Genomic DNA, 115,343 nt, shown 5'->3' with positions numbered 1-115,343 from the left:
CGGCGCCGTATCTGAAGGGGTGAGGTGATCTGGGCGGCATCGCTAACGCGGTGCCGCTCCGCTCCATATTAATCACCACCCCGGCGGAAGCCGGAGCCCAATTGAGAGTCGGCGGTAACAAAGGGTAGGGTGCCGTTATTTTCACCTACCCAATTGGGCCCCGGCCTTCGCCGGGGTGGTAGATTTCTAGGGAAATACCCGACGACTCTCAGTCGCCGAACCCCGTTGGGATCGCACGACGACCGAACCCGCCACCTACAACAGGCTTGCGCGCGACGATCGGATTGGCTTCGCGCTCCAGCAACGTCAGCGTTTCGCCAAACAGCGGGCGCAGGCGAACAATATGCTCCAGCGCCTCCTCAGGCGTATCCTGCAGCTCCACGCAATCGCGTGCGATCGTCTCGATCGCCTCGGCGAGATCCGCCAGCGGCTCGGCGCCGAACTGTCGCGCTTCGCCCTTGAGCGTGTGCGCCGGGATCACCATCGCCGCGGCATTCAGCGCGCGCATCGCCGCTTCGATCGCCGCAACCGACTTCACGCCATCCTCGCGGAAATAGCCCAGGATACGGACAAATCCCGCACCCAGTTCACTTCGGGCTTGCGAATACGCCGGCCAGTTGATCAAGGTGCTTCCTTCGAACGACACTGTCGCCTTCTCCCGTTGAGCAGTAGCGCCATCAAGATTAAATCGTATCTTACCCGTTTCAGGTAAACACACTGTTGTCATACTACCGACAAGTTACGACAAAGGTCCGGTAAAATTCGTCCAAAATGATCTTTACCGTCGCGCCGGCCGCGTCGGCGACGGCGGCGAGTTCGGTCGGTGCTTGCGGATCGTCCGCCAAGACCTCGACCCGCCGCGCACCATCACGCAACGCGCGGGCGAGCCGCAGCGCCGGCCAGGGGCAGCGCATGCCCCTGGCATCGATACGGACCACGCCGGACATCGCGCAGCCTAGTTGCCGCCGCCGCCCTTGCCGTTGTCGTCATAGGGGTTCTTCGGCGCACGGAACATCAACCGGACAGGTACCGCACCGAAGCCCAGGTCCTTGCGCATCGAATTGACCAGATAGCGTTCGTAGCTCGCCGGCAGCTGATCGACGCGCGTGCCGAAAATGACGAAGCTGGGCGGACGCGTCTTGACCTGCGTGACGTAGCGCATCTTGATCCGCTTGCCGCCTGGGGCTGGTGGCGGAGTCGCCTCGATCGCGCGCTCGAACCAGCGGTTGAGCTCGCCGGTGCCGACGCGCTTCGACCAGGCGTCGCGGGTGTCGAAACAGGCCTGGAGCAACTGGTCGATGCCCTTGCCGGTCGCGCCGGACACGGTCATCACGGTGACGCCCTTGACCTGGCTCAGGCCGTCTTCGAGCGCGCGCTTGACGCCGTTGAACAGCGACGACGCGCTCTCGGCGATATCCCATTTGTTGAGCGCGATGACGAGCGCACGGCCCTCCTGCAGCACCTTGTCGGCGATCCGGAGATCCTGCGCCTCGAGGCCCAGCGTGGCGTCGAGCAGCAGCACGACGACCTCGGCGAAATCGACCGCGTGGAGCGCGTCCTCGACCGACATCTTCTCGAGCTTGTCCTGCACCTTGGCACGCTTGCGCATGCCGGCGGTGTCGATCAGGCGGACTTTGCGCGCTTCGCCACCGGTCGGGTGCCAGTCGTAATCGACGCTAATCGAATCACGGGTGATGCCGGCTTCGGGGCCGGTGATCATGCGGTCTTCGCCGAGGATGCGGTTGACGAGCGTCGACTTGCCCGCGTTCGGGCGGCCGACGATCGCGAGCTTCAGCGGGCCTTCGTATTCGTTGTCGGGCTGCTCCTCGGGCGGCTCTTCCTTACCTTCGAGCAGCGGGAGCAGGCCTTCGAACAGGTCGCCCATGCCTTCGCCGTGTTCGGCCGACAGCTGGACCGGATCGCCAAAGCCTAATGCGAGCGATTCGAGGATGCCGTCTTCGCCGGCGCGGCCTTCGGCCTTGTTGGCGACGAGGAGGACGGGGACATCGGCTGTGCGGAGCCAGCGCGCGATTTCTTCGTCCAAGGGCACGATCCCCGCGCGGGCGTCGAACAGGAACAGTGCGACATCGGCTTGCGCGACGGCGGCCTCGGTCTGCTGGCGCATCCGGCCAGGCAGAGTCTGCGCGTCGTGATCTTCGTAGCCGGCGGTGTCGATGATGCGGAATTCGAGGCCGATCAGTGACGCGTCACCTTCGCGCCGATCACGCGTGACGCCGGGCCGGTCGTCGACCAGCGCGAGCTTCTTGCCGACGAGGCGGTTGAACAGAGTCGACTTGCCGACATTTGGGCGGCCGACGATCGCGACCACGGGGAGTTTGGACATGAGGGGGCCTTAGCGCGTGTCGCGGCAAAGGTCACCTAGTCCCTCTCCCCGCCGGGGAGAGGGAATCGGCGTCACCTGTACGCGGTGACCTTGCCCTTCTGGTCGAGCGTGTAGAGCGTCGAGTTCGCGACGATCGGCGGCAGCGAGAACGGCGTTTTCGTCTCGATCGTCGAGCTTACCGTGCCATCGGTCGGCGAGACGAAATTGATCTCGCCGCGCGAGTTGGTGAGGACCAGACGGTTGCCTGCCAGGATCGGGCCGAACCACGTGATCGCGTTGCTGCGCTTCTTCTCGTTCTGGAAGCGCTTCAGCTGCGCGATCCAGCGCGCCTTGCCGTTCGACCGCGACAGGCAGACCAGGCGCGCATCGTCGGTGACCACGAACAGCCACTCGCCCGCGATCCACGGCGTCGAGATGCCGGCGAAGTTCTGCTCCCACAGGCGCTGGCCGGTCGACAGCTCGAGCGCGACCATGCGGCCACCCTGCCCGACCGCATAGACGCGGCCGCCGTCGATCACCGGGGCGGCGTCGATGTCCGACAGGCTCGACACCGATGTCGTGACCGAGGTGCGCGACAGCGCGTCCTGCCAGAGGATACGACCATTCTCGTAGCGATAGGCGCTGAGCTCGCCGCTCGAGAAGCCGGCGACCACGGTGCCCTGGCTGACCGCAGGCGCCGCGACGCCGAACACGCCCTGCGTTTCGAGCGTGCCCGACTGGACCCACTGAACCTTGCCGTCGGCCTGGTTGAGCGAGAAGACCTGGTTGTCCTGCGTCAGGACGTACACCGCGCCGTTGGCGACGGTCGGCGAACCACGCAGCGGCGCACCGGGCTTGGCGCGCCACAGGATCGCGCCATCGGCCGCGTTCATAGCAACGACGTCACCCACGCCATCGGTGGCGTACAGCTTGCCGTCGTCATAGCTAACGCCGCCGCCGAACCGTGCCGAGCGGTTGATCTTGCCCTCGGTGATCCCCGCGCTCCACAGCGCCGCGCCGGTATCGGCGGTGAACGCGTGGATCGTCGCAGTGACGTCGGTCACGAACAGCTTACCGTCGGCGACGACCGGCGCCGCGCCGAGACGCTCGCGGTTCGAGCCGCCGTCGATTCCGGACTGCCAGAGGCGCTTGGGCTGATCGGCGAGCGCGAGCTGGCCCATCGATTTGGCGGGGTTGCCGCCGGGCTGCGCCCAGGCGTCGTTGACCGCGGGCGCGGGCAGCAGGACCTGGACGTCGGCGATCGTCTTGTCGGTCTCGACCTCGTTTTCCGAGACGAGGATCGAGACGCGGTCGCCGAGCGTCGGCGTCTTCTTGACGCTACCCTTGAAGATCCCGCAACCGCTGAGCGCCACCAGCGCGGCGACGGCGACCGTCACCCGATATGTCTTCATCATTGCGCCTTGGTATCCTCGTTTGATGCAGCCGGATTGATCACCCTGGCCGTAGCTCCAGTGGCAACAGCATCCACGCCCAGTACGCCGGCCATCTGAACCGCACGTTGACGAATTGTCTCGGGGACGCCGGTATCGCGCGCGATCTGGCCGAACAGCGTGCCTGCCTGCTGGCGCTCGTTCATGCGGAGATACGCGATCGCGACCATCTCGCCAGCACTGCCCAGCCACGGACCACCGGGGACGGCGAGCGGACGGAGACGCTCGACGACGACCTGCGGCTTCAGCGTATCGAACTCGGCCGAGGTCTGGCGAACGAGCGCCAGATCGCGGAAAGGCTTGGCCAGCGACGTGTCCGCAGCGATCGTGCCGAGCTTGGCGGCGGCGCCCTTCAGGTCATCCTTCTGGAGCAGCACGTCGGCCTGCGTGAACAGCGCGAGCGCGCGGTAGCCATCGCGGTTCGACTTGGCGAGTTCCGCGAGCGGCTTCGACGCAGCGGCGGCGTTGTTCGCACCAAGCGAGTCGTACGCGGCCTGGAGCTGCTCACCCTCGACACCAGCGGCCTCGCCATTGTGATGCTGCCAGTAGAGGAAGCCGGCAAACGCGGCGAGCGCGGCAACGACGCCGATCGCGACCCATTTGCCCCACGTCGTCCAGAACCCGGCGAGTTGGTCGCGTCGGAGTTCTTCGTCGACCTCGCGCAAAAATGCTTCATCGGTTTTCGGCGGGAGGGCCAAGGACAGCTCCGGAATATTTGGGGGATGGACGGCGCGGACCTTAGCCGCGCCGGGACCGAAACGGAAGCGGATCAATCCTTGGGAGCGTAGACCTGCTCGGGCCCTGGGAATACGCGGCCGCGGACGTCCTCGGCATAGGTCTGCGCGGCGGTCGAGATCGTATCGGCGACATCGGCGAAGCGCTTCACGAACTTGGCGGTACGGTCGAACATGCCGAGCATATCCTCCGTCACCAGCACCTGGCCGTCGCACTGCGCCGATGCGCCGATCCCGATCGTCGGGCAGGCAACGGTGTTGGTAATCTCGATCGCGATCGGCTCGACCACGCCTTCGATCACCAGCGAGAACGCGCCCGCGTCGGCGATGCTCTGCGCGTCGGCGACGATCTTGGCGGCTTCCTCGGGCGTGCGACCGCGCGCGCCGTAGCCGCCGAGCACGTTGACCGCCTGCGGCGTGAGGCCGACATGGCCCACCACGGGGATGCCACGCTCGGTGAGAAACCTGACGGTCGGGGCCATGGCGGTGCCGCCCTCAAGCTTCACCGCCGCCGCGCCGGTCTGTTTGAGCAACCACGCCGCGCTCTCGAACGCCTTTTCGGGCGACGCCTCATAGCTGCCGAACGGCATGTCGATGACGACCACCGCGTGATAGCTGCCGCGGACCACCGCTGCGCCGTGAGCCGCCATCATCTCCAGCGTGACGGGCACGGTCGACGGCAGGCCGTAGATTACCTGCCCCAGGCTGTCGCCGACCAGCAGCATGTCGCAGTGCGGATCGAGCAGCTGTGCCGTGCGAACCGTGTACGCGGTGAGCATGACGAGCGGCGTCTTGCCCTTCTGACGACGGATCGCGGGGATCGTCAGGCGCTTGAGCGGCGCGGGCGTCGGGTTCGCGCGACTCGTCGCGGTGTCGAGGGTGTAGGTCGTGGACATGCGCGCGTTCTAGCGTGCGACCCTGGGCTCGCCCAGTCTTCGCGGCCTCGCCCGGTTCAAACCGCCCAGCCCTTGTGCCTGGCATGGCCGACGAGCCAGAGCGTGAACGCGGCAATACCGATGATGACGAAGGGGAAACCAAGCGTCTCGCTAGCCCCTTTTGCGCGACGATGTCGGTCGAGGCGAAGAGCCAGCCGAACTGCACGATCGTAGCGCCGAGCGATGCGATCAGGAACGGGCGGGCACTGGCACGGCGCATGAACAACAGCACGGCGCCGATTAGCCCGGCCAGTACCGCGACGGCGAACAGCGGATCGTACCAGTTCGGCAACGCCGCGTAGAGCGCCCGGTCATAGGCACTCGCCCTCCCCATCGCATCAGCGCCGAGTCGCACCTGTTGCAGGCACATGAAACAGCCGGCGAGCCCCCAGGCGACGAGGGCGCCCGTGGTCAGCCGAAACCACAAGGGCCCCTGTCGTACGAAGAACATGCCGCCACCCTCGTTAGTCCGGCTCGATTTGCCTGAGCCTATTGCTTTGGATCAACAGACTGCGCTTCGCAGGGGCTGCGTGCAAGGGGATGGCGTCGGACGCGCATCAATGCAGCTTGGGGACGTCGATTGCTCCGAACCGGAGAGACATCGGGAGCTTCCGACTGCGATGTCTCTCCGGGCCGTATCCCGCCGTATAAGACGTCAAACCTGAACGCGCAGTGACGATCAGGGGTGACGATCAGGAGGTGACGTTCAGGGGGTGACGACTTTGACGTAACGATCAGAACGACCGCGAGACGGTCAGGCCATAGGTGCGCGGATCGCCGGGTTGGCCGACGACGAGGCCGGTGCTGCCGGACTGCAGCGCCAGCACCTCGTAATATTTCTCGTCGAACGCGTTGCGAAGCCAGCCGAACACGTTCCAGCTGTCCTTCGCCTTGAATCCGAGGCGGAAGTTGCTGAGCGCGTAGCCGTTGATATCGGTATAAGCCGAGCGCGACGGATTGGACGAGAAGGTCGACCGGTAACTGCCGTCATAGCCAAGATACACCTGGCCATCGAGACCGCCGAGCGTTGCCGGCAGGTCGTATTCCGCCCCGTACGAGAACGCCCATTTCGATACGCCGGGCAGGCGCTGACCGGATATGTCGCAATTTTGCGGGCTGATGCCGCCGGCGGTACCGGGTGCGCTCGGCGTCTGGCCGGCGGTCGTGGTGGTGCCACTGGACAGTTCGGGCGGGCATGGGGCATCGACGAACTTCACGTATTTCGCGTCGGTATACGCCCCGTTCGCGTAGAAACTGAACCGGTCGGTGGGACGGAACGCCGAATCGAATTCGAGGCCGCGGGTCCGGACCTTGCCGGCATTGGCGAGATAGCCGCGTAACACGCCAAGCTGGCCGTTGGTGACGGTTGCCTGATAGTCGCTGATCTCGGTCCAGAACCCTGCGAGGTTCAGGGTAACCCGGCGGTCCAGAAACTGGGTCTTCAGCCCCAATTCGAAATGGTTCACCTTTTCGGGCTTCACCGTGGCGGCCGACAGGATCGGGTTGTTGCTGCCATCTAGCGGCAAGCCCGACAGGTTGATGCCGCCCGACTTGTAGCTGCGCGCGTAGGTCGCATAGGCGTGGATGTCAGACGTCACGGTGTAGGCCGCCGTGATGTCGCCCGACAGGTTCCAGTTGTCGAAATCGGGCTGATAGCTTTGCGGCGCGAGCACGCCGCGCTGGTCCGCGGTCAGCGCCGTGCCTGTGCCATTGGTGACGACCGAGACATAGTCGCCCTTCTTCTTGTCGTAGTTCAAACGCAGGCCCGGCGCGATCTGGAACCGGTCGCTGACGTTCCAAGTCAACTTGCCGAACAGCGCCGCACTGGTGTTGGTGAAGCCGATCGTGTTGCGCGAAGTCAGCCCGTTCAACGCTGCCGGGTTGCAGGCTGCCGTCGTGGCGGTTGCGCAGCCGCTGGCACCAGGCGCTACGCTGGCGCCAGGATTGAGCAGGAAGCGGCTCGCCGCCGGACCCTGCACCTGAAGCCCCTGGGTATCGATCGTCTGGTAGAAGTAGAACGCGCCGAGCACGTAATCGAGCGTGTGCCTGCCGTTCGAAGCGATCCGCAACTCCTGGCTATACTGGGTCTGCTGCGACGGATTGGCGGAGACGGTAGTGATCGGCAGGCCGATGAAATCGCGATCGTTCGACGGATCCCAGTTCCAGAACCGCCATGCGCTGACCGAGGTGATCGTCGACGCGCCCAAATCCAGATTGCCGAGCAGCGACACGCCGCCCAGTTCCTGCTTCGCGCGCAACGGCGTATCGACGTCGGTCACCCGGTCGAACGCGTTGGTCGACGGCACGACATAGCCCTGCGCGGCGGCGAGCGCGGCATATTGGCGGTTGAGCGGCCGCTGTGTCGCGCCGGTGCGCGCGTAATATTGCACGCAGCAATTCGGGTTCTGCTGGCCGTAGTCGCCCGACAAGGCGAGATCGAGCGTATCGGTCGGCTTCCAGTAGAGCTGACCGCGGACGCTCTTATTGTCCTGCGCGTTGAGATCCTTGCCGGTCGCGACGTTGTGGATCGTGCCGTCGCGCTCTGTAATTGCAGCTGACAGCCGGATCGCCAGCTTGTCGGGTATCAATGGGCCGGACACCGAGGCCTTGGCCTGGATGAACTGATAGTTGCCCGTGGTCAGTTCGATCCGTGCCTCGGGCGTGAAGCTGGGCTTGCGGGTCGTGATGTTGATCGCGCCGGCCGTGGTGTTCTTGCCGTAGAGCGTGCCCTGCGGTCCGCGGAGGACTTCGATCCGCTCGGTATCGGTGAAGTCGAACGTCGCCGAGGCGATCCGGCTGTAATAAACCTGGTCGACATAGATGCCGACGCCCTGCTCGATCCCGTCGTTGGTCAGGCCGAACGGCGCGCCCAGCCCGCGGATGTTGGCGGCGGAGTTGCGCGGGTTGGTCGAGTAGAATTGCAGCGTCGGCTGGAGCTGCGTCAGGCGGCTGACATTGTACGCGCCGGTCTCGGCGAGCGCGGTGCCGCCGATGACGGACATCGCGATGGGGACCGTCTGGATCGTCTCGGCGCGGCGGCGTGCGGTAACGACGATATCGCCGCCTCCGCCCTGCTGCTGGTTGCCGAGGCGGCCGTTGGCTTGCGGGTCAGCCTGCGTCCCGGCAGGCGCCTGCGGCGCGACGGGCGGCGTTGATACGGTAGCGGTCTGACCGGCAAGCAACAGCGCAAGCGTAAGCGACATGAATGTTTTCCCCTTAACCTCGCCGCGCAAAGTCTAGTAATTGAGGGGATATTCAATGCGAGCTTGTCTTGGAGCGGAGAAAGCGCGGCTTCGTGGCGCTCGTGATTCAGACTTTCAGGCAGGAATGCGGAATTCAGGCCTAGGATCTGATCCTCCCCCGTCAGGGGAGGTGGCACCGAAGGTGACGGAGGGGGAGGACCACGAAACAGAGGTTTCGCTTACCGCCCCCTCCGTCTGGCAAGCGCCAGACACCTCCCCTGGCGGGGGAGGATCGAAGGTTAGACCAGGCGGCTTTGCTTGACGGCGGCTTCGATGAAGCTGGCGAACAGGGGGTGCGGGTCGAAGGGTTTGCTCTTCAGTTCCGGGTGAAACTGGACGCCGACGAACCAGGGGTGGTCGGGGCGTTCGACGATTTCCGGCAGCGTGCCGTCGGGGGACATGCCGGAGAAGACGAGCCCGCCCTGCTCCAACGCTTCCTTGTACCCGGTGTTGACCTCGTAGCGGTGACGATGACGCTCCGAAATCTCGGTGCCGCCGTAGATCGACGCCACCACGCTGTTGCCGGTGAGCTTCGCGTCATACGCGCCGAGCCGCATCGTGCCGCCCATGTCGCCCTCGGCCGCACGCGTTTCGAGACCTTCGCGGCCCATCCATTCGGTGATCATGCCGACCACCGGCTCGTCGGTCGGGCCGAACTCGGTCGACGATGCATTGGGGATTCCGGCGAGATCGCGCGCGCCCTCGACGCAGGCCATCTGCATCCCGAAGCATATGCCGAAATACGGAATCTTCCGCTCGCGCGCGAATTTGACAGACGCGATCTTGCCCTCCGCGCCACGCTCGCCGAACGCGCCGGGGACGAGGATCGCATCGCAGGGCTCGAGCTGTCCGGCGATGTCGCTCTCGGCGTTCTCGAACAGCTCGGCGTCGATCCAGCGGACGTTGACCTTCACGCGATTCGCGATGCCGCCGTGGACCAACGCCTCGTTGAGCGACTTGTACGCATCCTGGAGGCCGACATATTTGCCGACCACGCCGATCGTGACCTCGCCCTGAGGGTTGGTCAGGCGGTCCATGATCTCGGTCCAGCGCGACAGGTCGGGTGCCTCGGCGGGTTCGATCCCGAACGCGCGGAGCACTTCGATGTCGAGGCCTTCGCCGTGATACTGGAGCGGCACCGCGTAGATGCTCTTCGCGTCGAGCGCGGGGATAACGGCGCTGGCGGGCACGTTGCAGAACAGTGCGATCTTGGCGCGCTCAGACGGTGGGAGCGGATGTTCGCAGCGGCAGACAAGCACGTCGGGCTGCACACCCAAGGCGGCGAGTTCGCGGACCGAATGCTGGGTCGGCTTGGTCTTCAGCTCGCCAGCGGCGGCGATGTACGGCACCAAGGTCACGTGGATGCTGATCGCGTTGCCGCGACCTTCCTCGTTCTTGAGCTGGCGAATCGCCTCGATAAACGGCAGCGATTCGATATCGCCGACGGTGCCGCCGATCTCGCACAGGACGAAGTCGATATCGTCGGTTTCGGCGCGGGCGAATGCCTTGATCGCGTCGGTGACGTGGGGGATGACCTGCACGGTCGCACCGAGATAATCGCCGCGACGCTCGCGCGTGATGATCTGCTGATAGATCCGGCCCGAGGTGACGTTGTCCGACTGGCGCGAGGGAACGCCGGTGAAGCGCTCGTAATGGCCGAGGTCGAGATCGGTCTCGGCACCGTCGTCGGTGACGTAGACCTCGCCGTGCTGATACGGCGACATCGTGCCCGGATCGACGTTCAGATACGGATCGAACTTCCGAATCCTGACGGTATACCCGCGTGCCTGGAGGAGAGCGGCAAGCGATGCCGCCATGAGACCTTTACCGAGCGACGAAACCACGCCCCCGGTGATGAAAATGTACCGAGCCATGGGAAGAGTCTCGTAGCGTGTGTTGGGGACGAACGACAAGAGCCCCGCGGATCACGCAGGGGCCTTTTATCGGCGAATGGAGTGTTTAGTTGGCTAGCGGGACCGCGCCGTTGTCGGCAGGCTTAGTCGTGCCGGCTGGTACGCCGGCATTCTCGGCGCCACCAGCGAACGGTGCCGCGTCGCCCTTGGGCTGCGCGGTCGGGACTGCCGTTGCCGCCGCCGGGGTACGCGCGAGTGACGTGTCGATCGTGGTGGTGCGGTGATCTCGCCGCGAGGACCGCGAGCAGGATCGAGAACAGCACGAACATCGTCGCTAGCACGCCGGTCGCGCGGGTCAGGAAATCGGCCGCGCCGCGGGCCGACATCAGGCCGGACGGGCTACCGCCCATGCCCAGACCGCCGCCTTCCGACCGCTGCATGAGGATCACCGTGACGAGGGCGGCCGCGATGATCGCGTGGATGACGAGCAGAAAGGCGAACATTGCGCGGAAAACCCCGGAACTTTTGCGAAGGCGCGCACATAGGCGACACCGAGGTTTCGATCAACCGCAACACGGGCTCCGCATATCGCAAGCCAATCGCAAAACGACGGAAACATGACGTCCGGGGGCGTTGTGACCCCGTAATGACGCTCATGACTGGGTATCGTGCATATAAATTCAGATGGCGGATCAACGCTGTGGCATCAATGGCAGCCAATACCTTATCGACCTGGATGACCGCTCTGGTGGATTATGTCCGCTCGGGTGAACCCGATCTGACCAATCGTCAGATGGCGCTTCTTCTGCTGGTTTATTTGAAACCGGGGCCGCATACGGTGCGCGGCTTGGCCCGTGCGCTGAACGTATCGAAGCCCGTCGTCACGCGCGCCTTGAACAGATTGGGTGCCCTCGGCTATCTGCGCCGCCAACGCGACGATAGCGACAAGCGTAACATCTTCGTCGCGCGCACCACCGAAGGGGCAGATTTTCTTGAAGAGTTCGGGCAATTCATCGGCGACGGCCCCGCCCCAGCCGGCTCCAACGGTCACGCCGCTCACGCTTGAGCCGTTCGACGACAAGGCCCGGACCAGCTTCGCGCTGACGGGCCGTTCGGTCGACCTCGATCCGCGCACGCACGCCGTTCGCCGCGATATCGCCGATATTCGCCTCGCCGAATACGTATTCGCTCCACACTATGCGGTGCCGATGATACGGCCCGTCGCGCGCACAGCTTTGTTGCGCAGCGGACGAGACGAAGCGAGCGATACGATGGTCGACCTCAAGCCTGGCGACAGTTTCGAAGTGCTGGAGATTGCCGGCGTTTCCGCATGGGGCGTTGCGCGCCCGAGCGGGCTGGTCGGCTATGTCGAGGCAGCGGCACTCGATCTTTCGATGACGGACGCGGCATGACGACCGTTTTCATCGATGGCGCGGTCGGCACCACCGGCCTCGAGATTCGCGAACGGCTTGCCGGTCGGAGTGACATCACGCTGGCGTTGCTGCCGGAGGATCGACGCAAGGATCCTGCGGCGCGGCGCGAGGCGCTGAACGATGCCGATTTCGTCATTCTCTGCCTGCCCGACGACGCGTCGCGCGAGGCGGTGACGCTGATCGACAATGACCGCACCCGAGTCATCGATGCATCGAGCGCGCACCGCGTCGCCGCTGGCTGGACCTACGGCTTCCCCGAATTGCCGGGTCAGGCGGAGAAGGTGGCGACCGCGATGCGCGTGTCGAACCCCGGCTGCTATCCGACCGGTTTCCTCGCGCTGGTCGCGCCACTGGTCAGCGCCGGGCTTATCCCCGCCGACCTCCCGCTGAGCGCCAATGCAACCTCTGGGTATTCGGGCGGCGGCAAGGCGATGATCGCGGCGTTCGAGAGCGGCGAGCCTGCGACAGCCTTCCGCGCCTACGCGCTAGGCCTCGCGCACAAGCATATCGCCGAGATGACGCAGCATGCGGGCCTAACGCACGCGCCTATCTTCGCGCCTGCCGTGGTCAACACGTATCGCGGCATGGTCGTCGAAGTGCCGTTGCATCTCCATGCCCTGCCCGGCCGCCCGTCGCTCGCTGCGATCGACGACGTCTTGCGCGCGGCGTTCGATGGCTCGAAACTCGTCTCGGTCGCCCCCGGCGATATCGGCGCGGTCGATATCGAGGAGAATGCGGGGACCGATCGGCTGACGCTGAGGGTCTGCGGCAACGATGCGGTCGGCCATGCACGGCTGATCGCGACGCTCGACAATCTGGGCAAGGGTGCCGGCGGTGCCGCGGTCCAGAACCTCAACATCATGGCCGGGGTCGACCCGGTCGCCGGCCTGGTTTTCTAAAGAAACCGGCTAGTTCCAGGAGCTTTCATGCACCGTAATCCCGTAGCCAAGCTGCTCCTGTTCGGCGCGACCGGCGATCTAGCGCAGCGCATGCTGCTACCGTCGCTCTATGGCCTGCACGCCGACGGCCTGCTGCCCGAGGAACTGACGATCACCGGCGCCGCGCGTCACGAGCATGACGACAAGGATTACCGCAAGTTCGCCAAGAAGGCGCTCGACGAGTTTCTGCCCGAGGATCGCAAGGACGAGAGCGCGATCGGGACGTTCCTCGACCGGCTGTTCTATCAGGCGACCGACCTGTCGGACCCCGCCGCGTTCCAGCCGCTGGCGGACAAGATCGGCGACATCTCCGGCGGCCTCGCAATCTACCTCTCGACCGCGCCGTCGCTGTTCGAATCGGCAATCGAAGGGCTGCACAAGGTCGGCCTCGCCGGCGAGACTGTCCGTGTCGGACTCGAGAAGCCGCTCGGCTACGACCTCGACACCAGCCGCGAGATCAACGACGCTGTGGCGAAGGCCTTCCCCGAGGACCGGACCTACCGGATCGATCATTATCTCGGCAAGGAAACCGTCCAGAACATCCTGGCGCTGCGCTTCGGCAACTCGTTCTTCGAGCCGGTCTGGAATGCGCAGGGGATCGACAACGTCCAGATCACGATCTCGGAGACCGTCGGGCTGGAGGAACGCGCCGGTTATTACGAGAGCGCCGGCGCGCTGCGCGACATGGTCCAGAACCATATGCTGCAACTGCTCGCGCTGATCGCGATGGAGCCGCCTGCGCGCTTCGAGGGCACCGACGTCCGCGATGAAAAGTCGAAGGTTTTCCGCTCGCTACGCCTGATCAAGCCCGAGGAAGTGCCCAACGTCACGGTCACCGGCCAGTACGGCGAAGGCGCGGTCAAGGGGAAGTTCGTCAAGAGCTACTCTGACGAACTCGGCGAGGCCTCGAACACCGAGACGTTCGTCGCGATCAAGGCGCATGTCGACAATTGGCGCTGGCGCGGCGTGCCCTTCTATCTGCGCACCGGCAAGCGCATGGCCGCGCGCCGCAGTGAGATCGCGATCCAGTTCAAGTCGGTGCCGCATTCGATGTTCGCCGGGCGCGGTGGCCTGTTGCAGCCCAACATGCTCATCATCCGCCTCCAGCCGGAGGAATATGTCCAGCTACTTGTGATGGCGAAGGAGCCCGGTCTCGACCGCGACGGCGTCCGCCTGCGCGAAGTCCCACTGAACCTCAGCATGGACGCCGAGTTTGCCGGCACGCGGCGGCGCATCGCCTATGAGCGGCTGCTGCTCGACCTGATCGAAGGCGACCAGACGCTGTTCGTGCGGCGTGACGAGGTCGAGGCGCAATGGACCTGGATCGACGCGATCCGCGAGGGCTGGAAGGCCAACGCGATGAAGCCCAAGAGCTATGCCTCGGGCAGCTGGGGTCCGTCCGCGGCGATCGCGCTGACCGAGCGTGACGGGGTGACCTGGCAGGACGACTGAGTTTGTTTTCTTCCGTTCGTCCCGAGTAGCCTTCGAGCGAAGTCGAGAAGGCGTATCGAGGGATCGGCCCGTTTGTGGCATTGTACCTCGATACGGATCTCGACTTCGCTCGATCCCAACTCGGCACGAACGGCATTTTTGACAGCAATTTTCTGAGTGAGTTCAAGTTTATGACCGAAATCGAATGGTGGGATTACGAGGATTCCGACGAGCTCGCCAACGCAGTCGCGGGCGATATCCAGTTCGTCATCGAGAGCGCGCTGGACGCGCGCGGCTCGGCGGTGATCGCGCTGGCGGGCGGCAAGACGCCGTTCGCTGCGTATGAGAAGCTCGCCCAGGCGAAGCTCGACTGGAAGAAGGTCACGATCATCCCCGGCGACGAGCGTATCGTGAAGCTCGGCGATCCGTTGTCGAACGTGACCGCACTGGCGAAGATCTTCCTGCCCAAGGGCGCGCGCGTGAAGCCGATCGTTCCCGAGGCGATGTCGGACTACAAGGCGGCTGGTCGTTCGGCGGATGCTCTGATGCAGGACCTGCACTGGCCGCTCGACTTCTGCCTGCTCGGCATGGGCGGCGACGGGCATACCGCGTCGATCTTCCCCGGCCCGGATTACGACGAGGCGCTGAGCGGTCCCAAGGAACGCCGCGCGCTTGGCGTGATGCCCGATCCGCTGCCGCCCGAAGCGCCGCTGGCGCGAGTGACGCTGTCGGCTGCCGCCATCGCATCGTCGAAGGCGCTGATGATCATGATCACCGGCGACGCGAAGAAGAAGGTGCTGGAGCAGGCGATCGAACAGGGGCCGTCGTCGTCCTATCCGATCGGCCGCGTGCTGGCCGAGGTCGAGCTGCCGGTCGACGTGCACTGGGCGCCGTGACGATGCTGAACGCCGTCGTCTCCGCGGTCACCGACCGGATCATCGAGCGGTCTCGCGACAGCCGCGCCGCCTACCTCGCGCTGATCGAGCGCGAGGCGGCGGCGCAGGTCCGTCGTCCGGGTCTGGGCTGCGCGAACCTCGCGCACGCCTATGCCGGGACCGAGGAAGACCGCGACGCGATGAAGGCCGATGCCGGCATGAACATCGGCATCGTCACCGCGTATAACGACATGCTGTCGGCACACGCCGTCTATTATCGCTACCCGGAGCTGATGAAGATCTGGGCGCGCGAAGCGGGTGCGACGGCGCAGGTCGCGGGCGGCGTGCCGGCGATGTGCGACGGCGTGACGCAAGGCTATCCCGGCATGGAGCTGTCGCTGTTCAGCCGCGACACGATCGCGCTGAGCACGGCGATTGCACTGTCGCATGGGACGTTCGAAGGCGCCGCGCTGCTCGGCATCTGCGACAAGATCGTGCCGGGTCTGCTGATGGGTGCGTTGCGCTTTGGGCATCTGCCGATGGTGCTGATCCCCGGCGGGCCGATGCCGACCGGGCTTCCCAACAAGGCGAAGGCGGCGGTCCGCGAAAAATTCGCCGAGGGGCTGGTCGGGCGCGACGAGCTGCTCGAGGCCGAGATCGGCGCGTATCATTCGAAGGGTACGTGCACCTTCTACGGCACGGCGAACACCAACCAGATGATGATGGAGGTCATGGGCCTTCACATGCCGGGCGCGGCGTTCGTCAATCCGGGTACCAAGCTGCGCCAGGAACTGACGCGGGCGGCGGTGCACCGGCTGGCGAAGATCGGTGCGCGCGGCGATCTCGTATCGGCCGGTCGGACATTGCGTCGACGAGAAGGCGATCGTAAACGCCGCGGTCGGTCTGCTCGCGACGGGGGGCTCGACCAACCATCTGCTCCATGTGCCGGCGATCGCTCGCGCGGCAGGGATCATCATCGACTGGGAGGATTTCGACCGCCTCTCCTGCGCGGTCCCGCTGATTGCGCGCGTCTATCCCAACGGCTCGGCGGACGTGAACGCGTTCGAAGCTGCCGGGGGCATGCCCTATGTAATCCGCGAGCTGCTCGGCGAAGGGCTGTTGCACGGCGACATCATGACGATCGGTGGCGAGGATCTGTCAGCGTACGCGAAGACCGCGGTCGTCGAGGGGGACACACTCGCTTGGCGCGATACGCCCGATAGTGGCGACGAGACGATCCTGCGCCCTGCGACTGCGCCGTTCTCGCCGGATGGCGGGATGCGGATCCTCGCGGGCAATATCGGCCGGGCGTGCATCAAGGTGTCCGCGGTCGAGCGCGAGCGGTGGATCGTTGAGGCGCCTGCAATGGTGTTCGATGATCAGCTCGACGTGATCGAGGCGTTCAAGCGCGGCGAGCTGGAGAAGGACGTCGTCGTCGTCGTCCGGTTCCAGGGGCCGCGCGCGAACGGGATGCCCGAGTTGCACAAGCTGACGCCGCCGCTGGGCGTGTTGCAGAATCGTGGGTTCAAGGTGGCGCTGGTCACCGATGGGCGGATGTCGGGCGCGAGCGGCAAAGTGCCGTGCGCGATCCATTGCTCGCCCGAGGCGCTGCTCGACGGCGCGATCGGGTTGATCCGCGATGGCGACATGATTCGGGTGGACGCCGTGAATGGCACGCTGGAGGCACTGGTCGATGCCGACGAGTGGGCGACGCGCCGCATGGTCGCGATACCGCCACCGGTTAGCGGCATGGGCCGCGAGCTTTTCGGGATGTTTCGCGGGCTTGCCGACGAGGCCGAGAAGGGTGCGTCGGCGATGCTGGCGGGCGCTGGGCTTTAGAACAAGTCTCAAACGCCGCCGTCGCCTCAGCCACACTCCCGTCATCCCGGCGAAAGCCGGGACCTCGCGCCACGGGGACGGACTATGCGGCCTGAGATCCCAGCTTTCGCTGGGATGACGGGGGACAATAATAATAGACGGAGGATGACATGGAAATCGTAGCGGCAGATATCGGCGGGACGCATGCGCGCTTCGCGATCGCCGAGGTCGAGAACGGCCGCGTCGTGTCGCTTGGCGAGCCGGCGACGCTGAAGACCGCGGACCACGCGTCGCTCCAGACCGCATATCAGGCGTTCGAGGCGGGCTTGGGTCGCCCCTCCCCCGCGCGCTCGCGATCGCGGTCGCGTCGCCGGTCGCGAACGACGTCATCCGGCTGACCAACAACCCGTGGATCATCCGCAAGTCGCTGATCACCGAGCGGCTGAAGGCCGACCAGTGGGTGGTGGTCAACGATTTCGGCGCGGTCGGCCATGCCGTCGCGCAGGTGCCGAGCAGCGACTTCATCCACCTTTGCGGCCCCGATACGCCGCTGCCTTCCGAGGGAATCACGACGATCTGCGGCCCCGGCACCGGGCTCGGCGTCGCCCAGTTGCTTCGACGGAAGAACGGCTACCAAGTCCTGGAGACCGAGGGTGGCCACATGGACTTCGCCCCACTCGACGGAATCGAGGATGCGTTGCTGAGCCGCCTGCGCAAGACCTTCACACGCGTATCCGCCGAGCGCGTCGTCGCGGGGCCCGGCATCGTCGCGATCTATGAGACGCTTGCCGCTTTGGAAGGCCGCGCGGTGCCCAGCCATGACGACAAGACGATCTGGACCGAAGCGATCGACGGCACCGACTCGATCGCGCTCGCCGCGCTCGATCGGTTCTGCCTCGCGCTCGGCGCGGTCGCGGGCGATCTGGCGCTCGCACAGGGCGCCAAGGCGGTCGTGATCGCGGGCGGCCTAGGCTTCCGGATCAAGGATCGGCTGATCCGCTCAGGCTTCGACCAGCGCTTCGTCGCCAAGGGCCGCTTCCAGGGCATGATGGCGGCGATGCCCGTCAAGCTCATCACCCATCCCCAGCCCGGCCTGTTCGGCGCCGCGGCAGCCTTCGCACAGGAACACACCCAATGACCGCCACTATCGCAGACATCATGCAGACCAGCGCCGTCATCCCGGTGCTGGTGATCGAGGACGCGGCGCTCGCCCGACCGCTCGCCGAAGCGCTGGTCGCGGGCGGCTTGCGCGTGCTCGAAGTGACTTTGCGCACCGGCGCGGCGCTTGAAGCCATCGCCGAGATGAAGAAGGTGCCGGGCGCGATCGTCGGCGCAGGCACCGTGGTGAACACGCAGCAGTTCGCACAGGTCCGCGATGCGGGGGCGGAGTTCATTGTCTCGCCCGGCCTGACCGAGCGCCTCGCCACGCCGATCATCGAGAGCGGCATTCCGTTCCTGCCGGGCATAGCCAACGCGGCGGATATCATGACCGGGCTCGACCTGGGGCTGACGCACTTCAAGTTCTTTCCGGCCGAAGCGAATGGCGGATTGAAGGCACTCAAGGCTCTGGCCGCGCCGTTCTATCAGTGCAGCTTCTGCCCGACCGGCGGGATCACCGAAGCGAGCGCACCAGAGTGGCTGGCGTTCAAGCCGGTGCTCTGCGTGGGCGGGAGCTGGGTGACCGGCGGGACGATGGCCGAGATCGAGATCAAGGCGCGCGCGGCGAACGCGTTGCGGGGTAATCCTCCCCGGCACGGGGAGGGGGACCGCGACGCGTAGCGGCGGGGTGGAGGGGAGCGCCACGAGCGTCCCGCCTGTGGGGATCCCATGCCACTAATGGTACGCGCGCGGTGAGCCCCCTCCACCATCCTGCGGATGGTCCCCCTCCCCGTTCCGGGGAGGATTACATCTCGCCGCGGGCTTTGCGGATCGCGTACCATTTCTTCACGTTGGCGTTGTGTTCGGCCAGCGTGTTGGCGAACACGTGGCCGCCGGTGCCATCCGCGACGAAATACAGCGCCTGGGTCTGCGCCGGGTCCAGCACCGCGTCGATCGAGGCACGGCCGGGGTTGGCGATCGGGCCGACCGGCAGGCCAGCCTCGGCATAGGTGTTGTAGCCGTTCTTCGCGCGCAGTTCCGAGCGCAGGATGCGGCGACCTAGCGGGCGCCCCTTGGTGATCGGGTAGATCACGGTTGGATCGGCCTGGAGCGGCATGCCGTTGCGGAGACGGTTGCCGTAGACCGCAGCGACGGTGCGACGTTCGGAGGGCTTGCCGGTTTCCTTCTCGACGATCGAGGCGAGGATGATCGCCTGTTCGGGCGTCGTCACCGCGATGCCGGGCTTGCGCGCGGCCCAGGCGGTGGCGAGGTAGGTCTTCATCGCCGCCTGCATCCGCGTAACGACCGATGCGCGGGTGTCGCCGGCCTGAAAGGCGTAGCTGTCGGGGAGAATCGAGCCTTCCGCCGGGACGGGCACGGTGCCGATCAGGCCGTCCGCCTTTGCCAGCGCGTCGTGGACGAGCACCGAGGGATAGCCTTCGGGGACGACGACGAGGCGCTGGACGACCTTGCCGCCCTGCATCAGCTTGAGGATGTCGGACTGGCTGGCGTGCGGCGCGATGCGGTATTCGCCGGCCTTGATCGGGTCGCCCGAGCCGAACACGCGGGCGTAGAGGCGGAAGCGGCGGGCCGAGGGAATGGCGCCGGCCTTTTCAAGTTCGGTGGCAGCGCCGGCCAGCGTGCTGCCTTCGCCGATCTGCACGGTCAGCGTGCGGGGCGCCGGGCCCGAGCCGCCCCAGCCTTGTACTACGAGGAACAGCGCGACGACGGCCGCCAGGCCTAAGACGAGTCCGAAACAGCCGACCTTGCGCATCACTACCTCTTGTTCTCCCGCGAAGGCGGGAGCCCAGTCTGGGCCCCCGCCTTGGGCCCCATCAAAGTATTACTTTGATGGGTGACCCTTCGCGGGGGAACAAACCTACTTAACGGACCTTCGTCATCACCAACGACGCGTTGGTGCCGCCGAAGCCGAACGAGTTGTTCAGCACCGCGCGGACTTCACGCTTCTTGGCGACGTGGGGCACGAGATCGACGCCCACGCAGCTGTCGCTTGGATTGTCGAGGTTCAGCGTCGGCGGGACGATCTGGTCGCGCAGCGCGAGGATGCAGAAGATGCTCTCGACCGCGCCGGCACCGCCGAGCAGATGGCCGATCGCGGACTTGGTCGACGACATCGACAGACCCGAGATCGCATCGCCGAACAGGCGACGGACTGCGCCGAGTTCGAGTTCGTCGCCCAGCGGCGTCGAGGTGCCATGCGCGTTGATGTAATCGATGTCCTCGAGCTTGAGGCCCGACTTCTTGATGGCCATCTGCATCGAGCGGAACGCACCGTCGCCTTCCGGATGCGGCGCGGTCACGTGGTATGCGTCGCCCGACAGACCGTAGCCGATCACCTCGGCATACATCTTCGCGCCGCGTGCCTTGGCGTGCTCGTATTCCTCGAGCACCAGAACGCCCGCGCCCTCGCCCATCACGAAGCCGTCGCGGTCCTTGTCGTAAGGGCGCGAGGCCTTTTCGGGCGAATCATTGAAGTTGGTCGACAGCGCGCGGGCTTGTGCGAACCCGGCGATGCCGAGCGGGCAGACGGTGCCTTCCGCGCCGCCCGCGAGCATCACGTCGGCGTCGTCCATCGCGATCATCCGCGCGGCATCGCCAATCGCGTGCGCGCCGGTCGAGCAGGCGGTGACGACGGCGTGATTCGGACCGCGCAGGCCATATTTGATCGAGACCTGCCCCGAGATTAGGTTGATCAGGCGGCCATGGACGAAGTGCGGTGACACGCGGCGCGGGCCCTTGGTATGGAGGACGATCGATTCGCTTTCGATGCCCGGCAGTCCGCCGATGCCCGAACCGATCGAAACGCCGGCGCGCCAGCTTTCCTCAAGCGTCATCTCGGTCAGCCCGGCGTCTTCCAGAGCCTGACCCGCGGCATCGATGCCGTAGATGATGAACGGATCGACCTGGCGCTGGACCTTGTGGTCGACGCGCTTGGCCGGATCGAAGCCGTACTCGTGGTCGGCCGGCTTCACCTCGCAGGCGATGCGGCACACCTGATCCGACGCGTCGAAGCGCGTGATCGGGCCCGCGCCCGACTTGCCGGCGAGGATATTCGCCCAGGCCGTTTCAACATCCGCCCCCAGGGGGGTGACCAGGCCTAGCCCGGTTACGACGACACGCCGCATGGCTTCAAACTCCGTCTGCTCTCAAAACGAAACGGCTCCCCGCCCTCTTTGCCCAAGGACGGGGAGCCGCTCAAATCACACCCTTCAGGGCAGGTCCAAAGTTTTGAACCCTAGACCCTGATCAGGCCTTGTGCTCGTCGATGTAGGTGATCGCGTCCTTGACGGTCGCAATCTTCTCGGCGGCATCATCGGGGATCTCGACACCGAACTCTTCCTCGAACGCCATGACGAGTTCGACGATGTCGAGGCTGTCTGCGCCCAGGTCGTCGATGAAGCTCGCGTCCTCGGTCACCTTGTCGGCTTCGACGCCGAGATGCTCGACGACGATCTTCTTCACGCGGTCAGCTGTCTCGCTCATGGTAGTTCCCTCTTCAAATCTGGGGGTTTTCGGTATTTCCTGAACGCACCTAGAACGCGGCAGTTCAGCGCGCAAGTTCAGATCATCGCCATCCCGCCGTTCACGTGCACGGTTTGTCCCGTGACGTAACCGGCTTCACGGCTGGCGAGGTACACGATCGCCGCGCCGATGTCTGCGCCTTCGCCGAGCCGACCGGCAGGAATCTTCGCGGTGAGCGCGGTCTTCTGCGCGTCGGGCAGCGCGTCGGTCATCGGCGAGGTGATGAAACCGGGCGCGACGCAGTTGACGGTGATGCCGCGGCTGGCGAGCTCCTGCGCCATCGATTTCGACATGCCGATAAGGCCGGCCTTCGACGCGGCGTAGTTGGCTTGGCCCGGATTGCCGGTGACGCCGACGATCGAGGTGACCGAGATCATCCGGCCGAACCTTGCCTTCATCATCGGCTTGGCGGCGGCGCGCATGAGGCGGAACGCGGCTTCGAGATTGACGCGGATGACGCTGTCCCACTCGTCGTCCTTCATCCGCATCGCGAGATTGTCGCGGGTGACGCCGGCGTTGTTGATTAGGATGTCGAGCTTGCCACCGAGTGCTTCAACGGCCTGCGGGACGAGCGCGTCGACCGCGGCTGCATCGGAGAGGTTGCAGGGGAGCGCGACGTGGTCGCCTTTAAGGGTGGCGCGGAAGGCTTCGAGCTTGTCGGCGTTGGAGCCGGACACGGCGAGGCGTGCGCCTCGGGCGGCCAGGGCCTTGGCGATCTCGGACCCGATCCCGCCGGATGCTCCGGTGACGAGGGCGGTCATACCTGTGAGGTCGAACATTTTGGTCTCCAAATTCAAGAAATTTGTTCGCGCAGAGGCGCAGAGGCGCTGAGAGGATAGTGATTGTTGACGAGCCGACGCACGCCTTCCTTGAGCGTTTCGCCTCCAAAGTTGATGAGCAGGCCGACAGGCTGCTTGGTCAATCTCAGATAGGTCAGCAGTTGCTTTGCATGCACCGAACTCAGCTGGTCGATCGATTTGATCTCGAGGATCAGTCGCTCGTCCACCAACAGATCGATACGGAAGGCGGCAGCAAAACACATTCCTTCGAATTCGATGTCTACCGAACGCTGTCGTTCCACGCGATATCCCATCGCGGCGAGCTTGCCCGCCAAGACGGTTTCATAAACGCTTTCGAGCAGTCCCGGCCCTAAGTCGCGGTGGATGCGGATCGCGACATCAATGACGTCGCCGGTGATCCGATCGATATCCACCATCGCAATCTCCTCTGCGCCTCCGCGCCTCTGCGCGAACCACTCTTAATCTACAAACTCCGAACAAGCGCCTCGATGTCGTCCATCGTAATGACGCTCGTCGTTTCGATGTCGGGGGTAATGCGCTTGACCATCGGGCTGAGCACCTTGCCGCCGAATTCGACGAAGTGGTCGACCCCCGCCGCATGCATCGCCAACACCGATTCGCGCCAGCGGACCATGCCGGTTACCTGTTGCACCAGCAGGTGACGGATTGCGCCTGGGTCGGCGACTGCGGTGGCATCTACGTTGGCGAAGACGGGAACGAGGGGCGCGCGGAGGTCGGCGTCCAGGAGGGCGGCTTCCATCGCTTCGGCAGCAGGCTGCATCAAGGGGCAGTGGAAGGGGGCGGATACGGGGAGCAATACCGCGCGCTTGGCGCCGAGGTCCTTGGCCAGTGCGATCGCCTTTTCGATGGCGAGGCGGTGGCCGGAGATGACGACTTGCGACGGGTCGTTGTCGTTGGCGACGGTGCAGATCAGTTCGGGGCCGCCCTCCGCAAGGATCGCGTCGACTGCGGCGCCGGCGATGACCTGCGCCTTTTCGAGATCAGTGCCGAGCAGCGCGGCCATTGCGCCCTCGCCCACCGGAACCGCCGCCTGCATCGCGCGGCCGCGAAGTTTAAGGAGGCGGGCGGTGGTCGACAGGTCGAGCGCACCGGCGGCACACAAGGCGGTATATTCGCCGAGGCTGTGGCCGGCGACGTAATCGGCCTTGTCGGCGAGGCGGAGGCCGCCTTCCTTTTCGGCGACGCGCAAGGTGGCGATCGCGTTCGCCATGATCGCGGGCTGGGCGTTCTCGGTGAGGAGCAGGTCGTCCGCGGGCCCTTCGCTCATCAGGCGGAACAGGTGCTGGCCGAGCGCCTCATCGACTTCGGCGAAGACCTCGCGGGCGGTGGCACTGGCGTCGGCGAGCGCCTTGCCCATGCCGACAGACTGGCTCCCCTGGCCGGGGAAGATGAACGCGCGCATGGCCTCTCCTCTGTGTTGGATCTTCGTTCGAGCGCGGGGCCTATAAAGGTGCGCGTCGAGTTGCAACCTGAACGAACCCGGCGGCCTTGCGACAATATGCGACCATTTCGCCGACCTTGCGACAATCGCCTGCGACAATCGGCTCCCAGATTATGGAGGACGCCGCAGCAACGGCGCCGTGTTTCAAACGGGAGATTATCATGAAAAAGTTCATTCTCAGCGCGCTTGCCGTCACGCTCGTCGCCAGCCCACTGCTCGCCGCAGCGCCTGCCGAAGCGCAGCAGCGTCGCGAAGTCACCACCGTGCGCCACAACGATAACAACGGCCGCACCGTCGTCACCAAGCGCACCGTCGTCCGCACGCCGCAGTATCGCAACTGGCGCGCCGGCCAGCGCTTCGATCGTCGCCAGGCGCAGAACTACCGGGTCATCACGACGTATCGCAACTATCGCCTTGCCGCCCCGCCGCGTGGCAGCCAGTGGGTTCGCTCGGGCAACGACGCGCTGCTGATCAACGGTCGCGGCAACGTGGTCCAGGTTCGTGGCGGCGCGTTCCGGTAAATCGGTAGGAGCGGATCTTTGGGGGCGTAATAAGTACGCCCCCTCGCTCCACGCCCTGTCATCCTGACGGAAGTCAGGATCCAGGGGTTACGAGCGGCGGCATTTCTGGCTCTGGATCCTGACTTTCGTCAGGATGACGGGACTAGTTGAACGAAGCACACCAGCCTTGCCTTTCTCCGATAAACGGCTAAGGCCCTCTGCAACCGGGGTGAGAGATTCGCGTCTCTCGCCCCTGTTTGCATTCTAGACGACAGCCGGAGGGGTGCACGCATGGGGCGTGTATCAGCGATCGGCCAAGACGAAGGACAAGACATGGCTCTTTACGAGCACGTGTTCCTTGCGCGCCAGGATCTGGCACAAGCGCAGGTGGACGCACTGGCGGAAATCGCCACCAAGATCGTGAACGACAACGAAGGTCGGGTCGTAAAGACCGAGAACTGGGGCCTGCGTTCGCTGGCGTACAAGATCGCCAAGAACCGCAAGGCGCACTACGTCATGCTCGAGATCGATGCCCCCGGCAGCGTGATCGCAGAGCTGGAGCGCCAGACCCAGATCAACGAAGACATCATCCGTTACATGACGGTCAAGGTCGACACCCTCGAAGAGGGCCCGACCGTGATGATGCGCAAGCAGGATCGTGACCGCGAGCGTCGTGGCGACCGTGAAGGTGGCCGTGAGGGCCGTCCCGATCGTGGCGATCGTCCGGACCGTGGTCCCCGTCGTGACCGCGAAGAGGGAGCTGAATAATCATGGCACGTCCATTCTTCCGCCGCCGCAAGAGCTGCCCGTTCTCCGCCAAAGACGCTCCCCGGATCGACTATAAGGACGTCCGGTTGCTGCAGGGCTTCGTGTCCGAGCGTGGCAAGATCGTCCCGTCGCGTATCACTTCGGTGGCCGCAAAGAAGCAGCGCGAACTGGCTCAAGCCATCAAGCGTGCGCGTCATCTGGGCTTGCTGCCCTACATCGTTAAGTAAGGAGCGCCCACATGGACGTCATTCTGCTTGAGCGCGTCGAAAAGCTTGGTGCTATCGGCGACGTGGTGAAGGTCAAGGACGGTTACGCGCGTAACTTCCTGCTTCCCAACAAGAAGGCGCTTCGTTCGAACGAAGCCAACCGCAAGGTGTTCGAGTCGAACCGTGCGAAGATCGAATCGGACAACGCATCGCGTCGCAGCGATGCCGAGACCGAAGCGAAGACCTTCAACGACGCGACCGTGACCCTGATCCGTCAGGCGTCGAACACCGGCCAGCTCTACGGTTCTGTCGCGGTTCGCGATCTGGTCGATGCGCTGGTGGCCGACGGTCACAAGGTCGGCAAGTCGGCGATCGTGCTCGACAAGCCGATCAAGGCGATCGGTGTCTACACCGTCAAGGTCTCGCTGCACCCCGAGGTGTCGGTGGCCGTCAAGGTCAATGTCGCCCGGTCGCCTGAAGAGGCCGAGATGCAGGCTTCGGGCGTCGACGTGATGTCGTCGATGTTCGAGCGGGACGAGGCTGGCTTCGTCGAGGATTACGATCCGAACGCAGAGCCCGGCGCGACCGCCGAAGCACCGCGCGACCAGGAGGAAGAGACGCAGGGTTGATCCCTTCGCTTCCCTTCTAGCCGATACAGAAAGGCCCGCCCGGAGTGATCCGGGCGGGCCTTTTCTTTTGTGTCTGCGCGACGGGCGTCAGGGGCAAGTTACGCAGGCGCCGATCATGGCTGCGAAGGGGATGAGGGCGCAGAGGATGGGGACTAGGTGTTTCATGACCGGGTGACTCTTTGGGGGGTGTTGTCCGGTTAATGCTCGGGGTGTGGAAAGGTTGCTGAGAGGTGAACGAATTTTGTACCGATCGGTATTAGGAAATTGACTCTGCGGTATTTAAAAGTTTGCCGCTCCTCTCGGTATCCCACCCCGGCGAAGGCCGGGGCCCAATTGGGAAAGCTGGAGTAACGGATCGCAGCGTCCATCATTCGGGCCCCCAATTGGGCCCCGGCCTTCGCCGGGGTGGTTCACAACTGCTAGTCTCAGCTTTCGACGTTCTCCGGCTTCTCGATCAAAGCGGGCCCCTCGCCTAGCGCCAGCGCGTCGACCGAGGATACGTCCTCAAGATCTCGCGCACCCGTCTCGATGTTCAGGTCGCGGAACTTGCGACCCGTTACCATCAGGCGGCCGTTGAACGAATTGGTGAAGCCGTTGAAATTCTTCACCGCGCTGTTGAGGCCGACGCCGACCTTCCGCAGGTCGTCCGCCACCTTGGCGAGGCGGTCGTGCATCTCCTTGCCGAGTTCGCCGATCTTGCGTGCTTCGTTGGCGAGCTTTTCCTGGCGCCAGACCGCCGCGACGGTGCGGGCGATCGCGATCAGGTTCGTGGGGGTGGCGAGCAGCACGCGCTTTTCAAAAGCGAAGTCCCAGAGCGTCGGGTCGTGTTCGAGCGCGGCGGAGAGGAAATGTTCGCCTGGGACGAACATGATGACGTAGTCGGGCGTGTCGGCGAACTGGCTCCAATAGGCCTTGTTGCCGAGGCCGTTGACGTGTGCGCGCATCGAGGCTGCGTGGGCAGCTAGGCCGATCAGGCGTTCGGCATCATCAACCGCGCCGAATGCGTCCTGGTAGGCGTTGAGCGAGACCTTCGCGTCGATCACCAGAGCCCGACCGCCGGGAACGCGGATGATCGCGTCGGGGCGGAGGCGGGCACCGTCGTCGCCCACCGCTACCGAGACTTCGGTCTGGAAATCGGTGTGTTCGCTGAGGCCGCAGGTTTCGAGAACGTTCTTCAACTGCTGCTCACCCCAGCGGCCGCGGGACTTGGGGGCGTTGCGTAAGGAATTGACGAGTTTGGCGGCTTCGGTCGAGACCTTTTCCTGGCCCAGGCGCATCTGCTCGATCTGGCCCTTGAGATCGCCGAACGCGTCGCGGCGTTCGGCTTCGACCTTGGCGACGCCCTCTTCATAGCGTTGCAGGCGGTCGCTGACGGGTTGCAGCATCGACTTGAGGTTGAGGCCGGCGGACTCCTCGGACTGGCGGAAGCGGGCGTCGGCACGTTCGAGAAAGGTCTTCTGCGCGTCGCTGAGCAGCTTGTTGGCGACGTCGCCGAACTGCGCGGCCATGACGTCCTTCGCCTCGCGGAGTTCGAGCAGGCGTGCTTCGAACGCCTCGCCTTGGGCCTTCAGCGTGGCGATTTCGGTGCGGGCGGCGTCTCGATCGGCGCGGATCGTTGCAAGATCCAGGCGAAGGCGATCGGTGTCGGTGGCGCGCTCGGCGTTCTGGGCGCGGAGGGTGGCGAGGTCCTGCATCGCGGCGTTGCGTTCGCGTTCGACGGCGTCGCGGGCGGTGCGGATTAGGTCGGCGTCGGCGACCTTGGTTTGGGCGACGGCGAGTTCGCTGGCCAGGGTGGCGGCTCGGCGGGAGGCTAGGAGCCAGCCGAGGAGTGTGCCGGCGGCTAGGGCGAGGACGGCGATTATGGCGAACTCAGCCATTTTGCGGGGCCGGAACTGGTGTGAAGTATAGGAAGTGCAGACGCTGGCGCAGCAGTTCCTCAGGGGGAGATGGGCGCGTTAGCGGGCGGATTTGGTGAGCGAATGGGAACGTCATGTGTGGAACATACGTCGAACGGTTGATGCAGGACAATCGGAATATTGTTTTGCCGCGGAGGCGGGAGTCCAGGGTTACAAGCGGTAGCGCTCGTGGTCCTGGGCCCCCGCTTTCGCGGGGGAACTAGGGGCGCGTTGCGATCCCACACACCGGCACCACCCCGGCGGAGGCCGGGGCCCAGTTGGGGCACGTTGCCAACTTCGCGCAGCGCGTCGTTACTGCGACCTCTCCAACTGGGCCCCGGCCTTCGCCGGGGTGGTTGCGTGTTGGGGAATGAGCCGCGCTCTCAGGGACGCACTCTAGCACAGACAGCAGCGACGCCACGCCCCCTCACCCCAGCTTGCGCTGCTTCGCCAGCTTCTTCAGCACCATGTCGCGCTTGAGGCGGCTGATGTGGTCGATGAACAGCACGCCGTCGAGATGGTCGATCTCGTGCTGCATGCAGGTCGAGAGCAGGCCGTCGAGGTCTTCCTCGTGCGCCGCGCCGGTCTCGTCTAGCCACTTCACGCGGCAGCGCGCCGGGCGGGCAACTTCCGCATATTGCTCGGGGATCGAGAGGCACCCCTCGTTGTAGGTGGAGACCTCGTCGCTGACCGACAGGATCTCGGCGTTGATGTACGCCTTGGGATTCTTGATCGGCTTGTCTTCCTCGTCCTTCTCCTCCTGGAGATCGATGACGAGGACGCGCTTCTGCACGCCGACCTGGGTCGCGGCGAGGCCGATGCCGTTGAAGTCGTACATCGTCTCGATCATGTCGGCGACGAGCGTGCGGGTGGAGTCGTCGACCGTCTCCACCGGCTCGGCAACGAGGCGCAGGCGGGGATCGGGGACTTCGAGAACGGTCATGACGGTCATAGCGCGTCCGCTAAGGTACGCGTGGGCATCACGTCAAGCCGATGGGCGTCAAGCCATTGGCCTTCTGGCCCTTAATGCCTGCGCCAACGTCCCCTCGTCGAGATAGTCGAGTTCGCCGCCGACCGGCAGGCCGTGCGCGAGTTGGGTGACCCGGACGGGGAAGCGTTCGATGCGCTCGGCGATGTAGTGCGCGGTAGTCTGGCCTTCGAGCGTGGCGTTCATCGCGAGGACGACTTCGTCGATGCCGCCGGCTTCGATACGACGGACGAGGCTGTCGATGCTGAGATCCTCCGGACGGATGCCTTCGAGTGCGGACAGGCGCCCGCCGAGGACGTGGAAGCGGCCGGGGAACAGCCGCGAGCGATCGAGCGCCCAGAGGTCGGCGACTTCCTCGACGACGCAGAGCGAACGCTGGTCGCGGCGCGGGTCGGCGCAGATCGCGCAGGGGTTTGTGGTGTCGACGTTGCCGCAGGTCGAGCAGTTCTCCAGCCGCTCGTCGACCGCGGTCAGTGCCTCGCGCAACGGGCCCAGTGCCGCGTCGCGCTTCTTGAGCAGATGCAGCACGGCGCGACGTGCGGACCGGGGGCCGAGGCCGGGGAGCCGGGCCAGCGCCTGCGTCAGCGCCTCGATCTCGGGGGATGCCATCTGGAACAGATAGGGGTTGCGCGGCTCCCCGCCAGCGTGTTCGAGAGAGGCCATGCGGATCATCTTCATGGGAACGCCGGACTTCGCAGTGCCGGTGCTGGAGGCCCTCGTCGCGGCGGGGCATGTCGTGGCGGCGGCGTATTGCCAGCCGGCTCGGCCGGGCGGACGGCGCGGGCGCGAGCTGGTGCCGTCGCCGGTGCAGGTTCGGGCGGAAGCGCTGGGGATCGAGGTGCGAACGCCGGTGTCGTTCAAGGCGTCTTTGCGGGAGGGACTTGAGGCTCGCGAGGCGTTTGCAGCGCTCGGGGCGGATGTGGCGGTTGTCGCGGCCTATGGTCTTATTCTGCCGCGCGCGGTGCTGGAGGCGCCTCGGTTCGGGTGCCTGAACGTGCATGGGTCGCTGTTACCGCGGTGGCGCGGCGCGGCGCCGGTGCAGCGGGCTATCCTCGCGGGCGATGCCGAGACGGGCGTCGGGATCATGCAGATGGAGGCTGGGCTGGATACCGGCCCGGTTCGGCTCGAGGGTCGGACGCCGATCGTCGGCAAGACCGCGGGGGACCTGACGTCCGAGCTGTCCGCGATGGGGGCTCGGTTGATGGTCGAGGTGCTGGGCGATCTCGACGCCCACCCTGCCCGGCCGCAACCCGAGGAGGGCGTCACCTACGCCGCCAAGATCGACAAGGCGGAGGCGCGGATCGATTTCGAGCGGTCGGCGGTCGAGGTCGAGCGACTCGTGCGCGCGATGAACCCGGCGCCGGGGGCGTGGTTCGAGCATGCCGGCGAGCGCTTGAAGGTGCTGGCGGCGGACGTGTTGCCGTTCTCGTTTCTTGGGTGCGAGGGGCTGACGGTCAACGCCGAACTGACGATCGGGTGTGGCGATGGGGCGATTCGGCCGACCTTGGTGCAGCGCGCCGGGCGTGGCGTCACCTCGGCCACGGAATTGCTGCGTGGGTTTGCGATCCCGTCGGGGACGCAGCTTTGACGCGGTTCGCGTTGACGGTGGAGTTCGACGGGCGGCCGTTCATGGGCTGGCAGCGGCAGAAGCACGGCCCGAGCGTTCAGGCGGCGCTGGAGGCGGCCGTGCTCAAGATGACCGGCGAGACCGCGTCGGTGCAGGCGGCAGGGCGGACCGATGCGGGCGTGCACGGAATGGCGATGCGCGCGCATGTCGACATCGCGAAGCCGCTCGCGGCGTTTCGGTTGATGGAGGGTTTGAATGCGCTGGTGAAGCCGGCGCCGGTGTCGGTGCTGGCGTGCGAGGTGGTCGATGACGATTGGCATGCGCGGTTTTCGTGTGTCGGGCGGTCGTACGAGTATCGGATCGTCAACCGGCGATCGCCGCTGACGTTCGAGGCTGGGTTGGCTTGGCAGGTGCCGCAGTTGCTGGATGTAGACGCGATGGCGGAGGCTGCGGGGGCGCTGGTCGGGCGGCATGACTTCACGACGTTTCGGTCGGCGCATTGTCAGGCGGATAGTCCGGTGCGCACTTTGGACCGGCTTGAGGTTGTGCGGGAGGGGGAGCGGCTGTTCGTCTACGCGGCGGCGCGGTCGTTCCTGCACCATCAGGTGCGGTCGATGGTCGGGTGTCTCGCGCTGGTGGGTATGGGGCGTTGGGCGGTTGGCGATGTTGCCAAGGCGCTGGCGGCGAAGGATCGGGCGATGCTTGGGCTGAATGCACCGCCTGATGGGTTGTTCTTCGTTGCGGCCGTCTACCCTTAAGCTTGTGTCCCCGCGAAGGCGGGGACCCAGTCTGGGCCCCCGCCTTCGCGGGGGAACACGCTTCTTCGGTTAGCGGACGAACTTCGCGGCCAGCTCGACATGCGTCGACCAGCGGAACTGGCCGACCGGCTGGACCCAATCGATCCGCCAACCCGCGTCGCACAACTCCTTCGCATCCCGCGCGAAACTGGCTGGATTGCACGAGACATAGGCGATCACGGGCGTCTTGCACTCGGCCAGCGCAGTTGCCTGTTCGCGCGCGCCCGAACGTGGCGGATCGATCACCACCGCGTCGAACCGGTCGAGTTCGGCCACCGTCAGCGGCCGGCGATAGAGATCGCGGTGCTCCGGGTAGACGGGCCGCTGAGTGCGGTGCGCGGCGGCCTTCAGCGAGCCAAGTGCGTCGCGTGCGCCCTCGGCCGCGTAGACCTTGGCGGGGATCGCGAGAGTGAAGGTGCCGAGACCCGCGAACAGGTCGGCGACCGTCGCGGGTTTGCCGATCGCTTCTAGGACAGCAGCGGTCAGTGCGGCCTCGCCATCGGGCGTGGCCTGGAGGAACGACGCGGGCGGGAGCGGTACGGGGACACCGCCGAGCGTGATCGTGACCGCGTCGGGTTCCCAGCGCGTCTCGGGCCCGAGGCCATCGTCGAACGCCACGCGGGCGATCTTGTGGTCTTCGCAGAATTTGGTGAGCGCTTCGGCCGCGGGCAGGCCTTCGGGGGCGAAGCCGGTGATCAGGATGTCCGCGCCCTGGTCGGCGAGCGTTAGGTGGATATCCGCGCGGCGGCGGAAGTTGAGGCGCTTGAGCAGCTGGCGCAAGGGCTGGACGAGCGCGAACAGGCGCGGATCGAGGATCCAGCACTCCTTGATGTCGACGATAGTGTGCGCCTTCTCCGCGGTGAAGCCGAGCGTGATCTTGCCCCCTTGGCCTCGGCGTGGAGCGTCGCACGGCGGCGGCTGCGCTCGGGGGAGATGTGCGGCGTGCGGATCGGCGCGGACAGGTCCTGGCCGTCGAGCGCGGAGGCGATGCGGTCGGTGACGAACTCGGCATAGGCTTGATCGTCGAGATGCTGGAGCTGGCACCCGCCGCAGGTCGGGAAATGCACGCAGGGGAGTCTGGTGGTGCGGGCCAGGCGTGACGGTGCCGTCGGCAGAGAGCGTGTCGCCGGGGGCCGAGAAGGCGGCGTGGCGTCCGTCGGCGGTCATCCCGTCGCCGCGCGCCGCGACGCGGACGATGGTGTCGATATTCGTTTCAGAGGTCGAGTCAGTGGTCATGGGGCCGCTCTGGCGGACCGGAGCGCTTCCGCCAAGTCGTCGGCGATGAAAGCCGCGCCCAATCGGCGGGCAGCGTCACCGTGGAGCCACACTCCGGCGCAGGCTGCGTCGATCGGATCGAGCCTGGCGGCGAGCATCGCGCCGATCGCGCCGGCGAGAACGTCGCCGGTGCCGGCTGTGGAGAGCCAGTCGCTGGCCCCTTGCGCGATGCGGACGCGGCCGTCGGGGGCGGCGATGACGGTGTCGGCGCCTTTGAAGACGACGATGGCATTAGCGCGGGTGGCGGCGTCGCGGGCTCGGGTAATCTTGTCGGTGTCGGATTTGCCGAAAAGCGCGTCGAACTCGCCGGCGTGCGGGGTGAGGATGACGGGGGCCTTCAGGGCCTTGATCCGCGCGGGGTCGAGCAGGCGGAGCGCGTCGCCGTCTATGATCAGCGGGTGGCCCGAGGACAGCGCGGCGTCCAGGCGGGCCTTGGCCGTATCGTCGCGGCCGAGGCCGGGACCGATCACCAGTGCGCCGATGCGATCGTTGGCAAGCGCGTGATCGGAAAACGGCATGCGAACGAGCGCGTGCGGGGGCCTTGGCTGTCGCCGAGCAGGGTCACATAGCCGGCGCCGGCGCGCATCGCGGCGAGCACTGCGAGGTCGCCGGCGCCCGACATGGTGCCCGCGATGATCGCGACCATGCCTCGGGTGTATTTGTGCGAGTCCGGGCCGGGTGTCGGGAGGATTGGGGCTTTGAGGACTTCGGCTTGGCTGAGCGTGGGGACGCCGATGTCGAGGAGGCGGATCTGGCCGCAATAGCGCGCGGCGGGTTGGAGAAGGTGCGCTGGTTTTACAGCGCCGAGCGCAAGGGTGAGGTGGAAGACGGGCGGCGTGCTGAGGGCTTGGCCGGAGTCGGTAGCGAGGCCGCTGGGGAGGTCTACTGCGATGCTGAGTTGGGCGGCGTTGGCGAGTGCGTGAAGGCACTCGACCACAGACCGTTCCCCCGCGGACGCGGGGGCCCAGAATAGGCCGTTGGGTGAGCGCTCGGAACTTAGCTGAGCCCCGCGTCCGCGGGGGAACGGTTAGGGGTGGATGTCGTATCGGAATCGAGCGGCCGGGTCAGTCCAGTGCCGAACAGCGCGTCGATCAGGATCGGGGCGGGCATCGCCTCGGCCAGCGTTTCGACCAGGCCGGACCACCGTGCCCTTGCCGACTTTGCCGCATCCGTCTTGGGCTCGGACAGCGCCGCGACGCGAACCGAAACGCCCATCTCGGCCAGCACCCGTGCGGCGACATAGCCGTCGCCACCGTTGTTACCGGGACCACACAGCATCAGAACTTCGTTCGTGCCCGCCAACCGGCGAACAGCCGCCGCGATTGCAGTACCGGCACGATCCATCAACGTTTCGACCGACACGCCGCCGGCGATTACCGCGTCTTCCGCCGCGCGCATTTCGGCGGCGGTCAGGATCGCCTGGCCCTCGATGTGAATCATGATGACTTGGTTGCGCTCTTGACGGTGGCCGGGAGGCGGTAGCGAGCGTCGCCGATCGACACCTCGATACCGTTGCCCTCGATCAGGCCGACCTTTGCGACCTCTGCCCCGTCTGCCGCGACAACACCACGGCCGTCGTGGGTGACGAGCAGGCGGCGAAACGCGCCATCAGGATGGCGGATCGTCAGGATCGGGCCAGTCTCGCCCTTGGCCTGTTCGATCGTGCAGACCGTTTCGAGCGCTGCGGCCCGCGGGCGCAGGGGATGCGGGGGTCGCCGGCGGACTTCTTGGCCTGCTTGGCGGTCTGCCCGGCCGCGACCTGCGTACTGGATGGCTTGCCTGGCCCGCATGCCGCGAGGGGGAACGACAAGAGGGCGAGGCACAGGAGGCGGTTCACTGTCTTACCGAAGCCGATATCTGAACCACCATCCGTCATCCCAGCGAAAGCTGGGATCTCCCCGTTCGGGTCGCGGCGCGCGCCAGCCGGGATACCCCAGCTTTCGCTGGAGTGACGGGTGGAGCGCGCGTCTCGTTTGCCTATCCGCGTGGTCTCAAATATCCGCGTAGACATGGGTTTCCGCTGCGGCTCCAGGATGCGTGACCGCGCCCTTGTACGCGGGGCCGACGGTCTTCGCATAGCGCCAGAGTGCGCCCGAGCCGTAATCGTTGGCGCGCGGCACCCACGCCGCGCGCCGCGCCGCCATCACGTCCTCGGGAACGTCGAGGTCGATCGTGCCGGCCTCGGCGTCGATGTGGATGATGTCGCCGTTCTCAACCAGCGCGATCGGGCCGCCGTCGGCTGCTTCGGGACCAACATGGCCGATGCAGAAACCGCGGGTGCCGCCGGAGAAGCGACCGTCGGTGATCAGCGCGACGCTCTCGCCCATGCCCAGACCGTAGAGCGCGGCGGTGGTCGACAGCATCTCGCGCATGCCGGGGCCGCCCTTGGGGCCTTCGTAGCGGATGACGATGACTTCACCCTCGTTGATCTCGCGGTTCTCGACCGCGGCGAAGGTGTCCTCCTCGCAATCGAACACGCGCGCCGGGCCGCTGAACTGAAGGCGGTGCAAGCCCGCGACCTTCACGATCGCGCCATCGGGGGCGAGGCTGCCGCGTAGGCCGACGACGCCGCCGGTCGGGGTGATCGGCGTGGTGATGTCATAGATGACCTTCTGGTCGGGATTCCACGTCACCTGGTCGATATTCTCGCCGAGCGTTTTGCCCGACACGGTCATGCAATTGCCGTCGAGGAACCCGCCGCTGAGCATCGTCTTCATCAGCATGTAGACGCCGCCGGCCTCGTACATGTCCTTCGCAACATACTTCCCGCCGGGCTTGAGGTCGGCGATGTACGGCGTGGTCTTGAAGGCCTCGGCGACGTCGAACAGGTCGAACTCGATGCCGACCTCATGCGCCATCGCGGGCAGATGCAGCGCGGCGTTGGTCGAGCCCCCGGTCGCGGCGACGACGCGCGCGGCGTTGATGAACGCCTCGCGCGTGCAGATGTCGCGCGGGCGGATGTTGCGCTCGATCAGCTCCATGATCTGGACGCCGGCGGCATGCGCGATCTGTTCGCGGCTGCTATACGGTGCGGGCGTCATGTTGCTGTTCGGCATCGACAATCCGATCGCCTCCGCGACGCAGGCCATCGTATTCGCGGTGAACTGGCCACCGCACGCGCCGGCGCTGGGACAGGCGACCTTTTCTAGCGCGTGGACTTCGGACAGCGGGCACGCGCCGGCTGCGTATTTGCCGACGATCTCGAACACGTCGACGACCGTCACGTCCTTGTCGTGGAAACGGCCGGGCAGGATCGAGCCGCCGTAGACGAAGATCGACGGCACGTTGAGCCGCAGCATCGCCATCATCATGCCGGGCAGCGACTTGTCGCAGCCGGCAAAGCCGATCAGCGCGTCGTAGCAATGGCCGCGCACGCTGAGCTCGACCGAGTCGGCGATGACCTCGCGGCTGACCAGGCTGGTCTTCATGCCCTGATGGCCCATCGCGATGCCGTCGGTGACGGTGATCGTGTTGAACCGGCGCGGCATGCCGCCGCCCTGGATCACGCCGAGCCGCGCGACATCGGCCTGTGCATCGAGCGTGATGTTGCAGGGCGCGCTATCGTTGCCGGCGCTGGCGACGGCGACGAACGGCTTGGCGATATCCTCTTCGGGGATCCCCATCGCGTAATAATAGCTGCGGTGCGGGGCGCGCTCGGGGCCGACCGAGACATGGCGGCTCGGCAGGCGTGATTTGTCGAAACGGTTGCTCATGGCGACCGCCTATGTCGCGGGAGGGGCCATTTGCGCAAGAGAGTTGCGTTGAATTTTCGGTGGGGCGACGCCTGCTTCCCTCGGGCTCATTCCAGATCCTCCCCTGCAAGGGGAGGTGGCGCGCAGCGGCGGAGGGGTAATGGCCTATCAAGGGCGGGCACCCCTCCGTCAGCGCTATGCGCTGCCACCTCCCCTGGCAGGGGAGGATACGAAAGAGGGGCGGGCCAGCGAAGGAGGTTTAAAGGCCTTCGAGCGCCTTCGCTACGCCGTCCATCGTGAAGGGCTTCTGCAACCGCGGACGATCGCGGAATTCGGGCGCCACGCCGTCATCGCCGCCGCCGGTGGCGAAGACAAAGGGGACGCCTTTTGCCGCCAAGGCCTCGGCAACCGCGGTGCTCTTTTCACCGCCGCGCAGGTTTACATCGAGGATCGCGCCGTCAACGCCGCCCTCCTCGATCCGCTTCAGGGCGTCGGCTACGGTATCGACCGAGCCTGCGACTCCCTTGTCCAGAACTTCGAGAAAATCCTCGAGCATCATGGCGATCAACGGTTCGTCCTCGACGATGAGGATCTGCTGGGGAGCGGTCATGCCATGCGCATAGTCGGGATTGTTACGACTTGCCAACATCTTGTTCGAATCACCGCGCGGCCAGCACGTCTCGTGCCGCCTCCGCGAGTTCCTGCACCGAGAAGGGCTTGGGCAGGAACGCGACGTTGTCGAGGTCGATCGACTTGCGCAACTGCTCCTCGGCATAGCCCGACATGAAGAGGATCGGGAGGTCGGGGAATTTCTCGCGCGCATGGCGGACCATCGTCGGGCCGTCCATCTGCGGCATGACGACGTCGCTGATCAGCAGGTCGGGGCGGCCGTGTTTCTCCAGCACTTCCAGGGCGACTTCGCCGTTCTCCGCGGTCAGCACGGTATAGCCCTGCCGCGCGAGCGCACGCTCGGCGACGGCGCGGACCATGTCCTCGTCCTCGACCAGCAGGATCGTGCCGGTACCCCAGAGATCGACCGGCTTGGGCGTGGGTTTCACCACCGCGGGGCGCGTCGTGGCGGGGGCCGAGTGGACCGGCAGGTACATCGAGAAGGTAGCGCCCTGCCCCGGCTTGCTGTCCGCGAAAATGTAGCCGCCGGACTGCTTGACGATGCCGTACACGGTGGAGAGGCCGAGGCCGGTGCCCTTGCCGAACTCCTTGGTGGTGAAGAACGGCTCGAAGATCTTGGGCAGTACATCGGGCGGGATGCCGGTGCCGGTGTCCTGCACGATCAGCGCGGTGTAGTCGGCGACGGGCAGGATGTCGGACGCCATCTCGCGCACTTCCGATGCCGGCACTGCGCGGGTGGTGATCGTCAGCACGCCGCCGCCCCGCGCGTTGGCGGAAACGATCGCGTCGCGCGCGTTGACCGCGAGATTGACCACCACTTGCTCAAGCTGGCCGGGATCGGCGCGGACCGGCCCCAGATTGCGGCCGTGCGTCATGTCGAGACGGACGTTCTCGCCCATCAGGCGCTTGAGCAAGTTCGATACCTCGGAGACGACGTCGGGCAGCTGGAGGATCTGCGGACGAAGCGTCTGCTGGCGCGAGAAGGCGAGCAGCTGGCGAGTCAGGCTGGCGGCGCGGTTCGAGTTGGTGCGGACCTGCTGGATGTCATCGTAATCGCTGTCGCCGGGCGAATGGCGCATCAGCATCAGGTCGCAATGGCCGATGATCGCGGTCAGGATATTGTTGAAATCATGCGCGACGCCGCCGGCAAGCTGGCCGACCGCCTGCATCTTCGTGGCTTGAGCGACCTCGCGCTTGAGGCGGCTCTCCTCGCTGTTGTCCTTGAGGCTGAGCAGGACGGCCGCATCGCCGAGCCCGCGCGCGCCGGCGATGGTCAGCGCGACCGGCTCGTCGGGGTGATCCTTCAGGCGGACGGCCATGTCGGCGGAGTGCGTCGCACCGTTCGCGAATTTGCGGATCGCGTCGGCGACCGCGGCCTTGTCCTCGCGGACGACGAGGTCGCCGGGATAGAGCGGCGGGGCGACCGCGTTGACGCCGGCCGCGCGCAGGAACGAATCGTTCATCTGCAGGAAGCGGCCGTCGCGATCGACCAGCGCCATCCCGAACGGCATCATGCTGACGAGGCTGCGGACGTGCGCGGAGGCACTGGCGCCGAGTGCGGGCGCGTCCTCCTCGTCGTCGAGCAGCGCGACCAGCACGGGCGCGTCGTCACCTTCGAGGAACGGGATCTGGAGAACGCGGAGTGGCGTCCCTTCGAGGCCTTCGCGTTCGAACCGAACGAGGCCGCGGCTGTCGGTGATGAGAAAACGGGCGAAGTCGCGGCCCTCGATCGGCTCGTAATCGTTGCCGCAAGCGCGTTTACGCAACACCCGGTTGGCGGTGCGGACGCGGCCATCGGGCGATAACAATGCCGCCATGATGCCGCTGCCGCCGAGCCGGTCGCCGGTCGGACCCGCGAGCAGCACGGCTAGGGTCTCGGCGAGGTCGTGTTCCTGCGCGGTGACGAAACGCCAGACCAGCATGTCGGCGTCGTCGCCGGCGCGGGCGATGGCCGCGGACAGGCAGATACCGCGGGCGTTGAGGCGGTCGACCTGCGCGGTGCCGTCACGCCACGCGGCGCGGCCGGCGTCGGCGAGATCCGCGACGCCGGCTTCGTCGAGCGGCAGGCCCGGCGGTGTAGGAAACCCTTCGAACAGCGCTTCGTAGGCGTCGTTCGCGCAGACCAGCCGCCCGGCACGGTCGGTGATCGCGATCGCGTCGGTGCCGGCCTCGGCGACGGCGCGCGTGAGGTCCCAGTCGACCGGGCGGGGCGCGTCCCTGATCACCGGGTTGAGCAGGCGCCAGGCGATGACCGCACCGACGACGATGATGGCAGCGGCAAAGAATCCGGCCGCGGCGATCCAGCTGCCGACAAGCAGCAGGACAATCCCGGCGGCGGCAATACCGGCGAGCGCGGCGACGAGCGCGGCGTTGCGGGCGGGGGTGGGTTTAGCGAACGATGCCATCGGCGGAGTCATCCGCTCAAGCGGGGTTGGGCGTCAAGCGCGATGCGTGTGATGGGGGTAGCGACGGCCCTGATCCCCACCGCTTCCTGAAACGGCACCACCCCGGCGGAGGCCGGGGCCCAGGTGGAAAAATGGTCGTAACGAAGCGCCGTCCGTCCTTAGCACCGTCCCCCAACTGGGCCCCGGCCTTCGCCGGGGTGGCGGCTATGATAGGCCGTCACGATCATCACCCCCGCTGTTCCCCCGCGAAGGCGGGGGTCCAGGGTTACGGAGGACAACGCTTGTGGCTCCTGGGCCCCCGCCTTCGCGGGGGAACCAGAGGTAGCCGGTGCACCCGTTACCAGATTCTAACGCGCTGCTCCGGAGCCAAATACAGCTTCTGGCCAGGCGTCGGCTTATATGCCGCGTACCAGGGGTCGAGGTTGCGCACGACCCAGGCGCGCTGCTGCGACGGCGAGTGAGGATCGGTCAGCAGGCGGTTGCGAAGGTTGGCTTCGCGGTAGTTGCGGCGCCAGACCTGCGCCCAGCCGAGATAGAAGCGCTGGTCGCCGGTGAACCCGTCGAGCACCGGCGCAGTCTTGCCGCCGAGTGCGGTGTGGTACGCGTCGTACGCCACCGTCAGACCCGCGAGATCGGCGATGTTCTCGCCCATCGTCAGCTGGCCCTTCACGTGCATGCCGGGGAGCGGTTCGTAGGCGTCATACTGGGCGCCGAGCTTGCCGGTGAGCGCGTTGAAGCCGGCGATGTCCTTCGGCGTCCACCAGTCGGTGAGCTGGCCCTTGGCGTCATACTTAGAGCCCTGGTCGTCGAAATGATGGCTCAGTTCGTGGCCGATCACCGCGCCGATGCCGCCGTAATTGACCGCGTCGTCGGCCTTCGGATCGAAGAACGGCGGCTGCAGGATCGCGGCGGGGAAGACGATCTCGACCATGCCGAAATTGGCGTAGGCGTTCACCGTCATCGGCGTCATGCCCCATTCCCAGCGCTGCAACGGCTTGCCGAGCTTGGAGATATTATCCTGGTGCTGCCATTCGTTCGCGCGCCATTCGTTGCCGAACGCATCGCCCGACGTGATCGTCAGGCCAGAGAAATCCTTCCACTGGCTCGGATAGCCGATCTTCGGCGTGAACGCGGCGAGCTTGGCGTGCGCCTTCACCTTGGTCTCGGGCGCCATCCACTCGAGCTTGTCGATCCGGCGGCCCATCGCGGCGAGCACGTTCTTGACGAGCTTGTCGGCCGCGGCCTTGGTCTCGGGCGGGAAATACTGTGCGACGTAGAGCTTGCTGACCTCGTCATCGAGCGCGCCCGAGGTGAACTGGACGCCGCGCTTCCAGCGGGCTTCCTGCTCAGGCGTGCCGCCGAGAACGGTGCCGTAGAACGCGAACTGCTCGGCATCGAACGCCTTGGGGAGGACGTCGGCATAGCCGTCGAGCGAGCGCAGGATCAGCTGGTCCTTGAGCACGCCGATCGGCGCGGTCGAGACGAGCTTGGCGATACCGGTGATCGCCGAGGGCTGTGCGACGATGACAGTCGGGACGGGCGTGCCGATCCCCTTGAAATACGCCGCGAAATCGAAGCCGGGCGCGCGTTTGGCGAGATCAGCGACGGTCATCTTGTTGTACGTCTTGGTGGCGTCGCGGCTGTCGACGCGGGTCCAGCTGACCTTGGCGATCTCGGTCTCGAACGCAAGCAAGGCGGTGGCCCGGGCCTCGGCATTGGGTTCGCCAGCGAGGGTCAGCATCTTGACGATGTGCGCGCGGTAGGCGTTGCGTGCCTCGACCAGTTTCGCGTCGGCGCTAAGGTAGTAATCGCGGTCGGGGAGGCCGAGGCCGGACTGGCCCAGCGAGAGCGCGTATTGCTCAGGCTGCTTGTCGTCCTGGCCGACGCCGCCGCCGAACGGGCCGCCGATCCCAGCGCGGTCCGCCTCGGCGAGGAGCGCGGGATATTGCGCGCGATCGCTCAGCGCGGCGATCTTCTTCAGCCATGGGCGGATCGGCGCGAGGCCCTTCGCCTCGATCGTGCCGGTGTCGAGGAAGGTCGCGTACGCGCGGCCGATCTTCGAGTTCGGGTCCTTCGCGGCGGTATCGAGGATGCCGCGGGTGCGCGTTTCGGACAGGTCGGAGAGAAGGTTGAACGAGCCGTAGTTCGACTTGTCCGCCGGGATCGGGTTGGTCTTCGCCCAATTGCCGTTGGCGAAGGTGTAGAAGTCGTCGCCGGGCTGGACGGTCTTGTCCATGCCCTTCTCGTCGAAGCCGAACGTGCCGTATTGGGCGCCGGTCGAGGTGGCTGGAGCGGCTGGCGTTGGCTCAGCCGTTTGCGAGATGGCGGCGGTGACGCCGGTGATGGCGGTTGCGGCCAGCAGGCCGGCGACGATGAACGACTTCATGTTTCTCTCCAAACTTCGTCACCCTGACGAAAGTCACAATCCAGAGCCGACAGCAGCGCGTGCGTGGCTCTGGATCCTGGGTCGAGCCCAGGATGACGGGACTCTATGGGACGGCGTCAGTTACCAGATACGGACGCGGTTGGCGGGGGCGAGGTAGCTCGCCTCACCCGGCTTGGCGCCGAATGCGGCGTACCACGGGTCGAGGTTGCGAACCGTGAGGACGCGCTGATGACCCGGCGAATGCGGGTCCGACAGCAACGCCTGCTGGAGCGCCGCGTCGCGCCACTTGGTGCGCCAGACACCCGCCCAACCGTAGTAGAAGCGTTGGTCGCCGGTGGTGCCGTCGATGATCGGCGCCTGCTTGCCGCCGAGCGACTTGTGATACGCGTCGTACGCGACCGTCAGGCCGGCAAGATCGGCGATGTTCTCGCCGAGAGTCAGGCCGCCCTGGATGTGCTGGCCGGGCAAGGGCTCGTACGCGTCATACTGCTTCACCAGCGCGTCGGTGAACACCTTGAAGCGCGCGACGTCCTGCGGCGTCCACCAATCGGTGAGCTTGCCGTTGAGGTCGTATTTGCGGCCTTGGTCGTCGAAATGATGGCTGATCTCGTGACCGATCACCGCGCCGATGCCGCCGTAATTGACCGCCGGGTCCGCCTTCGGATCGAAGAACGGGGGTTGCAGGATCGCGGCCGGGAAGACGACCTCGTTCATCGTCGGGTTGGCATAGGCGTTGATCGTCATCGGCGTCATGAACCACTCGCCGCGATCGATCGGCTGGCCCAGCTTCTTCAGGTCGCGGTCGTACTCGAACGCGTTGGCGCGCGCGACGTTACCGACGAGGTCGCCGCGCTGGATCTGGAGCGCAGAATAATCGCGCCACTTATCGGGATAGCCGATCTTCGGGGTGAAGGCGGCGAGCTTCGCAAGCGCCTTGGTCTTGGTCTCGGGCGCCATCCATTCGAGGTTCCGGAGACGCTCGCCCATCGCGGCGATGACGTTCTTGACGAGGTCGTCGGCGGCGGCCTTCGACGCGGGCGGGAAATACTTGGCCACGTACTGCTGGCCGATCGCCTCGCCCATTGCGCCCGACACGGTCGAGACTCCGCGCTTCCAGCGGACCTGCTGCTCGGGCGTGCCCGACAGCGTGGTGCCGTAGAACGCGAAGTTGGTCTTGTCGAAGTCGCTCGACAGATACGGCGCGTAGGCGCGCAGCACCTTGAGCATCGCATAGTCCTGGAGGACGTTGACCGGCGTGTCGGCGAAGACCTTGGCCTCGCCGGTCACCGCGCTCGGCTGTGCGACGAGGTAGAACGGACGGCCGGTGACGCCCATCGCGGTCATATACTGCGCCCACGGGAAGCCAGGCGCCTTCGCGGCGAAGTCGGCGGCGGTCCATTTGTTGTAGGTCTTGTCGGCGTCGCGGCTCTCGATCCGCGTCCAGTGCGCGGTCGCGAGGCCCTTCTCCATATTGAAGACGGCGGCGGCGCGGGTGGCGGCGTTGGGCTCGCCGGCGAGCGTCAACATCCGCGTGAGATACGCTTCGTACGCGGTGCGGATGGTGGCGAGCTTGGCGTCGTCCTTGAGGTAATAATCACGGTCCGGGAGGCCGATACCGCTCTGGCCGAGCTGGACGACATAGGTGGTCGGGTCCTTGTCGTCCTGCGATACGCCGACGCCGACGAGGCCGCCGACACCTTGCCGCTGGAGTTTGGCAATCTCGGTGACGAGTGCGGTCTTGTCCTGGGTCGCCTTCAGCGCGGCGAGCATCGGCTTGACCGGCGTGGCGCCCTTCGCGTTCACCGCCGCCTCGTCCATGAAGCTCGTGTAGAAATCACCGACCTTGTCGCCGGGCGTCTTGGCGGAGACGTCGAGGATCGTGCGGGTGCGTTCGAGCGACAGGTCCTGAAGGACGTGGAACATGCCGTAGGACGAGCGATCGGCAGGGATCGGCGTGGTCTTCACCCAGCCACCGTTCGCGTAATCGAAGAAGTCGGTGCCCGGCGTCACGCTGGTATCGCGGCCGGCCATGTCGAAGCCGAAATCGCCGATCTGCGGCTTGTTCGCGTCCCTGGCCGCGACCGGGCCTTTCGCGGCCTTCGCCAGCACAGGCGATGGGCGGTTGGTGCTGGGTTTCGTCTGGGCGAAAGCCGACGCCGCGGACGCGAGCAGGATCACGGTAACAATCGACTTGCGCATCAAGAACCTCGGAGAAAGATCGTCAGGATGCGGTGTGTTCTACGCCGATAGGACGGTCCGTCAATTCCAACCGGTGTCAAATGTTACGAAACATGACCGTGACGATTATCATGCCGATGCCGCCACTTGCGCGCGATCCACAGCCGCCAGCCAAGCGCACTGAGCGCATAGCCGCCGACCGAACACACCACCGTGATGACCAGCAGGCCGAGCGCAGTGGCGGGCCCCGCCTGCATCAGCCACGGGATCCATTCGGTGCGCGCGGCGGCGTCGGCGACGGGCTGGCCTGGGACATGCTCGTCGAGCCGAAGCATTGATGATCCTATCCAATAGGCGGCGATCCAGAGCGGCGGCGTCGTCAGCGGATTGGTGATGAAGGTGGTCAGCGCCGCGGTCGGCACGTTGGCGCGGAACGGCAATGCGAAGATCGCCGCGACCGGCGTCTGCGCGACCGGGATCAGGATGCCCGCGACCATCCCCAGCGCAACGCCGCGCGGGACCGAGCGGCGGGTAAAGCGCCAGAGTTCGGGTGCGAGCACGCGGTGCGCGACCGGGCGAAGGAGACGATTCCGCTCCATCGATTCGCGGGTCGGCAGATTACGATGCGACCACGCCGCGAGACGCCCGAATATGCTCAAGACGATAGGGTCATCGACACCGGCGCCACGTCGGTTATCCGCGATCCCGCATGATCCGGCCCTGCTCGCGCTTCCAGTCCTGTTCCTTCACCGAATCGCGCTTGTCGTGGTTCTGCTTGCCCTTGGCGAGCGCCAGTTCGATCTTCGCACGGCCCTTCGAATTGAAGTAGATCATCAGCGGCACGAGCGTCATGCCTTGGCGCGCGACCGCACCGAACATCTTGTTGATCTCGCGCTCGTGCAGCAGCAATTTACGCGGCCGCTTGGGTTCGTGGTTGAAGCGGTTGCCGTGGCTGAATTCGGGGATGTTCGAATTGACCAGGACGACATTCTTGCCCTTCACCTCGGCATAGGCCTCGGCGATCGATCCCTCGCCGCCGCGCAACGCCTTCACCTCGGTGCCGGTGAGCGCAATGCCCGCCTCGAACACCTGCTCGATGTAATAGTCGTACCGCGCGCGCCGGTTCTCGGCGACGATCTTGGTCTTCTCGAAGGTCGGGGGTTTGGGACGTGCCATGGGACGCGCGATGTAGGAGGTCGGAGGGCTTAGGGGAAGCGGGGGCGGTGTTTGCGCTTCCGTTTATTCCCTCACGCGCCGTCATCCTGACGAAAGTCAGAACCCAGGATTGCGGAGCGATGCCCTGCTTGGCTCTGGGTCCTGACGTTCGTCAGGATGACGGAGTGGGTTTCAGGCGAGACGCGCGTGCGCCACGGCCGCATCAACCGCCGCGCGCGAGGCCTCACCGGCGGGGGTCATCGGCAGTCGGAGCGTTTCGGGGAAGCCTTCCCGCACCTTGGTCATCGCGTATTTCACCGGCCCCGGCGACGCGTCGGTGAACAGCGCTTCGTGGAGCGGATAGAGCTGGTCCTGATACGCCAGCGCCTTGACGAAATCGCCGGCCTGGCATGCTGCCTGGAACTCCGCGCAGAGCTTCGGCGCGACGTTGGCCGTCACCGAGATGCAGCCGGTGCCGCCCATAACGTTGAACGCCAGCGCGAGGTCGTCGTTACCCGACAGCTGGCAGAAGTCCGGCCCGCACGACGCGCGATGCTGGGAAACGCGGGCGAGGACGCCGCTCGCATCCTTCACGCCGACGAAGACGTCCGGGAACGCCTTCACGATCCGTGCGAGCGTCGCGGGCTGGATATCCGTCACCGTCCGCGCGGGGACGTTGTAGAGGATGATCGGCAGCGGGGTCGACGCGGCGAGCGCTTCGAAATGGCGGAAGATACCCTCCTGCCCCGGCCGGTTGTAATAGGGCGGCACCATCAGCGCGGCGTCGGCGCCGGCGTCCTTCGCAGCGCGCAGATTGGCGGAGGCGACGCGCGTATCGTTCGAGCCTGCTCCGGCAATCACCGGCACGCGGCCCTTCGCCTGGTCGACGCAGACGCGGACGACGGGGAAGTGTTCGTCGTACGACAGGGTCGCCGCTTCACCGGTGGTACCGCACGCGACGAGGCCCGACGAGCCCTCGGCGATCTGCCATTCGATGAAGTCGCGGTAAGCCGGTTCGTCGAAGCTGCCATCGGCGGCGAACGGCGTGACGAGCGCGGGGATCGATCCTGAAAACATGCGGTAGCCTGCGTCCATACTAGAAGAGAAGTCTGGCCTGTTGCGCCAAATACCGGGTGAAATCCGGATTTCGTTCAGGACAGATACGGGTTCGAAGCGTATGCTGTCCACATGGTAGCATCGATGTTGAAAACGAGCCTTCTTCTTGCAGTCGTCGCACAGACCGCTGTTTCCTCAGGCGCGGGTCAACAGACGCTCGATCGGTACAGCACGCAATTGGCCAATATGGGGCCGAACGCGCAGCCGATGGCAACCGACGGAGCGATCGCCTCGACGATCGCCCAGTGGCGGGCGTTGCAGCAGACCGACGCGCTGCCGTTCGACAGTTACGCAGGCTTCCTGATGGCGCATCCGGGCTGGCCGAACGAGACGGCAAACCGGCGCGCGGCCGAGCGCAAGGCGGCGACCGGTTCGCCCAATAGCGTTGTCGCGTTCTTCCGCCGGTATCCCCCGCAGTCCGCATCCGGCGGCGTCGCCTACGCACGGGCTTTGCAGGCAACCGGCGCGCGGGATCAGGCCTACGCAGCGGTGCGGACGGCGTGGCGCAGCGCCGGGCTGACGCCGACCGACGAGGCGATGGTGGTGTCGGGCTTCCCCGGTGCGCTAACGCCGGACGACCAGGACGCGCGAATGGACGCGCTGTTGTGGGCGGGCCAGACCGTTGCGGCGCAACGGCAATTGGTGTGGACGAGTGCAGCAAGGCGTCCCGTATTCGAGGCACGGCTCGCGTTCCGGACGAATGCGCCGAACGCGTCGGATATCTCGGCTTCGACGCAGACCCTGTATGCGAACGACGCTGGCTATGTCGCGGACCGGGCGCAGTGGTTGCGCAATTCGGGTGCAAGCCCTTCGGCGCGCGCGTGGCTGGCGCGGCCCCGGTCGCTGGCGACGCGGCCTGGCAACGCGGCGGAATGGTACGAGGTGCTCGTTACCAATGCGAACGGCGCAGCGAACGACGGGCAGTATCAGGTCGCCTACGATATCGCGCGGCAGATCGACGACGCGTATCCGTTCGGCACCGACGTCTCGACGAAATCCTATGCCGAGCGCGACGAATACACCAATCTCGCCTGGCTCGGTGGACGCGTGGCGATGAAGCAGCTCGGGCGCCCAGCGGACGCTATGACGCTGTTCGACCGGTACGCGCGCGGCTCGCGATCGCCTCAGGTGCGGTCGAAGGGCTATTATTGGGCGGGGCGTGCGGCGGAAGCGGCTGGGTTGGCGCCTCAGGCGGCGGCGTTCTACGGCCAGGCGGCGGGGTACCGCGATCAATATTATGGGCAGCTCGCCAACGAGCGGACCGGGCGCGCGCTGGTCGCGCCGCCTTCGGTCGCGTCGGTGGCGGTCGATCCGGCGGCGCGGGCTGCGTTCGATCGGCGCGAGACGGTGCGCGCGGTCAAGTTCCTCGGGCAGATCGCCGACTGGCAGGACCAGACCGCGTTCGTCCGCCAGATCGCCGCGGATGCGACGACCGATACCGATCATCTGCTCGCCGCCGAACTGTCGAAGAGCATCAACCGCCCCGATCTCGGCGTGATGGTCGGGCGTAGTGCGCTGGCGAACGGGCTCAGCGATTATTCTGCGGTCGGCTTCCCGATGGTGTCGGTGCCGTCGGGGTATGAGGATAACTGGACGATCATCCACGCGATCTCGCGGCAGGAGAGCCAGTTCGATCGGGCTGCGGTTTCGCATGCGGGTGCGCGTGGGTTGATGCAGCTGATGCCGGCGACTGCGCGCGAGCAGTCGGGCAAGATTGGCCTCGCCTACAACCAGGCGGCACTGACGACCGATCCGAACATGTCGATCATGCTGGGCTCGAGCTATTTTCAGCGAGTCTACGCCAATTACGGCAGTTATCCGCTGGCTGTGGCGGCGTATAATGCAGGCGGCGGCAACGTGAACAAATGGCTCCGCGCGAACGGCGACCCGCGGACCGGGGCGGTCGACATGGTCGATTGGGTCGAGGCGATCCCGTACCAGGAGACGCGCAACTATGTGCAGCGCGTGTTGGAGAATGCGGTGGTGTACGACCTGATGAACCCCGCGCGGGCGAAGAGCCGGGGGGCGGCAAGGTTGTCGTGGTATCTGGGGAAGAACCGGCCCGGTTGATCACTTAGATCCCTTAAGAGTGTTCCCCGCCCCAAACACCCGTCACCCCAGCGAAAGCTGGGGTCTGCCGGTTGTCGGTCGGACTTGGGCCGCGGAAGACCCCAGCTTTCGCTGGGGTGACGGGCGGGGCTGCCGAGATGACGGGCGTTGCTGCCGAGATGACGAGTGTTGCGGTCAAGAAGACGGTTGTTCCGGCTAGGGTGACCGAACTCGAGGCGGTATAGCCTCGCGCATGGACCGCCCGAACTACATCACTCCCTCCGGCTACACCGTACTCCGTATAGAATACGAGCAACTCCTGTCGACCGAGCGCCCCGCCTTGGTCGAAGTCATCTCCTGGGCCGCCGGCAACGGCGACCGCTCGGAAAACGGCGACTATATCTACGGACGCAAACGTCTCCGCGAGATCGACCGGCGGTTGGGGTGGCTGTCGAAGCGCATGAAGGCGGCCAAGGTCGTCGATCCCGCCACCCAGGAAGACCGCTCGCGCGTCTGGTTCGGCGCGTGCGTGACGGTCGCGGACCAGGACGACGTCGAGCGGGTGCTGACGCTGGTCGGCGATGACGAGACAGACGCAAGCAACGGGCGGATCGGTTGGAACTCGCCCTTCGCACGGGCCTTGCGCGGCGCAGCGATCGGTGACGTGCGGCGGGTGGACCTCCCCGCCGGCGAACGCGAATATGAGGTAATCGCGATCGCCTATCCCTGAACGGTCCGTTTCGGTTTCAGTCGATTGACCCCGCCCCGCGCCCGTGTGACGTTTCGCTCACGCAACGACACCCGAGGACTTCCCCATGCCGATACCCGCCACCTGGTCCGTCCGCCTGCTCAGCGTCATGCGCATCGTCGTCGCGCTAGTGTTCTTCAGCCACGGAATCTCGAAGTTCTTCGGTCTGCCGCCCTTCCCGATTCCGACGAATCCGCTGCTCTACGTCGCAGGGATCCTCGAAGTCGTCGGCGGCGGCATGCTGATCATCGGCCTGTTCACGCGGCCAGTGGCGTTCGTGCTGTCGGGCATGTCCGCGGTCGCCTATTTCCTAGCGCATTTCCCGCAAGGCCCCTTCCCGATCGCCAATGGCGGCGAGCCCGCGGTGCTCTACTGCTTCGTCTTCCTGTACCTTGCCGCGGCCGGTGGCGGCGCGTGGAGCGTGGACGCGGGCGCGCGCGCGGCTAATCCTGCGCGCATGATCGATACCACAACGCGCAACGTCGCCCTCCTGATCGACGCGGACAATGCGTCCGCGGCGACCCTCGACCCGGTGCTGACCGTCCTTGCCGAGCTCGGCACGGTCAACGTCCGGCGGGTCTATGGCAACTGGTCGAAGCCCGCGCTGAAGGCGTGGAGCGACATGTCGATCAAGCACGGCATCGAGCCGCAGCAGCAGTTCGACCTGACCAAGGGCAAGAACGCGACCGACATGAAGATGACGATCGACGCGATGGACCTACTGTTCCGCGGGCGCATCGACGGCTTCGGCATCATGTCGTCGGACAGCGATTTCATGCCGCTCGCGACGCGCATCCGACAGGATGGCATCCCGGTGTATGGCTTCGGGACGAGCCGTACGCCCGAGGGTTTCCGCCAGGCGTGCACGCGGTTCATCGACGTCGGCGCGCTGAACGAGACGTCGCAGGCGATGCCCGCGCCGACCCCGGCCCCCGTCGCTGGCGAGAAGGCTGCGGCGCCGGCACCGGTCGCTCGGCCGAAGACCGCGCAGCCGATCGACGAGCAGGTGATCAAGCTGCTGATCGACGCGTACAATGCGGTGAAGCGCGACGAGAAGGGCTATGCCAGCGTCGCCGAACTCGGCCAGCTGGCGGGTAACCGGTCGAGCTTCGATGCGCGGAACTACGGCTTCAACCGATTGTCGGATTTGATCGAGACGATCCCGAACTTCCAGCATGAGCGGCGCGAAGGTGGGCGTTCGTTCGTCAAGCGGCTGCGGTAACTCCCGTCATCCTGACGAAAGTCAGGATCCAGAGCCACGAGGGGCCGCGCGCGGATATCCTGGATCCTGACTTTCGTCAGGATGACGGGAACCGGACTCACCCCGTAGGCTGCAACCGCCCGCCCGGCTCGCTCATCCCGTGCGCCTGTTCCTCGCTATCGTCGGGCACCACCAGCGCGCCCTTCCGCCAGTTCCCGTAGCGATAATAGCCGATCGCGATCGCCAACGTCGCGAGCGACCCCAGCGGAAAGCTCCACCACAGCGCATCCGCCCCAAGCCACGGCTTCGCCAGCAACCCAAAGCCGATCCGCACGGGATACAGCGCGACGATCAGCGCGATCAGCGGCGCGATTACCGCGCCGTTCGCGCGGACGGTCGAGAACAGCACCATCGTCATGCCGAACAGGATGAAATTCCAGCTCGCGATCAGCTGAATATGCCGCGCGATCGGCAGCGCCGGGCTGTCGCTGCCGATGAACAACGTCATCACAGGGCGGTCGAACAGGATCACCACGGCGACCATCGCCCCGGTCAGCGCGACGTTGAACAACAGGCCGTATTTGGTGATGTCGCCGACCCGGTCCCAGCGGCCCGCGCCGATATTCTGCGCCGCCATCGAACTGACCGCGGCACCGATCGCCAGCGCGGGCATCTGGATATAGGTCCACAGCTGCTGCGAGACGGCGTAGGCCGCCGCGGTGTCGACGCCGAGCCGGTTGACCAGTCCGACCATCGCAAGGCCGGCAGTCGACATGACGAGCATCTGCGCGCCCATCGGCAGGCCTTTTCGGACGATCGTGCCGGTCAGTGCGCGCTCGGGGATGAGGTAGCGGAGTTCGTTGCCGCGTAGCCTCAGCGGCAGGTCGCGCTTGTAAATGTAGGCGATCAACCCGAGCAACGAGACGTGGCTGGCGACCAGCGTCGCCATCGCCGAGCCGGCGATCCCCATCTGCGGGAACGGGCCGATGCCGGCGATCAGCAGCGGGTTGAGCCCGCTGTCGAGCAGCGCGCTGAGTAGCATGAACCAGAGCGGCGTCATCGAATCGCCGGTGCCGCGCAAGCCCATCATCAGCAGCACAATCATCATCGACGCGGGCAGACCGAGGAAGATCACGCGGAGGTATGCAAGCGCGAGCGGCATCGCGTCGCCGGGGGTAGCGAGCAGGTGCAGTATCTCGGGCGCGAACACCCAGCCGAGCGCGGCGATCACGATCGCGCCGCCGAGCACGAGACCGACGGCCGAGCCGAACGCGCGGCGTGCACCCTCCAGGTCGTGACGACCGAAGCTCTGCCCGACCAGGATCGTCGCCGCCATGCCGAACCCAAACACCGCGCCGAAGGTAAGGAACATGATGATGTTGGCGTTCGAGGTGGCAGCAAGTGCGCCCTCGCCGAGGTAGCGCCCGACCCAGATCGCGTTGATAGAGCCGTTGAGCGACTGGAGGATGTTCGAGCCGAGCGTCGGGAGCGCGAACGCGAGCAGCGTGCGGCCTATGTGCCCGGTGGTAAGGTCGCGCTGGCCGGGTTTGCCGCGGGGGCGGCTAGGTGCGCCTGAATCAGAGGCCAGGCCGGGGTTGCCGCCAGGCTGCCGGTCGGATTGCAGATCGCTCACACAGTCACTCCGTCATGCCGGACTCGTTCCGGCATCCACCGGTGTACGCGCGCGCGCCTGTCAACGGTACGCCTAGCCGCGGAGTGGGTTCCGGAACAAGGCACCAAGTCCCCTGCTCCGAACCAAGCGCATCCTGTTTCCCCGCGAAGGCGGGGATCCAGACTGTGCTCCCGCCTTCGCGGGAGAACAACGAAGGGGTGACATGGCCAGCCCACACAATCCAGCGCCCCACCCAAACCGTCACTCCAGCGAAAGCTGGGGTATCCCCGTTGTCGGGTAGCCGTTGCGTTTGCTCACCGGGATACCCCAGCTTTCGCTGGGGTGACGGACGGACGGACGGATGGTCGGACGGACGAACGGACGGATGGTCGGACGTACGGGCGTATGGTTGGTTAGCGCGGGGCGCTGTCCAACCACGCAATCCCCTCCCGCCTGCGGGAGGGGGCAGGGAGGGCGCGACGTACGTACTGGCGTCCGGCTTTTGAGGCACGCCCCTCCCCAACCCCTCCCGCAGGCGGGAGGGGAGCAGGTCAGCCCAGGCGGCCGAGGGCCGCTTGGAGGCGAGCGGCTTCGGCGGCCTTGTCGGCGTGGTCGGCCTTGGCCTTTTCCACCGCTTCCGGCTTGGCGCGTTCGACGAAGCTGGCATTGCCCAAGCGGCCGGACAGCGCGTCGCGCTCCTTCTCCGCCGCCGCGATCGCCTTGGTCAGGCGGGCACGTTCGGAGTCTAGGTCGATGACGCCTTCGAGGGGCAGGACAAAGGTTGCTTCGTCGACCACGACCTGCGCCGCGCCGCCGGTGGCTTCACCGTCTGCATGCGTCACGCGGGCGAGACGCGCGAGCGCCGGCGCCTGGCGTTCGAGCCGCGCAAGCGTCGCCGCATTCGCATCGCGGACATGAAGCGGCAGGCGCGCGCCCGGCGGCACGTTCAACTCATTCCGCGCGGTACGGATTTCCTGCACCAGGCGGATTAGCCAATCGACCTCCTTGCTCGCTTCGGGATCGAGCGAGCGCGCATCCGCCATCGGCCACTGCGCGACGATCAGGTCGTGGTCGCGCGGGTGGGCGGGATCAGCCATGGCGTGCCAGAGTTCTTCGGTGATGAACGGCATGAACGGGTGGAGCAGCACCAGGATCTGGTCGAGCACCCAGCCCGCAACCAGCTTCGATTCGGCATCGATGACGCCGCGCTCGTCGCCGACCATCTGCGGCTTGATCAGTTCGAGATACCAGTCGCAGAAGCGGCTCCATGCGAACTGGTAGATCGCGTTGGCGGCGCCGTCGAAGCGGTAATCGGCGAGCGCGAGGTCGACCGTCTGGACCGTCGCGATCGTCTCGGCGATGATCCACTTGTTGACGGCCAGTTCCGCGCGCGGTGCCTCAAGGGTGGTGCTGGCGACGATGCCGTTGGCTTGTGCGAACCGGGCTGCGTTCCACAGCTTGGTGGCGAAGTTGCGATAGCCCTCGACGCGCTTCTCATCCATCTTGATGTCGCGGCCCTGGCTCTCCATCGCCGCCACGAAGAAGCGCAGCGCGTCGGCGCCGTAGGTGTCGATCAGCCCGAGCGGGTTGACGACGTTGCCCTTCGACTTCGACATCTTCGCGCCATCCGCCGCGCGGACGAGACCGTGGAGGTAGAGCGTGCGGAACGGCACGTCCTTCATGAAGTGCAGCCCCTGCATCATCATCCGCGCGTTCCAGAAGAACAGGATGTCGAAGCCGGAAATGAGCACGTCGTTGGGGTAGCGCCCGCCGAGCGTGTGATCGGATTCTTCCGGCCAGCCCATCGTTGCGAACGGCCACAAGGCGCTAGAGAACCACGTGTCCAGCACGTCGGGATCGCGGAATAATGATATTGTTCCAGGCGGCAATTGCCCACTGGCTTGATAGAGAGGGGTAACCAGCATCTCTGCAAAATCAGAAACAACGCGAACGTCTGACCGCCCTGTTTCACGATAGTATTCTACGGCCTGAGCAATCGCCATTTCCTCTGTCTCAGCGACAAAGAATTCCCAATCTCCGGTAGCTGAGTACGACACGTTGTTATCAGCAGTTTTCTTCGGCCCGAACCACGCCGGGATCTGGTGCCCCCACCACAGCTGGCGCGACACGCACCAGGGCTGGATGTTGTCCATCCAGTTGAAGAACGTCTTCTCCCAGGTCTTCGGGACGATATCGATCGCGCCGACGCGCACCGCCTCGATCGCCGGCTGCGCGAGCGTCTTCGCGTCGACATACCATTGGTCGGTCAGCCACGGCTCGATCACCACGCCCGAGCGGTCACCATACGGCGTCTGGATCGTGCGCGGCTCGGCGTCGTGCTCTTCGCCGTCCTTGTCGACATGCGCGATCAGGAAACCTTCAGCCTTCAGCCGCGCGACGACGGCCTTGCGTGCCTCCGCCGTCGTCAGACCGAGCAGCTCTTCGGGGATCAGCCCGTCGGACACCTGGACAACGCGTGCTTTCGCATCGAGCATGTTGAGCATCGACCCGGCGGCCATCCCTGCCCGCTTGCCGACTTCGAAGTCGTTGAAGTCGTGTCCCGGCGTGATCTTGACCGCGCCCGAGCCGAGTTCCGGATCGGCATGATCGTCGGCGATGATCGGGATCAGGCGTCCGGTGATCGGCAGCTTCACTTGCTTGCCGATCAGCGCGGTGTAGCGTTCGTCCGCGCCGTTCACCGCCACGGCCATGTCGGCCAGCATCGTCTCGGGCCGCGTGGTCGCGACCTCGATGAAGCCCGAACCGTCTTCTAGCGGATAGCGGAGATGCCAGAAGCTGCCCTTGATCTCGCGCGTCTCGACCTCGAGGTCGCTGATCGCGGTGCCGAGACCAGGATCCCAGTTCACCAGACGCTTGTCACGGTACAGCAGGCCCTGCTTGTGGAGGTCGACGAACACCTTCAGGACGGCCTTCGAAAAGCCCTCGTCCATCGTGAAGCGCTCGTTCGCCCAGTCCATCGAGCAGCCGAGCCGGCGGAGCTGTTGCGTGATCTCGCCGCCGCTCTCTTCCTTCCACGCCCAGACCTTCGCGACGAATTCCTCGCGCGTCATGTCGGTGCGCTTCTGCGGCGGGGTCAGCGCGCCCATCTGGCGCTCGACCACCATCTGCGTCGCGATTCCCGCGTGATCGGTGCCGACCACCCACAAGGCATCCTTGCCCTTCAGGCGCGCGTGGCGCGTGAGGATGTCCTGCAGCGTGTTGTCGAGCGCGTGGCCGATGTGCAGCGAGCCCGTGACGTTGGGCGGCGGGTTGACGATCGTCCACGGCTCGGCGTTCGGACGGTCGGGGCGGAACTGGCCGCTCGCCTCCCAATGCGCATACCAGCGCGATTCGATGGAGGCCGGGTCGAAGGTTTTGGGAAGCTCGCTCATGCCAATGGCCTTAGCGAGCGTGTCGGGGCTAGGCCAGCCTCAGGTACGCGCGCCCGGCTTGTCGAGCACCTGACGGAGCCGCTCGTTCAACTCATTACGCCGGTACGGCTTGCGAATCAGCTCGAACGACCGGCTACCCTCGTCGATCGCCTCGTCCGCGAACCCGGTGGTCAGCAGCACCGCGGTATGCGGATAATCGCGCCGCACCGACTGCGCGAGCGCAACGCCGTTCATCCCGCCGGGCATCAGGATATCGGTGAACAGCAGCTTGAAGTCCGAATCGTTCGCCAGCGTGTCGAGCGCACCGCGTGCGCTGTTCACCAGTACGACCTCGTAGCCGAGATCCTCGAGAATGGTGCGGCCAAGCTCGCCGACCTCGATCTGGTCCTCGACCATCAGCACGCCCTCGGCGCCACCGGTGCGCGGTGCGACCGGGCCTGCGGGCTTGCGCTCGACCGCACCACTAGCGCGCGGGAAATACAGCGAGAATTCCGCACCGCCGCCCGCCCCGTTGCGCACCGTGGCGAGGCCGCCCGACTGGCGCATGAAGCCGTACACCATGGCGAGGCCGAGCCCGGCGCCCTTGCCCATTTCCTTGGTGGTGTAGAATGGTTCGAACAGCTTGTCGGCGATCGTCAGGTCGACACCCGGGCCGTCGTCGCAGATGCTGACCACGACATATTCGCCGGGTTCGAGCTTGGCGACGCTCGCATCCTCGGGCAGCACCGCGTTGCGCGTAGCGATCGTGACCGTCCCCGCGCCGCCGGTCGCATCGCGCGCGTTGGCGGTGATGTTGAGCAGCGCCATCTCGGCCTGGACCGGATCAACGCGGCAATTCCACAGATCGTTGGCAAGGTCGCGCCTGAGCGTGATGCCGCTGCCGATGCTGCGCTCCAGGATCGTGCGGAAATCGCCGATCAACTGATTGAGGTTCATCAGCCGATCACGCAATTCCTGTTTGCGTGCAAACGCGAGCAGCTGCTGCGTCAAAGTCGCCGCACGGGTCGCCGAGGTCGAGATCGCATCGACCGCGCGGCGTGCCGACCGGTCGTCGGGATCGATCCGCGCGTCGAGAATGTCGGCATAGCCCTGGATGACCTGCAACAGATTGTTGAAGTCGTGCGCGATGCCGCCGGTGAGCTTGCCGACCGCCTCCATCCGCTGCGCCTCGTGCAGCGCCTCCTCCGCCTCGCGACGGCGCGATATGTCGAGCTGGCTGGCGAAGAAGTATTTAAGGTTGCCGTCCTCGCCGAACACCGGCGAGACGAACAGTGCGTTCCAGAAAGTCGAGCCGTTCTTGCGGTAGTTGAGGATCTCGACCGCAACCTCTTCGCGCTTGGCGATGGCGGCGCGCACTTCGGCGACGGCGGCGCGATCGGTTTCGGGGCCCTGCAGGAAGCGGCAGTTGCGGCCGAGGATCTCATCCTGCGAATAGCCGCTCATGAACGAGAACGCCTCGTTGCAAAAGATGATTGGATTGTCGTCGCGGTGCGGATCGGTGACCACCATTGGCATCCGCGTCGTCTTCACCGCGGCGAAGAAGATATCACTGCCGGCCTCAGCGGGCGAGAAATCGTTCCGTCCGCCGTGCGATGCGGGGCGGTCGGGCTTCTCAGCGGGCACGATGATCTCGGTTTCGGACATGCGTGCCAAACCCGGCATCGGGCGGCGTTGTTCCGTAGCGTTTGCATCGCCGACAGGGAGACGTTCGATCCTTCCCCGCCAGGGGGCGGTGGCTGACCCTTGCCAGACGGAGGGAGGGAAACCGCTGCTCCGTGTCCTCCCCTCTGTCACCTTCGGTGCCACCTCCCCCTGGCGGGGGGATCGTATAGGGCCGCCGGAGTAGCGGAAACGGCCGGCTGTCAGGGCTGCTGGTTCATGATCTTGGCGATTTCGCGCGCGACCATGTCCTCGACCATGTGTGGCAGATTCGCGTCGATCCATTCGCGCAACATCGGCCGGAGCATCTCGCGAACCAATCCCTCGAGCGTGCCGTCGCTGTTCGATTCGGGCTTGATCATCATCCGCGTCAACGCCTCGAGCGGCGCGCGCGTTGCAGCGGCGGTCTCGCGCGAAACAATCGACTCGGATGGTGCCTCTGCGGCGGGCTGCTGCACCTGAGGTTGCGGCTTGGCCGCTGACACGCGCGGCTCGGGCGCGGCGTCGACCGAGGTCAGCACGGGGGATTTCGGCGTGCGGGGGTACGGTCGACCATCGGCATCGGATCGCTCAGTTCGAGAACTTCGTCATCGTCCATCTCGTCGTCGAGATAGGCGGCTTCACGATAGGTGGGCGTGTGACCGGCGACATCGCGATCGGCGGGATACTGATCGACCGGTGCCGTCATCGTCCGCGCCGGACGGCGCGATCGGCCGGGCGTGTCGCCCTCTTCGGCGATGATGCGTTTGATCGACGAGAGGATTTCCTCCATCGACGGCTCGCCGTTCACGTCCCCCATCCGGACCATCCCAAACCCCGTAGCCGCGCGCACCCCTATTGGCGGCTCGGCGCGTCCTTACCTGTCGTCAAGGCGGGGTTCCTGTCAACTGGCGTATCGAGCAAAGGATCGCGCTGCGGCTGGACATGCGCATCCTGTGCGGGCGATTGCGCGGTGCGCGTGCCGACCGGCACCGGCTCGCCATCGCCGCCAAAGTCCCAGATCTTGTGATGCACACGCTGATAATTGGCGACCGGATCGTACAGCACGCCGCCATCGAGCCCGAGATCGCGCGCTTCCGCCTGCCCCATCGCGGCGAGCAGCGCAAAGCCGGCGACATACGCATCGCGCCGTGCGGTGACGAGCGTCACCTGGCTGTTGAGCAGTTCCTGCTCGGCGTTGAGGATGTCGAGGATGGTTCGCGTGCCGACGCCGTTCTCCGCGCGCACGCCTTCGAGGCTGAGCTTGTTTGCGTTGACCGCGGTCTCGGAGGACTGGATGACCTGTTCCGAGGAGCGCCAGACGGCGAAGGCAGACCGGGCCTGCGAGATCACATTGCGCTCGGTCGCGGTGACGTTCTCGGTCGCGCGGCTCTGGAACGCCTCGGCCTGACGGACCTGCGCGGCGGGGCGACCGCCTTGGAACAGCGGAAGGGTCAGCGACAGTCCGGCCTGGACCGTCTTGTTCACGTTGGGGAACGTGATGACACTGCCGTCGGCATTCGACGCCGAGCCGAGATAGTTGGTATAGGTGGCACCGCCGACCGCACTGATCTGTGGCAGACGGGTCGCCCGGGCGACACCGACATCATAGCGCGTCGCGTCACGTTCTTTCGCCGCTGCGATCAGGACCGGATTATTCTCGATCGCGACGGTTACGGCGGATGCAGGGCTGTCGGGCAGATGCGGCAAGGTCGGTGGCGTTTCGAGCATCCCGGCGGGCGTGCCGACGTACCGGATGTAATTCTCCCGGCTGGAAATCAGCTGCGCCTCAGCCGACTGGAGCTGCGCACGGGCGAGGGCGAGGCGGGCTTCGGACTGTGCGACGTCGGTACGGGTCAGGTCGCCGACCTGGAATCGATCGCGGCTGGCTTGCAGGTTGACGTCGAGGACGCGGACGTTCTGCGTGTTGAGACCGACGATCGCCTCGTCGCGGATCACGTCCATGTACGCGGCGACGACGTTGGTGAAGAGATCCGCCTCGGTGCCGCGCAGCGTCGCGCGGCCGGCCTCGACGCGGGTCTTGGCGGCCGCAACCGAATTGCGGACCTGCCCGCCCAGGTACAGCGGCACCGATACGTTGGCGCGCGCCGCGGCCTGACGCGGCAAGGCGGTGAAGCTGTTCGCCGCGGTTACGACAAACTCGGTGTAGTCGCCGGTCGCGTTGACCGAGGGGAGCCCCGTCGCCCGCGCAATCGGCACGTTCTCGTCGGTCGCGCGCAACGTGGCGCGCTGTCCGGTCAGGATCGGATTGGTGGTATACGCCTTGGCCAGCGCCTCGCGCAGCGTCTCCGCACCCGCTGGTGCAGCGATGTAGAGCAGCGCAACACTCGCAAGCAAGCGGCGGAAACGAGCGGTGCGCGGCATCATAGGGCTCAGAACCTGAAGGGTTTGGGGATGTCGAAACCGGGCAGCGCGACGCATTCGACGTCGACGAAGGCCGCCAGCGCGAACCCGCCATCGGTCTTGCGTCCCGACGCGAGCCGCGTGACGCCGCGTTCGGCGAGCCCCGATGCGACGCGACCACCCGAGCGGACCTGCGCGACGAGCTCGTCGGGCATCGCCTCGATCGCGCCATCGACGATCAGCACGTCATAAGGTGCGCCGGCGGCGTGGCCGTCCTGCATCGGTGCCTCGACAAGCTCGACATTGTCGACCCCGGCGAGCGCCGAGCGCGCCATCGCCAGCAATGCCGGGTCGCTCTCGACCGCGACCACTGATCCGACGATCTCGCTGAGCACCGCAGCGGTGTAGCCGGTCGCGGCACCGATCAGCAGCACGCGATCAGTCGCGGTCAGATAGGCCTCGGTCAGCAGCCGGCCGGTCGCCATCGGCAGATTGGCGTACCGCCCGCCACCGAGCGCGATCGCGGTGTCGCGGTAGGCGATCGAGCGGACGCCCTCGGGCAGGAACTGCTCGCGCGGCACGCGTGCCATCGCCGCGACCACCCGCTGGTCGTTCACCGCGTTGGTGCGCAGCTGGCTGGCGACCATCGCATGCCGCATGGTGTCGTAGGCCGAAGCGGCAGTTGCGGTATCGAGGCTCATCGTCGTCATAACCCATCCTGTCGCACAACTGTTTTAGTTGCGCAATACACTAGTTGTCGCGCCGATATGTATCGCGCGCCGACGATTGCGCCAAGTCGCAGTTGCGCGCAGCGGGTCGGAGATCGAACGATTTTGCGGTGTAGACGCCCCGCCCGCCCGTGTGACACCGAAGATGTCGCGGGCGGGACGTCGAGGGCGCATGCGGAAGACCACGGCACTACCTCTGCGACGATTCCTAGCAGCGAATGCCGCCGCCGTCGCCCAAAATGGGACGAGGGACGTTTTCGGACCGGCGTAATGCGGTTCGTGGGGTCCTGTCATGGCGGGCCTTGCGACTGGCCCTTGCGTCCTGCGCGCCGCGTCGAATTAGGATAATTCGTGTCCAGCTACACGTCGTGGTTGACCGCGCTAACAAAACGACGCATTTGCGCCGTCCGCATCGAGGCCCGATGGCGGAGTGGTGACGTAGAGGACTGCAAATCCTCGCACCCGGGTTCGATTCCCGGTCGGGCCTCCAGCGGTTTTCCGTTTCACAACATCGACAGATAGAGCACCCCGCAGCGGCATGCGCGGGGAACGGTGCCAGCGAACTCGCTGCGTCGAGCGGCGGCTGCGCGACCGGAACGGCTCACTCGAGAAAAGGGAATTGCTCGCGCGAGCCGTGGCTCAACGCCCGCGCGGTCTTGGGACGCACGCTGACCCATTTGACTGCGGCACGCATCGCAGGAGATCAACACTCCATTGTCGAACGCCAAGTACGCGGAGGCCCGCAGTCGGGGTTATCGCCGTTCGGTGCGGCGTTCGGTCAGATCAGTGCATCGAGCAACCCGATCAGCGGGCGATCGGCGGGCGGCATCGGCAACGCGTGCATCGCGCTCGGCCGCACCCAGCGCAAGGCCGTCGCCTCCAGCGCGCGTGGCACGCCCGTCCATTTCCGCGTGATGTAAAGCAGCAGCACGAGGTGGCGATCACCCAGCGGCGCGCTTGCAAACGCTGCGGGGGCAAGACACGCATGCGGCACCGCGATGCCGAGTTCCTCCTCGAGCTCCCTGATCAACGCCGCCTCGGGGGTCTCACCGGGCTCGACCTTGCCTCCGGGAAATTCCCAGAGCCCGGCAAGCGACTTGCCTGGGGGCGTTGCTGCAACAGCACGCGTCCCTCGAGATCAACCATCGCCGCTGCCACGACCGGTAAAAGGGATGGCGCGGTTGGAATGGCGCGATCGTTGGTCATTCCTTAATTTTCCTCGATTACACTGATCGTTATGAAGTCTGACAAGTCCATGCTGACGATCGCGGGTCGAACGTTGCGACGCGTCCTGCGCAATAGCCGCGGCGCGACCGCGATCGAATATGGGTTGATTCTGGCCTTCGTCGTCATCGCTCTCATTGTCGGCCTGACCAACCTTGCCGATTCGACCATCGGAATGTGGGGCAAGGTCGATACGAAGGTCGCCAACGCCCGCTGATCGCCCGCATTGGGCCTCGTGAATTACCCGACGAAATGCTCCGACCTTAAGTCTTTCTCAACTCACAACTTCTATCTGTCCTCGTGCTGATCCGGCCTGTCCGGTCCAGCCGGGTGACACTGAAGCAATCCAACCATGGAGACCGGAATGAAGACGATCCGCAAGTTTTTCAAGAATTCCAAGGGCGCAACCGCAATCGAGTACGGCCTCATCGCCGCTCTGATCGCCGTCGCTGCCATCGCTGCAATGCAGGGCCTGGGCAACAGCCTGAACAAGACGTTCAACAACGTCGCGACGGCCATGAAGGCCACCTAATCGACTGAAACTCGGTCGCGTACGTTCTCAAGCACACGGCCAGATAAGGGCAACGAAACCTCGGTTCCGTTGCCCTTTTTTCATATTGCATTCGAATCGCGGCAGATAATCCGGCAAAGCTCCTTAGAGTCGGCCCATCTTCAGGAATTTGGCCTGGCGATCTTTCCGCAGATCGGCAGGCGCGAGCGATGCAAGGTCGGCGAGCGCGGATGACAGCGCGTTGCCGAGCGACTCGATCGCCGTCGCGCGGTCGCGGTGTGCGCCACCCAGCGGTTCACTCACGATGTCGTCTATGACGCCGAACGCCTTCAGGTCCTGCGCGGTGATCCGCATCGCTTCGGCCGCCTCGGGGGCCTTGTCCGCGGTGCGCCACAGGATCGACGCACAGCCTTCGGGGCTGATCACCGAATAGATCGCGTGTTCGAACATCAGCACGCGGTTGCCCGCCGCCAGCGCGACTGCGCCACCCGAGCCGCCCTCGCCGACGATCGCGGAGACGATCGGGACGCCGGCGTTGAGGCACGCCTCGGTCGAGCGCGCGATTGCTTCGGCCTGGCCGCGCTCTTCGGCCTGGATGCCAGGGAACGCGCCCGAGGTATCGACCAAGGTGACGATCGGCAGGCCGAATCGGTTGGCGAGCTCGACCAGGCGGATCGCCTTCCGGTAACCCTCCGGCTTGCCCATGCCGAAATTGTGACGGAGACGGCTCGCGGTGTCGTCGCCCTTCTCGTGGCCGAGCACCATAATCTTCCGCCCGCGGAAGGTCGCGAAGCCACCGATGATCGCCTGGTCGTCGCCGAACGCGCGGTCGCCCGCGAGCGGCACGAACTCGTCGAACAGCGCGGCGACGTAATCCTTGAAGTGCGGGCGCTCCGGATGGCGCGCGACCTGAGTCTTCTGCCACGGGGTCAGCCGCGCGAAGGTGTCCTTCAGCAGCTTGTCGGACTTCGCCTGCAAGCGGGCGATGTCGGCGGCAAGGTCGACGCTGCCTTCGGCGGCGGTGTCGCGGAGTTCGTCGATCCGGCCCTGGAGTTCGGCGATCGGTTTCTCGAAGTCGAGGAAGCTTGGCATCAGCGGCGGTTACGGCGCGGGATCGCTCGCGTCAACGCGGCGGCATATCCGCCAGCGGGTGACGCGTGTTGACCAGTTCGACGAGACGGCTCGAATCGACGTGCGTGTAGATCTCGGTGGTGGCGATATCGGCGTGGCCGAGCATCGATTGCAGCGCGCGCAGATCCGCCCCGCCGGCGAGCAGATGCGTCGCGAACGCGTGGCGAAGGACGTGCGGGCTGACACGATCGGGCGGAATGCCGGCCTCCGCCGCGAGCGCCTTGACGAGTTGGTACAGGCGGATACGCGACAGGTGGCCCTTCCCCGAGGGGAACAGCCACAGGCGATCCGCCGCGATATGGGTGCGCCAGATCGCCACCGCCGCTCGCGCGCGGTCGGAGATCGGGACGAGCCGCTCGCGCCCGCCCTTGCCGCGCAGGATCAGGAACGGGCGATCCGGATGCACGGCGTTGCGTGGCAGGCTGACGAGCTCGGTCGCGCGCAGGCCCGAGCCGTAGAGGAGTTCAAACAAGGCTGAGAGCCGCAGGTCATTGGGATCCAGCGGATCGCGTGCGGCGCGTTCGGCAATCGCGGCGAACAATCGGTCGATATCGGCATGGGTCAGCACTTTGGGCAAGGTGCGCGCGGTGCCGGGTCGAGGAGTGCCTTGCCGGGATCGTCCGCGCGGTGGCCTTCGTCGGCGAGGAACGCAAAGAAGCGGCGGAGCGAGGCGGACTTTCGTCCGACGGTCGAGCGGGACAGCGCCGACCAGCCACCGGCGAGCGTCGCAAGCGCTTCCGCATCCGCTTCGACCAGCCTGCCGTCGAGCACCTGCGAAGCGAGCGTCAGGTCGCTGCGATATGCGGCGACGGTGTTGGGCGCCGCCCCCGCTTCCGCCGCCATCATCTCCAGGAACCGGTCGATCAGCGCGCGGTCGGTGGCGTGGGTCACGCCCGTGCGATGGCCTCGGCGGCGATCATCCGCGCCTCGCCATCGAGCCCGACTGCGCGCAATGCGCCGATGATCCGGTAGAGTGCCTCGGGCGGGATGCCCTTCCAGTCGGGCGACTGCATACCGATCGCAGCGAGAACGACGACCGTCCCAGCCTGCCCGTCGCGCGCTGCCCGATCGAGCGCACGCGTCCAGGCATTGTCCGCGCCGATCCGAACGCCGAGCGATTGCGCAGCACGTTCGATGTCGCCCGAGTTGAGCCGTCCGAGGCCCGCCAGCCCCGCGAACAACATCCGCTGCTTCAACGCCGAATCGCCTTCGCCGCCCGAATAGGAGGCGAGGTCGGCATAGCTGAGACGACGATACGCGTCGGGATCGCTGAGCATGATCATCGCCCAGGCATCCCCACCGGCTGGCACGGTCCCGAGCCAGCGCGCGGCGGTGCGATCGAGCCCGGCGGACAGCATCGACGCGATCAGATGATCGGCCTCGGCCTTCGCCAGCGCCAGGTTCATCCGCGCCGCCGCCCGCGCGGTCAGGACGAGGCGCGCATAGGACGGTCGGGTATCCGCCCCGCCCCACAATTGGCGCAGCGCATTCAGCCGCGCATCGGGACTGCGATCGGCATAGGCGGTCTGGAGATCGTTGGCGGTCGCAGTCGCCGTGCTTTGCGAGTCGTCGTCGGTTGCGGCGGCCGAATAGAGATCGACCAGCGCGGCGCTGGAGAGCACGCCCTGCCCCGCCGCGGACTCCGCCGGCGCCAGTCGCGCACCGAGCGGAACCGAGGGCGACAATGCCTGCCAGTATTTCACCTGCGGACCAGCGCTAGCATACAGGTCGTCGGGCACCGCGACGCCGGTCGCCATCGCCAGCCCGAACCGCCACGCGGTCAACTGATCGACGCCATCCCATTCGATCGTCACGGCCTGACGCCCTTGCGCGCCGGCACCGACGACCTTTTGCGCGAGCAGCATGTCGACGCCGCTCGCGACATTGCGACGCTTGGCGGTCGCGATCAGTGGGGTCGCCTGCGCCGGATTGCCCGAAAGCCCCGCGCACATCGCCTGCGCCATCGTCCAGCCGCGCGCCGCCGCATAGCGCATCGCGCCGGGTACCAGCGGGCACAGCCCCGCCGGATCGCCGGTCGCCAGCGATCCGTTCATCGCGACGTCGTATAGCTTCGGCGTGTAGTTGTTTGTATCGACACTCTGCGTGACGGCGCGCGCGGCGACCGATTCGCCCATCCGCAACAACAGCCACGCGCGCTCGGCCGCAAAGTCCGCGCCGTTGGTACGGCTCGGCGTATCGACGTGCGACACCAGCGCCCGCCGCAGCAGGATCGACATCCAGCGCGACGGCAACGGCGCATTCAGTCGGCGCATGAGCGTCTCGACATACTGGCCATCGACAGCGCCAAACGCATCGGTATCGAGCCCGCCTTCGCTCGCCATAACCGGACCGACCGTCGCGAGCGAGCGACGCGCGGACTCGGGCATCTCGTACTGCGCTAGCACGGCAGGATCGACTGGCGCAGGCGCCGCGACAGGCGGCACCAGGGGTGCGTCGCCCGGCGTCGTCGGCGGCAAAGGCTGGATCATCGCGCCCGGCTGTGCAGGGGCGGCGCTCGGCGGCGGGGTGGTCGGCTGCGATGGCCCCGTCGGGCGCGTTGGTTGCGTCCCGGCCGGAGCGGTCGGGCGCGGCGCAGGCGCGGGCGTCGGCTCGCCAAACCCCGGCGGCAGGATCGATTCAGGCCGGTCCTGCCCGATTGCGGGAGCAAGCGCGACCAAGGCCCCGACGGCAACCGCCGCCGCAAGCGTTGCCTTAAGAGAGGTTCGCAAGCGTCACGGCCTTTTCGATGCGGCTCTGCGGACGCTCGGTCGCGCGCCCTGCCAGCAGGAACAGGCCGCCGACCACCACGACAAGAACGACGACGACCGAGACGATGAAACGGGACATGGCGGCGTAACCTTGTAGTGGACGGGGAAGCGGACAAAACAGGCGCCAAGAGCTTTTGCCCTCGCGCGGTGCCGCTGTATAGCGCCCCTCACGATGTTGCAAAGCCACAACCCCTCAGGCGGGCCCGCAGGCGGCCCTGCCCCTGCCCCGATCGATCGACCGATCGTGCTCGTCGGGCTGATGGGCGTCGGCAAGACCACCGTCGGCCGACGGCTCGCGTTGCGCATGAACCTGCCGTTCGTCGACGCCGACCACGAGATCGAGGCGGCTTCGGGCATGACCGTCGCCGAGATCTTCGCCAAATACGGCGAGGAGTATTTCCGCGACGGCGAACGCCGGGTGATCGCGCGGCTGATCGACGGCACACCGAAAATCATCGCGACCGGTGGCGGCGCGTTCATCAACGACGACACGCGGGCGCTGATCTTACGCGACGCCATCTCGGTGTGGCTCAGTGCGCATCCCGACATCCTGGTCGAGCGCGTCGGGCGGCGCGATACGCGACCGCTGCTCCGCAACCGCGATCCGGGCAAAGTGCTCGCCGAACTGGCGCGCGTGCGCAACCCGATCTACGCGCAGGCGCACATCCATATCGTCAGCAACAAGACGCCGCACGAAGCGACCGTCGCCGCAATCCTGAGAGCGCTTGGCCGATGAAGACCGTTACCGTTGAGCTGGGTTCGCGGACCTACCCGATCCACATCGAAGCGGGAATTCTCGCGCGGGCTGGCGAATTTCTCGCCCCGCTCGCGAAGGGTCGGCGCGTAGCGATCGTCACCGACAAAAATTTATCAGTGCATCTGGCGACGTTGCAGACGTCGCTGACCGCGGCGGACATTGCGAGCGAGGCGATCGTCCTCGCGCCGGGTGAAGGCAGCAAGAGCTGGGCGACGCTGGAGACACTGTGCGACCGGCTGCTCGAACTCGGCGTCGAGCGCGGCGATCATGTCGTGGCGCTGGGCGGCGGCGTGATGGGGGATCTTGTCGGGTTCGCCTGCTCGATCCTCAAGCGCGGATGCAACTTCGTCCAGATCCCGACGAGCCTGCTCGCGCAGGTCGACAGCTCGGTCGGCGGCAAGACCGCGATCAACACGAAGGCGGGGAAGAACCTGATCGGCGCGTTCCACCAGCCGGCGATGGTGCTGATCGATCCGCAGGTGCTCGACACGCTGCCGCTCCGCGAACTTCGCGCCGGCTATGCCGAGGTCGTGAAATACGGGCTGATCGACGATTTCGCGTTCTTCGAATGGTGCGAGGCGAATGGCGCCGCATTGCTGGGCGGTGACATCGCCCTCCGCGAATATGCGATCGCCCACAGCGTGTCGGCAAAGGCGCGGATCGTCGCGGCGGACGAGCATGAAACCAACGGGACGCGCGCCCTGCTCAACCTCGGCCACACGTTCGGGCACGCGCTCGAGGCGGAGACCGGGTTCTCGCAGGCGCTGATCCACGGCGAAGGCGTAGCAGCGGGCTGTTCGCTGGCGTTCGGCTTCTCGGCCTCACAGGGCATCTGCTCGGACCAAGAGGCCGCGCGCGTGGCGGCACATTGGCGCGATGTCGGTCTTCCCGACGGGCTTGCCGCGGCGAAGATAGGCGCAAGCGGCGCCCGCCTCGTCGACCACATGCGCCACGATAAGAAGATGGCGGCTGGCACGCTACCCTTCCTGCTCGCGTGCGGGATCGGCCAGACGTATCTCGACAAGACGGTCGACCTCGCCGACGTCGAAACCTTCCTCGACGCGCAGCCCCGCTGATGCCCAACGGGATCGCCAAGCAGAATTTGCCGACCAAGGTCTGTCCGGCATGCGAGCGCCCCTTCACCTGGCGGAAAAGTGGGCGCGCGACTGGGACAGCGTGATCTACTGCTCAGACGCGTGCCGCAAGAAGCGGTGATGCGCGCCCGTCACACCGCGGTCGCGTGCGGATTGCCGACGTCGCTGTTGCGTCGGCCATAGACGAAATACAATAAAAATCCGGCGACGTTCCAGATCACGAACCGGACCAACGTCGAGGTCGGCAGGCTCGCGAGCAGATACAGGCAGCCGAGCACGGTCACCGTACCGACGACATAGGCCGCCGGGCAGCGGAACAGGCGGGGCAGTTGCGGCGCGGTCCGACGCAGGACCATCAGGCACACGCCGACCGAGATGAACGCGATCAGTGTCCCCGCATTGGCGAGTTCGGCGATCTCGTCGAGCCGGAAGAAGCCGGCGACCGCGGCGATCGACAGCCCGGTCAGCAGCGTGATCAGCGTCGGCGACCCGGTCCGCTTGCTGACCTTGGCGAGACCGCGCGGCAGCAAGCCATCGCGTGCCATCACGAAGAAGATCCGGCTCTGCCCGTACATCATCACCAGGATCACCGACGGCAGCGCGATCACTGCGGCCAGCGCGATGATCTGCGCGGCGAACGGCTGGCTCAACTGGCGCAGCACGAGCGCGAGCGGTTCGGGCGAATTGGCGAGCTGCGTGAACGGCAGCGCGCCGATCGCGCTGACCGCCACCGCCATGTAGATCACCGTGCAGACCAGCATCGAGCCGACGATACCGATCGTCAGGTCGCGCTTGGGGTTCTTGGTCTCCTCCGCCGAGGTCGCGACCGCGTCGAAGCCGTAGAAGGCGAAGAACACGATCGCCGCCGCCGCCATCACGCCCCTCTTGTGCCCGCCAAGCTCGGTCGAGCCGAAGCCGTACGGCATGAACGGGTGGAGGTTCTCGGCCTTGAACGCGGGCGCGGCGTAGACGACGAAGATCGTCAGCGCGACCAGCTTGATCAGCACCAGCACGATGTTGAGCGTCGCGCTCTGCCGCGTGCCGAGGATCAGCATTCCCATCACCGCGAGCGACACGAGCACTGCGGGCATGTTGACGATCCCGCCGCCATGCGGCCCGACTAAAAGCGCGTGCGGCAGGTGAATCCCCGCCGCCTCGATCCAGCCGACCAGATAACCCGACCAACCGACCGCGACGGTCGAACAGGCCAGCGAATATTCGAGAATCAGGCTCCAGCCCACTACCCAGGCGACACCCTCGCCGAGCGCCGTATAGCTGAAGGTATAGGCGCTGCCTGCGGCGGGGATCAGCGTCGCGAGTTCGGTGTAGGCGAGTGCCGCGCACGCGCAGATCACGCCGCAGATCACGAAGGCGAGGATAACGCCCGGCCCGGCGCGTTCCGCCCCGACGCCGACCAGTGTATAGATCCCGGTGCCGACGATCGCGCCCACCCCGAGCGCGATCAGATGCGGCCAGCTCAGCGTCTTGGCGAGGCTGTGCTCGCGGTTATGGGCAGACGATTCGAACGATTTACGCGGTCCAAACATTGCCCATCCCCTGTGATCTCTAGTCTCGGGCCGTGTCGAACTGCGCGCGCAGATCGGTCAGCGTCGATTGAATATGGCTGGTCAGCAGCGTCAGCATGCGATCGTCGTCGCGTGCGAGCCATGCATCGAGCAGCTGGCGGTGTTCCAGATGCGCGCGGTCCTCGCGCCCAGCCGGTCGAAGATGTGCGACGACGTAGCGCTCGGCGAGGATCGCCAGCCGCTCGACCATCTGCGTGGTCAGCAGGCGCCGACCCGGCCGGACCAGAGCGGTGTGGAACACGCGGTTGCGGATCGCGACTTCGGCCAGCCGCTCGCTCGCCGCGCTGTCGAGTTCCTCGAACGCGAGGATCGCGATCGCGCGGTCGTTGTCGTTCGCGACGGTCGATGCATAGGCGGCAGCCTGCGGCTCGATGCTGAGGCGCAGCGCGAAGATGTCGTCCGCCTCGTCCGCCGACATCGGCTGGACCGAATAGCCCCGGTTGGCGTGGCTGGTCAGCAGGCCCTCCTGCTCCAGCCGCGCCAGCGCCTCGCGCAACGGGATTTTGCTGACGCCGAGTTCGGTCGCCAGTGCATCCTGGCGGATCGCGGTATGGCCGGCGAGCTTGCCGGTGACGATCTGCTCGCGGACGATCTCGAACACCTGCTCGGACAGGGTGCGGACGACGATGCTCATGGATGGACGGCTCCGAAAACGGGATTACCGGGCCAGCATAGCCGAAATGTCATGAAACTTGGAAACCGTTCCAGAAACGATCGTCGCGATCGATCCAGATCGTGTTGAACCCGGTCGCGATCGCCGATCCCTCGATCGACGGGACGATCGCGGGGGTGTCACCGAGCGACGTTTCCGCCTCGACGCGGCCGATGAAGCGACTGCCGATATAGCTCTCGTGGACGAACCGGTCGCCGACCGCCAATCGCCCCTTGTCCGCCAGATGCGCGAGCCTTGCCGACGTACCGGTGCCGCACGGGCTGCGGTCGATCGCCTTGTCGCCGTAGAATACCGCGTTGCGACCGTCGGCTCCGTCTCCACGGGGCACGTCCGCCCACAGCACATGGCTGACGCCACGGATCGTCGGATCGAGCGGATGAACCGGCTCGAACTGTGCCCGCACCGCCTCGCGAACACGACCGCTGAGCGCGATGATCTCCGCCGCGCCGAGATCGTCGAGCCCGGTATAGCGCCCCTGCGGCTCGACGATCGCGTAGTAATTGCCGCCATAGGCGACGTCGATGCTGAGCGGACCGATCCCCTCGACATCCACCGCGATCCCGCGTGCCGCGACATACGCCGGCACGTTCGTGATCCGCACCGAAGTCACCTTCGCGCCCTCGGTTTCGTAGGCCACGTCGATCACGCCCGCGGGCACCTCGATCCGCAACCGGCCCGGTACGGCAGGCTGGATCAGCCCGTGTTCGAGCCCGAACGTCACCATTCCGATCGTGCCGTGCCCGCACATCGGCAGGCACCCGCTCGTTTCGATGAACAGGATGCCGATGTCGGTGTCGTCGCGCGTCGGCGGATAGAGGAACCCGCCCGACATCATGTCGTGCCCGCGCGGCTCGAAGCAGAGTCCGGTACGGATCCAGTCGAACCGGGTCATGAAATCCTGCCGCCGCTCCGACATCGACGCGCCCTTGAGCAACGGCGCCCCGCCCGCGACGAGGCGGACCGGATTGCCGGCAGTGTGGCCGTCGATGCAGAAGAAGGTGTGGCGCATCAGTTCGAGAGCGTCGGGCGCGTCGCCGCCGCCTTCTCGACCATCGCGATCACCTCGGCACGGCGTTCGCCGATCAGCGGATAGCGTGGCGGCAGGACGCGCTCGGAGCCGCGCCCCATGACCTGCTCGGCCAGCTTGATCGACTGCACCAGGTCATGCTCGGCATCGAGATGAAGCAGCGGCATGAACCAGCGATAGATCTCCATCGCCTTGGCGTGATCGCCGCGCGCGAAAGCGTTGACGAGCTCGACCGATTCCGGGGAAATGCGTTGGTCAGCCCCGAGACCCAGCCCTGCGCACCCAGATACAGCCCCTCGAGCGCGACGTCGTCGAGTCCGGCGAACAGCACGTAGCGATCCCCGAACGCGGTCTTCACGTCGGTGAAGCGCCGCGTGTCGGGCGCCGATTCCTTGACCGAGACGATGTTCGCGACATCGACCAGCGCGGCGAGCACGTCGTTGTCGATCAGCGTGCGATACGCTGGCGGGTTGTTATAGAGCATGATCGGCAGGCCGACCTGCTCGGCCACGCCCTTGAAATGTGCGACGAGTTCATGCGGCTTGGGCACATAGACCATCGGCGGCAACAGCATCAGGCCGTCCGCGCCGGCCTTCTCGGCTGCCTGTGCGTAGCGCACCGCGCGCCGCGTGTCGTATTCCGACACGCCGGTGATGACCGGTACGCGGCCGTCGACCGCTTCGACGATCGCGGTGAGGACTTCGACCTTTTCATCATAGTCGAACGAGTTATTTTCACCGACCGTGCCGAGCGCGATCACCCCGGTCACGCCGTCGCGGATCAGGTCGTCGACGACGCGCTGCGTGTCGGCGAGATCGACGCTCATGTCCTCGCGGATCTGCGTCGTTACGGCCGGAAATACGCCCTTCCATTCGACAGACATTCGGTATCGACCTTCCTGCGTTTCAATATATATACCGTATACGAAATCGATCAGTGCGGTGCAACAGGAGAAATGGGTTGAAAACGATCGGCATCGTGGGAGGCGGCGTAGTCGGCCTCAGTTGCGCCGTCGCGCTGCTCGATCGCGGGTATGGCGTGAGTGTGTTCGAACGCGACACCGATTACAACGCCGCATCCTGGGGCAATGCCGGGCACATCGCGGTCGAACAGGTAGAGCCGCTCGCCTCCCCCGCCGCGCTGCGATCGGTGCCGAAGCGACTGTTCAGCGCGGGTGGTGCGCTCGCGCTGCCGCCGTCGATGGCAGCGCAATGGCTGCCGTTCGCCGCACGGCTAACCGCGGCGTCGACACCGGCGAAGTTCGCGGCAGGAACGGCCGCGCTGACCCCCTTGCTCGCCGGCGCGATGCCAGCGTGGCGCGATCTGGTTGAAGCGCTCGACGCCCCTGATCTGCTGCGGGAAGACGGCCACATCGTCGTCTGGGATTCGGCCGCGAGCGCACGGACCGGCCGGCAGCGCTGGTCGCAAACCGCGATCGGAACGGCACGGATCATCGATGCCGAGCCTGCCTTGCTGGACCGACTGGGCTTCCTCGCCGATCCGGTCGGCGGCGCGATTCGCTTCACCGGCAGCGGCCAGATTACTGAACTGCGCCAGCTTGCGACGACGCTTGAGGCCGCGGTCGAAGCCCGGGGTGGCCAGATCGTCCGCCAGGCGGCGCGATTGGTGGAAGACGCCGATCGGATCGTTATCGCCGGACATTATGTCGATCAGGTGCTGGTAACCGCAGGCGTCCGCTCCCGCGCGCTGCTCGAACTGCTCGGCTACCGCGTGCCGATGATCGCCGAGCGCGGCTATCATATCCGCGCGCGTGCCGATGGCTGGCCGGCCGACCTGCCGCCGGTCGTGTTCGAGGACCGCTCGATGATCGTCACGCGCTATGCCGAGTGCGTGCAGGCGGCGAGCTTCGTCGAACTCGGCGATCCCGACGGTCCGCCCGATCCGCGCAAATGGGACCGGTTGGAACATCACGTCCGGTCGCTAGGCCTGCCGATCGAGGGGCCGTTCACGCGTTGGATGGGGGCCAGGCCGACGCTGCCCGACTATCTCCCCGCGATCGGCCGCTCGACGCGTCACGTAAATCTCGCTTATGCGTTCGGTCATCAACATCTCGGGCTGACGCTCGCGCCGGTGACCGCGATGCTCGTCGCGGCGATGTTGGCAGGAGAAACTCCGGCGGTGCCGCTCGCGCCGTTCGACCTCGACCGTTTCGGCAAAAAGGACCTCACGCATGACCATCGGCGGATCTTCGATAGCCGACGAACTCGCGACCATCGCTCCTTGGGCAGACCGCGCGCCGCGCATCACGTCGGCGGAGCGTACCGCGCGTCTCGACAAGGCGCGCGCACTGACCGAGGCGGCGGGCGCCGATGCGCTACTGATCGCTGCGGGTGCGAGCCTGCGCTATTTCGCGGGTATCCCTTGGGGTGCGACCGAGCGGCTGGTGGCGTTGCTGCTGCCGGTGAAGGGCCAGCCGATCCTGATCTGTCCGCGGTTCGAACAGGGCTCGCTGGAGGCCGCGGTCGAGATCGACGCCGATCCGCGTCTCTGGGAAGAGGACGAGAGCCCGTATGCGCTAGTGGCGGACGCGGTAGCTGGCCGGCTACTGCTCGACCCGCAACTTCCCTACGGTATGGCGAGCGCGCTCGCTGCCACGCGGCTGGACGTCGCCGACGGCGCGGCGGTGATCGACGCCTGCCGGATGATCAAGAGCCCTGCCGAGCTCGCGCTGCTACGCCAAGCCAAGGCGATGACGCTCGACATCCAGCGCCGCGCCGCGCGCATCCTCCACCCCGGCATCGCCGCCAGCGCGGTGATCCGCTTCATCGACGACGCACACCGAGCGATCGGCTCGTCGGGCTCGTATTTCTGCGCCGTCCAGTTCGGTCGCGCGACCGCGTTTCCGCACGGCCTGCCCGGCGATCAGCTGCTCGAGGAGGACCAGCTCGTGCTGATCGACACCGGCTGCCAGGTCGAGGGCTATCATTCCGACATCACGCGGACCTATGCGTTCGGCAACGTCGGCGACGAAGCGCGCGCGATCTGGGACATCGAGCATGAGGCGCAAGCCGCCGCGTTCGCCGCGGTCCAGCCGGGCGTGCCGTGCGAGGCGATCGACGCCGCCGCCCGCGCGGTGCTGGAGAAAGCCGGGCTCGGCCCCGACTACCGCCTCCCCGGCCTGCCGCACCGCACCGGCCACGGCATCGGCCTGTCGATCCACGAACCCGCCTATCTCGTTCGCGGCGACCGCACGCCGCTGGCTCGGGGGATGTGCTTCTCGAACGAGCCGATGATCGTCGTGCCGGACCGCTTCGGCATTCGCCTAGAGGATCATTTCCACGTCACCGACACCGGCGCCGCCTGGTTCACCGAACCGCAGCCCTCGATCGACCGCCCGTTCGGCTAACGCAGGATACCCCGCTCTCCGTCATCCTGGGCTCGACCCAGGATCCAGAGCCACGCAAGCCAGCGTTCGTGGCTCTGGATCCCAGCTTTCGCTGGGATGACGGGGCGAAGATAACGGGGCCGGGATGATGGGGAGCCCGCCTTCACTCCTCGTCGGGATACGGCCCCTTACCACCCGCCGCGATCAGCTCATCCGTACGCGCCTCGATCACCGGCACCGGCACCGATCCCATCTCGAGCATCGCATCGTGGAACGCACGGATGTTGAACTTCGCGCCGAGCTTGTCCTGCGCCTTCTTACGCGCGGTCTGGAATGCGATCTGCCCCATGTAATAGGACAGCGCCTGCCCCGGCCACGCGATGTAGCGATCGACCTCGGTTTCGATCTCGTGGTTCGACAGCGCGGTATTGTCGTGCAGATAGTCCTGCGCCTGCTTCCGGCTCCAGCCCTTGGCATGGATGCCGGTATCGACCACCAGCCGCGCCGCGCGCCACGCCTGATAGCTCAGCATCCCGAACAGGTCGTACGGCGTCTCGTACATCCCCATGTCCTCGCCGAGCGTCTCGCAATACAGCGCCCAGCCCTCGCCATAGACCGACAGATACGTGTCGCGCCGGAACGAGGGCAGGGTCTTGTTCTCGGACGCGAGCGGCATCTGGAACGCGTGTCCAGGCGCGCTTTCGTGCAACGTCAGCGCGACCTGCGAATAGAAGGGTCGCGATGGCAGGTCGTAGGTGTTGACCAGATAGATCCCCGGCCCGCCGCGACCGCCGGTGTAGAACGGCGCGATGTCGGCAGGCACCGGCTTGATCGCGAACCGGCTGCGCGGCAGATGCCCGAACCACGACGACGCCTTGCCGTCGAACGTCTTGGCGATCCACGCCGCGCGGTACAGCAGCTCGTTCGGCGTCTTGGGATAGAATTGCGGATCGGTGCGCAGGTGATTGAAGAACGCCTGCAGATCGCCCTGGAACTTCACGCTCCGCATCACGCCGTCCATCCGGCCGCGAATCTTGGCGATCTCGGCGAGCCCGAGCGCGTGGATCTGTTCGGGCGTGATATCCTGCGTGGTGTATTCGCGGACCTTCGACAAATAATAGGCCTTGCCGTCCGGCAGGTCGTACGCCGCCAGCCCCTCGCGGGCGTGCGGGATGTAATCGGTGCGGAGGAATTTCAGCAGCGTCGCATAGGCCGGTGCGACCGACTGCGAGATCGCCGCCGCGCCTTCCGCCCTCAGCGCAGCCTGATCGGCGGCGGGGATCGTCGACGGGAAGGCCTTGAACGGCTCGTAGAACGGCGAGTCCTGTGGCGTCTTCGCTTCGGCCACCTGCGCGACGCCGTTGTCGCGCCCCGTCAGAGTCACCCGCGCCGGCGTGAATCCGCGCGCGAGCCCGGCGCGCATGTTGCCGGTCTGCTGGTCGAAATAGCGCGGAATCTGGCGCATGACGGCGATATAGTCGCGATAGTCCTTCACCGACTTGAAAGTGCCGCGCGCGCTCTCGGCGACGTCTCCCCAGAAGCTCGTATCCGCGGTCAGCGGCTTTTCGTAATCGCGGAAGCGCTGCTCGGCGAGCAAGGCGTCGATCTGTTGCGCATAGACCGCATAATTGACGCGATTGGCAGGCGAGAGCGTCGCCGATGAGATCGCAGTCAGTTGCCGCGATACGTCGGTCCACCGCGCGAGCCGCTCGGCCTGCGCCTTGGGGCCGACATCGGGGAGGCGCGGCGGGGCGGTCGGGTTGTCCTCGCCCTGCGCGAACTGGAGTTGTCGCCACGCATATTCCGCCGTGTAGAGCGCCTTGAACCGCGCATCCGCCGACGTCGCCACGGCCGATTTCGGAGTTTTTGGAGGCACCGCCCCCACCGCCGTCGAGCCCAGCGCGAGCAACAGGATCAAAGCCTTCATCGTCATTCTCCTGGAACCAGCGCCATGATGTCGCGGTACAGGGCTGCGGGTATCACCACACCCTCGGTCACACTCCGCGCCCGCGCCGCGTACCGGCGCTGCGACGGCAGGCGAGCGCCCTGCGCCTCGATCGCCCCGAACATCGCTTCCGCCCGCGCAAGGTGCTCGGCGACCGCATCGCCGAGGAACCCGACCGGATCGATCGCGATGATCAGTTCGCCCCCGATCGGCGATCCACCGCGCGCAGCATCGGCGTCGAGCGACTCCCGGCTGGTCATGTCGCCGATCAGCGGCCCGGCGAGCAGCTCGACCATCGCCGCCAGCGCCGAACCCTTGTGCCCGCCAAACGTCCGCATCGCACCGTTCAGCACCGCCGCGGCCTCGGTCGTCGGCTGGCCATCCGCATCATAGCCCCAGTCGTCGGGAACAGCCTTCCCCGCGCGCCGGTGCAGTTCGATCTCACCCCGCGCGACCGCACTCGTTGCAAAGTCGAACACAAAGGGATGCCCACCAGGCCGCGGCCAGCCGAACGCGATCGGGTTGGTCCCGAACACGGGTTCGGTGCCCCCGCCGGCGCGACCCAGGCATGGCTGGGCGTGACCGCGAGCGCGACCAGCCCGTCCTCCGCCAGCGCCTCGACCTCCGGCCACAACGCCGCGAAATGCACCACGTTGTTCAGCGCCATAGCGGCGATCCCATACGCGCGCGCCTTCTCCGCCAACCGTTGCCGCCCGCGCGCGAACGCGAGTTGCGCGAACCCGCCGCCGCCATCGACCCGCACGAGCGCGCGCGCCGGCTCGCTCACCACCGGCTCGGCATCGAGCGCAACGACACCCTTGGCGATGCTGTTCGCCGCGACCAGCAGCCGGTAGATGCCGTGGCTCGCGCAGCCATCGCGCTCGCCCGCGACCATCGTCTCCGCCACCGCCTCGGCATGCGGACGCGACAGGCCAGTCCCGAGCAGGACTTTACGCGCAAGCCCCCGCACCTCGTCGAGCGTCATTGGTACGTCTTCGCTCATGCGGTTGCGCCTGGCTTGGCAGCCACCATCCGCACCCCGAACACCGGCCCGGCCGACGACCGGTCATGCGGCACGAACCGTATCTTCACGCTCGCCTTGCCCTTGGTCAGCCCGATCGGCAGCGGATATTCGACATCGAAGAACTTGCCCGGCTGGTCCGCCTCGAGATGCTGCGTGGCGACCTTCACGTTATCCACGAGGATGTCGAAATCGCGCGCGCGCTCGTCGCCCCAATAGGTCGCCTGCACCACCAGCGGCCCCGGCCGCGTCTTCATCGCGAACTCGAAATATCCGCCCGACCGCGCATCGCGCCCGTTCCGCCCGCGATAGCTGACCGGATAGGAGATTTCCGACGTCAGCGCATGATCGCGCTCGGGCTGCATCTCGCCGAGGTGCATCACGTCGACCGACCGCGCAGCGAGATCCTTCAGCCGCGCCTGCTCGGTCAGGAACGCCGCCTCCTCGGTCTTCCACGCGGTCTCGCTGAAGCGCTTGAAATACACCGCGCTGCGCCGGTCATACTGGCTGTAGAACGGCACGAAATTGAGGTCGGCGGGCCGGATGATGCCGCGCGTGGCATAGCGTGCAGCGGCGCCAGCCGTCGGCGTGAACGCCGCGAGCAGATCCGCGCCGACCATCGCCGGATCCGCCTGCTCCCATTTCGCCTCGGTCGGCCCGAGATCGGCGGCCATCACCATCGGCCCGCGCAGCACCGCGACCGTATCGACATCGCCTGGCGCACTTTCCAGCCGCAGGTCGAGCGGCACGCTGATCGCGACCACATCCCCCGCCTTCCACCGCCGCTCGACGATCGCATAGCCCTTCGCCAGCACCGGCTCGACCGCCGCGCCGTTGACCGTCACCGTCGCACGCCCATTCGCCCAGCCAGGCACGCGCAGCGCGATCGGAAACCGCCCCGGCCTGGCGAGCTTGGTCAGCGTCAGCCGCGATTCCGGCTCGAACGGATAGCGCGTATCGAGCCTGAGCACCGCCCCCGCGCCTGCCACCGCGCCTCCGCCGGGATGTAGAGATTGACCAGCAGCGTATCGCCGCCCTCCCAGAAAATCGCCTCGCCGTGCTTGGCATGACTCTCCATCCCCGTACCGACGCAGCACCAGAACGCGTCGTCCTTCGGCGTCGAATATTCGCGCGCGGTGCCCGTCATCAGCGGCGTCATATAGGTGAAGCCGGCAGTCTTCGGGTCCTGCGCCGCCATGATGTGGTTCAGGTGCGCCCGCTCGTAATAGTCGAACATCGCGCCGTCCGGTGCCCAACCATAGAGCTGCTGCGTCAGCTTCAGCATGTTGTAGCTGTTGCAATGCTCGCAGGTCTGCTCGGTGATGTGGTTGGCGATGCTGTCGGGGCCGGAGAAATACTCGCGGTCGGCATTGCCGCCGATCACATAGCTGTGATGCTGCGTGACGGTCGTCCAGAAGAACCGCGCGGCGTTCGCGGGCGCGGGCTTGCCGTTCAATTCGTGAATCCGCGCCAGCCCGACCAGTTTCGGTACCTGCGTATTGGCGTGGAAGTTCGCCAGCTTGTCCTCGCCCGCGACCATCGGATCGAGCATCTTGCGGTCGTACAACCGCTCCGCCACGTCGAGCCATTGCTTGTTCCCGGTCCGCGCGGACAGTTCGGCATAGCTCTCGTTCAGCCCGCCATATTCGCACCCGAGCAAAGTCTGCATCTGCGCATCGTCGAGCGCAGCGAACACTTTCGAAAAATAGGTCGCCAACCCGGTCGCGACAGTCAGCGCCTGCGTGTTGCCCCACGCGGCGTGCACGTCGAGCAGCCCCGCGAACACCTTGTGCACGGTATACAACGGCGACCACGACCCGTTGAGATCGAACCCGCCCGACTTGATCTCGCCGCGCATCACCTCGGGGAAGATCTCCTCGCCATCGACGATCGTGCCGTCCTTCCGCTTGCGCCCCAGCGCGCCGACATAGCCGGTGCCGCGCTTCGCCTGCGCCCGCGCCAGTTCTGCAACGATGTAATCGGCGCGCGCGCGACACTCGGTATCACCGGTCTGTGCGTGCATCAGCACCAGCGCGGTCAGATAATGACCGAGCGTATGCCCGGCGATCGTGTCGCTTTCCCACCCGCCATAGAGCGGCGCCTTTGCAGGCAGCCCGGCATAGACCATGAAGTTATGCAGCAACCGATCCGCGCTCAACCGCAGCAGATACGCGCGATTGACCTCGACCGCGGTCGCGTAGGCGGACGGGAGCAAGCGCACCGCGGACAACGGCAAAGGCTTGGCCTTGGTCGGGAGCAGCGTCGGCCCCCTGCCAGTCGCCCCCTTGCCAAACGCCTGTTCGCCCACCGACAACAGCGCCACCGCCGTCGTCCCCATCAATACATCCCGGCGGTTTGCGAACATCTTTATCTCCATTCGGATATCGTATACTATACTTCCAGAGAAGTGGTGCAAGCGCCATTTCGCACCCACCGTCGAGCCCGAGCGAGCCATCAATGACCGCATTCCGCCCCGTCCTCGCGCTCCTCCTGCTCGGCACCGCGACGCTGCCCGGGTATGCGGAACCTAAGCCTGCCAAGACCGCCAAGCCAAGCTACCGCCCGATCGCGCAGACCGCGCTTCGCACCCCCGCCTTCCGCCTCGCGCTCCGCACCGACACGCAGACGCTCGCCCGGCTCTCGCCCGCCGCCGAGCCGGGTTTCGACTTCGTCCCCGGCGCGCGCGAGGCCGAGCGCGCCGCCGACGGCTATGTCCATATTGGCGACATCCACCTCCGTGTGCGGCAATCCGGCGGCGCCTGGACCGACTTCGCCTCCGCGCAGCACCGCAAGGCGATCCGCCGCCTGCCCGCGACCGGCGCGACGCTCGCCGCCGCCGACATCACCGCCTCGCTCGGGACCGCCAGCCCGTTGCGCGTCGAGCGCCGCTGGATCGACGACCACGGCGTCCTCGCGCTCCGCTTCACGCTGACCAACACGACGACCGCCCCCGTCGAGATCGGCGCGCTCGGGCTGCCGATGGTGTTCGACAACATCATCACCGACCGCAGCCTCGAACAGGCGCATGCGCAGGCGAGCTTCGTCGATCCGTATATCGGCCGCGACGCCGGCTACCTCCAGGTCACCCGGCTCAACGGCGCGGGTCCGGCGCTGCTCGTGCTCCCCGAAAAGGGCACGCCGCTCGAAGCCTACCGCCCGATCCTCGAAGCCGCCAAGGCGCCCAAGGGCGACATCTTCACCGACCGCAGCAAGCGCGGCCAGACCTCCGAAGGCTTCTACGACTGGACCGTCGCCAGCAAAGCCTTTGCCGAGAAGGAATGGGCGAAGGCCGGCGAGCAATGGAACGTCCCGACCAGCTTCACGCTCGCCCCCGGCGCGGCGCGCACGATCGGCGTCCGCTTCGTCACCGCGCCGTCGATCGCGGCCATCGAGGACACGCTCGTCGCCAACCACCGCCCCGTCGCGGTCGGCATCCCCGGCTACGTCGTTCCGACCGACCAGGAAGCCTCGCTGTTCCTCAAGCCGCCGCAACCGATCGCCAAGATCGAAAGCTTCCCCGCGGGCGCACTCGTCGCGACACCGGCGGCGAGCGCGAAAGGCTGGGCACGCTACACCGTCCGCAGCAAGGGCTGGGGCCGCGCGAGCCTCGCCATCACCTATGCCGACGGCAGCGTCCAGACGGTCAGCTATTACATCACCAAGCCGCTCGACCAGACGATGGCCGATCTCGGCCGGTTCTCGACGACGAAGCAATGGTATGAGGACAAGGCCGACCCGTTCGGCCGCAACCCCGCGATCCTCACCTACGACCGCGAGGCCGGTAAGATGGTCACGCAGGACCCGCGCGTCTGGATCTCGGGGATGAGCGACGAAGGCGGCGCGGGCAGCTGGGTCGCGGCGATTTCAAAGCAGCTCGACAACCCCGACCCCGCGGAGATCGCCAAGCTGCAACGCCTGGTCGACGAGACGATCCAGGGCGACCTGCAAGTCCCCGACGGGCCGCACGCCGGCGCGGTGCGGAAGAGCCTGTTCTATTACGACCCCGCCGCGCATCCCGGCTATTACGATCCGACCGTCGACTGGAAGACCTGGACGTCCTGGTCGAAGAAGGACGCGGGCGATCTCGGCCGCGCGTACAATTACCCGCACGTCGCGATCGGCCACTGGGTGCTGTACCGCGTCGCGCGCAATCACCCCGGCCTGGTCACCGCGCATCCGTGGCGCTGGTACCTCGACCACGCGTACCAGACGACCACCGCGATGATGCGCGACGCGCCCTATTACACGCAGTTCGGGCTGATGGAGGGCGACGTGTTCGTCGACATCCTCAAGGACCTGAAGCGCGAGGGCCTGACCGCTGAGGCGACCGAAATGGAGCGCCTGATGAAACGGCGTGCCGACCACTGGCGCACGCTCCGCTACCCATTCGGCAGCGAGATGGCGTGGGATTCGACCGGCCAGCCCGAGGTCTACGCCTGGATGCGCTATTTCGGCTATCAGCCGCAGGCCGACGTGACGCGGAAAGTGATCCTCGCCTACGACCCGACGATCCCGAGCTGGGGCTATAACGGCAACGCACGGCGCTATTGGGATTTCCTCTACGGCGGCAAATACCCGCGGATCGAACGCCAGCTCCACCATTACGGCTCGACGCTCAACGCCGTCCCGCTGTTCGATGCCTACCGCGCCGACCCGACCGATCTGCGGCTGCTCCGCATCGCCTATGGCGGCATGATGGGCGGCATCACCAACATCGACCGCGACGGCTTCTCGTCGGCCGCGTTCCACTCCGCGCCCGACATGATGAAATGGGACCCGTATAGCGGCGACTACGGCATGGGCTTCTACGGCCACGCGATCACCGCCGCGAGCTATCTGGTGAACGACCCGACCTTTGGCTGGCTAGGCTTCGGCGGCAATGTGGACCAGGCGGCGGGTGCGGTCAGCATCACCCCGAAGGACGGCGCCCGCACCCGCCTGTTCATCGCCCCCGCCGGGTTATGGATCACACTGGAAGCTGGGAAGATCGCGCGTGCGACGTATGTGCCGACGACGGGGGCGGTCACGCTGACGCTCGATGCGGCGACGAGGATCAATCCGGTAGCGCGTCTCTTCGTAGAGACGACTACCAAGACCGGCCGCCCTTACACGGTAACGGGAGCGCAGATCGAACGCGGCGGCTACACCGCACCGCTGAGATCGACATCGACAGACCTCAGCCTCTCACCTCAATAGTCAGAACACCACCCCGGCGGAGGCCGGGGCCCAATTGGAGAGGTCACCGTGACGAAGGACCGTCCACAGTCAGCGACGTCCCCCAATTGAGCCCCGGCCTCCGCCGGGGTGGGACGTTGAGGGGCATGTATCTCAGTCTGCCCTCACTTGACCCCATTCCACTCCGGCACGGCTTCCCCAGCCAGCTCCCGAACGAAAAACCCGAACTGCCGCCGCGCGACATAGTCGATCGGTCCGGTCGATCGCCCAACGCTATGCTCGCCGCCTGGCACCACCAGCAGCTCGAAATCCTTGTCCGCGCGGATCAATGCGTCGGCGATCTGCATCGTCGAGGTGGGGTCGACGTTGCTGTCCTGCTCGCCGACGATCATCAGCAGCTTGCCGGTCAGTTGCGCGGCATGATCGACGCCCGATGCCGCGGCATAGCTCGCGTCGACCGGCCAGCCGAGCCACTGTTCGTTCCAGCTGATCTTGTCCATCCGGTTGTCGTAGCAGCCCGCATAGGCCACCCCGACCTTGTAGAAATCGCCGTGGAACAGCAGCGCGTTCAGCGTACTCTGCCCGCCCGCCGACGCGCCATAGATCCCGACCCGGTCGATATCGTAGGACGGATCCTTCGCCGCCATCGCGCGGTGCCACGCGATCCGGTCCGGAAAGCCCGAGTCCGCGAGGTTCTTCCACGCGACGTCGTGGAACGCCTTCGAGCGGTTGGCGGTCCCCATCCCGTCGATCTGTACGACGATGAAACCAAGATCGGCCTGCTCCTGCATCCCGACGACCTTGTCCCCGCCGGAATGAAAGCCGAACGGCCAATATTGCTTGGGCACGAAGCTGTCGTGCGGTCCCGCATAGATGTTCTCGATCACCGGGTATTTCTTGCGCGGGTCGTAGTCGCGCGGACGAACGACGACGCCCCAGATGTCGGTCCTGCCGTCACGGCCCTTGGCAACGAACACCTCGGGCGGCCGAAACCCCGCTGCGCGCAACGCGCTGTCGTCGCCCTTGGTGATCGTCGCGACCAGCGCGCCGTCGCTCGACCGGCGCAGTTCGCTGACCGTAGGCAAGTCGACGCGCGAATAGGTGTCGACATACTGCGTCCCGTCCGGCGAGAACCGCACGTCGTGATCGGCCTTGGCCGGCGTCAGCGCGGTCAGGTGGTGGCCATCGAAATCGATCCGGTAGACGTGGCGGAAATACGGGTCCTCGCCCGCGTTCATCCCGCTCGCCGCAAACACGATCTGGCGCTTGGCGTCGTCGACAGCGACCACGTCGCGCACCACCCAGTCCCCGGTCGTAATCCGGTTTTTACGGCCCCGGTGCGGCCGTCGATCAGGTACAGATGGTTCCAGCCATCGCGCTCGGACGCCCAGACGATCTCGCGGCCATCCGCGCCGACCTCGTGCGCATAACGGCGATCGGCATAGACGAACGTCTTCGCATCCTCGGTCACCGCGGCGTGCGCAACGCCCGTGTCGGCTTCGACCGCGATGACGCGCGCCTGCCCGAAACCGCGTCGGACATAGTCGAATGCCACGCTCCGTCCGTCGCCCCGCCAGCGCGGCGCGGACAGTTCGTACGGGTTGGCAAACAGCGCGTCGTCGATCACCGTCTGCCGCCGGGTGGCGACGTCGAACAGCACCGGCCGCTCCTGGTCGATTGCGTCGCCGGGCTTCGGATAAAGCTGGCTCTGCAATTCCGGCTGGAGCTGATCGCGCGGCGACGATTCCACCCGCAATACCCGCCGCTGATAGCCCGGCTTGACCCGATAAATCATGATGTGGCGGCTGTCCGGCGACCAGCGCAGCGTCTCCGGATCGTAAAAATCGCCCGCGCTTCCATCGACGCTGAGCGGCACGACAACCGCATCGCCGGACTTGCGCACGACGAGGTTGTCGCCCTGTACGAACGCCGTCCATTTCCCATCGGGCGAAACCTTCGGACTATTGTCCGCCGGCACCGCCATGTCGCGCACCACGCCGAATCCGCGCGGTCGGCTGCGATCGACCGCCGCCTCGCAGCGATAGACGACGATCCCGCACTGCCAGCGCGTCTCGTCCAGCGAGAACGCGATCGCCTTGCCATCCTCCACGTAGTCGAATTCGGCGAACGGCAGATGCATCGGATCGACCGCATCGTGCCGCGCATCGCCCAGCGCCGCCGCGAGCTTGGCCGTATCGAACGCGGGTGACTTGGCGAGCGTCTTCGCATCCACCGTCTCGAATGCAAACCCGCCCGCCACCGTCTTGCGATAGGAAAAGCGACGCCCGTCCGGCGTCCAGCGCGCGGGCCACGCCACGTCGCGCGTCAGATCCTGCCACGCCCGGCGCAGTCCGATCGATCGCCGGAACGCGGCTTCGTCGGGCGCGGCCTGCGCCGCCGCCGAAGCACACAACAGGATCAGCGCGAGCGCCCGCGACGAACGACGTGCAGTCATCGGATATCCTTGGTCAGACCGATGAGCGGCAGCATCGCCGGCGCGAGGCCGTCGCCACGCGCCTCCAGCCGGATCGGCCCGCCCTTCGCACCCGCCTGCACCAGCGCCATGCACAAGCCGTTGAACGCAGAGCGCGACGTCGCATGATCGGGCTCCAGACTCCGCGGATCGCCATTGCCGACGCCGAGCAGCTTGGCATCACCTGTCAGCGCGAACGTCACGCGATCCGACGCCGTCGGCATCTCGCGGCGTTTCGCATCGAGGATCGCGACCCGCACCACCGCGACCTCGCCCGGCGCCAGTTGCCGCCGATCGCTCGACAGCCCGATCCGTGCCGCCGCCCCGGTCGTCTCGCGCACCGCGTGCATCACGCGCTTGCCGCCGCGATACCCGTGCGCCTCGATCCGCCCCGCCGCATAGGGCACCTGCCATTCGAGATGTTTGTTCTTCACCACCGCCTGCCGCCCGAGGCTCCGCCCGTTCAGGACCAGTTCGACCGCCTCGCAGTTGCTGTGCACCCACACCGATACCGGCTGGCCCTCGCACCCCGCCCAGTTCCAGTGCGGGAACAGGTGCAGCACCGGCTCGCCGCTCCACCACGCGCGGTAGTAAAAGTAATTGTCCTTGGGGAAGCCGCACAGGTCCATCTGGCCGAAGTTCGAGACGTTCTCGGGCCAGCGCTCGAACGGGGTCGGTTCGCCACGATAGTCGAACCCGGTCCATACGAACCCACCGCTCAGGAACGGCCGCGCGTCGTAGAAACTCCACCATTTTTCCGCAGTCGTCGCCCATTTGGGAAATTCGCGGTCGTAGGCGGGCACGAAGCCCGCCTTGTCATCCCGCGCATATTCGCCGCGGGTCATCACCGTGCTGCCCGTCTCCGTACCGATCATCGGCATGTCGGGGTGCGCGGCGTGGTACGGATCGATCGCGTCGAGGTAATAATTGCACCCCATCACGTCGAGCACGCGCGACGCGCCCTCGCCGAACTTGCCGTTGAACGCCTCCGTCACCGGCCGCGTCCCGTCGAGTTCGTATACCTTGCGCTTCATCGTCTCCGCGATCCGCGCGCCGGTCTCGGTACCGCGGTGGATCTCCTCGTTGCCGATGCTCCACAGGATGATGCTCGGATGATTGCGCCCCTGCCGCACCATCCGTTCGAGCTGCCCCAGCCCCTCGGCATTGCTCGACATCTGCCGCGTCTCGTCGATCATCAGGATGCCCATCCGGTCGCACGCAGCGAGGATCGCGGGCGACGGCGAATGATGCGTCGAGCGATACGCGTTGCTGCCCATCGCCTTCAGTTGTTCGAGCCGCCAGACTTGCAGACTGTCGGGCACCGCAAAGCCGACGCCGGCATGATCCTGATGGTTGCAGGTGCCCTTGATCTTGATCGGCTTGCCGTTGAGAAAAAAGCCGTGCGTCGCGTCGAACCGGATCGTGCGGATACCGAATGTGCACGCGTCGCGGTCGACCACCACGCCGTCGACCAGGATCTCGCTGACCAGCGTGTAGAGGTGAGGCGTCTCAAGCGACCACAGCGCAGCCGTAGCAATGCGCGTGTCCTGCGCCGCACTCGCTTTCCCCCAGGCCGGCAAGTCCAGCGGGTCCGCAAACAGCACCGCGACCGTCTTCCCGTCCGGCCCGACCACCGTGGACCGCACGCGCGCACTGGCGGCGGGACCGTCATTGTCGATCTCGGTCGACACCCGCACGATCGCGCCATCCGAGCCGACCGAGCAGCGCACGGTCGCCCCCCATCGCCGGACATGCACAGGCGCGGTCTTCACCAGTCGCACGTCGCGGTAGAGCCCCGCCCCCTCGTACGACCACGCCTCGCCCAGGCTCACGTCGCAGCGGATGACGAGCACATTGTCCTCGCCCGGCCTGGCAAAGTCGGTGACGTCTATCTCGAACGGCGCATAGCCGCTCTCGTTCGATCCCACGACGAAACCGTTGAGGATGACGATGCAATCGCGCGCCACGCCGTCGAACTGGAGCAGCAACCGCCGCCCCGCGTCCGCCTTGGCCAGCGTGAGCACGCGGCGATACCAGCCGACGCTGGTCGCCGGCCACATCCGCCCGACCGGCTTGAACCCCTGGAACGATCCGGTGCGGTCCGCCTCGCTCCCCGCTGGCCCGAATTGTTCGAACGGCAGGTCGACCGCCCAGTCGTGTGGCAGCGTCACCGCCTCCCATGTGCTGTCGTCGAATTTCGGTTCGGCGACCGGCGTGCCGACATCGCCCGACTTGCCATACGTGTCGTGCGAGCGACCGAAGCCGAAATCCTTCGACGGATCGCTCGCGTGGCCAAGGTGGAACCGCCAGCCGGTCCCTAGCGACACGATCTCGCGCGTACTGGCCGTCGAGATCGTTCCGACCGCCCCGATCGGCACGGCCGGAACGATCGCGGCAAGCGCGGTCACGCCGCCCGTCTTCAAAACGTCGCGGCGGACCAGGTTCGTCATAGCGCTATCCCAGCGTCAGAAGTTCACCGTCGCGCCGACGAAGAGCGTGCGGCCCAGCACGTCATACACGCCGGGATAGGTGTTGCCGTTGCCAAACGACGACAGGATGCCCGAGGCGATCGCCGGCGGATCCTTGTCGAACAGGTTGTTGACGCCGGCACGAAGCTGGAGCCCCTCGCCGACCGCGACCGTGCCTGCGAGATCGATGTAGTTATATGCCGAGATCTTCCGATTGATCACGCTCGGCGTCCCCGCGAGAAAGGTGTTGTCCGACAGCGACGACAATTTGACCTGGTCGATGTGCCGCCACGACACCGACACGCTCGCGCCCTGCGGCATCTGCCATGTGGTGCGCATCACGTGCCGCCACTTCGGGTTGGGCTGACCACAGGTGTACCCGAACAACCCCTTGCAGTCATAGCTGCCCAGCCCCTTCAGCGGCTCGGATACCTGCGAGATCAGCCGCGTGCCGACCATGTTGAGGTTGAGCTTGCCGAGCGCGCCGATCCCCAGCGTGTAATCGGCGGTGAGATCGATCCCCGACGTCTTGAGCGACCCGGTGTTGTACGTGGTCGACACGATATAGCCGTTGCTGCCGAACAGCGCGCCCGACCGCGGATCGCGCGTGAACAGCCCGCAATAGAACGGATCGCTCGCTGCGACGCACTGGCTGATCGCGAGCGACGGATCGACCGAGCTGATATAGTCCTTCACCTTGATGTGGTAATAATCGACCGACAGCGTGAAGTTGCGCACCATCCGCGGCGTCAGCACCATGCCGAGCGTATAGGTGTCGGCCTTTTCAGGCTTCAGCGCAGAATTGCCGCCATATTGCGCCGAGCACGTATCCGACGGGCACTCGACGATGTTGCCATATTGCGCCTGCGTCACGCCGGTCAGGCGGCAGATATCGAGCGAGGCGGTGGGCGACGTCCCCGAACACGGATCCTGTGCGGAGACGTTGCCGATCGAGCGCGAGCCGAACAGCTCGCCGATGTTCGGCGCACGGATCGCCCGGTTATAGCTGAAGCGGAACCGCGCATCCTTGACCGGCGCCCAGCTTGCCTCGCCCTTGTAGGTCCAGACGTTGTATTGCGACTTCAACCCGGTCGACTGCTGGCTGTTGCGATACGCGGAATAGCGCAGGCCGCCGTTGAGCGTCAGTTCGTGCGCGAACGGCAGGTCCTGCAGGATCGGGATCTCGATCTCGCCATAGCCTTCATTGACGGTGATGCGGCCATCCGAATTGGTCGTGCCGCCCTGCTGCGCGATCGCGTCCGCGGTGAAGTTGAGCGTCTCGCGACGATGCTCGCCGCCCAGCGCGATGTTGACGCCGCGCTTCGCCCAGGGGCTGGAGATGCCGAACGTCCCGAGGTCGCCATTCACGTTCGCGGACATCACGTCCAGCACGTTGCGCGACGCGGTGTTGCTCTCCGAAAACAGGTACGCGCCCTGCGCATCGGTGATCGCGTTCGCCTGGAACACGTTGATCGGCACGCACGCCGGGTCGCTGCCATCGATGACCGAGCGACAGGTCGGAACCCCGCCGACGTTGACCACGTCGAGCGCACGCTGCGCCTTCACATTGTCGACGTTGTTCAGATACGTCTCGTTGTAGCGCACCAGGGAATGCAGATAGTTGACGTCGTAGCGGAAGCCGTGACCGAGATCGCCGCGGACACCTGCGGAATAGCGATAGTCCTGATGGCGCAGATCGTCGCGACGCGACTGGCCCGAGCCGAGGCGATAACCGATCAGCGTGTCCTGCGTCGCGTTCGTCCCCGCCGCCGCGCCGCACAGCGACTGCTGCTGCGACGCGCTCATCAGCGGGTTGTTGCAGGGGACGGTGAAGGTGGTGCCGAGGAACAATGCGGACGGTGCGACCTGCGAGAAGGTGTGATCCTTCATATACATGAAGCTGCCATAGACTTCGGCGATCGGTGCGATCTCGAACTTAGCAAACGCGCCGCCGGTGATGCGCTCGTCGGAGCGCTGGAAGTAGTTGGTCGGTGCGTAATTGTACGCATAGGCCGAGGTGTAGGGCACCCAGGTCTGCGTACCGTTGGCGTTGTTGGTGAGCGTCCTGCCCGAATTGGGCCCGCCGAGCGGCACGAACGTTCCGATCGGCGTGTTGCTCGATCCGCCGCAGATGAAACCATTGCCCGCCGCATCCGACGGGTTGAGCGCGCAGGCGGAGACATCGCGGTTCGCCTGGAGCACCGGATCGGTGTGACGATAGCCGCCATAGACGGTGATGTTGCCGCGCCCGTTCGCGAAATTCTTGCCGTACGCCGCGTTCAGATCCTGCTTGCCGCCATCGGCGACGCGGCCCGGCGCGTTTGCATAGCCACGCGTGGTGAGGACGTTGCGCACCCCGCTGTTGTCGTTGGTGTGCAACCCAAGCCCGGACTGGACGTCGATCCGCAGCCCGTCGAGATGATCCTTCAGCACGAAGTTGACGACGCCCGCGACCGCGTCCGAGCCGTAGACCGCGGACGCGCCGCCGGTCACCACGTCGACCCGGTCGATCAGCGCCGACGGCACGAAGTTCAGATCGATCGCCTGTTGCGGCATCAAGCGCTGGCCGTTGAGCAGGATCAGCGTGCGGTTCGAGCCCAGGTTGCGCAGGTTGATGTTGGCGGTGCCGTCCGACCCGTTCGAGACGTTCTCGTTCGCGTCGGCGGTGAACTGCGGCAGGCGGTTCAGCACGTTCTCGACGTTGACCGCGCCCTGATACTTGATCTCCTGGTCCGTTACCGAGGTGATAGGACTGTTGCTGGCCAGATCGGGGCGGCGGATGCGCGTACCCGTGACCACGATGGCGTCGTCTGCGCCCGCTTCGGCGCTTGGCTGCGGCACGGGCACGACCTGCGCATAGGCACTCGACGAGAGCAGCATCGCGACCATCGCGCCCAAGCTCGACCGATTACGAAGTTTTCCGACCAAAAATGTCATGAGTGCCCGCGCCCCTGTTTGGATGTTGCGCGCAATCCATCACGTCACCGAGTTTATGTCAAATATAATATACGATATCCTATATTCATATTGAGTAGATTGGGTGGTGATGGTCTCGGGAGCGCCTGGGCTCCAACCGGAACCGGGCTCGCGACAGGGGTGACAGGCCAAAAAAACGCACGCCCCTAAGGACGTGCGCTGATTTCCGGCTGATCCGCTGGCTGAGCGGCAGCAAATCGCGGTCAACGGCAGTTGCAGGTCGGACGCGCCCGGACGCGCTTTCGCCACGCCTTTCGCGGCGTGTACGACACCGTGTCGTAATATTCGGTCGTGGTCGTCGTCGTCACCATCGGGGCGGACTGGACCACGACCGTAGTTCCGCCGGCGGGATAGACGCTGCCGCTGGTCGTCGTCACCGTCGTCATGCCGTCGGGCGAAACCCAGCTTCCACCGGGCGCCGCGGCGTAGCCACGCGGTTGTGCATAGCCAGCGCCATAGGAGACGGGGGTGCGTAGACGGGCGCATAAGTAGCCGGCGGCGCATAGCCCGCGCCGTAATCGGACCGTGGCGGCGGTGCGCGCCGACCGCGATCTTCGCCCTTGTCGATCGCATAGCCCGCCGCTGCCCCGACGCCGGCACCGATCAGCGTGCCGCCAAGACGATTACCGCGTCCTGCGATCACATTGCCTGCAACGCCGCCTGCGACCGCACCGATCGCCGCGCCGCCGAGACCCGTGTTGCGCCGCGGTGCTCGGTCGTCATAGGGTGCGGCATAACCGCGGTCGGCCGGGCCTGCATAGACCGAGTCGTTCTGCGCATAATCCCGTGGCGCGACCGCGGTGTAACCACCGGAATCATAGCGGTCCCAGTCGGTGTCGCTGACCGTATCGTACACCGAACCGCGCGGATCGATCAGGACGGCATCGTCGTAATAGCGCGCCCAGTTATACCCCTGTGGCGGCTGCGGCAGGCCATAGCGCGACCAGTCGTTGACGTAGAAGCGCGGTGCGTTCCAATAGCCCGGCACCGCCCAGCCCCGATGCGGACGGCGGTACGCGGCCCAGCCGCCGGGCGCGTTCGCCCCGCCCCACCAGCGCCCGCCGATCTTGCTACCCCAGCGCGGCGCGCGGTGACCGGCAGGCTGTGACGACGTGTAGACGATGGGCGGGCGGGCGGCGATCGGTCCTGGCCGGTGCGGCGTTTGCATCGGCGCCTGCATCGCCGTGCCGGGGACGTCGTAGTTGGCGCCGGGGCGGTGCTGCGCGTCCGCTGCGCCGCCACTCGCCAGTGCCATCCCCGCGCTTGCGATCAAAAGCCTCCGCATGTCCGTCTCCCTGGTTTCGCCACCCTATCCCGCGCAAACGCCGAATATCTTAACAGGTTGCTTACCAAAGCCGGGAGGGACTCGCCAGCGAGCGTGCCGTCCCGAAACGGATCAGATCGCGAGACGTTCGGCGAGCAATGCCGCGAGTGCTTCGCACCCTGCCGCGTCTTCGGCGTCGAACCGCGCGGGTTCGGGGCTGTCGAGGTCGAGCACTGCGATCAGCGTGCCGTCCTTGGTGACCGGCACCACCAGTTCTGAACGGCTGGCCGCATCGCAGGCGATGTGACCGGGGAACGCCTGGACGTCCTCGACCAGTTGCGTCTTCAGCGTCGCGGCGGCGGCCCCGCAGACGCCCTTGCCGACCGGAATACGGATGCACGCGACCTTGCCCTGGAACGGGCCGAGCACGAGTTCGCCTTCGACCAACCGGTAGAAGCCTGCCCAGTTCAGGTCGGGGAGATATTCCCATACCAGTGCGGCGGCGTTGGCCATGTTGGCGATCGGATCGGTCTCGTCTGCGGTCAGCGCGTCGAGCGCGGCGAGAAGGTCGCGGTAGAGATCGGCCTTGGTGCCGGCGGCGATATCGAACTGGTACATCTGTCTTCCTTGGTCGGCGACTTGACGGAACTGGCACGCTCCAAAATTCGTCATCCCAGCGAAAGCTGGGATCTCCATGTTGGCGCCGGCGGTCCGTTCCTCAAGGATACCCCAGCTTTCGCTGGGGTGACGGGCTTTGAGGGGCGGGTGAGCGGCAACGGGCTTTGAGGGGCGGGTGAGCGGCAACGGGCTTTGAGGGGCGGGTGAGCGGCAAAGAGTGTTACTCAGTCATCGTGCACCTTGCCGCGGCCCGCCTTGACCCCGCTCCGTACCTTCTTCGTATCGACTCGCCGCGCCTTCGCCGCCTTGGACGGCTTGGTCGCGCGGCGGGCTTTTGGAACGATCGTCGCTTCCTTGATCAGCGCCACCAGCCGTTCGCGGACTTCCTGGCGGTTGAGCAGTTGCGACCGCGAGCCTTCGCTGCGCAGTACCAGCACGCCGTCGCGCGTGAGGCGCGATCCGGCCAGCACCGCGATGCGGTTCTTCACTGCCAGCGGCAGGCCGGGTGACAGGCCGACATCGAAGCGCAGGATCACCGCGCTGTCGGTGGTGTTGACGTGCTGACCGCCGGGGCCACCCGAGCGCGTGGTGCTTTCGATCAGCTCGCTGTCGTCGATCGAGATCGATCGGGTGATCGGGATCGCGACCATCAGCCCCTCGCCTGCTCAGTCGTCGGCGGAGTCGGGCGCCGTTACCGCATCGGCAGCCGGAGCGACGTCGGCGACCGGAGCCGCCTCGTCGGCAAAACCGGCCTTGGCGAACCGCTCGGGCAACGGCGCTTCGGCCAGCACGTCGGGCTTGCCCGGACGCGGCACGATCAGGCGCTGCGCGTGGAGCATCATGCCGAGCCCGTCCGCCTTGCCGTAGACGCCGTCGCCGACCACCGGCGCGCCGAGGCCGCTCGCCGCGTGGACGCGGATCTGGTGCGTACGGCCGGTCTCGGGCAGGAACTCGACCAGCGAACGCCCGTCCCTGATCTCGAGCACGCGCCACTTGGTGCGCGACTTCTTGCCGTCAGGGTCCTCGACCATCCGCCAGCCGGTCTCGGCGGTGCTGACCTTGCCGAGCGCCATCTCGATCAGGCCGGACGTGCCCTCGACGACGCCGTCGAGCAGCGCGACATAGCGCTTCGAGACGAGGCCCTGCTCGAACGCCTGCTGCAACCGGGCATGCGCCTTGGGGTTGCGCGACAAGAGCAGGCAGCCGCTCGTGTCGCGGTCGAGCCGGTGCACCGCCTTGGGCCAGCGCTGGAAGCCGAACTTCAGGCTTTCGAGATGATTTTCGAGGCTCAGCGAGCCATCGCGGGGCGGATCGACCGGCAGCCCTGCGGGCTTGTCGATCACCAGGGCCTCGCCGTCGAGGAAGAGTACGCGTTCACCATGCATGCCGCCGCCCTTGCCATCATTAGCGCCTGCGTGCCAGAGCCCGCGTCGATGTTGCACCGCACGCTGGCTCTCGCGCTCCTCTTCGCCCCGACCGTCGCGGAGGCTCAATTGTGCGAAGGCCAGAGCGCGGCGATCGCCCCCGACGGTCGCGCGTTCGGGCATTTGCCATATGGCGACGCGCCCGAAACCGAGCTGGTCACGCTGCCGTCCGAATATTCCGTGGGCAATCCGTGCGTGGTGCGGGCGGACATATTGCCCGATCTGTTGCGGCTGTTCGCGGCGGCGCAGGGCGATCCTTCGGTGATGGGTCAGCTTCGCGCGCTGTCGTGCCAGCGGTCGATCGCCCGTCAGCGCAGCGTGTTCTGTCGCGGCGAGACGAGCAGCCCGGCCGACCGCGCGATCTCGGTCGCACCGCCGGGGTATAGCGAGCATTCGACTGGCTATGCGCTGGATTTCGCGGTGCGTCCGGCGAACGGGTGCCCCGATGCGGAGGCGTGCATGGCCGCGACGCCTGCTGCGCGCTGGCTCCGGGTGAACGCGCCGCGGTTCGGGTTCGAGCAGAGCTTTCCCGGTGGCAACAAGCAGCATGTGAAGTGGGAGCCGTGGCATTGGCGCTGGGTCGGGGCCACCGAGGCCGCCCCGGGCGCGGCGAAGGCGCGGTTCGTGTTCGCGCGGGCTCGGCGATTGTATCCGGCCGATCCCGGGGTGTTGCCGCTGGTGGTGAAGGTTGTGGCGCAACCGCCGGTGCCGGTGGCGCCTGTGGTTGCCGTGCCGTCGAAGAAGAAGCGGCGGTAGACAGCGCCGAGGCCTCGCTGACGATCCACAATGGCTCCACCCCGGCGAAGGCCGGGGCCCAATTGGGGGCGCCGATGATTTAGCGCGGCGCTCCTTTACGACCACCTCACCAATTGGGCCCCGGCCTTCGCCGGGGTGGTACTATCTGGCGGACTCGCCCTGACATTACCAGCTAGTCGCCCCGCCGTCCCTCAGTGCATCACCAGCCCACCCGGACGCACGACACCGTCGCGCAGCGCATGGTCGTACAGGATCTCGGTCTCGAGCATCACCTGGCTCGACAGCCGATCGAGCATCGACTCCGCCTGGACGCCGAACTTTTCCCATTCGCCGGGCGCGATGATCGGCAGCCAGCGACCGATGAACGCCTTCCAGTCGGAGCGGAGGATGTCGAGATTCTCCTCCATCGTCGCGATCGTGTCGGGCGAATACTTCGCCTCCATCGCCATCACCGTGCGATCGATCACTTCGTCCTCAAGGTCGAGATGCTTGGCGACGGTGATCGCGAGTTCGATCAGCTTGCGCGACGCGATGCCGCTCTGCTCGCGCGACCCTTGCGCCAGATCGGCGAGTACGACGCACTGCTCGGCGATCCGCTTGTGATCATCGAGGAGTTGCGCCCAGTTCGCGCGATCCTCGTCGGAGGCCGCGTGGACCATCACCCTGTCGGTTGTCACCTTGTCGTTCATCCTGCCGTATCCCCCATACGTATACGATCGACACTCTACTGCGGATGCGCCTAGCGTTGCAGGCGATCCACAATCTATAGTATTTTCGACACTCTCGGCGTTTCAAAACGACCCGCCCTCAATCTCGGCCCTCAATCTCGATAGCTGATAGGTAGAGCATTGCGTCACACATCGACATCCGCCCTTTGACATGACGCCGTGCTACGCCTATATCCGCATCTCACCACAGCATCCGGGAAATGACATGCCGTCGCGCAGCGTGTCGATCGTATTGGATACCGAGGTTTCATACGCTGAGAGCCGCCGCACCTGATGCGCGCGGCCTTTTTGCGTGAACGTGCGTCCCGCTTGGGGGTTCCCAAGCACGAAATTACGACTGATCCGTCAGTTTTTATAGGGCGAAACAAAACCTATGGCTTCCAAGGCGATCGAACACGGCACTGCAAAGCGCCGTATCCGCAAGGTTTTCGGCAACATCCACGAAGTCGTGCAGATGCCGAACCTGATCGAAGTCCAGCGCGAGAGCTACGAGCAGTTCCTGCGCTCCGACAAGTCGATCGGCCACGTCTCGGGTCTCGAGAAGACGCTGCGCAGCGTGTTCCCGATCCAGGACTTCGCCGGCACCGCCTATCTCGATTTCGACGATTACGTCCTTGAGCCGCCGAAGTTCGACGTCGAGGAATGCCGCCAGCGCGGTATCACCTACGCCGCGCCGATGCGCGTCACGCTGCGTCTGACCGCGTTCGAGGTCGATCCCGATACCGAGGCCAAGTCGGTCATCGATATCAAGGAGCAGGACGTGTACATGGGCGACATGCCGCTCATGACCGAGAACGGCACGTTCTTCATCAATGGCACCGAGCGCGTCATCGTCAGCCAGATGCACCGTTCGCCGGGCGTCCTGTTCGATCACGATCGCGGCAAGACGCACGCATCGGGCAAGTACCTGTTCGCGGCGCGCGTGATCCCGTATCGCGGTTCGTGGCTCGATTTCGAGTTCGACGCGAAGGACATCGTCAACGTCCGCATCGATCGCAAGCGCAAGCTGCCCGTCACGGCGCTGCTCTACGCGCTCGGCATGACGTCGGAAGAGATCCTCAACTATTTCTACAACCGCGTGACGTTCGTCCGCGGCCAGGGTGGTTGGATCGTTCCGTTCCAGGTCGAGAACTGGCGTGGCCAGAAGCCGATGTTCGACATCGTCGATGCGAAGACCGGCGAAGTCGTGTTCCCGAACGGCCAGAAGATTTCCCCACGCGCTGCGAACAAGGCGTTCAAGGACGGCCTGACCGACCTGCTGATCCCGACCGAGGAAATCTTCGGCCGCTATTCGGCCTACGACCTGATCGACGAGTCGACCGGCCGCATCTACATCGAAGCCGGTGACGAAGTTACGTCCGAGAACCTTGAACTGCTCGACCAGGCAGGCATCGAGCGTCTCGACCTGCTCGACATCGATCACGTCGCGACGGGTCCGTGGATCCGCAACACGCTCAAGGTCGACAAGGCCGAGGAGCGCGAGCAGGCCCTCAGCGACATCTACCGCGTGATGCGCCCTGGCGAGCCGCCGACGCTGGAGACGGCCGAGGCATTGTTCTCGGGCCTGTTCTTCGATCCGGATCGCTACGACCTGTCGGCCGTCGGTCGCGTGAAGCTGAACATGCGCCTCGACCTCGACGTCGAGGACACCGTGACGACGCTGCGCACCGAGGACATTCTCGAGGTCATCAAGACGCTCGTGAACCTCAAGGACGGCAAGGGCGAAATCGACGATATCGACAACCTCGGTAACCGTCGTGTCCGTTCGGTCGGCGAGCTGCTCGAGAATCAGTACCGCGTCGGCCTGCTCCGCATGGAGCGCGCCGTGAAGGAGCGCATGTCGTCGGTCGACGTCTCGACCGTCATGCCGAACGACCTGATCAACGCGAAGCCTGCGGTTGCCGCGGTCCGCGAATTCTTCGGCTCGTCGCAGCTGTCGCAGTTCATGGATCAGACCAACCCGCTGTCCGAAGTCACCCACAAGCGTCGCGTGTCGGCACTTGGACCAGGTGGTCTGACGCGTGAGCGCGCCGGCTTCGAAGTCCGCGACGTTCACCCGACGCATTATGGCCGCATCTGCCCGATCGAGACGCCGGAAGGCCCGAACATCGGTCTGATCAACTCGCTCGCGAGCTTCTCGCGGGTGAACAAGTACGGCTTCATCGAGACTCCGTACCGCAAGGTCGTCGACCACAAGGTGACCGACGACGTCGTGTACCTGTCGGCGATGGAAGAGGCCAAGCACACGATCGCGCAGGCCAACGCCGAGCTCGATTCGTCGAACGGCTTTGTCGAGGAACTGGTATCGTCGCGTCAGGCTGGCGAATTCCTGATGGCGCTGCCGGACAACATCACGTTGATGGACGTCAGCCCCAAGCAGCTCGTCTCGGTCGCCGCATCGCTTATCCCGTTCCTGGAAAACGATGACGCCAACCGTGCACTGATGGGCTCGAACATGCAGCGTCAGGCCGTGCCGCTCGTCCAGGCCGAGGCGCCGTTCGTCGGCACCGGCATGGAAGAGACGGTCGCACGTGACTCTGGTGCAGCGATCTCGGCCAAGCGTGCGGGCATCGTCGACCAGGTCGACGCGGCGCGTATCGTGATCCGCGCAACCGGCGAGATCGATGCCGGCAAGTCGGGCGTCGACATCTACACGCTGATGAAGTTCCAGCGTTCGAACCAGTCGACCTGCATCAACCAGCGTCCGCTGGTGAAGGTGGGCGATGCGGTTCGTGCCGGCGACGTGCTCGCCGACGGCCCGTCGACCGAGTTCGGCGAGCTGGCGCTGGGTCGCAACAGCCTCGTCGCGTTCATGCCGTGGAACGGCTACAACTACGAGGATTCGATCCTGATCTCCGAGCGGATCGTGAAGGACGACGTGTTCACGTCGATCCATATCGACGAGTTCGAGGTGATGGCGCGCGACACGAAGCTCGGGCCTGAGGACATCACGCGCGACATCCCGAACGTCGGCGAGGAAGCGCTTCGCAACCTCGACGAGGCGGGCATCGTCTACATCGGTGCAGAGGTCGAGCCGGGCGATATTCTCGCCGGCAAGATCACGCCGAAGGGTGAATCGCCGATGACGCCGGAGGAGAAGCTTCTCCGTGCGATCTTCGGCGAGAAGGCCAGCGACGTGCGCGATACGTCGCTTCGCCTGCCGCCGGGCGTGTCGGGTACGGTCGTCGACGTTCGCGTCTTCAACCGTCACGGGATCGACAAGGACGAGCGCGCGATGGCGATCGAGCGCGAGGAGATCGAGCGCCTGAAGAAGGATTCGGACGACGAGCGTTCGATCCTGAACCGTGCGACCTGGTCGCGTCTTCGCGAGATGCTGCTCGACCAGACCGCCACCTCGGCGCCGAAGGGCGTCAAGAAGGGCGTCGTGATCGACATGGATCTGCTCGACAGCGTCGATCGCCACGAGTGGTGGAAGTTCGCGGTCGCCGACGACAAGGTCCAGAGCGATCTGGAAGCGGTCAAGATCCAGTATGACGACGCAGCCAAGCTGATCACGGACAAGTTCCATGATCGTCGCGAGAAGCTCGAGCGTGGTGACGAGCTGTCGCCGGGCGTGCTGAAGATGGTCAAGGTGTTCGTCGCGGTGAAGCGCAAGCTGCAGCCGGGCGACAAGATGGCCGGCCGTCACGGCAACAAGGGCGTCATCAGCCGCATCCTGCCGGCGGAGGACATGCCGTTCCTCGCCGACGGTACGCCGGTCGATATCGTGCTCAACCCGCTGGGCGTGCCGTCGCGCATGAACGTCGGTCAGATCTTCGAGACGCATCTGGGCTGGGCCGCACGTGGCCTGGGCCAGTCGATCACCGCGGCTCTCGAGACGTGGCGTGAAGAGAATCCGGACGCCAAGCCGGGTGCGATGCCCGAGGCGGTCCGCGATCGCCTCAAGACGGTGTACGGCGAGCAGTATCACGCCGAGATCGACGCCCGCACGGGTGACGAGATCGTCGAGCTCGCCAAGAACCTGAAGGGCGGCGTGCCGATGGCGACGCCGGTGTTCGATGGTGCCCGCGAAGCCGACGTCTCGGCAATGCTGGCGCTGGCGGGCCTCGACACGTCGGGTCAGTCGGACCTGTTCGACGGCCGCACCGGCGATCAGTTCGATCGCAAGGTGACGGTGGGCTACATCTACATGCTGAAGCTCCACCATCTGGTCGACGACAAGATCCACGCACGGTCGATCGGGCCGTACTCGTTGGTCACGCAGCAGCCGCTGGGTGGTAAGGCGCAGTTCGGTGGGCAGCGCTTCGGCGAGATGGAGGTCTGGGCACTCCAGGCCTACGGCGCGGCGTACACCTTGCAGGAAATGCTGACGGTGAAGTCTGACGACGTGGTCGGCCGCACCAAGGTCTACGAGGCGATCGTCAAGGGCGACGACACGTTCGAGGCCGGCATCCCGGAGAGCTTCAACGTGCTCGTCAAGGAAATGCGCTCGCTCGGCCTGAATGTGGACCTGAAGCAGTCGGAGCCCGGCTTCGACAGCGACGGCATCCAGATCGCGGCGGAGTAGTTCCTTTGCCCTCCCCTCCCGCGACGGGTTCCCATCAAAGTAATACTTTGATGGGGCCCTACCGGTAGGGGACCGAGGGGTGGGCTCCCGGCCGGCAGCGAAGCGCGACGTCGATGCCGGGCGCCCACCCCTCCCAGCCTGAAGAGGCTGGGCCCCTCCCCCTCCCGCAAGCGGTAGGGGGAAGATTTTTCCTAAGGACAGCTCATGAACGAGATGACCCCCTTCGCCAATCCGGTCGCCAAGACCGAGACGTTCGACCAGATCCAGATCGGCATCGCGTCCCCGGACAAGATTCGTTCGTGGTCGTTCGGCGAGATCAAGAAGCCCGAGACCATCAACTATCGCACGTTCAAGCCCGAGCGTGACGGCCTGTTCTGCGCGCGCATTTTCGGTCCGATCAAGGACTACGAGTGCCTGTGCGGCAAGTACAAGCGCATGAAGTACAAGGGCATCGTCTGCGAGAAGTGCGGCGTCGAGGTTACCGTCTCGAAGGTCCGCCGCGAGCGGATGGGTCATATCGAGCTCGCCGCGCCGGTCGCTCACATCTGGTTCCTGAAGTCGCTGCCGTCGCGCATCGGCCTGCTGCTCGACATGCAGCTGAAGCAGCTCGAGCGCGTGCTGTACTTCGAGGCGTACATCGTCATCGAGCCGGGCCTGACCCCGCTCGAGAAGTACCAGCTGATGACCGAGGACGAGCTCCTCGACGCGCAGGACCAGTATGGCGAGGACGCGTTCTCGGCCGGTATCGGCGCCGAAGCGGTCCGCATCATGCTCGAATCGCTCGATCTCGTCGGTGAGCGTACCGCGCTGCTCGAAGAGCTCGCGGTCACCAAGTCCGAGCTGAAGCCCAAGAAGATCATCAAGCGCCTGAAGGTCGTCGAGAGCTTCATCGATTCGGGCAACCGCCCCGAGTGGATGATCCTCGAGGTCGTTCCGGTCATCCCGCCCGAGCTGCGCCCGCTGGTGCCGCTGGACGGTGGTCGTTTCGCGACGTCGGATCTGAACGATCTGTATCGCCGCGTGATCAACCGCAACAACCGCCTGAAGCGCCTGATGGAGCTTCGCGCGCCGGACATCATCGTCCGCAACGAGAAGCGCATGCTCCAGGAGGCCGTCGACGCACTGTTCGACAATGGTCGCCGCGGTCGCACGATCACGGGCGCCAACAAGCGTCCGCTGAAGTCGCTGTCCGACATGCTCAAGGGCAAGCAGGGCCGCTTCCGCCAGAATCTGCTCGGCAAGCGCGTCGACTATTCGGGTCGTTCGGTCATCGTGACCGGGCCTGAGCTGAAGCTGCACCAGTGCGGCCTGCCGAAGAAGATGGCGCTCGAGCTGTTCAAGCCGTTCATCTACGCCCGTCTCGATGCAAAGGGTCTGTCGATGACCCTGAAGCAGGCGAAGAAGTGGGTCGAGAAGGAGCGCAAGGAAGTCTGGGATATCCTGGACGAGGTGATCCGCGAGCATCCGGTCATGCTGAACCGTGCGCCGACGCTTCACCGTCTCGGCATCCAGGCGTTTGAGCCGGTATTGATCGAGGGCAAGGCGATCCAGCTTCACCCGCTGGTCTGCTCCGCGTTCAACGCCGATTTCGATGGCGATCAGATGGCCGTGCACGTTCCGCTGAGCCTCGAGGCGCAGCTCGAAGCACGCGTCCTGATGATGTCGACGAACAACATCCTGTCGCCCGCCAACGGCAAGCCGATCATCGTTCCGTCGCAGGACATGGTCCTCGGTCTCTATTATCTGTCGATGATGAAGGAGAACGAGCCGGGCCAGGGTATGCTGCTCGGTGACATGGCCGAAGTGCACCAGGCGCTGAACGCTCAGGCGGTCACGCTGCACACCAAGGTCATCAGCCGCGTTCCGCAGACCGACGAGAAGGGCAAGCAGTACCTCAAGCGGTACGAGACGACCCCGGGCCGCATGCTGCTGGGCGAGTGCCTGCCGCACAGCCACAAGGTGCCGTTCGACACCGTCAACCGCCTGCTCACCAAGAAGGACGTGGGCGACGTGATCGATGAGGTCTATCGTCACACCGGCCAGAAGGAGACCGTGCTGTTCGCCGACGCGATCATGTCGCTCGGCTTCCGCCACGCGTTCCGCGCCGGCATCTCGTTCGGCAAGGACGACATGATCATTCCGGACGCCAAGGTTGGTCTGGTCGACGACACCAAGGCGCTCGTGAAGGACTTCGAGCAGCAGTATCAGGACGGTCTGATCACGCAGCAGGAAAAGTACAACAAGGTGATCGACGCCTGGAGCCGTTGCGGCGACCAGGTCGCGAACGCCATGATGGACGAGATCCGTGCGGTGAAGGTCGACGAGGAGACCGGCCGTGAAAAGCCGATCAACTCGATCTACATGATGGCCCATTCGGGTGCTCGTGGTTCGCAGGCGCAGATCAAGCAGCTTGCGGGTATGCGTGGCCTGATGGCCAAGCCGTCGGGCGAGATCATCGAGACGCCGATCATCTCGAACTTCAAGGAGGGCCTAACCGTCCTTGAGTACTTCAACTCGACCCACGGCGCTCGCAAGGGCCTCGCGGATACGGCGTTGAAGACGGCGAACTCGGGCTACCTGACGCGTCGTCTGGTCGACGTGTCGCAGGATTGCGTCATCATCGAACCGGATTGCGGTACGACCCGCGCGCTGGAGATGAAGGCCATTCTTCAGGGTGGTTCGACGATCGCAAGCCTCGGCGAGCGCATCCTCGGTCGTACGACCGCGGAGGACATCGTCGATCCGAAGACCGGCAAGGTCGTCATCCCGTCGGGCACGCTGCTCGACGAGCCGATGATCACGACGATCGAAGGCCTCGGCACGCAGTCGTGCAAGATCCGCAGCCCGCTGGTCTGCGAGTCGAAGATCGGCGTCTGCGGCAAGTGCTACGGGCGCGATCTCGCCCGCGGTACGCCGGTCAACATCGGTGAAGCTGTCGGCGTCATCGCCGCGCAGTCGATCGGTGAGCCGGGCACGCAGCTGACGATGCGTACGTTCCACATCGGTGGCGCGGCGCAGCTCAACGAAACGTCGAACCTCGAGGCGCATGCCGACGGTACGGTGCAGTTCCGCGATCTGCGTATCATCGTCGACCAGCGTGGCCGTCGCGTGGTGCTCAGCCGCTCGGGTGAAATCGCGATCGTCGACATGGACGGCCGCGAACTCTCGGTCGATCGCATCCCTTACGGCGCATACGTGCTGTTCGACGATGGTCACATCGTGTCGCGCGGCGATCGGATGGCCGAGTGGGATCCGTTCACCATGCCGGTGATCACGGAGAACCCGGGCACGATCAAGTATGTCGACCTGATCGAGGGCAAGACGCTCACCGAGCAGACCGACGAAGCCACGGGCATCGCCCAGCGCGTCGTGATCGAATATCGTGCGGCGACCAAGTCGAAGGAGGATCTGCGTCCGCGCATGACCCTGCTCGACGAGACGTCGGGCGAGACCGGTCGTTACATGCTGGCGATCGGCGCCACGTTGTCGGTCGAGGACGGCGCACAGGTGTTCGGCGGCGACGTCGTGGCCCGTGTCAGCCGCGAGAGCGCCAAGACGCGCGACATCACCGGTGGTCTGCCGCGTGTTGCCGAGCTGTTCGAGGCACGTATCCCCAAGGACTCGGCGATCATCGCCAAGATCTCAGGGAGGGTCGTGTTCGGCAAGGACTACAAGGCGAAGCGCAAGATCGGCATCCAGCCCGAGGATGGCGGCGACGTCGTCGAGTATCTGGTGCCGAAGTCGAAGGTCATCGACGTGCAGGAAGGCGATTACGTCAAGCGCGGCGATAACCTGATCGGCGGCTCGCCCGATCCGCACGACATTCTCGAGACGATGGGCATCGAACCCCTCGCCGAGTATCTCGTGTCGGAAATCCAGGAGGTCTATCGTCTCCAGGGCGTGAAGATCAACGACAAGCACATCGAGACGATCGTTCGTCAGATGCTGCAGAAGGTCGAGATCACCGACGGCGGCGACACCACGCTGCTGAAGGGCGAGCAGGTCGATCGCGAGGAAATGGACGCGACCAACGAGAAGCTGGAGAAGAAGCAGACCCGCGCACAGGGCAAGCCCATCCTGCTCGGCATCACCAAGGCGTCGCTGCAGACCCGCAGCTTCATCTCGGCGGCATCGTTCCAGGAGACCACCCGCGTCCTCACCGAGGCAGCGGTCCAGGGTAAGCAGGACATGCTGATGGGCCTGAAGGAGAACGTGATCGTCGGCCGGCTCATCCCGGCAGGCACCGGTGCAGGCCTCAACCGCCTGCGTGTCGTGGCCAATAGCCGCGACGCCGCGATGCGCGTCCAGCAGCGCAAGATGGCGGAGGTGTCGATCGTGGCACCGATGTCGGCTGCCGACGAGCATGCCGCCGAACTGGCACGTTCGCCGCGCGATGCAGGCGGCACGGGTGAGGATCCGCTCGCAGCGGTCGTCACCTCGGGCACCGGCACCGATGCGGATGCCGGCGAGTATCTGAACGAGACCGAGTAATCGGTTTCGTCAGACGCCTCGGCGCTGACTAAGAAAAAGGCCGCCGTCCGGGATACCGGGCGGCGGCCTTTTCATTGGCTGGCGTGAGCGCAAGATCAGGACCGATCGACCTTCAAAGTTCTGGGAGTGCCCCAGTCCAAGATTTCGCGGTCACCCCACGCGGGTTCGGCAGGTATCTGTTTATGGCAAGCAAGCTTGTTTCCCCGCCAAGGCGGGGATCCAGACTGGGCTCCCGCCTTCGCAGGAGAACACGGAAGGGTGTGCCGCCGTCGGACTGCGAGCCGGCTCTTACTCAAGAGGGATACCGAAGCGGTCCGGCGTTCACCTCCGCAAGACAAAGTCTTTTGGTTTTGCGCCACCGTGGGTGCCGGAACTTGTTCGGCATGACGGGGAAATATGATCTTGCGGTTCGAACTGACCGTAGATCGGCCCTACCCCCAGCGCATCTGGCTTCATGCCCCGCGCCACGGCACCGGCAATTCCCCGCAACAAAGGAGTCGCATTCCCGCTGTACGGCTGCGGCGGGTGCAGTGGAAACTAGCGACCGGGAAGGACAACACCGAGCCTATGCGAAAGATCGTCCTCGCCACGATCGGCTCGCTCGGCGACCTGCATCCCTTCATCGCGATCGGCCTCGCTCTTAAGGTTCGTGGGTTCGCGGTCATGATGGCGGTACCTGCCGATCACGTCGCCAAGGTCGAAGCCGCCGGGCTGACCGGCATCGCCATCGTCGGCGGGTTCGACGCGCTGACCGAAACGTTGGGCATGCCGCCCGACCAGGTCGCAAAGCGCATCATGTCGGATCAGACCTATCTGATGAACCGAATCCTGATGCCGTGGCTAGCCGACAGCACCACGGCGCTCGACGACGCGATGGAGGGGGCAGTCGCGCTGGTCGCCTCGCTGTTCGTCTTCGCCGCGCCAATCGTCGCCGAGACGCGCGGCGTGCCGCTGGTCAACGTTCTGCTCCAGCCGATGGCGACCTTCTCCGCCTATACGCCACCCCGCACGCCCGACTTCGCAATGATGGCCCACGCACCGACCGGGCCGATCGGTCGCGCCTGGAACCGGTCGGTGTACCGGGTCATGCGCGGCGTGCTGCGACATCGGTATGGATGGCACGTCGATACGGTTCGCAAGACACGCGGCCTGCCGCCGTCACGCCAGGCGTTGCTGCTCGAGACGCCCGCGAGCGCCGACCTGACCTTGTGCTGCTATTCGCCGGCCATCGCACCGCGCCAGCCTGACCTCCACGACATCGCGCGCGTCACCGGCTTTGCGATATTCGACAGCGATACCGGGGCGCCCGAAAGGCTCGATCCCGCGCTCGAGGCGTTCCTCGCCGCCGGTCCACCGCCGCTGGTCTTCACGCTGGGATCCTTTGCGACGTTTGCGCCGGGCGACTTCTACACCACCGCAGCGGCGACCGCGCGAGCACTTGGCCTACGCGCGGTACTGCTGACAGGCAGCGACGATCAGGCAACGGCCAGCGAACATATCCATGTCTGCCGCTATGCGCCGCACTCGCTGCTGTTCCCCCAGGCCAGCGCGATCGTCCACCACGGCGGCGCGGGCTCGACCGGCCAGGCGCTGCGGGCCGGCAAGCCGCAACTCGTCGTCCCGCACATGGGTGATCAGTACGACAACGCGCACCGCATCCAATCGATCGGCGTCGGCAAGACGCAGTCGTCGAAGCACTTCACGATCATGCGCGCCGGTGCTGCTATCACCGCCATCCTGACCGACCGGATGCGCGAGACGGCCGCGCAGGTCGGTGCGCAGGTTGCGCGGGAGAACGGCGCGGAGGCGGCCGCGGACGCGATCGCCGCGCTTGTCGATGAGCGCGGCTGAATTGGTCGACAGTTTTCAGTGACCATGGTGACAAAAAGATCATCGACGCCAGGCGTTGCCGTCGCGCCTTGGCGCAGCTAGGCGATCAGCCGATGCGGTCGGCGTACTATCCTTCGTCGATCGAGACGCGCGGCTCGGCGCGCCGGCGCAGCGGCGCGTTCGTGCTCACCGTCATCGCGCATGTCCTTATTCTCCTGCTGCTGTTGCGACTGGCTCCCTCGGTTACGTCGAAGCCCGAGGAGCGCCGCGATCCGGTCACATTCCAGATCGCGCCCGATCAGACTGCGCCCACACCGCAAAAGCGCACACCGTCGCCGACCAAGCAGAAGCGGGCCAGCGGTGGGTCGCCGCCGCGCGCTGCGCCGCGTGCCGAGTCCGCACAGGCACCGCCCGCGCCGCCGAAGTCGCCCCCGCCCCTGCCGATCAAGATGCTCGGCGGGATGGAGATGTTCGACGCCGCCGATATCTCGAAGATGCCGTCGCACCCCGACGACCAGCTTGCCGGTGGTGACGGTGGCAGCGGCTCGGGCAAGGGCAAGGACAGCGGGTCGGCCTATGGTCCCGGCGAAGGCCCTGGTGGCGAGCGCCTGTACAAGGTCGAATGGTATCGGCGCCCGACCGACGCGGAGCTCAACGGTTACCTCAAGAGCCCGCCGCCGCCCAACAGCTGGGCGAAGATCGCGTGCCGGATGATCGCCAACTACCAGGTCGAGAATTGCCGTGCGCTGAGCGAGTCGCCGGTCGGGTCGGGGCTGGCCCGCGCGATGCGGCAAGCGGCGTGGCAATTCCGCGTCCGCCCGCCACGCGTAGGTGGCAAGCAGATCCTCGGCGGCTGGGTCGAGATCGATATCGAGTTCAATTCCGGGAAGGCGCCGGACTAAGGTCAGTCCTCGATCCTCCCCGCCAGGGGGAGGATCGTAGATTTCTTCAGACGTCACTCGTGATCGAGTGCTTCTTCTCGTCCGACAGCGTCCGCGCCAACGTCTCGAAACGCCCACCCTCGACGCGGATCTCGTTGAACGCCGGCGGACTCCCCGCGTGCGCTTCGACAGCGTGCCGGCACCGATCATCCGGATGATGCGCCCTTCGCGCTCGACCGGCACGTCGAACGGATCGTGGACATGCCCCGACAACACCGCATGCGCGCCAGCCTCGGCGAGCGCGGTCAGCGCCTCGTCGCCATTGCGCGTCTTCGCCGTCCCGGTCGTCCCGCCCTCGATCAACGGATGATGCGCACCGATGAAGATCAAATTGCCCTTCGGCACGTCCGCGATCATCGCCAGCGCGCGCTTGAGCGAACCGGAGCTCACGCGACCCTTCGACCAGTTCCACCGCCACTGCGCGCGCGCCGTCGTCTTGAGCGGCACGACGGTCACGCCAGGAAGCTCCAGCGGCCGCTCGATCATCTGCTCGACCGCGGCGTAACGCTGATAGGGTGCGAACAGCCGCCGAAACGGATCCCAATAATAGGGGATGTCGTGATTGCCGACCTCCAGCGTCACCGGCACGCCAAGCGACCGCAACCAGTCGCCGCCACGTTGGAACTCGTCCTTGGTCGCGCGCATCGTCAGGTCGCCGGTCATGATGACCGCGTCAGGTTTTTCGACCGCGACCCGCTCGGAGAACCACGCGATCGCCGCCGGGTCTTCCGCACCGAAATGTACGTCGCTGACATGGAACAGCTTCAACGACGTGCCCCCTTGGCCGATGCGTCAGGCAAGGTCGGACAACGTCGATGGCTGATGCACGGGGCACCCGTTGAACTTGCCGCGGAATTCTGCCGACATCTCGTAAGTTTCCTTGCGCACGCGATTGATCCCGCCAAGCGGCTGGTGCGCCGTGATCCCGTTCCACACGCTATAGACCAGCGCGTCGTCGGTCCGCTCGCTGCTGCCCTGATCCCATGACACCTGCGCCGGGATTTCGAGCTTGGCGATCGTCACATAGGGACTGACCGCTTCGTCCCAGACGACCGACGCGTCCTCGATCGGCATCGCATCGAGATCGGTATTGATCTGCACGCGCAACTCCCACGTCCCGCCATGCTCGGCGAAGGCGTCGCGGACGACCTCGCGCAGGGCGTCCGGTCGCGCGGTGATATCGACGAGGCTGCCGGTCAGCTTCGTCAGTTCGGGGGATACCGGGAACAGCGCGAATTTGACGATCGCGTCGCCGTACCGGAACGCGGTCTGCGAATAATAGGTCTCGCCCAGGGGATGCACGGGCTTGGCGCCACCGAGCGTCGTCAGCGTCGCGGACTGCGCGCCGACCGCCTCCAGCGCGGACTCGACGACGCGGAAGGTGGCCGACATCGCCTTCTTCACCCCCTCGAACCGATCCGTCGTCTTGGTCAGCAGCTTGAGGTTCTTGCCGAACGCCTTGGGATCCTTGGCGGAAAAGGCCGGCGCGTTGACCATGATGAAGTCCTGCGTCGTATCGCCTTCGGACCCCGGCAGGCGATCCCCCGCGACATCGAGGATTTTCAACGCGAGCCCTCGCGGCAGGCTGACGCTGTCGTCGAGGATATCGCCCGCATTGGTGGAGATACGGATCACCGCCTCATGCCGGCCAGGCGTCGCGAAGATGCCCTGCGCCAGGATCGGCGGCAGGCCGTCGGCGATCGTGATCGATCCGCGTGCGATGCCGTGCGCCTTGGCATGGACCGCGCGCACCGCATGGCCGTAATCCTGCGACGTCGTTTCCAGGATTTCCCGGAACGAGTCCTTCATGCCCTGCAACGTCTCCGCTTCATCGGCAGCGATCGTCTCGACCGACGGGTCGAAACGCACGGGTTGGGTGCTGGGCATCGGTATCTCCACTGCGAATGCAGGTTTTCGTGGGGTATGCAGGCCCAACCCATCGTGCCCGAGGACGTTCCGCCTGCGTTGCAAACCGCGGCCGGGCACGTGATGAAGGCCGCCAAAGGAGCCATCATGCACATTCCCGAAGTCACTGCCCCGACGATCGCCATTGCCGGTACGACCGACCGCTTTCCCGTCCGCCGGATCTTCTGCGTCGGCCAGAACTACGCCGATCACGCGCGCGAGATGGGATCGGACCCCGACCGGCAGGAGCCGTTCTTCTTTTCGAAGCCCGCCGACGCGGTGGTGGCGAACGGCAGCACCCTGCCCTTCCCGCCGCAGACCCAGGACCTGCATCACGAGGTCGAACTGGTCGTCGCGCTTTCCACAGGCGGCAAGAACGTCGCCGTGGAGGATGCCGCGGCGATGATTTTCGGTGCAGGCGTCGGCATCGACCTGACGCGGCGCGATCTCCAGGCGGCGGCGAAGAAGATCGGGCGGCCGTGGGACATGGCGAAGGGTTTCGATCGTTCCGCTCCCGTTGCGGCGCTGACGCCGGGCGTCCCCGCCACATCGGGCAGCATCGCGCTGACCATCAACGGCGAGACGCGGCAGTCGGGAGACCTGTCGATGATGATCTGGAGCGTCCCCGAAATCATCGCGACGCTGTCGACCTTCGTCGAACTCGCGCCCGGCGACCTGATCTTCACCGGCACCCCCGCCGGCGTCGGCCCGATCCAGCGCGGACAGACCGTGCGCGCGACGATCGAAGGGTTCGAACCGCTTGAGGTGACATTCACCGCCTGATCGGCCATCGTCCCCGAATATAAGCAGATAATCGGGGGGCACATGGCTGAAACAGGCGAATTTGGCGGACGAGATTCGGGCGCGGACGGCTTTCTAAGCCGGGCGCGCACGGTTGCAGGCCCCGGCTTCAACCGCTGGCTGGCCCCCCTGCGCGCTCGCGATCCACCTGTGCATCGGCATGGCGTACGGGTTCAGCGTGTTCTGGCTGCCGCTGTCGCGCGCGATCGGGATCACCGATCCGGTGGTCTGCAAGAACCTTTCGCTGCTCGGCGCGCTGACCACGACGACCTGCGACTGGCGGGTGAGCGATCTCGTCTGGACGTACACGCTGTTCTTTGTCGTGCTCGGCGCGTCGGCCGCGATCTGGGGCGGCTGGCTCGAGCGCGCCGGCCCGCGCAAAGCCGGCGTCGTCGCCGCGTTCTGCTGGTGTGGCGGCATGGGGATCGCCGCGATCGGCGTGTCGATGCACCAGCTCTGGCTGATCTGGATCGGCTCGGGCGTGATCGGCGGCATCGGGCTTGGGCTCGGCTACATCTCGCCCGTCTCGACGCTAATCAAATGGTTTCCCGACCGGCGCGGCATGGCGACCGGCATGGCGATCATGGGCTTTGGCGGCGGCGCGATGATCGGCGGGCCGCTCGCCGATCTGTTGATGAAGCATTTCGCAAGCCCGACGGGCGTCGGCGTCTGGCAGACGTTCCTGGTGCTCGCTTGCGTCTATTTCGTGTTCATGATGGCCGGCGCGATCGGCTACCGCGTGCCCGCCGAGGGCTGGGCGCCCGCCGGCTGGACCGCGCCGACCAGCGCCAAGGCCTCGATCAGCCGCTTCAACGTCGCGCTGTCGGATGCGCACCGCACGCCACAATTCTGGCTGGTGTGGCTGGTGCTGTTCTTCAACGTCTCCGCCTCAATCGGGATCATCGGTATCGCCTCGCCGATGTTGCAGGAGCTGTTCGGCGGACGCCTGATCGACGCGCCGAGCGTGCTGTTCACGGCGTTCGACGACGACCAGAAGAAGGCGGCGGCGGCGGTCGGCGCAGGCTTCGTCGGCGCGATCAGCCTGTTCAACATCGGCGGGCGATTTTTCTGGGCATGGCTGTCCGATCGGATCGGCCGCAAACCGTTGTTCGCGACGATCCTCGCGGCAGGCGCGGTGCTCTACGGTTTCGCGGCACCGGCACTGGCGGGTACCACATTGGGCCTGTTCATCCTCGTCTTCTGCATTCTTGCGTCGATGTACGGCGGTGGGTTCGCGACTGCGCCTGCGTATCTCGCCGATCTGTTCGGGACGAAATATGTCGGTGCGATCCACGGGCGATTGCTGACCGCATGGTCGACCGCGGGCGTGGTCGGGCCTTTGCTCGTCGCCAACATGCGTGACCGCGCGATCGCGGCGGGCGTGCCGCGTGGCGATATCTACCCGCCGATCTTCTGGGTGCTGGCGGCCATGCTCGTCGCCGGGTTCGTCGCGAACCTGTTCGTCCGGCCGGTCGTCGCCAAGTTCCACATGCCCGCCGACGACAGGCCGATTGCGGTCGAGACGGTGGCCGGCGGGACGGTCGCGACGGCTACCGGCACCTCGCCGGTGGTCGTGTTCGCGTGGCTCGCGGTCGGGCTGCCGATCCTCTGGGGGATCTACATGACGCTGTCGAAGGCGTTGATCCTGCTCAAGTAAAGCGCAACCCGATCGGTCGGCCATCGGTTGCCCCTGTTCCCCCAGACAGGAGCTTCCCATGGCCGACCGGCTCACGATGCAGGATCCGCGCACGCAATATCCGCAGCCCCCTTCCCGCAACAGCCGCAGGAAGCGCCGGGCATCGCGTCGAAGATGGACCCGAAGCCCGATCACGGCGAGACGAGCTACAAGGGCTCGGGCAAGATGACCGGGCGCAAAGCCCTGATCACCGGTGGCGACAGCGGCATCGGTCGCGCCGCGGCGATAGCCTATGCGCGCGAGGGCGCCGATGTCGCGATCGTCTATCTCCCCGCCGAGGAGGCCGATGCGAAAGAAGTCGTTGCGCTGATCGAGGCCGAGGGTCGCAAGGCGCTCGCGCTGCCCGGTGACGTGAAGGACGAATCGTTCTGTCGCGCCGCGGTCCAGCAGACGGTCGATGCGTTCGGTGGCCTCGACGTGCTGGTCGTCAACGCCGGTCGCCAGCAGACGCGGCCGACTGTGGCCGATATCTCGACCGACGATTTCGACCAGACGATGAAGACCAACGTCTATGCGCTGCACTGGTTCGTCCAGGCCGCCGTCCCGCATCTGCCCGTCGGCGCAGCAGTGGTCACGACGGCATCGGTGCAGGGCTATGATCCGTCGGACAATCTGCTCGACTATGCGACCACCAAGGCGGCAATCGTCGCGTACACCAAGGGTCTCGCCAAGCAGCTGATCGAAAAGGGCATCCGCGCCAACGTCGTTGCGCCTGGGCCGTTCTGGACGGTGCTTCAGCCGAGCGGCGGCCAACCGCGGGAGATGGTCGAGACCTTCGGGTCGAAGAGCCATTTCGGCCGCCCGGGCCAGCCGGTCGAGATCGCGCCAGTGTATGTGCTGCTCGCTTCGCAGGAGGGGAGCTATATCACGGGCGAGGTCTACGGCGTCACGGGCGGCGCAGGCGTAGCTTGACGCAGAATCCTCCCCCGCGAGGGGGAGGTGTCATCAAAGGTGACGGGGGAGAGTCACCAAAGGTGACGGAGGGGAGGAACGCGCGACAGCAGTTGCCCTTTCCTCCCCCTCCGTCTGGCAAGGGCCAGCCACCTCCCCCTTGCGGGGGAGGATCAGTTCGTAAGGCCCCTAACGTCGCTATTGCACATCGTTATCAATTCTGTACTTGTATCCCGGTGACCGCCCGGAAGATCATATCCCTCGTCAGAACCGCTGCCCGCACATGACCCGCGGCACGATCAAGACCTGGTATCTCGTCCATAAATGGACGAGCCTGATCTGCACCGCGTTCCTGCTGATGCTGTGCGTGACCGGCCTGCCGCTGATCTTCGAGGAGGAGATCGATGGCTGGCTCAACCCGCCCGCACCGATGGCGACGCTGCCCGCGAATACGTCATCGCTTTCGCTCGACACCATTCTCGCCTGCGCGGCGAAGGCGGCCCCCGGCGAACTCCCGCTCTACATCAGCTTCGACGAAGAGCGCCCGATCGTCTACGTCACCACCGGCCCCACCGCAGATGCGGCGCCCGCAGCGATGCATTTCCTCGCGTTCGACGCGCGCACCGGGGCTAAGATGCCGCCCTACGTCCCCGGCGTGATGGCATTCATCCTGAAACTCCACACCGACATGTTCCTCGGCTTCTGGGCGGAGATCTTCCTGGGCGTGATGGGCCTGCTCTTCTTCGCCGCGATCGTGTCCGGCGTCGTGCTCTACGCTCCGTTCATGGCCAAGCTCGACTTCGGCACGTTGCGACGCGGGCGCAGCAAGCGGCTCGGATGGCTCGACCGCCACAATTTGCTCGGCATCGTCACTCTGGTGTGGGCGAGCGTCGTCGGCGTGACGGGGACGATCAACACCTTCGTCGTGCCGATCACTGCCATCTGGAAGTCGAACGGCCTCGCTGAGATCATCACCAGCGAAACGCGCACCCCGCTCGGGGTCCAGCGCGCATCGGTGCAGGCGGCGCTCGACGCGGTGCAGCGCAAGGCGCCCGAGATGAAGCCGCAGTTCATCGCCTTCCCCGGCGTCGTCTTCAGCAGCCCGCATCACTACGCCGTGTTCCTCAAGGGCGCGACGCCGCTGACGTCGAAGCTGCTGCTGCCCGGCTTCGTCGATGCCGCGACCGGACGGTTGGACGCGGTCGTGCCGATGCCCTGGTACATGCAGGCGATGCTTCTCGCTCAGCCGCTGCATTTCGGGAATTACGGCGGCCTCGCGATGAAGATCGTCTGGGCCATTTTCGACATACTGACGATCATCGTGCTCGGCAGCGGGCTGTATCTTTGGCTGCGTCGTCGCGGCGGTCCGAGCGACCAGCGCGTCCGCGAAGTCGTGATGGCGGGAGAAATCGCATGACCCACAAGACCAACCGCCAGATCTTCGCACTGCCGATCCTGCTGGGCGTATCGACCTGTGCCGGGCTCGGCGCAGGCCTGATCGGCGACGGCGTCTGGGATGTCGGCGCTGGCCTGCTGCTCGCGCTGCCGCTGGTCGTGACCGGCCGCTACTGGGTCCGCACACCGATCACGCAATCACGCCCCGCCGAAGCGCCAAGGGCCGCGTCGATCGCCCACTAAAGAATAATCCTCCCCGCCAGGGAGAGGATTGTAGAGTTCGTGCCGATTGAAAAATGGAGCCGGTGTTACCCGGCTCCACAGACTTCAGGTCGCTGGCGTCGCCTGCGGGGCTGGTGCCGCTGCCGGTGCGGGGGTGCCCCGGCTGGTGCGCGGGCTGTACCCGGCGCCATCGGCGGCGGCGGCGGTGCCATGCCGGCTGGCGGGGGCGGTGCGACCCCTGCTGGCGGCGGCGGGGAGCACCCGGACCGCCGGGGCCACCGGGGCCACCAGGACCATCGCGACCCGGACCATCAGGACCAGGGCCATGCGGACCGCGCGGTGGGCCACCGACCGGGCCGAGTGCGGTCACCTTGCCACCGGGCGCGACCAGGAACGAGGCGTGGACGAAACCATCCTCGAACCGACCCTGGATCGTCACCGGCTGCCCGGTCGCGACCAGGTTGCTACCCTCGCCGCCGCGACCGAGATCGACCAGCGCGCGGCCGGTGCGGTCGGCCATCACGAACTTGTTGCCGTATTGCTCGGCGACGGTGCCGCGGATCGTGACGATGCCGTCCGACTGGAGCGAGCGGATCGCGACTGGGGTTGCGGGCGCCATCGTCACGCTCGGACGGGTGGCGGCGACGGTGACGGCGCCGGCGGCACCGCCGACCACGAGCAAGCCGGCGGCGGCGAGTGCCAGGCGGTTGCGGCGGAGATTGAACCGCTTGCTGGGCGCGGTGTGGGAATGTTCGGTCATTGCGTCGTTCCTCTCATTGGTTGACGAATCACCGTTTAGGCGCACGCTGCCGACGCCCGCTGAACCAAGCCGTTCAGTTTCCGTTGTGATCTTGGACATAGGGACAGGCGCATGCGGGTATTACTGGTCGAGGACGATGCGGCGATCGCCGACGGGTTGGCGCGAGCGTTGCGCGCGGAGCATTTCGCGGTCGACGTCGCGAGCAACGGCGAGGATGGCGGCCATCTCGGCGCCACCGAACTGTACGACGCGGCGGTGCTCGACCTTGGCCTCCCCAAGCGCGACGGGCTTTCGGTGCTTCGCGACTGGCGCGCGGCGGGGCGCGACCTGCCGGTACTGATCCTCACCGCCCGCGATGGCTGGTCGGAGAAGGTCGAGGGCTTCAAGGCGGGCGCGGACGATTATGTCGTCAAGCCGTTCCGCGTCGAGGAGGTGGTGATGCGCCTCCGCGCGCTGGTCCGCCGCGCCGCCGGTCATGCCGCGGCGCGCGTGACGTGCGGGCCGCTGACGTTCGATGCGCAACTCGGCACCTTCGAGCGCGATGGCCTGCCGTTGAAGCTCACCGCGTTCGAATGGCGCGTGCTGTCGGCACTGATGCTCCGCCGCGAAGTGGTGATCGAACGCGCCGACTTGATCGAGCGGGTCTACGAGGGCGATGCGGATGTGGATTCGAACTCGATCGAGGTGATCATCGGTCGGCTGCGGCGGAAGATCGGGGCGCAGATGATCGAGACGGTGCGCGGGCGTGGGTATCGGCTGACCGCGGATGGGGCGTGATGGCGATAGCACCGACCACGCGTTGTAACTTAGGCCCCACCCCGGCGAAGGCCGGGGCCCAGTTGGGGGACGGTGCTAACGGAGCGTCGTCCGCCATTATAAAAGCCTTTCCACCTGGGCCCCGGCCTTCGCCGGGGTGGCGTGTAAAGCACGGATCATCTCACTTTAACGGGCGCCAGCGATGACCCGCTTCCGCCTCATTCCCCGATCGCTCTTTGGGCGGATGCTCGTTATCGCAGGGCTGTCGACCGGGCTCGCGCTGCTGTTCGCGGGGGTGACGATCAGT

The 115,343-nt window shown here is 65.9% G+C and carries 92 protein-coding genes, 1 tRNA gene and 12 pseudogenes (2 of these 105 running past the window's edge); 41 read left to right on the top strand and 64 right to left on the bottom strand.

Features of this window, described 5'->3' with window-relative positions; all coding sequences use genetic code 11:
* Window positions 1-23, top strand: the final stretch of a protein-coding gene (gene bfr, locus QP164_RS01080; protein ID WP_056486959.1) for a bacterioferritin. It extends 493 nt beyond the left edge of the window; only the last 23 of its 516 coding nucleotides appear in the window; the start codon falls outside the window, past its left edge; it ends in the stop codon at window positions 21-23.
* 185 nt (window positions 24-208) lie between these two features.
* On the opposite strand, the gene QP164_RS01075 is transcribed toward bfr, so the two are convergent.
* The 6 genes from QP164_RS01075 to panB form a co-directional block, all read right to left on the bottom strand.
* Complete coding sequence (locus QP164_RS01075) at window positions 209-646, bottom strand: Hpt domain-containing protein (protein WP_333921853.1); 438 nt, start codon at window positions 644-646, stop codon at window positions 209-211.
* 82 nt (window positions 647-728) lie between these two features.
* Entirely contained in the window at window positions 729-947 is a 219-nt protein-coding gene (locus QP164_RS01070; protein WP_332755279.1) for a sulfurtransferase TusA family protein, read from the bottom strand.
* 8 nt (window positions 948-955) lie between these two features.
* Complete coding sequence (der, locus tag QP164_RS01065; RefSeq protein ID WP_132739106.1) at window positions 956-2,344, bottom strand: ribosome biogenesis GTPase Der; 1,389 nt, start codon at window positions 2,342-2,344, stop codon at window positions 956-958.
* 71 nt (window positions 2,345-2,415) lie between these two features.
* A complete protein-coding gene (locus QP164_RS01060) occupies window positions 2,416-3,738 on the bottom strand; it encodes an outer membrane protein assembly factor BamB family protein (RefSeq protein ID WP_132739109.1) in 1,323 nt (440 codons plus the stop codon).
* On the bottom strand, window positions 3,735-4,472 hold the full coding sequence (locus tag QP164_RS01055) for a tetratricopeptide repeat protein (protein WP_333921851.1): 738 nt from the start codon (window positions 4,470-4,472) through the stop codon (window positions 3,735-3,737). Before QP164_RS01055 ends, QP164_RS01060 begins: the two co-directional genes overlap by 4 nt.
* Window positions 4,473-4,543: 71 nt before the next feature.
* Window positions 4,544-5,404: a 3-methyl-2-oxobutanoate hydroxymethyltransferase gene (panB, locus tag QP164_RS01050; RefSeq protein WP_333921850.1), complete on the bottom strand. Its 861-nt coding sequence runs from the start codon at window positions 5,402-5,404 to the stop codon at window positions 4,544-4,546.
* Between the two features lie 83 nt (window positions 5,405-5,487).
* Between panB and QP164_RS01045 the strand changes: the two genes are divergently transcribed.
* Window positions 5,488-5,745, top strand: coding sequence for a hypothetical protein (locus QP164_RS01045; protein WP_333921849.1), 258 nt, complete (start codon window positions 5,488-5,490; stop codon window positions 5,743-5,745).
* Between the two features lie 432 nt (window positions 5,746-6,177).
* On the opposite strand, the gene QP164_RS01040 is transcribed toward QP164_RS01045, so the two are convergent.
* From QP164_RS01040 to secG, 3 genes and pseudogenes are all read right to left on the bottom strand, one after another.
* The gene (locus QP164_RS01040) at window positions 6,178-8,646 is read right to left on the bottom strand and encodes a TonB-dependent receptor (RefSeq protein WP_333921848.1); all 2,469 of its coding nucleotides are present in this window, start codon (window positions 8,644-8,646) and stop codon (window positions 6,178-6,180) included.
* A gap of 278 nt (window positions 8,647-8,924) precedes the next feature.
* Window positions 8,925-10,559 carry a CTP synthase gene (locus tag QP164_RS01035; protein ID WP_333921847.1) on the bottom strand — a complete coding sequence of 545 codons (1,635 nt, stop codon included), beginning with the start codon at window positions 10,557-10,559 and terminating at the stop codon, window positions 8,925-8,927.
* Between the two features lie 85 nt (window positions 10,560-10,644).
* A pseudogene (gene secG / locus QP164_RS01030) lies at window positions 10,645-11,041 on the bottom strand (preprotein translocase subunit SecG).
* Between the two features lie 233 nt (window positions 11,042-11,274).
* Between secG and QP164_RS01025 the strand changes: the two are divergent.
* The 8 genes and pseudogenes from QP164_RS01025 to eda all read left to right on the top strand — a co-directional run bounded on the left by QP164_RS01025 (window position 11,275) and on the right by eda (window position 18,812).
* A complete protein-coding gene (locus QP164_RS01025) occupies window positions 11,275-11,604 on the top strand; it encodes a MarR family transcriptional regulator (RefSeq protein WP_132897785.1) in 330 nt (109 codons plus the stop codon).
* The gene (locus QP164_RS01020; RefSeq protein ID WP_333921846.1) at window positions 11,531-11,950 is read left to right on the top strand and encodes an SH3 domain-containing protein; all 420 of its coding nucleotides are present in this window, start codon (window positions 11,531-11,533) and stop codon (window positions 11,948-11,950) included. The genes QP164_RS01025 and QP164_RS01020 overlap by 74 nt, the downstream gene beginning before the upstream one ends.
* A complete protein-coding gene (gene argC, locus QP164_RS01015; protein ID WP_333921844.1) occupies window positions 11,947-12,870 on the top strand; it encodes an N-acetyl-gamma-glutamyl-phosphate reductase in 924 nt (307 codons plus the stop codon). The genes QP164_RS01020 and argC overlap by 4 nt, the downstream gene beginning before the upstream one ends.
* A gap of 27 nt (window positions 12,871-12,897) precedes the next feature.
* The gene (gene zwf / locus QP164_RS01010) at window positions 12,898-14,361 is read left to right on the top strand and encodes a glucose-6-phosphate dehydrogenase (RefSeq protein ID WP_132739127.1); all 1,464 of its coding nucleotides are present in this window, start codon (window positions 12,898-12,900) and stop codon (window positions 14,359-14,361) included.
* 170 nt (window positions 14,362-14,531) lie between these two features.
* Window positions 14,532-15,236: a 6-phosphogluconolactonase gene (pgl, locus tag QP164_RS01005; RefSeq protein WP_132739130.1), complete on the top strand. Its 705-nt coding sequence runs from the start codon at window positions 14,532-14,534 to the stop codon at window positions 15,234-15,236.
* Window positions 15,237-15,238: 2 nt separating this feature from the next.
* Window positions 15,239-17,054: pseudogene (gene edd / locus QP164_RS01000) on the top strand (phosphogluconate dehydratase).
* A 149-nt stretch (window positions 17,055-17,203) separates the two neighbouring features.
* Window positions 17,204-18,171: pseudogene (glk, locus tag QP164_RS00995) on the top strand (glucokinase).
* Window positions 18,168-18,812 (top strand): bifunctional 4-hydroxy-2-oxoglutarate aldolase/2-dehydro-3-deoxy-phosphogluconate aldolase, encoded by a 645-nt coding sequence (gene eda / locus QP164_RS00990; protein WP_333921843.1) that lies wholly within the window; start codon window positions 18,168-18,170, stop codon window positions 18,810-18,812. The pseudogene glk and the gene eda overlap by 4 nt, the downstream one beginning before the upstream one ends.
* A gap of 124 nt (window positions 18,813-18,936) precedes the next feature.
* Here the strand turns inward: eda and mltG are convergent, their stop codons facing one another.
* From mltG to fabD, 6 genes are all read right to left on the bottom strand, one after another.
* Window positions 18,937-19,905 (bottom strand): endolytic transglycosylase MltG, encoded by a 969-nt coding sequence (gene mltG / locus QP164_RS00985; RefSeq protein ID WP_333921842.1) that lies wholly within the window; start codon window positions 19,903-19,905, stop codon window positions 18,937-18,939.
* 109 nt (window positions 19,906-20,014) lie between these two features.
* Window positions 20,015-21,277, bottom strand: coding sequence for a beta-ketoacyl-ACP synthase II (gene fabF / locus QP164_RS00980; protein ID WP_333921841.1), 1,263 nt, complete (start codon window positions 21,275-21,277; stop codon window positions 20,015-20,017).
* Window positions 21,278-21,398: 121 nt separating this feature from the next.
* Window positions 21,399-21,635, bottom strand: coding sequence for an acyl carrier protein (locus QP164_RS00975; RefSeq protein ID WP_031393971.1), 237 nt, complete (start codon window positions 21,633-21,635; stop codon window positions 21,399-21,401).
* 77 nt (window positions 21,636-21,712) lie between these two features.
* Window positions 21,713-22,453, bottom strand: a complete 741-nt coding sequence (gene fabG, locus QP164_RS00970; RefSeq protein ID WP_333921840.1) for a 3-oxoacyl-[acyl-carrier-protein] reductase — start codon at window positions 22,451-22,453, stop codon at window positions 21,713-21,715.
* 14 nt (window positions 22,454-22,467) lie between these two features.
* Window positions 22,468-22,890 (bottom strand): GxxExxY protein, encoded by a 423-nt coding sequence (locus QP164_RS00965; protein WP_333921839.1) that lies wholly within the window; start codon window positions 22,888-22,890, stop codon window positions 22,468-22,470.
* 47 nt (window positions 22,891-22,937) lie between these two features.
* The gene (fabD, locus tag QP164_RS00960) at window positions 22,938-23,897 is read right to left on the bottom strand and encodes an ACP S-malonyltransferase (RefSeq protein WP_333921838.1); all 960 of its coding nucleotides are present in this window, start codon (window positions 23,895-23,897) and stop codon (window positions 22,938-22,940) included.
* Between the two features lie 200 nt (window positions 23,898-24,097).
* Here fabD and QP164_RS00955 point away from each other — a divergent pair, with 200 nt between their 5' ends.
* The 4 genes from QP164_RS00955 (at window position 24,098) to rplI (ending at window position 26,039) form a co-directional block, all read left to right on the top strand.
* Window positions 24,098-24,457, top strand: coding sequence for an RcnB family protein (locus QP164_RS00955; RefSeq protein WP_333921837.1), 360 nt, complete (start codon window positions 24,098-24,100; stop codon window positions 24,455-24,457).
* A gap of 312 nt (window positions 24,458-24,769) precedes the next feature.
* Window positions 24,770-25,204 carry a 30S ribosomal protein S6 gene (gene rpsF / locus QP164_RS00950; RefSeq protein WP_056050884.1) on the top strand — a complete coding sequence of 145 codons (435 nt, stop codon included), beginning with the start codon at window positions 24,770-24,772 and terminating at the stop codon, window positions 25,202-25,204.
* Between the two features lie 2 nt (window positions 25,205-25,206).
* A complete protein-coding gene (rpsR, locus tag QP164_RS00945; RefSeq protein WP_031393978.1) occupies window positions 25,207-25,431 on the top strand; it encodes a 30S ribosomal protein S18 in 225 nt (74 codons plus the stop codon).
* Window positions 25,432-25,442: 11 nt separating this feature from the next.
* Window positions 25,443-26,039: a 50S ribosomal protein L9 gene (rplI, locus tag QP164_RS00940; RefSeq protein WP_333921835.1), complete on the top strand. Its 597-nt coding sequence runs from the start codon at window positions 25,443-25,445 to the stop codon at window positions 26,037-26,039.
* 425 nt (window positions 26,040-26,464) lie between these two features.
* On the opposite strand, the gene rmuC is transcribed toward rplI, so the two are convergent.
* The 3 genes from rmuC to recR all read right to left on the bottom strand — a co-directional run bounded on the left by rmuC (window position 26,465) and on the right by recR (window position 29,531).
* On the bottom strand, window positions 26,465-27,916 hold the full coding sequence (gene rmuC, locus QP164_RS00935) for a DNA recombination protein RmuC (RefSeq protein WP_333921834.1): 1,452 nt from the start codon (window positions 27,914-27,916) through the stop codon (window positions 26,465-26,467).
* 445 nt (window positions 27,917-28,361) lie between these two features.
* The gene (gene def, locus QP164_RS00930; RefSeq protein WP_333921833.1) at window positions 28,362-28,886 is read right to left on the bottom strand and encodes a peptide deformylase; all 525 of its coding nucleotides are present in this window, start codon (window positions 28,884-28,886) and stop codon (window positions 28,362-28,364) included.
* Between the two features lie 48 nt (window positions 28,887-28,934).
* Window positions 28,935-29,531, bottom strand: a complete 597-nt coding sequence (gene recR, locus QP164_RS00925; RefSeq protein ID WP_056052820.1) for a recombination mediator RecR — start codon at window positions 29,529-29,531, stop codon at window positions 28,935-28,937.
* A 52-nt stretch (window positions 29,532-29,583) separates the two neighbouring features.
* Between recR and fmt the strand changes: the two genes are divergently transcribed.
* A complete protein-coding gene (gene fmt / locus QP164_RS00920; protein WP_333921832.1) occupies window positions 29,584-30,510 on the top strand; it encodes a methionyl-tRNA formyltransferase in 927 nt (308 codons plus the stop codon).
* On the top strand, window positions 30,507-31,247 hold the full coding sequence (truA, locus tag QP164_RS00915) for a tRNA pseudouridine(38-40) synthase TruA (RefSeq protein WP_333921831.1): 741 nt from the start codon (window positions 30,507-30,509) through the stop codon (window positions 31,245-31,247). Before fmt ends, truA begins: the two co-directional genes overlap by 4 nt.
* Before the next feature lie 69 nt (window positions 31,248-31,316).
* Here the strand turns inward: truA and QP164_RS00910 are convergent.
* From QP164_RS00910 to dapA, 13 genes and pseudogenes are all read right to left on the bottom strand, one after another.
* A pseudogene (locus tag QP164_RS00910) lies at window positions 31,317-32,522 on the bottom strand (class I SAM-dependent RNA methyltransferase).
* Window positions 32,519-33,079: an NAD(P)H-hydrate dehydratase gene (locus QP164_RS00905; protein WP_333921830.1), complete on the bottom strand. Its 561-nt coding sequence runs from the start codon at window positions 33,077-33,079 to the stop codon at window positions 32,519-32,521. Before QP164_RS00905 ends, QP164_RS00910 begins: the two are co-directional and overlap by 4 nt.
* Window positions 33,028-33,498, bottom strand: coding sequence for a hypothetical protein (locus tag QP164_RS00900; RefSeq protein WP_333921829.1), 471 nt, complete (start codon window positions 33,496-33,498; stop codon window positions 33,028-33,030). Before QP164_RS00900 ends, QP164_RS00905 begins: the two co-directional genes overlap by 52 nt.
* A 59-nt stretch (window positions 33,499-33,557) precedes the next feature.
* Window positions 33,558-34,001 (bottom strand): NAD(P)H-hydrate epimerase, encoded by a 444-nt coding sequence (locus QP164_RS00895; RefSeq protein WP_333921828.1) that lies wholly within the window; start codon window positions 33,999-34,001, stop codon window positions 33,558-33,560.
* The gene (locus tag QP164_RS00890; protein WP_333921827.1) at window positions 33,998-34,351 is read right to left on the bottom strand and encodes a hypothetical protein; all 354 of its coding nucleotides are present in this window, start codon (window positions 34,349-34,351) and stop codon (window positions 33,998-34,000) included. Before QP164_RS00890 ends, QP164_RS00895 begins: the two co-directional genes overlap by 4 nt.
* Before the next feature lie 201 nt (window positions 34,352-34,552).
* A complete protein-coding gene (ilvD, locus tag QP164_RS00885; RefSeq protein WP_333921826.1) occupies window positions 34,553-36,274 on the bottom strand; it encodes a dihydroxy-acid dehydratase in 1,722 nt (573 codons plus the stop codon).
* Between the two features lie 238 nt (window positions 36,275-36,512).
* Window positions 36,513-36,863, bottom strand: a complete 351-nt coding sequence (locus QP164_RS00880) for a response regulator (protein WP_093399563.1) — start codon at window positions 36,861-36,863, stop codon at window positions 36,513-36,515.
* 49 nt (window positions 36,864-36,912) lie between these two features.
* On the bottom strand, window positions 36,913-39,288 hold the full coding sequence (locus QP164_RS00875) for a hybrid sensor histidine kinase/response regulator (RefSeq protein WP_333921825.1): 2,376 nt from the start codon (window positions 39,286-39,288) through the stop codon (window positions 36,913-36,915).
* A 337-nt stretch (window positions 39,289-39,625) separates the two neighbouring features.
* Window positions 39,626-41,674: a M13 family metallopeptidase gene (locus QP164_RS00870; protein ID WP_333921824.1), complete on the bottom strand. Its 2,049-nt coding sequence runs from the start codon at window positions 41,672-41,674 to the stop codon at window positions 39,626-39,628.
* 120 nt (window positions 41,675-41,794) lie between these two features.
* Window positions 41,795-43,873: a M13 family metallopeptidase gene (locus QP164_RS00865; protein ID WP_333921823.1), complete on the bottom strand. Its 2,079-nt coding sequence runs from the start codon at window positions 43,871-43,873 to the stop codon at window positions 41,795-41,797.
* An 83-nt stretch (window positions 43,874-43,956) separates the two neighbouring features.
* Complete coding sequence (locus QP164_RS00860) at window positions 43,957-44,451, bottom strand: DUF2062 domain-containing protein (RefSeq protein WP_333924149.1); 495 nt, start codon at window positions 44,449-44,451, stop codon at window positions 43,957-43,959.
* A 94-nt stretch (window positions 44,452-44,545) separates the two neighbouring features.
* The gene (gene smpB, locus QP164_RS00855) at window positions 44,546-45,028 is read right to left on the bottom strand and encodes an SsrA-binding protein SmpB (RefSeq protein WP_055879372.1); all 483 of its coding nucleotides are present in this window, start codon (window positions 45,026-45,028) and stop codon (window positions 44,546-44,548) included.
* Window positions 45,029-45,199: 171 nt separating this feature from the next.
* Window positions 45,200-46,084: a 4-hydroxy-tetrahydrodipicolinate synthase gene (dapA, locus tag QP164_RS00850; protein ID WP_333921822.1), complete on the bottom strand. Its 885-nt coding sequence runs from the start codon at window positions 46,082-46,084 to the stop codon at window positions 45,200-45,202.
* A 111-nt stretch (window positions 46,085-46,195) separates the two neighbouring features.
* Between dapA and QP164_RS00845 the strand changes: the two genes are divergently transcribed.
* The 4 genes and pseudogenes from QP164_RS00845 (at window position 46,196) to QP164_RS00830 (ending at window position 50,142) form a co-directional block, all read left to right on the top strand.
* Entirely contained in the window at window positions 46,196-48,193 is a 1,998-nt protein-coding gene (locus QP164_RS00845; RefSeq protein WP_333921821.1) for a lytic transglycosylase domain-containing protein, read from the top strand.
* A gap of 232 nt (window positions 48,194-48,425) precedes the next feature.
* Window positions 48,426-48,902, top strand: coding sequence for a transcription elongation factor GreB (gene greB, locus QP164_RS00840; RefSeq protein WP_332755305.1), 477 nt, complete (start codon window positions 48,426-48,428; stop codon window positions 48,900-48,902).
* Window positions 48,903-48,987: 85 nt separating this feature from the next.
* Window positions 48,988-49,227 (top strand): annotated as a pseudogene (locus QP164_RS00835) (DoxX family protein); the annotation flags it as partial.
* Window positions 49,228-49,377: 150 nt separating this feature from the next.
* Window positions 49,378-50,142 (top strand): NYN domain-containing protein, encoded by a 765-nt coding sequence (locus QP164_RS00830; protein ID WP_132739221.1) that lies wholly within the window; start codon window positions 49,378-49,380, stop codon window positions 50,140-50,142.
* Window positions 50,143-50,239: 97 nt separating this feature from the next.
* Here QP164_RS00830 and QP164_RS00825 read toward each other — a convergent pair whose 3' ends face one another.
* From QP164_RS00825 to QP164_RS00795, 7 genes are all read right to left on the bottom strand, one after another.
* Entirely contained in the window at window positions 50,240-51,709 is a 1,470-nt protein-coding gene (locus tag QP164_RS00825; protein ID WP_333924148.1) for an MATE family efflux transporter, read from the bottom strand.
* A 575-nt stretch (window positions 51,710-52,284) separates the two neighbouring features.
* Window positions 52,285-55,125, bottom strand: a complete 2,841-nt coding sequence (locus tag QP164_RS00820; RefSeq protein ID WP_333921820.1) for a valine--tRNA ligase — start codon at window positions 55,123-55,125, stop codon at window positions 52,285-52,287.
* A gap of 39 nt (window positions 55,126-55,164) precedes the next feature.
* The gene (locus tag QP164_RS00815) at window positions 55,165-56,787 is read right to left on the bottom strand and encodes a histidine kinase famiy protein (RefSeq protein WP_333921819.1); all 1,623 of its coding nucleotides are present in this window, start codon (window positions 56,785-56,787) and stop codon (window positions 55,165-55,167) included.
* A 200-nt stretch (window positions 56,788-56,987) separates the two neighbouring features.
* Window positions 56,988-57,305, bottom strand: coding sequence for a DUF2497 domain-containing protein (locus tag QP164_RS00810; RefSeq protein ID WP_333921818.1), 318 nt, complete (start codon window positions 57,303-57,305; stop codon window positions 56,988-56,990).
* Window positions 57,299-57,592, bottom strand: coding sequence for a hypothetical protein (locus QP164_RS00805; protein WP_333921817.1), 294 nt, complete (start codon window positions 57,590-57,592; stop codon window positions 57,299-57,301). The genes QP164_RS00810 and QP164_RS00805 overlap by 7 nt, the downstream gene beginning before the upstream one ends.
* A 26-nt stretch (window positions 57,593-57,618) precedes the next feature.
* Window positions 57,619-59,148: a TolC family outer membrane protein gene (locus tag QP164_RS00800; protein ID WP_333921816.1), complete on the bottom strand. Its 1,530-nt coding sequence runs from the start codon at window positions 59,146-59,148 to the stop codon at window positions 57,619-57,621.
* 8 nt (window positions 59,149-59,156) lie between these two features.
* Window positions 59,157-59,837, bottom strand: a complete 681-nt coding sequence (locus QP164_RS00795; protein ID WP_333921815.1) for a protein-L-isoaspartate O-methyltransferase family protein — start codon at window positions 59,835-59,837, stop codon at window positions 59,157-59,159.
* 434 nt (window positions 59,838-60,271) lie between these two features.
* Between QP164_RS00795 and QP164_RS00790 the strand changes: the two genes are divergently transcribed.
* Window positions 60,272-60,345 (top strand) — tRNA-Cys (locus tag QP164_RS00790).
* A gap of 288 nt (window positions 60,346-60,633) precedes the next feature.
* Here QP164_RS00790 and QP164_RS00785 read toward each other — a convergent pair.
* Window positions 60,634-61,061: pseudogene (locus QP164_RS00785) on the bottom strand ((deoxy)nucleoside triphosphate pyrophosphohydrolase).
* 49 nt (window positions 61,062-61,110) lie between these two features.
* On the opposite strand from QP164_RS00785, the gene QP164_RS00780 reads away from it, so the two are divergent.
* Both QP164_RS00780 and QP164_RS00775 read left to right on the top strand, forming a co-directional pair.
* On the top strand, window positions 61,111-61,296 hold the full coding sequence (locus QP164_RS00780) for a Flp family type IVb pilin (protein WP_132897782.1): 186 nt from the start codon (window positions 61,111-61,113) through the stop codon (window positions 61,294-61,296).
* A 147-nt stretch (window positions 61,297-61,443) separates the two neighbouring features.
* Entirely contained in the window at window positions 61,444-61,611 is a 168-nt protein-coding gene (locus QP164_RS00775; protein ID WP_333921814.1) for a Flp family type IVb pilin, read from the top strand.
* A 123-nt stretch (window positions 61,612-61,734) separates the two neighbouring features.
* Here the strand turns inward: QP164_RS00775 and QP164_RS00770 are convergent, their stop codons facing one another.
* The 4 genes and pseudogenes from QP164_RS00770 to QP164_RS00755 all read right to left on the bottom strand — a co-directional run bounded on the left by QP164_RS00770 (window position 61,735) and on the right by QP164_RS00755 (window position 65,568).
* Window positions 61,735-62,682, bottom strand: a complete 948-nt coding sequence (locus QP164_RS00770) for an acetyl-CoA carboxylase carboxyltransferase subunit alpha (RefSeq protein ID WP_333921813.1) — start codon at window positions 62,680-62,682, stop codon at window positions 61,735-61,737.
* A 31-nt stretch (window positions 62,683-62,713) separates the two neighbouring features.
* Window positions 62,714-63,567: pseudogene (locus tag QP164_RS00765) on the bottom strand (tyrosine-type recombinase/integrase).
* A gap of 41 nt (window positions 63,568-63,608) precedes the next feature.
* Complete coding sequence (locus QP164_RS00760) at window positions 63,609-65,450, bottom strand: hypothetical protein (RefSeq protein WP_333921812.1); 1,842 nt, start codon at window positions 65,448-65,450, stop codon at window positions 63,609-63,611.
* Complete coding sequence (locus QP164_RS00755; RefSeq protein ID WP_333921811.1) at window positions 65,434-65,568, bottom strand: hypothetical protein; 135 nt, start codon at window positions 65,566-65,568, stop codon at window positions 65,434-65,436. Before QP164_RS00755 ends, QP164_RS00760 begins: the two co-directional genes overlap by 17 nt.
* A 93-nt stretch (window positions 65,569-65,661) precedes the next feature.
* On the opposite strand from QP164_RS00755, the gene QP164_RS00750 reads away from it, so the two are divergent.
* From QP164_RS00750 to QP164_RS00740, 3 genes and pseudogenes are all read left to right on the top strand, one after another.
* Window positions 65,662-66,225, top strand: a complete 564-nt coding sequence (locus tag QP164_RS00750; protein WP_132897648.1) for a shikimate kinase — start codon at window positions 65,662-65,664, stop codon at window positions 66,223-66,225.
* On the top strand, window positions 66,222-67,322 hold the full coding sequence (aroB, locus tag QP164_RS00745) for a 3-dehydroquinate synthase (protein ID WP_333921810.1): 1,101 nt from the start codon (window positions 66,222-66,224) through the stop codon (window positions 67,320-67,322). The genes QP164_RS00750 and aroB overlap by 4 nt, the downstream gene beginning before the upstream one ends.
* Window positions 67,322-67,461: pseudogene (locus QP164_RS00740) on the top strand (DUF2256 domain-containing protein). The gene aroB and the pseudogene QP164_RS00740 overlap by 1 nt, the downstream one beginning before the upstream one ends.
* A gap of 10 nt (window positions 67,462-67,471) precedes the next feature.
* On the opposite strand, the gene QP164_RS00735 reads toward QP164_RS00740, so the two are convergent.
* The 4 genes and pseudogenes from QP164_RS00735 to QP164_RS00720 form a co-directional block, all read right to left on the bottom strand.
* Window positions 67,472-68,887, bottom strand: a complete 1,416-nt coding sequence (locus QP164_RS00735) for an amino acid permease (protein WP_333921809.1) — start codon at window positions 68,885-68,887, stop codon at window positions 67,472-67,474.
* Between the two features lie 19 nt (window positions 68,888-68,906).
* Window positions 68,907-69,560 carry a GntR family transcriptional regulator gene (locus QP164_RS00730; protein WP_333921808.1) on the bottom strand — a complete coding sequence of 218 codons (654 nt, stop codon included), beginning with the start codon at window positions 69,558-69,560 and terminating at the stop codon, window positions 68,907-68,909.
* A 49-nt stretch (window positions 69,561-69,609) separates the two neighbouring features.
* Window positions 69,610-70,608, bottom strand: coding sequence for a 4-hydroxyproline epimerase (locus tag QP164_RS00725; protein ID WP_333921807.1), 999 nt, complete (start codon window positions 70,606-70,608; stop codon window positions 69,610-69,612).
* Window positions 70,608-71,509, bottom strand: a pseudogene (locus tag QP164_RS00720) (dihydrodipicolinate synthase family protein). Before QP164_RS00720 ends, QP164_RS00725 begins: the two are co-directional and overlap by 1 nt.
* A 53-nt stretch (window positions 71,510-71,562) precedes the next feature.
* Here QP164_RS00720 and QP164_RS00715 point away from each other — a divergent pair.
* Window positions 71,563-72,684 (top strand): annotated as a pseudogene (locus tag QP164_RS00715) (NAD(P)/FAD-dependent oxidoreductase); the annotation flags it as partial.
* 133 nt (window positions 72,685-72,817) lie between these two features.
* Window positions 72,818-73,993 carry a M24 family metallopeptidase gene (locus QP164_RS00710; RefSeq protein ID WP_333921806.1) on the top strand — a complete coding sequence of 392 codons (1,176 nt, stop codon included), beginning with the start codon at window positions 72,818-72,820 and terminating at the stop codon, window positions 73,991-73,993.
* Between the two features lie 142 nt (window positions 73,994-74,135).
* Here QP164_RS00710 and QP164_RS00705 read toward each other — a convergent pair whose 3' ends face one another.
* The 4 genes and pseudogenes from QP164_RS00705 to QP164_RS00690 form a co-directional block, all read right to left on the bottom strand.
* The gene (locus tag QP164_RS00705; protein WP_333921804.1) at window positions 74,136-75,899 is read right to left on the bottom strand and encodes a DUF885 domain-containing protein; all 1,764 of its coding nucleotides are present in this window, start codon (window positions 75,897-75,899) and stop codon (window positions 74,136-74,138) included.
* Between the two features lie 2 nt (window positions 75,900-75,901).
* Window positions 75,902-76,920 (bottom strand): annotated as a pseudogene (locus QP164_RS00700) (Ldh family oxidoreductase).
* The gene (locus QP164_RS00695) at window positions 76,917-77,909 is read right to left on the bottom strand and encodes a DUF6805 domain-containing protein (protein WP_333921803.1); all 993 of its coding nucleotides are present in this window, start codon (window positions 77,907-77,909) and stop codon (window positions 76,917-76,919) included. The pseudogene QP164_RS00700 and the gene QP164_RS00695 overlap by 4 nt, the downstream one beginning before the upstream one ends.
* Complete coding sequence (locus tag QP164_RS00690) at window positions 77,861-79,303, bottom strand: beta-L-arabinofuranosidase domain-containing protein (protein WP_333921801.1); 1,443 nt, start codon at window positions 79,301-79,303, stop codon at window positions 77,861-77,863. Before QP164_RS00690 ends, QP164_RS00695 begins: the two co-directional genes overlap by 49 nt.
* 92 nt (window positions 79,304-79,395) lie before the next feature.
* On the opposite strand from QP164_RS00690, the gene QP164_RS00685 reads away from it, so the two are divergent.
* Window positions 79,396-82,134: a DUF5695 domain-containing protein gene (locus QP164_RS00685; protein ID WP_333921800.1), complete on the top strand. Its 2,739-nt coding sequence runs from the start codon at window positions 79,396-79,398 to the stop codon at window positions 82,132-82,134.
* Window positions 82,135-82,277: 143 nt separating this feature from the next.
* Here QP164_RS00685 and QP164_RS00680 read toward each other — a convergent pair whose 3' ends face one another.
* From QP164_RS00680 to QP164_RS00640, 9 genes are all read right to left on the bottom strand, one after another.
* Window positions 82,278-83,411: a prolyl oligopeptidase family serine peptidase gene (locus QP164_RS00680; protein ID WP_333921799.1), complete on the bottom strand. Its 1,134-nt coding sequence runs from the start codon at window positions 83,409-83,411 to the stop codon at window positions 82,278-82,280.
* Entirely contained in the window at window positions 83,348-84,568 is a 1,221-nt protein-coding gene (locus QP164_RS00675; RefSeq protein WP_333921798.1) for a DPP IV N-terminal domain-containing protein, read from the bottom strand. Before QP164_RS00675 ends, QP164_RS00680 begins: the two co-directional genes overlap by 64 nt.
* Window positions 84,565-87,036 (bottom strand): beta-galactosidase GalA, encoded by a 2,472-nt coding sequence (gene galA / locus QP164_RS00670; RefSeq protein ID WP_333921797.1) that lies wholly within the window; start codon window positions 87,034-87,036, stop codon window positions 84,565-84,567. Before galA ends, QP164_RS00675 begins: the two co-directional genes overlap by 4 nt.
* A gap of 15 nt (window positions 87,037-87,051) precedes the next feature.
* A complete protein-coding gene (locus QP164_RS00665; protein WP_333921796.1) occupies window positions 87,052-89,991 on the bottom strand; it encodes a TonB-dependent receptor in 2,940 nt (979 codons plus the stop codon).
* A gap of 242 nt (window positions 89,992-90,233) precedes the next feature.
* Complete coding sequence (locus tag QP164_RS00660) at window positions 90,234-90,416, bottom strand: hypothetical protein (protein WP_333921795.1); 183 nt, start codon at window positions 90,414-90,416, stop codon at window positions 90,234-90,236.
* Window positions 90,413-91,315: an RcnB family protein gene (locus QP164_RS00655; RefSeq protein WP_333921793.1), complete on the bottom strand. Its 903-nt coding sequence runs from the start codon at window positions 91,313-91,315 to the stop codon at window positions 90,413-90,415. The genes QP164_RS00660 and QP164_RS00655 overlap by 4 nt, the downstream gene beginning before the upstream one ends.
* Window positions 91,316-91,426: 111 nt before the next feature.
* Window positions 91,427-91,912 (bottom strand): GAF domain-containing protein, encoded by a 486-nt coding sequence (locus QP164_RS00650; protein WP_333921792.1) that lies wholly within the window; start codon window positions 91,910-91,912, stop codon window positions 91,427-91,429.
* Window positions 91,913-92,136: 224 nt separating this feature from the next.
* Window positions 92,137-92,562: an alternative ribosome rescue aminoacyl-tRNA hydrolase ArfB gene (gene arfB, locus QP164_RS00645; RefSeq protein ID WP_333921791.1), complete on the bottom strand. Its 426-nt coding sequence runs from the start codon at window positions 92,560-92,562 to the stop codon at window positions 92,137-92,139.
* A gap of 15 nt (window positions 92,563-92,577) precedes the next feature.
* On the bottom strand, window positions 92,578-93,297 hold the full coding sequence (locus QP164_RS00640) for an RluA family pseudouridine synthase (protein ID WP_132897632.1): 720 nt from the start codon (window positions 93,295-93,297) through the stop codon (window positions 92,578-92,580).
* Here QP164_RS00640 and QP164_RS00635 point away from each other — a divergent pair.
* Window positions 93,292-94,092: a M15 family metallopeptidase gene (locus QP164_RS00635; RefSeq protein WP_333921790.1), complete on the top strand. Its 801-nt coding sequence runs from the start codon at window positions 93,292-93,294 to the stop codon at window positions 94,090-94,092. The genes QP164_RS00640 and QP164_RS00635 overlap by 6 nt on opposite strands.
* 191 nt (window positions 94,093-94,283) lie before the next feature.
* Here the strand turns inward: QP164_RS00635 and QP164_RS00630 are convergent, their stop codons facing one another.
* Window positions 94,284-94,781: a hypothetical protein gene (locus tag QP164_RS00630; RefSeq protein WP_333921789.1), complete on the bottom strand. Its 498-nt coding sequence runs from the start codon at window positions 94,779-94,781 to the stop codon at window positions 94,284-94,286.
* Between the two features lie 412 nt (window positions 94,782-95,193).
* Here QP164_RS00630 and rpoB point away from each other — a divergent pair, with 412 nt between their 5' ends.
* The 4 genes from rpoB (at window position 95,194) to QP164_RS00610 (ending at window position 106,571) form a co-directional block, all read left to right on the top strand.
* Window positions 95,194-99,348 (top strand): DNA-directed RNA polymerase subunit beta, encoded by a 4,155-nt coding sequence (rpoB, locus tag QP164_RS00625; RefSeq protein WP_060526672.1) that lies wholly within the window; start codon window positions 95,194-95,196, stop codon window positions 99,346-99,348.
* Window positions 99,349-99,552: 204 nt separating this feature from the next.
* On the top strand, window positions 99,553-103,839 hold the full coding sequence (gene rpoC / locus QP164_RS00620; RefSeq protein ID WP_056060318.1) for a DNA-directed RNA polymerase subunit beta': 4,287 nt from the start codon (window positions 99,553-99,555) through the stop codon (window positions 103,837-103,839).
* A 567-nt stretch (window positions 103,840-104,406) separates the two neighbouring features.
* Window positions 104,407-105,690 (top strand): glycosyltransferase, encoded by a 1,284-nt coding sequence (locus tag QP164_RS00615; RefSeq protein WP_333921788.1) that lies wholly within the window; start codon window positions 104,407-104,409, stop codon window positions 105,688-105,690.
* Between the two features lie 92 nt (window positions 105,691-105,782).
* A complete protein-coding gene (locus QP164_RS00610) occupies window positions 105,783-106,571 on the top strand; it encodes a hypothetical protein (RefSeq protein ID WP_333921787.1) in 789 nt (262 codons plus the stop codon).
* A 46-nt stretch (window positions 106,572-106,617) separates the two neighbouring features.
* Here the strand turns inward: QP164_RS00610 and QP164_RS00605 are convergent.
* Window positions 106,618-107,378, bottom strand: a pseudogene (locus QP164_RS00605) (metallophosphoesterase family protein).
* A 24-nt stretch (window positions 107,379-107,402) separates the two neighbouring features.
* Window positions 107,403-108,497 carry a catalase family protein gene (locus QP164_RS00600; RefSeq protein WP_333921786.1) on the bottom strand — a complete coding sequence of 365 codons (1,095 nt, stop codon included), beginning with the start codon at window positions 108,495-108,497 and terminating at the stop codon, window positions 107,403-107,405.
* 126 nt (window positions 108,498-108,623) lie between these two features.
* On the opposite strand from QP164_RS00600, the gene QP164_RS00595 reads away from it, so the two are divergent.
* The 5 genes from QP164_RS00595 (at window position 108,624) to QP164_RS00575 (ending at window position 113,541) form a co-directional block, all read left to right on the top strand.
* Window positions 108,624-109,298 (top strand): fumarylacetoacetate hydrolase family protein, encoded by a 675-nt coding sequence (locus QP164_RS00595; RefSeq protein WP_333921785.1) that lies wholly within the window; start codon window positions 108,624-108,626, stop codon window positions 109,296-109,298.
* 178 nt (window positions 109,299-109,476) lie between these two features.
* On the top strand, window positions 109,477-110,973 hold the full coding sequence (locus tag QP164_RS00590; protein ID WP_333921784.1) for an OFA family MFS transporter: 1,497 nt from the start codon (window positions 109,477-109,479) through the stop codon (window positions 110,971-110,973).
* Window positions 110,974-111,126: 153 nt separating this feature from the next.
* Window positions 111,127-111,924 (top strand): SDR family oxidoreductase, encoded by a 798-nt coding sequence (locus tag QP164_RS00585; protein ID WP_443027402.1) that lies wholly within the window; start codon window positions 111,127-111,129, stop codon window positions 111,922-111,924.
* Between the two features lie 262 nt (window positions 111,925-112,186).
* Window positions 112,187-113,320 carry a PepSY-associated TM helix domain-containing protein gene (locus tag QP164_RS00580; protein WP_333921783.1) on the top strand — a complete coding sequence of 378 codons (1,134 nt, stop codon included), beginning with the start codon at window positions 112,187-112,189 and terminating at the stop codon, window positions 113,318-113,320.
* Entirely contained in the window at window positions 113,317-113,541 is a 225-nt protein-coding gene (locus QP164_RS00575) for a hypothetical protein (RefSeq protein WP_333921782.1), read from the top strand. The genes QP164_RS00580 and QP164_RS00575 overlap by 4 nt, the downstream gene beginning before the upstream one ends.
* Here QP164_RS00575 and QP164_RS00570 read toward each other — a convergent pair.
* Window positions 113,489-114,280: a hypothetical protein gene (locus tag QP164_RS00570; protein WP_333921781.1), complete on the bottom strand. Its 792-nt coding sequence runs from the start codon at window positions 114,278-114,280 to the stop codon at window positions 113,489-113,491. The genes QP164_RS00575 and QP164_RS00570 overlap by 53 nt on opposite strands.
* A gap of 111 nt (window positions 114,281-114,391) precedes the next feature.
* Here QP164_RS00570 and QP164_RS00565 point away from each other — a divergent pair, with 111 nt between their 5' ends.
* The gene (locus QP164_RS00565; RefSeq protein ID WP_132739318.1) at window positions 114,392-115,057 is read left to right on the top strand and encodes a response regulator transcription factor; all 666 of its coding nucleotides are present in this window, start codon (window positions 114,392-114,394) and stop codon (window positions 115,055-115,057) included.
* A gap of 181 nt (window positions 115,058-115,238) precedes the next feature.
* Window positions 115,239-115,343, top strand: partial view of a sensor histidine kinase gene (locus tag QP164_RS00560; RefSeq protein WP_333921780.1) — the beginning only. Its footprint extends 1,308 nt past the window's final position; only the first 105 of its 1,413 coding nucleotides appear in the window; it begins with the start codon at window positions 115,239-115,241; its stop codon lies off the right edge, out of view.

The sequence above is a fragment of the Sphingomonas sp. LR59 genome, assembly GCF_036855945.1.
Classification (GTDB): Bacteria; Pseudomonadota; Alphaproteobacteria; order Sphingomonadales; family Sphingomonadaceae; genus Sphingomonas.
This window is presented reverse-complemented; position numbering and strand designations above follow the sequence as displayed.

What these genes read in the sequence shown, in the direction of transcription:
- fabD (WP_333921838.1), bottom strand. Translation starts at nt 23,897, where the DNA reads ATGCGCGCGTTCATCTTCCCCGGCCAGGGGAGCCAGTCTGTCGGCATG.
- dapA (WP_333921822.1), bottom strand. Translation starts at nt 46,084, where the DNA reads ATGTTTTCAGGATCGATCCCCGCGCTCGTCACGCCGTTCGCCGCCGAT.
- QP164_RS00600 (WP_333921786.1), bottom strand. Translation starts at nt 108,497, where the DNA reads ATGCCCAGCACCCAACCCGTGCGTTTCGACCCGTCGGTCGAGACGATC.
- QP164_RS00830 (WP_132739221.1), top strand. Translation starts at nt 49,378, where the DNA reads ATGATCGATACCACAACGCGCAACGTCGCCCTCCTGATCGACGCGGAC.
- rpoB (WP_060526672.1), top strand. Translation starts at nt 95,194, where the DNA reads ATGGCTTCCAAGGCGATCGAACACGGCACTGCAAAGCGCCGTATCCGC.
- QP164_RS00735 (WP_333921809.1), bottom strand. Translation starts at nt 68,887, where the DNA reads ATGTTTGGACCGCGTAAATCGTTCGAATCGTCTGCCCATAACCGCGAG.
- QP164_RS00965 (WP_333921839.1), bottom strand. Translation starts at nt 22,890, where the DNA reads ATGGTGGATATCGATCGGATCACCGGCGACGTCATTGATGTCGCGATC.
- QP164_RS00880 (WP_093399563.1), bottom strand. Translation starts at nt 36,863, where the DNA reads ATGACCGCTCCCCAGCAGATCCTCATCGTCGAGGACGAACCGTTGATC.
- panB (WP_333921850.1), bottom strand. Translation starts at nt 5,404, where the DNA reads ATGTCCACGACCTACACCCTCGACACCGCGACGAGTCGCGCGAACCCG.
- recR (WP_056052820.1), bottom strand. Translation starts at nt 29,531, where the DNA reads ATGGCATCCCCCGAGATCGAGGCGCTGACGCAGGCGCTGGCCCGGCTC.
- rmuC (WP_333921834.1), bottom strand. Translation starts at nt 27,916, where the DNA reads ATGGCTGAGTTCGCCATAATCGCCGTCCTCGCCCTAGCCGCCGGCACA.
- QP164_RS00570 (WP_333921781.1), bottom strand. Translation starts at nt 114,280, where the DNA reads ATGACCGAACATTCCCACACCGCGCCCAGCAAGCGGTTCAATCTCCGC.
- der (WP_132739106.1), bottom strand. Translation starts at nt 2,344, where the DNA reads ATGTCCAAACTCCCCGTGGTCGCGATCGTCGGCCGCCCAAATGTCGGC.
- QP164_RS00795 (WP_333921815.1), bottom strand. Translation starts at nt 59,837, where the DNA reads ATGACGACGATGAGCCTCGATACCGCAACTGCCGCTTCGGCCTACGAC.
- QP164_RS00640 (WP_132897632.1), bottom strand. Translation starts at nt 93,297, where the DNA reads ATGCATGGTGAACGCGTACTCTTCCTCGACGGCGAGGCCCTGGTGATC.
- smpB (WP_055879372.1), bottom strand. Translation starts at nt 45,028, where the DNA reads ATGGCACGTCCCAAACCCCCGACCTTCGAGAAGACCAAGATCGTCGCC.
- QP164_RS00865 (WP_333921823.1), bottom strand. Translation starts at nt 43,873, where the DNA reads ATGCGCAAGTCGATTGTTACCGTGATCCTGCTCGCGTCCGCGGCGTCG.
- QP164_RS00750 (WP_132897648.1), top strand. Translation starts at nt 65,662, where the DNA reads ATGTTGCAAAGCCACAACCCCTCAGGCGGGCCCGCAGGCGGCCCTGCC.
- QP164_RS00870 (WP_333921824.1), bottom strand. Translation starts at nt 41,674, where the DNA reads ATGAAGTCGTTCATCGTCGCCGGCCTGCTGGCCGCAACCGCCATCACC.
- QP164_RS00665 (WP_333921796.1), bottom strand. Translation starts at nt 89,991, where the DNA reads ATGACATTTTTGGTCGGAAAACTTCGTAATCGGTCGAGCTTGGGCGCG.
- QP164_RS00905 (WP_333921830.1), bottom strand. Translation starts at nt 33,079, where the DNA reads ATGCCGTTTTCCGATCACGCGCTTGCCAACGATCGCATCGGCGCACTG.
- QP164_RS00590 (WP_333921784.1), top strand. Translation starts at nt 109,477, where the DNA reads ATGGCGTACGGGTTCAGCGTGTTCTGGCTGCCGCTGTCGCGCGCGATC.
- ilvD (WP_333921826.1), bottom strand. Translation starts at nt 36,274, where the DNA reads ATGAGCAACCGTTTCGACAAATCACGCCTGCCGAGCCGCCATGTCTCG.
- QP164_RS00875 (WP_333921825.1), bottom strand. Translation starts at nt 39,288, where the DNA reads ATGGCATCGTTCGCTAAACCCACCCCCGCCCGCAACGCCGCGCTCGTC.
- QP164_RS01025 (WP_132897785.1), top strand. Translation starts at nt 11,275, where the DNA reads ATGACCGCTCTGGTGGATTATGTCCGCTCGGGTGAACCCGATCTGACC.
- QP164_RS00755 (WP_333921811.1), bottom strand. Translation starts at nt 65,568, where the DNA reads ATGTCCCGTTTCATCGTCTCGGTCGTCGTCGTTCTTGTCGTGGTGGTC.
- QP164_RS00575 (WP_333921782.1), top strand. Translation starts at nt 113,317, where the DNA reads ATGACCCACAAGACCAACCGCCAGATCTTCGCACTGCCGATCCTGCTG.
- QP164_RS00820 (WP_333921820.1), bottom strand. Translation starts at nt 55,125, where the DNA reads ATGAGCGAGCTTCCCAAAACCTTCGACCCGGCCTCCATCGAATCGCGC.
- rpsR (WP_031393978.1), top strand. Translation starts at nt 25,207, where the DNA reads ATGGCACGTCCATTCTTCCGCCGCCGCAAGAGCTGCCCGTTCTCCGCC.
- QP164_RS00800 (WP_333921816.1), bottom strand. Translation starts at nt 59,148, where the DNA reads ATGCCGCGCACCGCTCGTTTCCGCCGCTTGCTTGCGAGTGTTGCGCTG.
- mltG (WP_333921842.1), bottom strand. Translation starts at nt 19,905, where the DNA reads ATGCGCAAGGTCGGCTGTTTCGGACTCGTCTTAGGCCTGGCGGCCGTC.
- argC (WP_333921844.1), top strand. Translation starts at nt 11,947, where the DNA reads ATGACGACCGTTTTCATCGATGGCGCGGTCGGCACCACCGGCCTCGAG.
- QP164_RS00890 (WP_333921827.1), bottom strand. Translation starts at nt 34,351, where the DNA reads ATGCGGGCCAGGCAAGCCATCCAGTACGCAGGTCGCGGCCGGGCAGAC.
- QP164_RS00725 (WP_333921807.1), bottom strand. Translation starts at nt 70,608, where the DNA reads ATGCGCCACACCTTCTTCTGCATCGACGGCCACACTGCCGGCAATCCG.
- QP164_RS00710 (WP_333921806.1), top strand. Translation starts at nt 72,818, where the DNA reads ATGACCATCGGCGGATCTTCGATAGCCGACGAACTCGCGACCATCGCT.
- QP164_RS00780 (WP_132897782.1), top strand. Translation starts at nt 61,111, where the DNA reads ATGCTGACGATCGCGGGTCGAACGTTGCGACGCGTCCTGCGCAATAGC.
- zwf (WP_132739127.1), top strand. Translation starts at nt 12,898, where the DNA reads ATGCACCGTAATCCCGTAGCCAAGCTGCTCCTGTTCGGCGCGACCGGC.
- aroB (WP_333921810.1), top strand. Translation starts at nt 66,222, where the DNA reads ATGAAGACCGTTACCGTTGAGCTGGGTTCGCGGACCTACCCGATCCAC.
- QP164_RS00635 (WP_333921790.1), top strand. Translation starts at nt 93,292, where the DNA reads ATGCATGCCGCCGCCCTTGCCATCATTAGCGCCTGCGTGCCAGAGCCC.
- greB (WP_332755305.1), top strand. Translation starts at nt 48,426, where the DNA reads ATGGACCGCCCGAACTACATCACTCCCTCCGGCTACACCGTACTCCGT.
- QP164_RS00565 (WP_132739318.1), top strand. Translation starts at nt 114,392, where the DNA reads ATGCGGGTATTACTGGTCGAGGACGATGCGGCGATCGCCGACGGGTTG.
- rpsF (WP_056050884.1), top strand. Translation starts at nt 24,770, where the DNA reads ATGGCTCTTTACGAGCACGTGTTCCTTGCGCGCCAGGATCTGGCACAA.
- fmt (WP_333921832.1), top strand. Translation starts at nt 29,584, where the DNA reads ATGCGGATCATCTTCATGGGAACGCCGGACTTCGCAGTGCCGGTGCTG.
- QP164_RS00805 (WP_333921817.1), bottom strand. Translation starts at nt 57,592, where the DNA reads ATGGTCCGGATGGGGGACGTGAACGGCGAGCCGTCGATGGAGGAAATC.
- QP164_RS00630 (WP_333921789.1), bottom strand. Translation starts at nt 94,781, where the DNA reads ATGAACGACAAGGTGACAACCGACAGGGTGATGGTCCACGCGGCCTCC.
- QP164_RS01070 (WP_332755279.1), bottom strand. Translation starts at nt 947, where the DNA reads ATGTCCGGCGTGGTCCGTATCGATGCCAGGGGCATGCGCTGCCCCTGG.
- QP164_RS00895 (WP_333921828.1), bottom strand. Translation starts at nt 34,001, where the DNA reads ATGATTCACATCGAGGGCCAGGCGATCCTGACCGCCGCCGAAATGCGC.
- rpoC (WP_056060318.1), top strand. Translation starts at nt 99,553, where the DNA reads ATGAACGAGATGACCCCCTTCGCCAATCCGGTCGCCAAGACCGAGACG.
- QP164_RS00685 (WP_333921800.1), top strand. Translation starts at nt 79,396, where the DNA reads ATGACCGCATTCCGCCCCGTCCTCGCGCTCCTCCTGCTCGGCACCGCG.
- QP164_RS00610 (WP_333921787.1), top strand. Translation starts at nt 105,783, where the DNA reads ATGCGGTCGGCGTACTATCCTTCGTCGATCGAGACGCGCGGCTCGGCG.
- QP164_RS00815 (WP_333921819.1), bottom strand. Translation starts at nt 56,787, where the DNA reads ATGCCGGGTTTGGCACGCATGTCCGAAACCGAGATCATCGTGCCCGCT.
- QP164_RS00595 (WP_333921785.1), top strand. Translation starts at nt 108,624, where the DNA reads ATGCACATTCCCGAAGTCACTGCCCCGACGATCGCCATTGCCGGTACG.
- QP164_RS00770 (WP_333921813.1), bottom strand. Translation starts at nt 62,682, where the DNA reads ATGCCAAGCTTCCTCGACTTCGAGAAACCGATCGCCGAACTCCAGGGC.
- QP164_RS00615 (WP_333921788.1), top strand. Translation starts at nt 104,407, where the DNA reads ATGCGAAAGATCGTCCTCGCCACGATCGGCTCGCTCGGCGACCTGCAT.
- QP164_RS00705 (WP_333921804.1), bottom strand. Translation starts at nt 75,899, where the DNA reads ATGAAGGCTTTGATCCTGTTGCTCGCGCTGGGCTCGACGGCGGTGGGG.
- eda (WP_333921843.1), top strand. Translation starts at nt 18,168, where the DNA reads ATGACCGCCACTATCGCAGACATCATGCAGACCAGCGCCGTCATCCCG.
- QP164_RS00775 (WP_333921814.1), top strand. Translation starts at nt 61,444, where the DNA reads ATGAAGACGATCCGCAAGTTTTTCAAGAATTCCAAGGGCGCAACCGCA.
- QP164_RS00650 (WP_333921792.1), bottom strand. Translation starts at nt 91,912, where the DNA reads ATGTACCAGTTCGATATCGCCGCCGGCACCAAGGCCGATCTCTACCGC.
- QP164_RS00660 (WP_333921795.1), bottom strand. Translation starts at nt 90,416, where the DNA reads ATGACGACGGTGACGACGACCAGCGGCAGCGTCTATCCCGCCGGCGGA.
- QP164_RS01035 (WP_333921847.1), bottom strand. Translation starts at nt 10,559, where the DNA reads ATGGCTCGGTACATTTTCATCACCGGGGGCGTGGTTTCGTCGCTCGGT.
- QP164_RS00730 (WP_333921808.1), bottom strand. Translation starts at nt 69,560, where the DNA reads ATGAGCATCGTCGTCCGCACCCTGTCCGAGCAGGTGTTCGAGATCGTC.
- galA (WP_333921797.1), bottom strand. Translation starts at nt 87,036, where the DNA reads ATGACGAACCTGGTCCGCCGCGACGTTTTGAAGACGGGCGGCGTGACC.
- QP164_RS00585 (WP_443027402.1), top strand. Translation starts at nt 111,127, where the DNA reads ATGGACCCGAAGCCCGATCACGGCGAGACGAGCTACAAGGGCTCGGGC.
- QP164_RS00975 (WP_031393971.1), bottom strand. Translation starts at nt 21,635, where the DNA reads ATGAGCGAGACAGCTGACCGCGTGAAGAAGATCGTCGTCGAGCATCTC.
- fabG (WP_333921840.1), bottom strand. Translation starts at nt 22,453, where the DNA reads ATGTTCGACCTCACAGGTATGACCGCCCTCGTCACCGGAGCATCCGGC.
- QP164_RS00955 (WP_333921837.1), top strand. Translation starts at nt 24,098, where the DNA reads ATGAAAAAGTTCATTCTCAGCGCGCTTGCCGTCACGCTCGTCGCCAGC.
- QP164_RS01060 (WP_132739109.1), bottom strand. Translation starts at nt 3,738, where the DNA reads ATGATGAAGACATATCGGGTGACGGTCGCCGTCGCCGCGCTGGTGGCG.
- QP164_RS00690 (WP_333921801.1), bottom strand. Translation starts at nt 79,303, where the DNA reads ATGTTCGCAAACCGCCGGGATGTATTGATGGGGACGACGGCGGTGGCG.
- pgl (WP_132739130.1), top strand. Translation starts at nt 14,532, where the DNA reads ATGACCGAAATCGAATGGTGGGATTACGAGGATTCCGACGAGCTCGCC.
- def (WP_333921833.1), bottom strand. Translation starts at nt 28,886, where the DNA reads ATGACCGTCATGACCGTTCTCGAAGTCCCCGATCCCCGCCTGCGCCTC.
- QP164_RS00860 (WP_333924149.1), bottom strand. Translation starts at nt 44,451, where the DNA reads ATGGAGCGGAATCGTCTCCTTCGCCCGGTCGCGCACCGCGTGCTCGCA.
- rplI (WP_333921835.1), top strand. Translation starts at nt 25,443, where the DNA reads ATGGACGTCATTCTGCTTGAGCGCGTCGAAAAGCTTGGTGCTATCGGC.
- QP164_RS01040 (WP_333921848.1), bottom strand. Translation starts at nt 8,646, where the DNA reads ATGTCGCTTACGCTTGCGCTGTTGCTTGCCGGTCAGACCGCTACCGTA.
- QP164_RS00845 (WP_333921821.1), top strand. Translation starts at nt 46,196, where the DNA reads ATGGTAGCATCGATGTTGAAAACGAGCCTTCTTCTTGCAGTCGTCGCA.
- arfB (WP_333921791.1), bottom strand. Translation starts at nt 92,562, where the DNA reads ATGGTCGCGATCCCGATCACCCGATCGATCTCGATCGACGACAGCGAG.
- QP164_RS01045 (WP_333921849.1), top strand. Translation starts at nt 5,488, where the DNA reads ATGGCCGACGAGCCAGAGCGTGAACGCGGCAATACCGATGATGACGAA.
- fabF (WP_333921841.1), bottom strand. Translation starts at nt 21,277, where the DNA reads ATGCGGCGTGTCGTCGTAACCGGGCTAGGCCTGGTCACCCCCCTGGGG.
- QP164_RS00655 (WP_333921793.1), bottom strand. Translation starts at nt 91,315, where the DNA reads ATGCGGAGGCTTTTGATCGCAAGCGCGGGGATGGCACTGGCGAGTGGC.
- QP164_RS00580 (WP_333921783.1), top strand. Translation starts at nt 112,187, where the DNA reads ATGACCCGCGGCACGATCAAGACCTGGTATCTCGTCCATAAATGGACG.
- QP164_RS00675 (WP_333921798.1), bottom strand. Translation starts at nt 84,568, where the DNA reads ATGACTGCACGTCGTTCGTCGCGGGCGCTCGCGCTGATCCTGTTGTGT.